The 113,859-nt window shown below is 65.7% G+C and carries 99 protein-coding genes, 2 tRNA genes, 1 other RNA gene and 1 pseudogene (1 of these 103 only partly in view); 40 read left to right on the forward strand and 63 right to left on the reverse strand.

Annotation, left to right across the window (positions count from 1 at the left end):
• Positions 1 to 8: 8 nt before the first annotated feature.
• Positions 9 to 449 carry an ATP-binding protein gene (locus tag AC1RRP_RS03910; protein ID WP_493033454.1) on the reverse strand — a complete coding sequence of 147 codons (441 nt, stop codon included), beginning with the start codon at positions 447 to 449 and terminating at the stop codon, positions 9 to 11.
• 742 nt (positions 450 to 1,191) lie between these two features.
• Here AC1RRP_RS03910 and AC1RRP_RS03915 point away from each other — a divergent pair.
• Complete coding sequence (locus tag AC1RRP_RS03915; RefSeq protein WP_493033456.1) at positions 1,192 to 2,715, forward strand: hypothetical protein; 1,524 nt, start codon at positions 1,192 to 1,194, stop codon at positions 2,713 to 2,715.
• 175 nt (positions 2,716 to 2,890) lie between these two features.
• On the opposite strand, the gene AC1RRP_RS03920 is transcribed toward AC1RRP_RS03915, so the two are convergent.
• Positions 2,891 to 3,547, reverse strand: a complete 657-nt coding sequence (locus AC1RRP_RS03920; RefSeq protein WP_493033458.1) for a recombinase family protein — start codon at positions 3,545 to 3,547, stop codon at positions 2,891 to 2,893.
• A 728-nt stretch (positions 3,548 to 4,275) separates the two neighbouring features.
• On the opposite strand from AC1RRP_RS03920, the gene AC1RRP_RS03925 reads away from it, so the two are divergent.
• From AC1RRP_RS03925 to AC1RRP_RS03955, 7 genes are all read left to right on the forward strand, one after another.
• Positions 4,276 to 4,653 (forward strand): hypothetical protein, encoded by a 378-nt coding sequence (locus AC1RRP_RS03925; protein ID WP_493033460.1) that lies wholly within the window; start codon positions 4,276 to 4,278, stop codon positions 4,651 to 4,653.
• A complete protein-coding gene (locus AC1RRP_RS03930; RefSeq protein WP_493033462.1) occupies positions 4,653 to 5,117 on the forward strand; it encodes a hypothetical protein in 465 nt (154 codons plus the stop codon). Before AC1RRP_RS03925 ends, AC1RRP_RS03930 begins: the two co-directional genes overlap by 1 nt.
• 475 nt (positions 5,118 to 5,592) lie before the next feature.
• Positions 5,593 to 6,378, forward strand: coding sequence for a hypothetical protein (locus AC1RRP_RS03935; RefSeq protein WP_493033464.1), 786 nt, complete (start codon positions 5,593 to 5,595; stop codon positions 6,376 to 6,378).
• Positions 6,379 to 6,382: 4 nt separating this feature from the next.
• On the forward strand, positions 6,383 to 6,772 hold the full coding sequence (locus tag AC1RRP_RS03940) for a hypothetical protein (protein WP_493033466.1): 390 nt from the start codon (positions 6,383 to 6,385) through the stop codon (positions 6,770 to 6,772).
• 40 nt (positions 6,773 to 6,812) lie between these two features.
• Complete coding sequence (locus AC1RRP_RS03945) at positions 6,813 to 7,649, forward strand: hypothetical protein (RefSeq protein ID WP_493033468.1); 837 nt, start codon at positions 6,813 to 6,815, stop codon at positions 7,647 to 7,649.
• Positions 7,650 to 7,719: 70 nt separating this feature from the next.
• Positions 7,720 to 7,986, forward strand: a complete 267-nt coding sequence (locus tag AC1RRP_RS03950) for a hypothetical protein (protein WP_493033470.1) — start codon at positions 7,720 to 7,722, stop codon at positions 7,984 to 7,986.
• A gap of 3 nt (positions 7,987 to 7,989) precedes the next feature.
• Positions 7,990 to 8,502 (forward strand): virion core protein, T7 gp14 family, encoded by a 513-nt coding sequence (locus tag AC1RRP_RS03955; protein WP_493033472.1) that lies wholly within the window; start codon positions 7,990 to 7,992, stop codon positions 8,500 to 8,502.
• 98 nt (positions 8,503 to 8,600) lie between these two features.
• Here AC1RRP_RS03955 and AC1RRP_RS03960 read toward each other — a convergent pair whose 3' ends face one another.
• The gene (locus AC1RRP_RS03960; RefSeq protein ID WP_493033474.1) at positions 8,601 to 8,930 is read right to left on the reverse strand and encodes a YegP family protein; all 330 of its coding nucleotides are present in this window, start codon (positions 8,928 to 8,930) and stop codon (positions 8,601 to 8,603) included.
• Between the two features lie 940 nt (positions 8,931 to 9,870).
• Here AC1RRP_RS03960 and ffs point away from each other — a divergent pair.
• An RNA gene (gene ffs, locus AC1RRP_RS03965) (signal recognition particle sRNA small type) lies at positions 9,871 to 9,967 on the forward strand.
• Between the two features lie 78 nt (positions 9,968 to 10,045).
• On the opposite strand, the gene AC1RRP_RS03970 is transcribed toward ffs, so the two are convergent.
• The 8 genes from AC1RRP_RS03970 to AC1RRP_RS04005 form a co-directional block, all read right to left on the reverse strand.
• Complete coding sequence (locus AC1RRP_RS03970; RefSeq protein WP_493033476.1) at positions 10,046 to 10,471, reverse strand: GlcG/HbpS family heme-binding protein; 426 nt, start codon at positions 10,469 to 10,471, stop codon at positions 10,046 to 10,048.
• A gap of 96 nt (positions 10,472 to 10,567) precedes the next feature.
• A complete protein-coding gene (locus AC1RRP_RS03975) occupies positions 10,568 to 11,458 on the reverse strand; it encodes an NAD(P)-dependent oxidoreductase (protein ID WP_493033478.1) in 891 nt (296 codons plus the stop codon).
• A 27-nt stretch (positions 11,459 to 11,485) separates the two neighbouring features.
• Positions 11,486 to 12,475, reverse strand: a complete 990-nt coding sequence (locus tag AC1RRP_RS03980; protein ID WP_493033480.1) for a Bug family tripartite tricarboxylate transporter substrate binding protein — start codon at positions 12,473 to 12,475, stop codon at positions 11,486 to 11,488.
• Between the two features lie 140 nt (positions 12,476 to 12,615).
• The gene (locus tag AC1RRP_RS03985; protein ID WP_493033482.1) at positions 12,616 to 13,815 is read right to left on the reverse strand and encodes an amidohydrolase family protein; all 1,200 of its coding nucleotides are present in this window, start codon (positions 13,813 to 13,815) and stop codon (positions 12,616 to 12,618) included.
• A 35-nt stretch (positions 13,816 to 13,850) separates the two neighbouring features.
• Complete coding sequence (locus AC1RRP_RS03990) at positions 13,851 to 14,942, reverse strand: LLM class flavin-dependent oxidoreductase (protein WP_493033484.1); 1,092 nt, start codon at positions 14,940 to 14,942, stop codon at positions 13,851 to 13,853.
• Positions 14,943 to 14,976: 34 nt separating this feature from the next.
• Positions 14,977 to 15,480, reverse strand: a complete 504-nt coding sequence (locus AC1RRP_RS03995; protein WP_493033485.1) for a flavin reductase family protein — start codon at positions 15,478 to 15,480, stop codon at positions 14,977 to 14,979.
• A gap of 116 nt (positions 15,481 to 15,596) precedes the next feature.
• A complete protein-coding gene (locus tag AC1RRP_RS04000) occupies positions 15,597 to 16,286 on the reverse strand; it encodes a TetR/AcrR family transcriptional regulator (protein ID WP_493033486.1) in 690 nt (229 codons plus the stop codon).
• Positions 16,283 to 17,350 carry a Gfo/Idh/MocA family protein gene (locus tag AC1RRP_RS04005; protein WP_493033487.1) on the reverse strand — a complete coding sequence of 356 codons (1,068 nt, stop codon included), beginning with the start codon at positions 17,348 to 17,350 and terminating at the stop codon, positions 16,283 to 16,285. The genes AC1RRP_RS04000 and AC1RRP_RS04005 overlap by 4 nt, the downstream gene beginning before the upstream one ends.
• Before the next feature lie 18 nt (positions 17,351 to 17,368).
• Here AC1RRP_RS04005 and AC1RRP_RS04010 point away from each other — a divergent pair, with 18 nt between their 5' ends.
• Positions 17,369 to 18,349, forward strand: coding sequence for an NAD(P)-dependent oxidoreductase (locus AC1RRP_RS04010; RefSeq protein ID WP_493033488.1), 981 nt, complete (start codon positions 17,369 to 17,371; stop codon positions 18,347 to 18,349).
• A gap of 71 nt (positions 18,350 to 18,420) precedes the next feature.
• On the opposite strand, the gene AC1RRP_RS04015 is transcribed toward AC1RRP_RS04010, so the two are convergent.
• From AC1RRP_RS04015 to AC1RRP_RS04025, 3 genes are all read right to left on the reverse strand, one after another.
• The gene (locus AC1RRP_RS04015; RefSeq protein WP_493033489.1) at positions 18,421 to 19,731 is read right to left on the reverse strand and encodes a TIGR03862 family flavoprotein; all 1,311 of its coding nucleotides are present in this window, start codon (positions 19,729 to 19,731) and stop codon (positions 18,421 to 18,423) included.
• Positions 19,732 to 19,887: 156 nt separating this feature from the next.
• A complete protein-coding gene (locus AC1RRP_RS04020) occupies positions 19,888 to 23,139 on the reverse strand; it encodes a UvrD-helicase domain-containing protein (protein WP_493033490.1) in 3,252 nt (1,083 codons plus the stop codon).
• A gap of 415 nt (positions 23,140 to 23,554) precedes the next feature.
• A complete protein-coding gene (locus AC1RRP_RS04025; RefSeq protein WP_493033491.1) occupies positions 23,555 to 26,077 on the reverse strand; it encodes a PD-(D/E)XK nuclease family protein in 2,523 nt (840 codons plus the stop codon).
• Positions 26,078 to 26,123: 46 nt separating this feature from the next.
• On the opposite strand from AC1RRP_RS04025, the gene trxA reads away from it, so the two are divergent.
• The 5 genes from trxA (at position 26,124) to AC1RRP_RS04050 (ending at position 31,542) form a co-directional block, all read left to right on the forward strand.
• Positions 26,124 to 26,456, forward strand: a complete 333-nt coding sequence (trxA, locus tag AC1RRP_RS04030) for a thioredoxin TrxA (RefSeq protein WP_493033492.1) — start codon at positions 26,124 to 26,126, stop codon at positions 26,454 to 26,456.
• Positions 26,457 to 26,644: 188 nt separating this feature from the next.
• Entirely contained in the window at positions 26,645 to 27,907 is a 1,263-nt protein-coding gene (rho, locus tag AC1RRP_RS04035; RefSeq protein WP_057676440.1) for a transcription termination factor Rho, read from the forward strand.
• 214 nt (positions 27,908 to 28,121) lie between these two features.
• A complete protein-coding gene (locus AC1RRP_RS04040; protein ID WP_493033494.1) occupies positions 28,122 to 28,379 on the forward strand; it encodes a type B 50S ribosomal protein L31 in 258 nt (85 codons plus the stop codon).
• A 94-nt stretch (positions 28,380 to 28,473) separates the two neighbouring features.
• Positions 28,474 to 30,195, forward strand: coding sequence for a hypothetical protein (locus tag AC1RRP_RS04045; protein WP_493033495.1), 1,722 nt, complete (start codon positions 28,474 to 28,476; stop codon positions 30,193 to 30,195).
• A 3-nt stretch (positions 30,196 to 30,198) separates the two neighbouring features.
• Positions 30,199 to 31,542 carry an MATE family efflux transporter gene (locus AC1RRP_RS04050; RefSeq protein WP_493033496.1) on the forward strand — a complete coding sequence of 448 codons (1,344 nt, stop codon included), beginning with the start codon at positions 30,199 to 30,201 and terminating at the stop codon, positions 31,540 to 31,542.
• 28 nt (positions 31,543 to 31,570) lie between these two features.
• Here the strand turns inward: AC1RRP_RS04050 and phoR are convergent, their stop codons facing one another.
• The 7 genes from phoR to pstS are packed head-to-tail and all read right to left on the reverse strand — an operon-like array spanning position 31,571 to position 38,087.
• Positions 31,571 to 32,908 carry a phosphate regulon sensor histidine kinase PhoR gene (phoR, locus tag AC1RRP_RS04055; protein WP_493033497.1) on the reverse strand — a complete coding sequence of 446 codons (1,338 nt, stop codon included), beginning with the start codon at positions 32,906 to 32,908 and terminating at the stop codon, positions 31,571 to 31,573.
• 30 nt (positions 32,909 to 32,938) lie between these two features.
• Positions 32,939 to 33,652, reverse strand: a complete 714-nt coding sequence (gene phoB / locus AC1RRP_RS04060; protein WP_493033498.1) for a phosphate regulon transcriptional regulator PhoB — start codon at positions 33,650 to 33,652, stop codon at positions 32,939 to 32,941.
• Entirely contained in the window at positions 33,649 to 34,350 is a 702-nt protein-coding gene (gene phoU, locus AC1RRP_RS04065; RefSeq protein ID WP_493033499.1) for a phosphate signaling complex protein PhoU, read from the reverse strand. Before phoU ends, phoB begins: the two co-directional genes overlap by 4 nt.
• A 13-nt stretch (positions 34,351 to 34,363) precedes the next feature.
• Positions 34,364 to 35,149, reverse strand: a complete 786-nt coding sequence (pstB, locus tag AC1RRP_RS04070; RefSeq protein WP_493033500.1) for a phosphate ABC transporter ATP-binding protein PstB — start codon at positions 35,147 to 35,149, stop codon at positions 34,364 to 34,366.
• 50 nt (positions 35,150 to 35,199) lie between these two features.
• Positions 35,200 to 36,057, reverse strand: a complete 858-nt coding sequence (gene pstA / locus AC1RRP_RS04075) for a phosphate ABC transporter permease PstA (RefSeq protein ID WP_493033501.1) — start codon at positions 36,055 to 36,057, stop codon at positions 35,200 to 35,202.
• Complete coding sequence (gene pstC / locus AC1RRP_RS04080; RefSeq protein WP_493033502.1) at positions 36,054 to 37,019, reverse strand: phosphate ABC transporter permease subunit PstC; 966 nt, start codon at positions 37,017 to 37,019, stop codon at positions 36,054 to 36,056. Before pstC ends, pstA begins: the two co-directional genes overlap by 4 nt.
• A 24-nt stretch (positions 37,020 to 37,043) precedes the next feature.
• On the reverse strand, positions 37,044 to 38,087 hold the full coding sequence (pstS, locus tag AC1RRP_RS04085) for a phosphate ABC transporter substrate-binding protein PstS (protein WP_493033503.1): 1,044 nt from the start codon (positions 38,085 to 38,087) through the stop codon (positions 37,044 to 37,046).
• 176 nt (positions 38,088 to 38,263) lie between these two features.
• Here pstS and AC1RRP_RS04090 point away from each other — a divergent pair, with 176 nt between their 5' ends.
• The 3 genes from AC1RRP_RS04090 to ppx all read left to right on the forward strand — a co-directional run bounded on the left by AC1RRP_RS04090 (position 38,264) and on the right by ppx (position 41,598).
• On the forward strand, positions 38,264 to 38,755 hold the full coding sequence (locus AC1RRP_RS04090; RefSeq protein WP_493033517.1) for a fasciclin domain-containing protein: 492 nt from the start codon (positions 38,264 to 38,266) through the stop codon (positions 38,753 to 38,755).
• Between the two features lie 104 nt (positions 38,756 to 38,859).
• Positions 38,860 to 40,011: an ABC transporter substrate-binding protein gene (locus AC1RRP_RS04095; RefSeq protein ID WP_493033531.1), complete on the forward strand. Its 1,152-nt coding sequence runs from the start codon at positions 38,860 to 38,862 to the stop codon at positions 40,009 to 40,011.
• Positions 40,012 to 40,101: 90 nt separating this feature from the next.
• Complete coding sequence (ppx, locus tag AC1RRP_RS04100) at positions 40,102 to 41,598, forward strand: exopolyphosphatase (protein WP_493033533.1); 1,497 nt, start codon at positions 40,102 to 40,104, stop codon at positions 41,596 to 41,598.
• Positions 41,599 to 41,640: 42 nt separating this feature from the next.
• Here ppx and AC1RRP_RS04105 read toward each other — a convergent pair whose 3' ends face one another.
• Together AC1RRP_RS04105 and asd are read right to left on the reverse strand one after the other, a co-directional pair.
• Positions 41,641 to 41,934 carry a hypothetical protein gene (locus AC1RRP_RS04105; RefSeq protein ID WP_493033535.1) on the reverse strand — a complete coding sequence of 98 codons (294 nt, stop codon included), beginning with the start codon at positions 41,932 to 41,934 and terminating at the stop codon, positions 41,641 to 41,643.
• A 550-nt stretch (positions 41,935 to 42,484) separates the two neighbouring features.
• Complete coding sequence (gene asd, locus AC1RRP_RS04110) at positions 42,485 to 43,360, reverse strand: archaetidylserine decarboxylase (RefSeq protein WP_493033537.1); 876 nt, start codon at positions 43,358 to 43,360, stop codon at positions 42,485 to 42,487.
• A 75-nt stretch (positions 43,361 to 43,435) separates the two neighbouring features.
• Here asd and AC1RRP_RS04115 point away from each other — a divergent pair, with 75 nt between their 5' ends.
• Positions 43,436 to 45,082 (forward strand): aminotransferase class III-fold pyridoxal phosphate-dependent enzyme, encoded by a 1,647-nt coding sequence (locus AC1RRP_RS04115; RefSeq protein WP_493033539.1) that lies wholly within the window; start codon positions 43,436 to 43,438, stop codon positions 45,080 to 45,082.
• 67 nt (positions 45,083 to 45,149) lie between these two features.
• Here AC1RRP_RS04115 and AC1RRP_RS04120 read toward each other — a convergent pair whose 3' ends face one another.
• Positions 45,150 to 45,797, reverse strand: a complete 648-nt coding sequence (locus tag AC1RRP_RS04120) for a hypothetical protein (RefSeq protein WP_493033541.1) — start codon at positions 45,795 to 45,797, stop codon at positions 45,150 to 45,152.
• 181 nt (positions 45,798 to 45,978) lie between these two features.
• Between AC1RRP_RS04120 and AC1RRP_RS04125 the strand changes: the two genes are divergently transcribed.
• Positions 45,979 to 47,220, forward strand: a complete 1,242-nt coding sequence (locus tag AC1RRP_RS04125; RefSeq protein WP_493033543.1) for a glycosyltransferase family 4 protein — start codon at positions 45,979 to 45,981, stop codon at positions 47,218 to 47,220.
• Here the strand turns inward: AC1RRP_RS04125 and lplT are convergent.
• From lplT to AC1RRP_RS04140, 3 genes are all read right to left on the reverse strand, one after another.
• Complete coding sequence (gene lplT, locus AC1RRP_RS04130) at positions 47,194 to 48,477, reverse strand: lysophospholipid transporter LplT (protein WP_493033545.1); 1,284 nt, start codon at positions 48,475 to 48,477, stop codon at positions 47,194 to 47,196. The two genes, AC1RRP_RS04125 and lplT, sit on opposite strands and share 27 nt — an antisense overlap.
• Entirely contained in the window at positions 48,470 to 49,912 is a 1,443-nt protein-coding gene (locus tag AC1RRP_RS04135) for a UDP-glucose dehydrogenase family protein (RefSeq protein WP_493033547.1), read from the reverse strand. Before AC1RRP_RS04135 ends, lplT begins: the two co-directional genes overlap by 8 nt.
• 91 nt (positions 49,913 to 50,003) lie before the next feature.
• Entirely contained in the window at positions 50,004 to 51,824 is a 1,821-nt protein-coding gene (locus AC1RRP_RS04140) for a GGDEF domain-containing protein (RefSeq protein ID WP_493033549.1), read from the reverse strand.
• Positions 51,825 to 52,064: 240 nt separating this feature from the next.
• Between AC1RRP_RS04140 and AC1RRP_RS04145 the strand changes: the two genes are divergently transcribed.
• Positions 52,065 to 52,424, forward strand: a complete 360-nt coding sequence (locus tag AC1RRP_RS04145; RefSeq protein WP_493033551.1) for a hypothetical protein — start codon at positions 52,065 to 52,067, stop codon at positions 52,422 to 52,424.
• Between the two features lie 6 nt (positions 52,425 to 52,430).
• Here AC1RRP_RS04145 and AC1RRP_RS04150 read toward each other — a convergent pair whose 3' ends face one another.
• The 6 genes from AC1RRP_RS04150 to AC1RRP_RS04175 all read right to left on the reverse strand — a co-directional run bounded on the left by AC1RRP_RS04150 (position 52,431) and on the right by AC1RRP_RS04175 (position 58,378).
• A complete protein-coding gene (locus AC1RRP_RS04150; protein WP_493033553.1) occupies positions 52,431 to 52,892 on the reverse strand; it encodes a SixA phosphatase family protein in 462 nt (153 codons plus the stop codon).
• A 1-nt stretch (position 52,893) separates the two neighbouring features.
• Positions 52,894 to 54,948: a polyphosphate kinase 1 gene (gene ppk1, locus AC1RRP_RS04155; protein ID WP_493034165.1), complete on the reverse strand. Its 2,055-nt coding sequence runs from the start codon at positions 54,946 to 54,948 to the stop codon at positions 52,894 to 52,896.
• Between the two features lie 73 nt (positions 54,949 to 55,021).
• Positions 55,022 to 56,107: a glycosyltransferase family 4 protein gene (locus AC1RRP_RS04160; protein WP_493033555.1), complete on the reverse strand. Its 1,086-nt coding sequence runs from the start codon at positions 56,105 to 56,107 to the stop codon at positions 55,022 to 55,024.
• Entirely contained in the window at positions 56,104 to 56,931 is an 828-nt protein-coding gene (locus tag AC1RRP_RS04165) for a UDP-2,3-diacylglucosamine diphosphatase (RefSeq protein ID WP_493034167.1), read from the reverse strand. The genes AC1RRP_RS04160 and AC1RRP_RS04165 overlap by 4 nt, the downstream gene beginning before the upstream one ends.
• A gap of 44 nt (positions 56,932 to 56,975) precedes the next feature.
• Positions 56,976 to 57,800: a GNAT family N-acetyltransferase gene (locus AC1RRP_RS04170; protein WP_493033557.1), complete on the reverse strand. Its 825-nt coding sequence runs from the start codon at positions 57,798 to 57,800 to the stop codon at positions 56,976 to 56,978.
• 77 nt (positions 57,801 to 57,877) lie between these two features.
• Positions 57,878 to 58,378 carry a hypothetical protein gene (locus AC1RRP_RS04175; RefSeq protein ID WP_493033559.1) on the reverse strand — a complete coding sequence of 167 codons (501 nt, stop codon included), beginning with the start codon at positions 58,376 to 58,378 and terminating at the stop codon, positions 57,878 to 57,880.
• A gap of 131 nt (positions 58,379 to 58,509) precedes the next feature.
• Between AC1RRP_RS04175 and AC1RRP_RS04180 the strand changes: the two genes are divergently transcribed.
• From AC1RRP_RS04180 to arsB, 4 genes are read left to right on the forward strand one after another with little or no spacing between them, the layout of a single operon-like run.
• Positions 58,510 to 58,860, forward strand: coding sequence for an ArsR/SmtB family transcription factor (locus AC1RRP_RS04180; RefSeq protein ID WP_493033560.1), 351 nt, complete (start codon positions 58,510 to 58,512; stop codon positions 58,858 to 58,860).
• Entirely contained in the window at positions 58,857 to 60,179 is a 1,323-nt protein-coding gene (locus AC1RRP_RS04185; RefSeq protein ID WP_493033561.1) for a hypothetical protein, read from the forward strand. The genes AC1RRP_RS04180 and AC1RRP_RS04185 overlap by 4 nt, the downstream gene beginning before the upstream one ends.
• Positions 60,176 to 60,679, forward strand: coding sequence for an arsenate reductase ArsC (locus AC1RRP_RS04190; protein ID WP_493033562.1), 504 nt, complete (start codon positions 60,176 to 60,178; stop codon positions 60,677 to 60,679). The genes AC1RRP_RS04185 and AC1RRP_RS04190 overlap by 4 nt, the downstream gene beginning before the upstream one ends.
• A 1-nt stretch (position 60,680) precedes the next feature.
• Positions 60,681 to 61,757 (forward strand): ACR3 family arsenite efflux transporter, encoded by a 1,077-nt coding sequence (gene arsB / locus AC1RRP_RS04195; protein WP_493033563.1) that lies wholly within the window; start codon positions 60,681 to 60,683, stop codon positions 61,755 to 61,757.
• Between the two features lie 3 nt (positions 61,758 to 61,760).
• Here arsB and glmM read toward each other — a convergent pair whose 3' ends face one another.
• From glmM to AC1RRP_RS04215, 4 genes are all read right to left on the reverse strand, one after another.
• Entirely contained in the window at positions 61,761 to 63,092 is a 1,332-nt protein-coding gene (gene glmM, locus AC1RRP_RS04200) for a phosphoglucosamine mutase (protein WP_493033564.1), read from the reverse strand.
• Positions 63,093 to 63,132: 40 nt separating this feature from the next.
• Positions 63,133 to 63,996 carry a dihydropteroate synthase gene (gene folP, locus AC1RRP_RS04205; RefSeq protein ID WP_493033566.1) on the reverse strand — a complete coding sequence of 288 codons (864 nt, stop codon included), beginning with the start codon at positions 63,994 to 63,996 and terminating at the stop codon, positions 63,133 to 63,135.
• 60 nt (positions 63,997 to 64,056) lie between these two features.
• A complete protein-coding gene (ftsH, locus tag AC1RRP_RS04210) occupies positions 64,057 to 65,973 on the reverse strand; it encodes an ATP-dependent zinc metalloprotease FtsH (protein WP_493033567.1) in 1,917 nt (638 codons plus the stop codon).
• A 165-nt stretch (positions 65,974 to 66,138) separates the two neighbouring features.
• Positions 66,139 to 66,807, reverse strand: coding sequence for an RlmE family RNA methyltransferase (locus tag AC1RRP_RS04215; RefSeq protein WP_493033568.1), 669 nt, complete (start codon positions 66,805 to 66,807; stop codon positions 66,139 to 66,141).
• 57 nt (positions 66,808 to 66,864) lie between these two features.
• Here AC1RRP_RS04215 and AC1RRP_RS04220 point away from each other — a divergent pair, with 57 nt between their 5' ends.
• A complete protein-coding gene (locus AC1RRP_RS04220) occupies positions 66,865 to 67,338 on the forward strand; it encodes a YhbY family RNA-binding protein (RefSeq protein ID WP_493033569.1) in 474 nt (157 codons plus the stop codon).
• Between the two features lie 9 nt (positions 67,339 to 67,347).
• Here AC1RRP_RS04220 and AC1RRP_RS04225 read toward each other — a convergent pair whose 3' ends face one another.
• From AC1RRP_RS04225 to rpsB, 20 genes are all read right to left on the reverse strand, one after another.
• Positions 67,348 to 67,785: a DUF4149 domain-containing protein gene (locus AC1RRP_RS04225; protein WP_493033571.1), complete on the reverse strand. Its 438-nt coding sequence runs from the start codon at positions 67,783 to 67,785 to the stop codon at positions 67,348 to 67,350.
• Positions 67,782 to 68,258, reverse strand: a complete 477-nt coding sequence (gene greA / locus AC1RRP_RS04230) for a transcription elongation factor GreA (protein WP_493033573.1) — start codon at positions 68,256 to 68,258, stop codon at positions 67,782 to 67,784. Before greA ends, AC1RRP_RS04225 begins: the two co-directional genes overlap by 4 nt.
• An 81-nt stretch (positions 68,259 to 68,339) precedes the next feature.
• Positions 68,340 to 71,582 carry a carbamoyl-phosphate synthase large subunit gene (carB, locus tag AC1RRP_RS04235; RefSeq protein ID WP_493033575.1) on the reverse strand — a complete coding sequence of 1,081 codons (3,243 nt, stop codon included), beginning with the start codon at positions 71,580 to 71,582 and terminating at the stop codon, positions 68,340 to 68,342.
• Entirely contained in the window at positions 71,583 to 72,746 is a 1,164-nt protein-coding gene (gene carA / locus AC1RRP_RS04240) for a glutamine-hydrolyzing carbamoyl-phosphate synthase small subunit (RefSeq protein ID WP_493033577.1), read from the reverse strand.
• Between the two features lie 197 nt (positions 72,747 to 72,943).
• A complete protein-coding gene (locus tag AC1RRP_RS04245; protein ID WP_493033579.1) occupies positions 72,944 to 73,726 on the reverse strand; it encodes a TrmH family RNA methyltransferase in 783 nt (260 codons plus the stop codon).
• Complete coding sequence (gene rnhB, locus AC1RRP_RS04250) at positions 73,723 to 74,340, reverse strand: ribonuclease HII (RefSeq protein WP_493033581.1); 618 nt, start codon at positions 74,338 to 74,340, stop codon at positions 73,723 to 73,725. The genes AC1RRP_RS04245 and rnhB overlap by 4 nt, the downstream gene beginning before the upstream one ends.
• On the reverse strand, positions 74,312 to 75,454 hold the full coding sequence (lpxB, locus tag AC1RRP_RS04255) for a lipid-A-disaccharide synthase (RefSeq protein ID WP_493033583.1): 1,143 nt from the start codon (positions 75,452 to 75,454) through the stop codon (positions 74,312 to 74,314). Before lpxB ends, rnhB begins: the two co-directional genes overlap by 29 nt.
• A 10-nt stretch (positions 75,455 to 75,464) precedes the next feature.
• Positions 75,465 to 76,253 carry an acyl-ACP--UDP-N-acetylglucosamine O-acyltransferase gene (lpxA, locus tag AC1RRP_RS04260; RefSeq protein WP_493033585.1) on the reverse strand — a complete coding sequence of 263 codons (789 nt, stop codon included), beginning with the start codon at positions 76,251 to 76,253 and terminating at the stop codon, positions 75,465 to 75,467.
• Between the two features lie 9 nt (positions 76,254 to 76,262).
• Positions 76,263 to 76,700: a 3-hydroxyacyl-ACP dehydratase FabZ gene (gene fabZ, locus AC1RRP_RS04265; protein WP_493034169.1), complete on the reverse strand. Its 438-nt coding sequence runs from the start codon at positions 76,698 to 76,700 to the stop codon at positions 76,263 to 76,265.
• Between the two features lie 5 nt (positions 76,701 to 76,705).
• The gene (gene lpxD, locus AC1RRP_RS04270; protein WP_493033587.1) at positions 76,706 to 77,689 is read right to left on the reverse strand and encodes a UDP-3-O-(3-hydroxymyristoyl)glucosamine N-acyltransferase; all 984 of its coding nucleotides are present in this window, start codon (positions 77,687 to 77,689) and stop codon (positions 76,706 to 76,708) included.
• 31 nt (positions 77,690 to 77,720) lie between these two features.
• Positions 77,721 to 78,233, reverse strand: coding sequence for an OmpH/Skp family outer membrane protein (locus AC1RRP_RS04275; protein ID WP_493033588.1), 513 nt, complete (start codon positions 78,231 to 78,233; stop codon positions 77,721 to 77,723).
• A complete protein-coding gene (gene bamA / locus AC1RRP_RS04280; RefSeq protein WP_493033590.1) occupies positions 78,233 to 80,524 on the reverse strand; it encodes an outer membrane protein assembly factor BamA in 2,292 nt (763 codons plus the stop codon). The genes AC1RRP_RS04275 and bamA overlap by 1 nt, the downstream gene beginning before the upstream one ends.
• Positions 80,525 to 80,570: 46 nt before the next feature.
• Positions 80,571 to 81,932, reverse strand: a complete 1,362-nt coding sequence (gene rseP / locus AC1RRP_RS04285; protein ID WP_493033592.1) for an RIP metalloprotease RseP — start codon at positions 81,930 to 81,932, stop codon at positions 80,571 to 80,573.
• A gap of 16 nt (positions 81,933 to 81,948) precedes the next feature.
• Positions 81,949 to 83,151, reverse strand: coding sequence for a 1-deoxy-D-xylulose-5-phosphate reductoisomerase (ispC, locus tag AC1RRP_RS04290; protein WP_493033594.1), 1,203 nt, complete (start codon positions 83,149 to 83,151; stop codon positions 81,949 to 81,951).
• Positions 83,151 to 84,005, reverse strand: a complete 855-nt coding sequence (locus tag AC1RRP_RS04295) for a phosphatidate cytidylyltransferase (protein ID WP_493033596.1) — start codon at positions 84,003 to 84,005, stop codon at positions 83,151 to 83,153. The genes ispC and AC1RRP_RS04295 overlap by 1 nt, the downstream gene beginning before the upstream one ends.
• Before the next feature lie 9 nt (positions 84,006 to 84,014).
• Positions 84,015 to 84,746, reverse strand: a complete 732-nt coding sequence (uppS, locus tag AC1RRP_RS04300) for a polyprenyl diphosphate synthase (RefSeq protein ID WP_493033598.1) — start codon at positions 84,744 to 84,746, stop codon at positions 84,015 to 84,017.
• 103 nt (positions 84,747 to 84,849) lie between these two features.
• Complete coding sequence (frr, locus tag AC1RRP_RS04305; protein WP_493033600.1) at positions 84,850 to 85,413, reverse strand: ribosome recycling factor; 564 nt, start codon at positions 85,411 to 85,413, stop codon at positions 84,850 to 84,852.
• A 32-nt stretch (positions 85,414 to 85,445) separates the two neighbouring features.
• On the reverse strand, positions 85,446 to 86,168 hold the full coding sequence (gene pyrH, locus AC1RRP_RS04310) for a UMP kinase (RefSeq protein ID WP_057676492.1): 723 nt from the start codon (positions 86,166 to 86,168) through the stop codon (positions 85,446 to 85,448).
• A 92-nt stretch (positions 86,169 to 86,260) separates the two neighbouring features.
• A complete protein-coding gene (gene tsf, locus AC1RRP_RS04315; RefSeq protein WP_493033602.1) occupies positions 86,261 to 87,184 on the reverse strand; it encodes a translation elongation factor Ts in 924 nt (307 codons plus the stop codon).
• A gap of 83 nt (positions 87,185 to 87,267) precedes the next feature.
• Positions 87,268 to 88,020, reverse strand: a complete 753-nt coding sequence (rpsB, locus tag AC1RRP_RS04320; RefSeq protein ID WP_057676494.1) for a 30S ribosomal protein S2 — start codon at positions 88,018 to 88,020, stop codon at positions 87,268 to 87,270.
• Positions 88,021 to 88,191: 171 nt separating this feature from the next.
• Here rpsB and AC1RRP_RS04325 point away from each other — a divergent pair, with 171 nt between their 5' ends.
• From AC1RRP_RS04325 to AC1RRP_RS04345, 5 genes are read left to right on the forward strand one after another with little or no spacing between them, the layout of a single operon-like run.
• On the forward strand, positions 88,192 to 89,535 hold the full coding sequence (locus AC1RRP_RS04325; protein WP_493033605.1) for an amidase: 1,344 nt from the start codon (positions 88,192 to 88,194) through the stop codon (positions 89,533 to 89,535).
• A 49-nt stretch (positions 89,536 to 89,584) separates the two neighbouring features.
• Positions 89,585 to 90,838, forward strand: coding sequence for a D-amino acid dehydrogenase (locus tag AC1RRP_RS04330; RefSeq protein WP_493033606.1), 1,254 nt, complete (start codon positions 89,585 to 89,587; stop codon positions 90,836 to 90,838).
• Between the two features lie 47 nt (positions 90,839 to 90,885).
• Entirely contained in the window at positions 90,886 to 91,734 is an 849-nt protein-coding gene (locus AC1RRP_RS04335; RefSeq protein WP_493033608.1) for an HDOD domain-containing protein, read from the forward strand.
• Positions 91,731 to 92,618 carry an MBL fold metallo-hydrolase gene (locus AC1RRP_RS04340; protein ID WP_493033610.1) on the forward strand — a complete coding sequence of 296 codons (888 nt, stop codon included), beginning with the start codon at positions 91,731 to 91,733 and terminating at the stop codon, positions 92,616 to 92,618. The genes AC1RRP_RS04335 and AC1RRP_RS04340 overlap by 4 nt, the downstream gene beginning before the upstream one ends.
• 14 nt (positions 92,619 to 92,632) lie before the next feature.
• Positions 92,633 to 94,072, forward strand: coding sequence for an NAD(P)H-hydrate dehydratase (locus AC1RRP_RS04345; RefSeq protein WP_493033612.1), 1,440 nt, complete (start codon positions 92,633 to 92,635; stop codon positions 94,070 to 94,072).
• Positions 94,073 to 94,082: 10 nt separating this feature from the next.
• On the opposite strand, the gene AC1RRP_RS04350 is transcribed toward AC1RRP_RS04345, so the two are convergent.
• A complete protein-coding gene (locus tag AC1RRP_RS04350) occupies positions 94,083 to 94,838 on the reverse strand; it encodes an SDR family oxidoreductase (protein WP_493033614.1) in 756 nt (251 codons plus the stop codon).
• Between the two features lie 26 nt (positions 94,839 to 94,864).
• Positions 94,865 to 97,147: a ribonuclease R gene (gene rnr / locus AC1RRP_RS04355; RefSeq protein ID WP_493034172.1), complete on the reverse strand. Its 2,283-nt coding sequence runs from the start codon at positions 97,145 to 97,147 to the stop codon at positions 94,865 to 94,867.
• 49 nt (positions 97,148 to 97,196) lie between these two features.
• Between rnr and AC1RRP_RS04360 the strand changes: the two genes are divergently transcribed.
• A tRNA-Leu gene (locus AC1RRP_RS04360) sits at positions 97,197 to 97,281 on the forward strand.
• A gap of 112 nt (positions 97,282 to 97,393) precedes the next feature.
• Here the strand turns inward: AC1RRP_RS04360 and rimO are convergent.
• The 3 genes from rimO to AC1RRP_RS04375 form a co-directional block, all read right to left on the reverse strand.
• Positions 97,394 to 98,794 (reverse strand): 30S ribosomal protein S12 methylthiotransferase RimO, encoded by a 1,401-nt coding sequence (rimO, locus tag AC1RRP_RS04365; protein ID WP_493033616.1) that lies wholly within the window; start codon positions 98,792 to 98,794, stop codon positions 97,394 to 97,396.
• 28 nt (positions 98,795 to 98,822) lie between these two features.
• Positions 98,823 to 99,356 carry a polyhydroxyalkanoate synthesis repressor PhaR gene (phaR, locus tag AC1RRP_RS04370; protein ID WP_493033618.1) on the reverse strand — a complete coding sequence of 178 codons (534 nt, stop codon included), beginning with the start codon at positions 99,354 to 99,356 and terminating at the stop codon, positions 98,823 to 98,825.
• Between the two features lie 132 nt (positions 99,357 to 99,488).
• A tRNA-Val gene (locus AC1RRP_RS04375) sits at positions 99,489 to 99,565 on the reverse strand.
• A 133-nt stretch (positions 99,566 to 99,698) separates the two neighbouring features.
• Here AC1RRP_RS04375 and AC1RRP_RS04380 point away from each other — a divergent pair.
• The 4 genes from AC1RRP_RS04380 (at position 99,699) to rpoD (ending at position 106,964) form a co-directional block, all read left to right on the forward strand.
• A complete protein-coding gene (locus tag AC1RRP_RS04380) occupies positions 99,699 to 100,457 on the forward strand; it encodes a 3-hydroxyacyl-CoA dehydrogenase (protein ID WP_493033620.1) in 759 nt (252 codons plus the stop codon).
• A gap of 23 nt (positions 100,458 to 100,480) precedes the next feature.
• Positions 100,481 to 102,346 carry a gamma-glutamyltransferase family protein gene (locus tag AC1RRP_RS04385; RefSeq protein ID WP_493033622.1) on the forward strand — a complete coding sequence of 622 codons (1,866 nt, stop codon included), beginning with the start codon at positions 100,481 to 100,483 and terminating at the stop codon, positions 102,344 to 102,346.
• Between the two features lie 43 nt (positions 102,347 to 102,389).
• Positions 102,390 to 104,264 carry a DNA primase gene (dnaG, locus tag AC1RRP_RS04390; protein WP_493033624.1) on the forward strand — a complete coding sequence of 625 codons (1,875 nt, stop codon included), beginning with the start codon at positions 102,390 to 102,392 and terminating at the stop codon, positions 104,262 to 104,264.
• A gap of 264 nt (positions 104,265 to 104,528) precedes the next feature.
• The gene (rpoD, locus tag AC1RRP_RS04395; protein ID WP_493033626.1) at positions 104,529 to 106,964 is read left to right on the forward strand and encodes an RNA polymerase sigma factor RpoD; all 2,436 of its coding nucleotides are present in this window, start codon (positions 104,529 to 104,531) and stop codon (positions 106,962 to 106,964) included.
• A 101-nt stretch (positions 106,965 to 107,065) separates the two neighbouring features.
• On the opposite strand, the gene dnaE is transcribed toward rpoD, so the two are convergent.
• Entirely contained in the window at positions 107,066 to 110,539 is a 3,474-nt protein-coding gene (gene dnaE, locus AC1RRP_RS04400) for a DNA polymerase III subunit alpha (RefSeq protein ID WP_493033628.1), read from the reverse strand.
• Positions 110,540 to 110,755: 216 nt separating this feature from the next.
• Here dnaE and AC1RRP_RS04405 point away from each other — a divergent pair, with 216 nt between their 5' ends.
• The 4 genes and pseudogenes from AC1RRP_RS04405 to AC1RRP_RS04420 form a co-directional block, all read left to right on the forward strand.
• Positions 110,756 to 111,493, forward strand: coding sequence for a sulfurtransferase (locus AC1RRP_RS04405; protein WP_493033630.1), 738 nt, complete (start codon positions 110,756 to 110,758; stop codon positions 111,491 to 111,493).
• Positions 111,494 to 111,684: 191 nt separating this feature from the next.
• Positions 111,685 to 112,623: an ABC transporter substrate-binding protein gene (locus tag AC1RRP_RS04410; protein ID WP_493033632.1), complete on the forward strand. Its 939-nt coding sequence runs from the start codon at positions 111,685 to 111,687 to the stop codon at positions 112,621 to 112,623.
• A pseudogene (locus tag AC1RRP_RS04415) lies at positions 112,623 to 112,940 on the forward strand (PhnD/SsuA/transferrin family substrate-binding protein); the annotation flags it as partial. The gene AC1RRP_RS04410 and the pseudogene AC1RRP_RS04415, both read left to right, overlap by 1 nt.
• Before the next feature lie 43 nt (positions 112,941 to 112,983).
• Positions 112,984 to 113,859, forward strand: the 5' end (the start) of a protein-coding gene (locus AC1RRP_RS04420; RefSeq protein ID WP_493033634.1) for an EAL domain-containing protein. 1,461 nt of this gene lie beyond the right edge of the window; 876 of the gene's 2,337 nt are visible here — the first part of the coding sequence; the start codon lies at positions 112,984 to 112,986; its stop codon lies off the right edge, out of view.

Here is a 113,859-nt window from a genome sequence, read left to right on the forward strand (position 1 = left end):
AGACTTCCTCAGCCCGGTCCAGTTTGAAGAAGGCTTAAAGGGCTAAGCAAACCGTCCGGGGAATCGGGGGAAGCCCAGACCTCATACTTAAATTCAAGGACGCGATTTACCTTGCTGCTTATAAACTGCTGGAACACAGCATCATCGTGGAAATCTCCCGGCTCAATACCAAGCAAGTCCGGGGGATGGGGCTTGTTTTCCTTGAAGCCAATCAAGATGTAGGCCGGGCCATCTCGCCACGCATTGGCCATGGCAAGAAGGTCCTTCAGGAGCTCAGATTTTTTCTCTTTAAAGAGTTCCGCAAGCTCAGCCTTGGTTCGTCCTGAGTACTTGACCTCGTCCAATTTCGAGATGACGTACTGTTCGGCCTTGAAGTCGACAGACGTGTCTTCGGATCTATACAAGAGACCTTGGATCAGGGAGTCATTCATTGCAGATGACTTTGTCATATATGTCTCTCCTCCTGTTGCTATCTATGTTCCCGCTTTTGGAACTATCCCACTAGTGGGACGGTCGGGCTGTAGCTTGAGAATCACCAGTGTAAAGCATGTTTTCCAGAGGTGAATCACCCGATGTGCGCAGGGTGCAGTCAGAGCATTCTTCGGGGCCGTAGCGATGTTGCTGCGAGAACCCGAAAGACAAACAACATGCCCTCATGGCCCGTCCTCATGCCCCAAATTGCTGCCCGTCTCGATGCTTTGGCGGTATTTCTTGCCGGAGTCTTGCCAATTGCCGATGCGGGAGTCTTCTACGAACCAAAGCGATCCTGGCGGCTGGATGCGTGGAAAGAAGGGCGTTCTCTCATGCTTGAGGTGGGGAGCTGGACATTTGAGGTGGACTTGAAGTGACCTCGATGTTTACCCGACTGTGCGTGGCTTCAACAACAAGGGAAGTGCGATGAGCAAACTGTACGCGGCTGAGGTAGAGGATGCTGTGACCTATTTCCATGAGCATTGGGAAGAGCGAAAAGCTCCATCCGATAGTGCTCTGGGACGAGCACGCAGACTCGTGAACCTCGCGGGCCGATTGACTACGCCGCCGAGTGAAGACGTCCAGCGCCAGCTAGACGAGCTTCATGGCTATTTGACCTGGGGGCGGTTGATGCTTGCCGCAGCTTTTCTCGATCCGCGAATACTGGCATTAGAGAGAAGAGAAAGGCGGTCTAATCTTGACCGGAGGGAGTGAAAATGAATGACCGCGATATATGACGCCTACAAGCCGCTTCGGAACTACCTGCGGCAGTGCTCGCTGGAGACCACACTGGCCGACGTATGGCAACTGTCCCAGCATATTGAGGATCCCGCTGCAACGTCAGCTCCCGTGCTGGCGGGCACGCGACCGTATTCGCTTAAGGGGCAACTACTCCCTTGGGAGTTGCCAACAATCGCACGCGAGGTCTTGCTGCACGCCCAGCAACGCGGGGGCGCAAAGCGGCTCAATTCTCTGGCCGCTATCGGGACAGTCGTCAACAGTATGCGGAATACCGGTAATGAGGGTAGCAAGCTCCGACGTAATGGGCCGGACCATGTCTTCAACGAGCTGCTGCGTATCGCACACCAGCAGTTCCCTTGGCAACAGGGGAACATCTACCGGTCGTTGCTTCGACATCTCAAGACCTTCGGTTCTCCAAGTGTGGCCCCCATGCTTGAGAAGCATACTGGCCTGACCGTGAGGGAGTTCTTCTTTCTTGGATTTTCGCTCGGGGGGCACCTACTGCACCGCTTCGACATCAACAGCGCTCAGGACTACAGTTATTTTGGCATCACGGAGGCGAAGGCAGCTACGTTCTTCTCAAGGTTGTCGATGAGCATTGACGACCTGAAGTCATTGCTCGCAGAACAGGCTGTAGATGCAACATGGGACTATGCATGGAATCCGCTAGAAGCAACGCCATTGGTGGTACTAGACCCAAAGCATCCGAATCGCATGCATTGCCCAGTTCCTGAGCTTCTACTGCGCAGGTTCAGCACAGGCCTTTACTACGACTTGGTCAAGGTACAAGGCTTTGGAAACGCCTTTGGCGCTGCGTTCGAGGCCTACGTTGGCGAGGTGTTGGCAGTGGCATACAAAGATTGGCCTGCCACGGTCCTGCAGGAGACCCCGTATCCTGTAGGAGGGGATACTCATCACGGGCCTGATTGGATCGCGTGCGATGCCAGTGGAAACCTTGTCATCGAATGCAAAACAAAGCGTTTGACACAGGCGGCACGGGAGAGCGGAGACGTCGCACTGCGTGCAGATGTCGACAAAATAGCGGAGGCCGTCGTCCAGAACTACAAAAACATCCGGGAAGCCCAACATGGCCTGTCGTCATGGAAGCCGAATGGCAATCCAATAATCCCGCTGGTGATTACGTTCGAAGATTGGTTCTTTATTGGGCCGCTACTACATAACCTGCTCGCGCAAAGCGTGCACAGCCAGTTGTCAGACGCTGGCCTAGATGCCCGAATGGTGGAAACCATGCCCTATGCCGTGATGTCTTGCCGCGAATTCGAACTGTGCATTGGTGGAGTGAGGGATGTAGGCATTGCGAAGTTCTTCCAAGGCAAGCGTGAAGGGGAATACCTGCAGTGGATGTGGCCGGATTACCTGCGCCAAGAGTACAAGGGCCTGGAACCCATCAATTTTCAGAAGGCGTTTGTGGCTGATTGGCGCAAGGTCATGCCAGAGGCTGTGATACCGAAGAGCTGGGCCGTTGACGTGCCAAGCGAATGACGAGATAGCTCGGGGCCACGCGCTTGTACATCGCGCATAGTCGGGAAAAGTAATTAGCCAGATGTCCGCCGAGGTTTGGCAGCGTTTTTGCAGAAAAAATGTGAGCGGGTATCAGACAAGCTCAAATACCCAGTTTCCCCCGTGCCCCCTCGGTGTCGTGCACTCGCACTCCCCATTACTGGAGACGAGCGATAACCCGTTGGAGCTGCTGCAGGCTCCACAGTCCACCCCGTGCGCTCTTGATGCCTGCTGCGTTCATCGCCTCCACCATGGCCCGCTGCGTCAGCCCCTGTGCCTTGTACGCGGCCAGCGTGGGCTTGAGCTTGGCGGCAAACTCGGCTGCTGCGACTGACCGCGCCGTGTTGTGGGGCGTCAAGCTGGCCGGGTTACCGACAGGCTTGCCAGCCCGCTTCTTGGCTTGTAGTGCCTCGCTGATTCGCTGGCTGATCCTGCGGCCCTCGTGCTCGGCCATGGCTGAGTAGATGTGCAGCATGGTCCGGTCTGCTGAGGGAAAGTCGCAGCACTGGAACTGGACGCCGGTCTCCATCAGTCCCGACACGAAATGGACGTTACGGGCCAGTCGGTCTAGCTTGGCAATCAGCAGGGTCGCTTTCTTCTTCCTGGCAAGGCCTACCGCTGCCCGCAGGCCGGGGCGCTTCTCAAGCGCGTTGCTGCCCTTGCCAGTCTCGATGTCCTTGAAGGACTCGACTAGCTCCCGCTCGCCACCAGCAAGGTATTGCCTGACGGCCTCTTGTTGCGCCTCAAGGCCAAGCCCTGAGCGCCCCTGCTTGGCGGTGCTGACCCGGTAGTACGCCACGAACTTCTCGGACATCTCGTCTCCTGACAACCAACCTGTAGTGTAGTACGTATGTAGTCAATACGTCAATTGGGGCGCCAAAGCGCTACATATTTGATAGCGAATCTGGGTCATCAAATCACAATGTGAATCATGGGCTTAGCGCCAAAACGGGCCATTTTCGCGTCTGAACCCTGATCCTTGCTTAAACGCTTACCTTTGCTCTCACATATCGCCGATCTGGCCTCGCGCCCCCATCCCTCTCTATTTTTTCGATGTCGTGCCGGTTCGATTCCGGCCCCGGGAATCCATTCCATGTCCAGCCTAAAAATCACCCCTGCTCAGCCGCCCCGCAAGGCCTACCTAGTCCAGTGCAACCACGGTGGCCCCAGCCGGGTCCATCTCGACTTCAAGTCATCCCTCGGGGCCAAGTGGGCAGCCAGGTGGGTCCAGCTCCACGGCGGCCTCAAGACACCTCTGCCGGGTGTCATCCGCAGAGCCTTGGAGGTCTATGTGAAGCACCTCGAACAGCTACCGCTCGACAAGGCCTCTAGCGAGGTCCGTAGCGTGTCCTGGGCCTGCCACGGCGCCCACACCTCCCCAGGCGAACAGGACGCAGCCGAGGCCCGTCTAGGGACCTCCAGCGAGGTCCTGCCTCCCTTCGATGTTGTCTTGCTCGGTGCTCACCAAGTTGCCGCTAAGGCAGCCATGCAAAAGCACCTCGAACAGTTCAGCCATTTCCCCGAAAAGAAAGAACCCCGACCATGACAACCACTCGCGGCCCAGCCTCGCGGGCAACGCTCCACGAGCTGTGGCAGCGCCTCCTCACAGCGCTGCTCAGCAAGTCCAGCAAGGCCAAGCCCTCAGCAGAGATATTGACCCTGGCCCGTACCTTCCTGATTGACAACCACTACGTAGGGCCTGTGGACACCCCGAAAGTCCGCAAGCAGCTCGACAAGCTGCATGAGCTGTATCTCAAGGGGCTGGTAGCGGCCCTGTCAGCTGAAGGCCCTCACAGCTCGGCGCTGTTCGCCGAATCACGCATCTATATGGAACAGGTCAAGCGCCAGCAGCAAGTGCTGGAGGCTGCCAAGACCATGCAGGCCCTACCTGCCACCGCCCCATTCAAAACGCCACATTGATGTCATCCACCAAGCCCCCCAACGAGGTCGTTTCCTCGCTCTGGTTCAAGTACCACTCCACCCGGGAATCAACTCTCATGCAAGACGCCACCGCCCTGCAAATCGCCATGCGAAGCCTGCTCCGAGACCGCTACTGGCTCACCGACTGCACCCCCTTGGGGCCGGTTGCCGTCAAGAACATCCGTACCCGCATGGCCCTGCGAAACCCTCGGGATGTCATCACACAGGAAGAAGTAGACGAGCTGCTCACCCCTGAGTTTGGCTTCGAGAGGGCAACCACACCCGATGGCGAAATCATCGGCTGGTACATGCCGGAGCTGGTACAGCATCGCGATGTGATGCTAGATGCACGGGAGCAAGAGCGGGCCAAGAAGCGCGCCCAACGAGCAAAGCAGCTAGCCCCAGCGGGTACGCCTCAAGGCCCTGCTAAGGGCAGTGCAGCAGGCGGGGAGGACGACTTCTAAATTGTCCCCGTTCTGTCCCGAGGGACACCGGAAATGTCCCCCGGTTGTCCTGAAATGTCCTCGGCTTAGAGATAGAGGTAGATGTAGAGGAAGACATAGATAGAGAAGCACTTCTTCAAGGCCGCAGCTGACCGCATCTGAACAGATGACAACTGCTGGAGACCTTGAATCCGGCTTCGCCGATAGACCACGCTTCCTCATTGTTGATTTCCCTGGGTAGGTGTTCAACCTACGCACAGAACAACCCACGCAAGAGTCACCCCTTCAACAGCGCCTGCTGACCCTCTGCCCCAGAGGACAACAGCAGAACGGCTTGAAGAACCCCTCTAGGACACCGCAGAACCTCCGTTCCCGCCTGTCCTTCCCAGCTCCCTCCGGCCCCACAAGGGCCACCTCGCGCCCCGCCTCGGGGACACCCAGTAGCCAGCCACCACGAGTGGCTTTTGGTCGTCTGGTCTCCATTTCCTCCCAACCAATGAACTACGCCCATCAATATTTCCCCGGGCCACCGTGCCCCAAGACAGCAACTGAGGCCAAGGCCCGCAACTCCCTCCGGTACTGCAAAGCACAAGGATGCACCGAGCACCGTCACGGCCTCGACGCCTACTGCCCTGCTCATCAATCCGTCTACCGCAAGTACGGGAATCCACACGCACGCCCCATCAAGCCTGCGCAGTACGCCCGCTACCGCAAGGAGGTCGCTGCGGTCTTCGAGGCCAACCAGAGCCATCCTGGCTACGTGACGGCACTCGACTACCTGACCCGATGGATGCTCGGCGCTGCGGCCTCTGAGGACTCCTTCAAGGGTGCCCCTGAGGTTGCCCGGCTGGTCCGCCACGGGGTCAGCCCCCGGGATCTGCTCGTAGAGGTCTGCGCCTTTTGGTGCTTTCTTCAAGACAACCAACGGGCACTGCCTGACAAGCGATCAGAGGACTTCGGCCTATCTCGGGCTGTCATGCACCTAGCCCCGAGGCCGCGTCGGTACACCCGCGAGGCCGTCTCGAAGGGCACCACGGGATACCAGCTGCGCCCCAAGTTCTCGGCTCTGGATTCTCTCGGGACCTGGTTGCGGGCCTCCCTGTCTCACTTCCTCGTGAATGTCGCTGACGCGGTAGCCACCAAGGAGACCCGAGCGGCGGAGACTTTGGCGCAGCTACGAGCGCCCCTGGCAAGCCCTACGGCGGTCTACCTAAACGAGGCAGCAGCGAAGACCAAAGGCCAGACCTCTGCTCTTCCATTCACCACACAACAAACCCCATGACCGAATGTCAACCTACGTCCTAAACCAGATGGCCGCACAGGCCCTACATGGCCCCAAAGCAACCCTACGAGATGCAGCCATTGCGGCCGGTCTGACCCGTTACGCAGTGCCGCTGTGCGGCGGCGGCTTCACTGACCACCACCGCATCACGAGTAGTGGGCGCTGCGCCGAATGCTCTGCAGCTTCCAGAAAACGCCGAAAAGCGGGCAGCGCTGTCACCTTGCAGGAGCCTCCATCACCGGCTGTGATTGCAGCAAAGAAGGCAGCCAAGTCAGCAGCCCGCAAGGCCCGCAGGGAAGCCATGACACCGGTAGAGCGCAACGCCAAAAACAGAGCCGACCGAGCCCGCAAAGCCGCCAACAAGCGCAAAGGGCCTCGGACGATGGCCAGCTAAGACCACCACTCATTTACCAACCAACAAGAAAGCAAACACCATGACACATGACAACACATCCCAGATGACCATCAGCCAGCAAGGCAACATCACCCGCATGACCATCGGTCAGCCTGCAGCGGCCCCCACCGAGGTCCAGCACGAGGCAGCAAGAGTTCATCAAGGTCCCATTAGATTCAACATGGGCCATGGCGGGGTCACCCAGGGCGGGGTCACGAAGTACACGGTCGGGCAGGACCGCGATACCTCTTCGGTCGCAGCAACCCTCCAGCGTGTGAATGGGGCAGATACCGTCGAACTGATCCCGGGCAACACCGCCAGCCGTACCCACATCCGACAAGCCATCGCCGATGGTCTGATTGAGCCGGCTGGCCCGGGCCTGTGGCGTGACAAGCAAGCAGCAACCCGCAGCGAAGTCACCGCCAGCCCCGCAGCTGCAGCCTCCGAAATGGCCCCAAAAGAGTCCCCAGTGGACCTCGGGGCTGGTGTGTTCTCACCGGAGGAGGATGCGCTTTGGGCTGAGGACATTGAACCGCTACCGCAATACGCGTATGACGCTGCGGCATCCTCAGTAACCATTGCAGTCCTGTCTGGTGCGCAGAGCCTCGACAAAGCGGCAATGACCCTAGCCGAACTAGCGGCCATCTCGCCCGAGCTGGCGTCCGAGTATGTAGAACATGGCTACGACATGCACGAGCGAATCGTAGCGAGGGAAGTAGCCGGCATGGGCATTGATGAAGCGCAGAAGCCGGCCTTCTATGCGTGGCTGCGTGAAAGCAAGGGCCGAGCGCTTCAGGGCGCAATCCAGTCGCTGGCTGCTAGACGTGATGTCACGCCCTTCAAGACACTGGCTTTGGAGTTCAAGCGTCACCACTGAGCACCCCAGACACGCTCATCAACACAAGAGGCCCTTCGGGGCCTTTTTCTATTTCTAAGAACCAATTTCCATGAACCGTATTTCCACCGTGGCTGAACTCAGCTTCCCCGTAGTCCCGGCACTGACCTTCATCAGCCGTGACGTACCCCTGCCTGGCGCAGGGCTGGGCGATGTCGTAACGCTTGTCGAACCGTTCCAGCGGCCTGCTGGCATCTCCTACTTCGCCTACGTACCCATGGAGGGGACCGTGCGCGTCTGCTGCCGCAACAGCACGGTGCAACTCATTGGGGTTCCCTTGGGGTCCTTCGGAGTCATCATCGAGAAAGATGCGGCGTAACCCATGTGCTATCCCGCAGCAATTGCACTGGCCGCATCGATATACGCCACGATCCAGGCGCACAACATCCAACAGGACGCAGCCAATAAGCAGGGCGAGGCCATCAAGTTGACCCGTGATTTGGCCCGCATGGACGCAGAGAGGGCACAGCAGCAAGAGGCAGAGGCCGCAGCAGCTGAGACCAATGAGCACTCCATGCAGGCCTTCAAGGACATGGCTGCGTTCGACGCCATCGCTGGGGAGGCCGGTGGTGGGGTATCCATGCAGCGCGGCTCTGTTGCGCTGGGTGTGCAGAACGGCCAGAACATGGCAACCATTGCGAGTAACGCCCGTAGAACCCAGACCGAGATAGGCATGGGCGACCTGGCTGCGGGAACGAGGGCGCAACAGCAACTCGCTGCCATCCAGCGTCCGTCTTCCACGTTGACCGCCCTGACCATCGCTGGTCATGGCGTGGAATACATGAAGGCCAGGGCGAAGGAAAAGAACGGCACTGGGGAGCGCAAGGCAGACTGATTGGGGCGTCCCCCAAAAGTCGACCCATAGCCATCAACATGCAGACCACCAGCGGCCCTCAGGGCCGGCACTGGCGGAAAGCATGTCAGGCTTGCGCTCTAGGTGTTGTCAACAACAGGCGCAGTTGGAGCATTCAGCTTCACCGACGCAATGCCTGTTTCCCTGGCTGCAACCGAAGAGTAAGTCTCGCTAGTCCCTAGCGTCTCTCCGTTCCCTGCCACAAGTGTGAAATACGGCAACCCGTTGCTTGCCGTGAGTCGTCGATACTGGCTTTCAAATGGGGCATTGGTTTTCACCGCCGCAATTCCATTCACTGCACCTTGCTTGGCAGCGTATCGCTCACTGGTAAGAACAATTTCACCGTTCCCGCCCTTGAAGTTAAACATGTACTGCGTTTGGCTACGCTTGAGGTCAAAGTATGCTGGCATGATCAATTTTTCCGAGGTTTGTTAAGTAACATTTGCTTGGATAAAACAGCGGGCCACTCGGTTGACGGTGAAGCCAATCCGCATGGCCCCCTGTCACTACCGCTTGCTGTTCGGCGTCCTGCTCACGGGCACCCATGTGCTTCCGGGAGAAGACGTCGGAGGCAACGGCTTCTTATCAGGCACCGCCGCGAAGTTGTCGCGCATTCCCCCGCGCGGCCCAACCTCACGGAAGATGCCCCCACTGTTACCGGTACTGCTACCGGGCTTCTTACCTGCTGTCATAAAGTTTCCTTTCTTGAACAGCTACTACCAGCCCGGTACGTAAAACCCCGTAATTGCCATACCGTTACCGGATGGGTTACGCTCAACGTTGCTCAACGTGAGTTGGGGGCAGACCTCGCCGGGTAACGGTTGTCTGCCAGGGCCGCTGAGAGTTCGTACCTCTCAGCGGCCTTTTTCTTTGTGGGCAGCTGGCCCAAGGAAAACACTATATATGGGGTCAACTGCGATTACAAGCCACTACCGGTAGTGTAGCGCCACCAACACGGTGGACAAGTTAATTCCGCTCCCTGCACGAGCCTGTGGATAGTTTTGAAGCTATCCGTAGTCGGCTGGAAAAGACCAACAACCTGTCCACACCCCCCTGCCCCAGAAAAAGGGTCTACTTCTTGGTGCCGGCTGCGGGACACCACCTAAGGTTTTAGAGAGTCCCAGTACTCGTGGGAGTCGTCATTGCGAATTGATGGCGATGCCCCGGACAGCCCTGGTGACCCTATCCCTTCAGGTTTTTGGCCGCAAGCATGGCAAACATAGGGCGGTCTGTCCCATCCATACCACAGGCTTGGTTGCCACCGTGTTGCGCTACTCTTGTGTGGAAAGGAGTCGTGACTAGAATCGCCTCATTCGTGTGTCACATCCATGTAGCACCTGAATAGATAGCGACGGGCCTTCCCGCATGGTGAAGCGGCCAACCGGGTCAGGTGGGGAACCAAGCAGCCCTAACTGTGGAGCCAGTGCCGGGGTCGAGGTCCGTCACCTCATACATCTGCCAGTCCTTTGGTGCCTGGGCGCACAGGAGGTCTTGCACGGCAAGCCGGGCCGGCAGCCCCCTCGGATCAAGCGGCGACCAGGCCAGCGGCCTCGATGCCCGCGATGCAGATTTTTTCGTCCTCGTCCCCGGTACCACCGCTGGCGCCAGCCGCGCCAAGGATCTGGCCCTGCGCGTTCTTGATCAGCACCGCGCCCGGCTGGGGCAGGAACTGCCCCTGTGCCGTCGCCGCCAGGGTGACAAAGAAGTTGGGATTGTCCTTGGCGCGATGGGCGAGCACACGGCTGGAAACACCCATGCCCACGGCCCCCCAGGCCTTGCCTTTGGCGATGTCGAAGCGGAACATGCTTGCGCCGTCTTCACGCAGAAAGGTCACCAGATCACCCGCCCGGTCCAGCACGACGATGCCCATGGGCTGGTAGCCGGCGGTGCGTGCCGCCCTGGCGGCGGCCTGGGCGATGGTGAGGGCAGTGTCTAGGGTGAGTTCGGTCATGGCAGAGGCTCGGATGGATGAGATCGTTGGGAACCGGCAGGCGCCGGCGGACGGGGCCCACGTGCCGCACAGGACACGTGGGTACCGGGGAAGACACTAGAGTTTGCCACCTGTACCGAGCCACCAGACCGGCAGCCTGGTGCAGTCGGCGGCATCCAGCCCGCTCTGTGCCGCCTGGTCAAAGCTCTTGAGCGTGGCTTCGGTCAGCGGCAGCTTGCGCCCGAGCGACTGGGCCTGCGCGAGCATCGCACGCACGTCTTTGCGCATGGTGGCCACGTCCACGGTGACCGCCTCGTTTTTCTGACCGGCCAGCGCCTGCGCGATCATGGGGCCGCGCACCTTGAGCATATGGGGTCCGCCCGAGGACTCGGAGAACACCTCGATCACCCGCTGCGGATCCAGACCGAGTGGCTCGATCAGGGACAGCGCCTCACCCAGGGTCTGCCAATAGACCATCAGCGGCAGGTTGATCGCCAGCTTCATGGTGGCCCCGGCGCCATGCGGGCCGACATGCTCGATGCGGCGGCACAGCAGCTCCAGCACCGGACGCGCGCGCGCCAGATCGGCCGCCTCGCCGCCCACGAAACCCATGAGCTTGCCCTCCTTGGCCGGGCCCACGCTGCCGCTGACCGGGCACTCCAGATAGGCCGCATGCACGGTGCGCGCGCGCGCAGCCTGCTCTTGCTGCTTGGCGGGCTTGACGGTGCTCATCTCGATGAAGAGCTTGTCCCTGACCGGCCCGGACCACAAGCCCTGGGCCGAGAGGTAGACCTCGTCCAGGGCCTGCTCGTTGGTGAGCAGGCTGAGCACCACATCACACTGCCTGGCCAGTTCGGCGGGCGTGGCCGCCCAGGCGATGCCGCTGTCGAGCAGCGTCTGCGCGCGCGCCTTCGAGCGGTTCCAGACGGTGACCGGTTGGCCCAGGGTGTGCAGGCGCGAGGCGATCGCGCTGCCCATCTTGCCGGTTCCTGCGATGCCTATGCGCATGATGTGCTGCCCTTGTCGCGTTGCAGGCTAGTCAGCCTTGATGTTGTTGTCGGCCACCAGCTTGGCGTATTTGGCCGTCTCCGCAGCGAGGAAGGCCTTGAACTCGTCCTGGGTGCTGGCATGGGCCTCGACGCCCAGACCGGCGAACCGCTCCTTCAGATCGGGGTTGGCCATGATCCTGACCAGCGCCTGCTGGTAGCTGTCGACGATGGCCTTGGGCGTCCCGGCGGGCACGAAGACGCCCCACCAGTTGACGGCCACCAGGCCCGGCAGGCCGGCTTCGGCGAAGGTCGGGATCTCCGGGCTCATGGGCGAGCGCTTTTCGCTCGTGATGGCCAGCGCACGCAGGCGACCGGTGCGGATGTGCTGGATGACCGGCAAGGCGTCCGAGACCATCATCTGGATCTGGCCGGCGATCAGGTCGGTCACGGCCAGGCCGCCCCCCTTGTAAGGCACACCCACCATCTTGACGCCGGCCTGGCGCATGATGAGCTCACCACCCAGGTGCGCCATGCTGCCAGGGCCGCTGGTGCCGAAATTGATGGAGCCGGGTTGGGCACGCGCCGCCTTGAGCAGGTCGTCCAGGGTCTTGTAGGGCGAGGAAGCCGGCACGGCCAGGATGTTGGGACCGGTCGCCGTGAGCGCCACCGGAATGAAGTCCTTCTCCATGCTGTAGGGCACCTTGCTGATCAAGGGGTTCACCGCCGCCGGGCCCAGGTTGCCCACCACGAAGGTGTAGCCGTCGGCCGGCTGGCGCGCCGTGAACTCCATGCCGATGGAGCCGGCCGCGCCCGGCTTGCTTTCGATGATGACGGGCTGCCCCCAGTGCTCGCTGAGCTTCTGGCCCATGATGCGCGCCATCAGGTCGGAGCTGCCCCCCGGAGGATAGGTCACCACCAGCTTGACGGGCTTGTTGGGAAAACCTTGCGCCGCCACGATGGACGACAGGCCACTCAGGCCCAGGGCCAGCAACAGCAGGCTGGTTCTTTTCAGACTCGATCGCAACACCGACTTCATGTCATCTCCTTGGGTGGTTGGAAATTCAATTACTCGCCGCACTGGACATCGACTTTTCATTCTGCGTGCACACCATGAATGGCATCGAGGGTGTTAACCCTGTGGTCCCCGGGCCGGCCTGGCACGTCATGGGCCGGGGCTCAGGCCTTGATCTTCAGCAGCTTCATGGCGTTGAGCCCTTCGATCATGCGGCGCTCGCTGGCGGGCAGCCCCTTGACGCCGGCGATCAGGCCCAGCGGGTCTTCCTCGCCCATGTCGTAGGGATAGTCGGTGCCCAGCAGGACGTGGTCGGCGCCGTAACGGTCGATCAGGTTCTTCAACATGCGCGGGTCGAAGGTGATGGTGTCGAAATAGAACTTCTCCAGGTAGCTGGAGGGCTTGCGCTTGATCACCGTGCGCGTGTCGGGACGGGCCTTCCAGGCATGGTCCATGCGGGCCCAGTAATGGGCCAGGAAGCCGCCACCGTGCGCCGCAATGAACTTGATCTTGGGATGGCGCGCCACCACCCCGTCAAAGATCAGGTGGCTGACGGCCACCGTGGTCTCCAGCGGGTTGCCGATCACATTGTTGAAGTAGTGGTTGCGCAGCCGCTCGCCCTGGGTGTAGCCCAGCGGGTGCATGAAGATCACCGTGCCGAGCTCGTTGGCCTTGGCAAAGAACTTCTCCAGCCCCAGGCGCGGATCGGTCAGGTTCATGCCGTTGACGTTGGTGCAGATCTCCACCCCACGCAGGCCCAGGGTCTTGACGCAGTACTCGAGCTCGCGCACCGCCAGCTCGGCGTTCTGCAGCGGCACCGAGCCCAGGCCGACAAAGCGGTCGGGATGCCCGGCCACCAGTTCGGCGATGCCGTGGTTCACGTCGCGCGCCAGCTCGGCGCCCAGCTGGGGTTCGGTGAAATAGAAGTAGTGATAGGGCGCGGGGCAAACGGCCTGGATGTCCACCCCCATGCGGTCCATGTCCTGCAGCCGCTCCTCCACGCCCATCAGCTTGGGCGCACGGGTCTTCATCTGCAGCGCATTGGTCTGGTTGGTCAGATCGTTGGCGAAGATGACGGTGGGATCGTACTGCGCGGCATTGAGATGGGCTGTCTTCTTGTTGACCTCGGGGTTGAGGTAATGGCAGTGGATGTCCACCACCTTGGACTGGCCGCGGCGGTTCTTGACCACATGGGCCGTGGCGGCCTTGGCTTTCACGCCCGTCTTGCCCGCGGCCTTGGCAGGCGCAGTTCGTGCCTTGGGGGCCGGGCTGGCCTTCGCGGCACGGGAGCCCCCCGCCAATGAAAAGCCTTCGGCGTGGCCGTGGGCGGGGTCGCTGCAGCTTGCGGCACAGGTGTAGAACATGGGTTGTCCTTGGCTCGGTTCAGAAAATCGGTCGGTCAGCGGCGCAAGGCGGCGTTGACGCGCGGCATCACCTCGGTGGCAAAGAGCTCCATGGAGCGTTTGCCCAGGGCCGGGTCCATCCAGTCGTGGCAGGCATAGAGCAGGTTGCCGAAGTCGCCCACCTTCTCGCGGAAGGCCAGGATCTGGTCCACCACCGAATTGACGGTGCCCGCCAGCACGAGCCGCTGCGTGACGTACTCGGGCGTGATCAGCGCGTCGTCCATTGCCGGATCGGTCTTGAACAGATTGCCGCGCCCGCCCCCGCCCACCAGCTTGCGCACCAGCTGCTTGAAATAGAAGTGATAAGGCCCGCCCGACTCCAGCGCGTAACGACGGGCCGTGGCCTCGTCATCCGCCACGAAGATGCTCTTGGCCACGCGCCACTCGCTCGGGTCGGCCTTTGCCCCGACGCTTTCGCGACCTTCCACGTACTTGGGCCAATGGGTCTTGACCCACTCGGGCATCAGGAAGTTGGCCGAGATCGGCTGCCAGCCGCGCTTGGCCATTTCCGTCACGCCTTGTGAGAAAGGCGCCACCGCCGTACCCACGATGAGGGGGTGGGGGCGCTGGTAGGGCTTCATGATGAAACCCTGCCCGATCTCGGGAATCATGGTCTTGCCCACCGACACCTTCCAGAATTCGCCTTCGAGGTCATAGGGTGGATCGGAAGCCCAGATCTTGAGCACCATGTTGATGCCTTCGACGAACATGGCGTTGCGGTTCTTGCCGAAGTTGCCGAAGACCTCGGCATCCGACATCAGGCCGCCGGGGCTGATGCCCATGATGAAGCGACCCTTGAGCATGTGGTCCAGCATGGCCGCCTGCGCGGCGATGGCGGCCGGGTGCGAGTTGGGCACGTTGATGGTGCCGGTGCCCAGCATGATGTGCTTGGTCTCGGCCACCAGGCTGGCCAGGAACATCATGCTGGAGGTCACGGTCTCGGCCGCATCGGTGACATGCTCGCCCACAAAGGCCTCGCTGTAGCCCAGGCGGTCGGCCAGCAGGACCGCCTCGCGGTCCTCGGCCAGGGTCTGCCCGATGTCGCGCCCCAGCGCGTGCAGGGGCATCATGAACATGCTGTGTTTCAACGTGGACTCCTGAGTAATGGACGGGTTCGCGGGTTCAGGCCGTGCTGCACTCGGCGCCTTGCTCATAGGCGCCCTGGCAGAACAGCAGGGAGGGCTTGCGCTGGCAGGTGCGGTTCTCGACCGGCCCCAGGAACAGCACAGGGTCGCCCACCTGCAGGCGCTCGGCCGTCCGGCATTCGATGGTGGCCACACAGTCCTGCAGCACGGGCAGCCGCTCCAGCCCGGGCGTGAACGCCACGCCCTCGAACTTGTCGGGGACCGAACTCGCAAAACGCCTGGAGAGGTGGCGCTGGGCGCGGGACAGGATGTTGATGACAAAACGGCCCGTGCGGTCAGAGACGTCCAGGCTCGGGGACGATGCCCGCAGGCTCCACGAGTCGATGGGGGGCGAGAGGGACACCGAGCTGGAGGCCTTGGCCGTGACCCCCACCCGGCGGTCGTCTGCCTGGCCCGAGCTCACCACGGTGAGCCCCGTGCCCAAACTCCCGAAGACCTTGCGCAGCTCGCGCACGTCGAAGGTGGCTCGTGGAGTGTTCATATGATCACTTTAGATTGATCGCATGATCAACAGCACTGGGAGTTTCCCTTAGGGTCTGTTGACGATCCGGAAGGGGCCGCGCAGATCTCTTTTCGGGATGGGGCGAGATCCGGCGCTCAGGCGCGCTTTTTTGCGCGGGCTTTCGGCGGTGCCGCGACACCCAGGATCTGCGGCAGCACCACGCGCGCGCCGGCCATGAAATGGGCAATCGTCAGACGGATCATCTCGTTCACATCGCCCTCCATCGGCACATCGAAGATCCAGCGCCGCTGCCCGAAGTAGAAGACGCGCGCATTGATGCTCCACACCAGTTCGATCTCGGCGGTCTTCAGGGGCAAGGCCTTCACATCGGGCAGCTGCAGCGCGTGGCGTAGCTCCAGCGCGATGGGCTCCAGGATGCGCCGGCGCAGCACCTCCAGGTACTTCTTGTTGATGCTCTCGCCGCGCAGGCCGGAGAACATGAAGATGCGCACCCAGTCGCGCGTCAGCGCAACCTTGGAGTATTCGAGGTAGAGGCTGACCAGGCGCTCCTCCAGGGGAAGGCTGCGGTCGCGGATGACCGACTCCCAGAAGGGGTTCCAGCGTCCCAGATAGACCTCCTGGTAGACCCGATCGATCAGCGCGCCCTTGTTGGGGAAGTACTTGTAGATCAGGGACTGGGTCACCCCCAGGCGACGCGCCAGCTCACGCGTGTCGCCGCCCATGCCCACTTCGGAGAAGAACTCGACCGCCCCGCGCGCGATCTGCTGCTCGCGCTCCGGCCCGCTCAATCGCGTCTTGCGGGGCGGGGCGCTCCTCGTGCTCATGCCGGGGTTGCCAGGTCGGGCGCCGCCACAGGCACGATCCGGCCCGAGGTGGCGGACGTCATGATGGCCTCCAGGGCCGCCACATTGGCCAGCATCTCGCGGTGGCTCACCGGATAGGGGCGCTCCTGGCGGATGGCCGCGGCAAACGCCTCCAGGTTGGCGAGCACCGTGGGATGCGGCGGCGCAAAACTGCGCACGGGCGCCTGGCCGCGCATCACGCGGCAGATGTCCCAGCCGGTGGGCTGCTCGGGGTGCGTGCGGTCGCGGATCTCGAACCAGCCCTGCGAGCCATAGACCGCAAGGCGGCCTTCGAAGGGGGTCGCCAGGATGGCGCTGATCAGGGCATTGGCGCCCCCGGGGAAAGCCAGCATGAGGCCCAGGGTGTCGCCATTCTCGAAGTCGGAACCGCGGGTGGCCAGGCGCGCCCACACCGCCTCGCTGGGTCCCAGGATGGCGATGGCCAGATCCACCAGATGGATGCCCGTGGCCGTCAGCGGCCCGACCGGGGCATGCTGGTTCGACAGGCGCCAGTTGTCCTTGGGCAGCGCAAAAAACTTGTCCTGGCTGAAGTTCGCTTCGATCTGCAGGATGGTGCCGAAGACCCCTGCCTCAATTTCCTGGCGCAGGGCGATCACCGAGGGCTCGAAACGGCGCTCGTGCCCGATGCCCAGCACACGCTGGTGGCGCTCGCAGCTGCGGATGGCGCGGCGCGCATCCTCCAGCGTCAGGCACAGGGGCTTTTCGCAGAAGACATGCTTGCCCGCCGCGGCGGCGGCCACGATCTGGTCGGCGTGCTGCTGATGCGGGGTGCACAGGATCACCGCCTCCATCCCGCCGAGCGACAGGAAGGCATCCCTATCGGCCAGGACCTGCACACCGGCCAGCAAGGGGTCCGACGCCATCTCGCGGCGCAGCTCGGCGCTGACTTCCACCACCGCCACGAGGTTCAGTCGAGCGGACTGCGCTATCTGGCGGGCGATGGTCTTGCCCCACCAGCCGTAGCCCACCAGCCCCACGGTGACCGGGTTGCTGGACGGAGCGGAGCTTGGGTCTGGTCTGGTCACGGCGTGAACCCTGGTTAGATGTCTTGTCTTAGACTACGCAGGAATTTACACCAAATAGGAGATCAAATGACCACCCAGAAAAAAACCGCAGCGCCTGCAGTTGCCCCGGCCACCCGCATCGGATTCCTGGGCCTGGGCATCATGGGCTCGGCCATGTCCGCCAATCTGCTGAAGGCCGGCTTCGCAGTCTTCGGCTTCGACCCCGACCCCACGGCCCGCGCGCGCCTGAAGAAGGTCGGCGGCAAGCCCTGCACCAGCATGGCGGATCTGGCCTCGCGGGTGGACGTGATCATCACCTCGCTGCCCAGCCCCCAGGCGCTGATGGATGCCGCGCAGGCCGTGGCCCAGGCCGGAAACAAGGGCCTGATCGTGGTGGAAACCAGCACGCTGGAAGTGGACGACAAGTTGGCCGCGAAGAAGATCCTGGCCAAAAAGGGCATCACGCTGCTGGACTGCCCGCTCTCGGGCACCGGCGCCCAGGCCGTGCGCAAGGACCTGTCGATCTATTCCAGCGGTCCGGCCAAGGCGGTCAAGCAGCTGGCACCGGTGTTCGAAGGTTTCGCCAAGGCCAATTACTACCTGGGCGAGTTCGGTAATGGCATGAAGATGAAGCTGATGGCCAATCTTCTGGTGGCCATCCACAACGTCTCGACCGCCGAGGTGCTGCTGTTCGGCCAGCGTTTCGGCATTGACCCGGCGCTCGCGGTCAAGGTCCTCGCCGATGGCGCGGGCGGCTCACGCATGCTGGATGTGCGCGGCCCCATGATGGTCGACCAGAGTTGGGACCAGGCCACCATGAAGGTCGGCATCTGGCAAAAGGACATGAAGCTCATCAGCACCGCCCTGGCGCAAACGCAGACCCCGGCGCCGCTGTTCGCCGCCACCCTGCCGGTCTACAACGCTGCCATGGGCATGGGCCATGCCGACAACGACACGGCAGCGGTGTTCGATGTGCTGGCCCGGATGTGCAGCCCCAGGAAGGCCGGCAAGCGCCAATAGGGATCATGGCGGGCACGCCCCGCCTCCCCTGCCCGGCCGCTACGGCACCTGCACGCCTGATGCGGGAGCCCTCAGCCCTGCAGGTAGCGCAACATCCCCTGCGCCGCCCGCCGGCCGCTGGCCAGGCAGGCCGTGAGCAGGTAGCCCCCCGTGGGGGCCTCCCAGTCCAGCATCTCGCCGGCGCAGAACAGACCGGGCAAGGCCTCGCACATCAGGTCCGCATTCAGCACTTCGAACAGCACGCCACCGGCACTGCTGATGGCCTCGTCGATCGGTCGTGCCGCGACCAGCTGCAGCGGCAAGGCCTTGATCGCCGCCGCCAGCCTGCCGGCGTCGTGCATGTCTTCCTTGCCCAGCAACTCATGCAGGACAGCCGCCTTGATGCCGTCAATGCCCAGCCGGCTCTTGAGGTGGCTGGACAGCGAACGCGAGCCGCGCGGGTGCGACACTTCGGCCAGCACGCGTTCGGCGGGCAGGTCGGGCAGCAGGTCCAGGTACAAGGTGGCGCGCCCGGTGCGGATGATCTCCTCGCGCAGCAGGCTGGATGCCGCATAAATCAGGCTGCCTTCCACGCCAGTGGTGGTGACGACGAATTCGCCCTTGCGCTCGAAGCTGCGGCCCACGGCGTCCGTGCAGCGGATGGCCACCGTCTTGAAAGGCTGGCCGGCAAAGCGGCTGGCAAAAAACTCGCTCCAGCCCACGGGCGCCGGCACGGCCTGTACCGGCAGGACCTGCCCCTCGGGCGGCAGCTTGCGCTGCAGCGCCACATCGAAACCGCAATTCGCCGGCAGCAGCGGCGCCACCGCCACGCCGCGTGAGGCCAGCATAGGCACCCAGGCACCGTTGGAGCCCAGCCGCGCCCAGCTGCCGCCGCCCAGGGCCAGCAACACCGCGTCGGCCTGCGCACGCACCTCGCCTTCCGGCGATTCGAAACACAGTTCGCGGCCGTCATCGGACCAGCCGATCCAGCGATGCCGCATATGGAAGGCCACACCCGCCCCGCCGTGCGCCGGATGGCGCAGGCGTTGCAGCCAGGCGCGCAACAGCGGCGCGGCCTTCATGTCCTTGGGAAACACGCGGCCGGAACTGCCGACGAAGGTTTCGATGCCCAGGTCTTGCGCCCAGGCGCGCAGTTCGGGCGCGCCGAAGCCCCGCAGCAGCGCCTCGATCTGCGTGCGACGGGCGCCGTAGCGCTCGGCGAAACGGTCCGCCGATTCGGAATGCGTGAGGTTCATGCCGCCCTTGCCGGCCAGCAGGAACTTGCGGCCCACCGAGGGCATGGCGTCGTACAGGTCCACGACCACGCCGGCGTTCACCAGCACCTCGGCCGCCATCAGACCGGCCGGGCCACCGCCGATCACCACCACTCTTTTGTTCTGCATTTCAATCATTCCATTCACCGGCGCGCGACACCCACGCCATGCATCCACCCAGACCAGGGGCACCACGGAACCGGCTCAGCCGGGCCGTTGGTGCCGCCCCCCCCGCCGCAGGCGAGAGAGGGGGGGGACGCGCAGCGGCTCAGGGGGTGTTTCACCTTACGTGATCTCTTCAAGGGCTCCCTGTGCGCTCAGAAAGGCCGCGCGCACCGGCTCGCCCGGACAGGCCGCCTGCACCGCGGCACGGTAATCGCGCAGCTGCAACTGCAATTCTTCCTGAATCTGCGGCTGCGCCGCCGACTTGTAATCCAGCACCCACCAGCTGCCGTCGGCCCGGCGCACCAGCCGGTCGATGCGGCGCACGCTGCCCTGCAGCGTGACGGGCACTTCGTTGCCTTGCCAGACCACCTCGCCCGAACGCCAGGCCCAGGCACCCTCGCCCTGCAGGATGCGCAGGGCCATGGCCGCAGCCTGCCGGGCCTGCGCTTCGTCCAGGCCGAACTCGGCGCCGGCACGCTGCACCTGGGATGCAGACCAGCCCGTGGCATCGAGCGCCGCCCATTCCAGCAGGCGGTGCATGGCCTGGCCCACCCGGGCCTCGGGCGTGGAGGCATCCTGAGAAGCTCCATTTTTGATAGCAAACGGCGCCGGCGCGGAAAATACCGGCAGCACAGGCAGGCTGATCACGCCCGGCGTGCGGGCCGTGGCAGAGCCCGCCGGCTCCGGGATGTCCTTCCGCGCCAGGGGATCGCAGCCCGCCTGCAGGCGCTGCCACCAGCTCGCACCATTGGCCTGGTGCGGCTGGACCGACGACAGCACCAGGCAGCGCTGGGCCCGCGTCAAGGCCACGTAGAGTGCATTGAGCTCCTCGCGCTGGCGTGCCAGCTCCTCCGCCTGAAGCGCCTCGCGCACGCTGGGCGGCACCCGGCTCTCGCTGGCCAGGAAGATGAAACAACGCGGCACCTCGTCCTCGCCTGGCCAGTCCAGCAGCACCCCCATGCTCTGGGCGCGCTGGGCCGGCGCGTCGGTGTCCAGCAGCAGCACCAGCCCGGCCTCCAGCCCCTTGGCACCGTGCACCGTCAACAGGCGCACCGCATCGGCATCGGCCAGCGCGGGTGCCGGCACCCCGCCGGCCTTGAGCGCCCGCACGAACGCGTAGGGCGTGGCGTAGCGCGCCCCGTCCACCTGCAGGGCAGCCGCCAGCAGCGCCTGCAGATTGGTAGACGCGGTCGCGCGCTGGGTGGCCGGCGCGGCGGCCACATAACGCGCCAGCACGTCACCATCGTCGTAGATGGCGTGGAGCGCGTCGTGCGGCGGCAGCGTGTCCAGCCAGTGCTTCCAGCGCAGCAGCTGCGGCACGCTGGCCTGCAGCGCTGGCGGCAAGCCCTGGCCCTGCTGCAGCAGGTCGAACCATGGCGCTCGGTGTTCGCGCTGGCGCAGCGCCAGCGCGATGAGATCGTCATCGCTGACGCCGAACAGCGGCGACTTGAGCGCGCGCGCCAGCGACAGGTCGTGTGCCGGCGAGACCAGGGCGTCGAGCAGGGCCACCAGGTCCTGCACCTCGGGCGCATCGCCCAGGTCACTCTTCTCGGGCTGCTGCGCCGGAATCCCCAGCTCGCGCAACTCTTCCTGCATGACGGCCAGACGATCGCGCTTGCGCGCCAGCACCATGATGTCTTTCGGAGCCAGGCCACCGCGTATCTGCGCGGCCAGCCAGCGCGCTGCCTGGCGGCATTCCAGCGTGCGCAGCGTTTCCTCGGGCGTGACACGCGGCTCGGTCAGGCTGTCGCGCCAGACCGCCGGGGCCACCGCACCTTTCTCCGGCTTGTCGGGCCGCGGGATCTGCGGCAGGGCCTGCACGCTGCCGGTCTCTTGCGATTCGGTGGTGTGGGCCCGAAAACCTTCGTAGTCTTTCTGTGCCTGGGCCTCCTCCATAGCCTGGTTCACCAGGGCCAGCACTGCAGGCGCATTGCGCCGTGTGTGGTCGCAGCTCAGCAGCTCCCCGCCGAGTTCGCGCACAAAGGCCTTGGCCGCCTTGAAGACCTGCGGCTCGGCGCGGCGGAAGCGGTAGATGCTCTGCTTGGGATCGCCCACGATGAAAAGCCGTGGGGCCAACGCGCCACCACCGCTGCCCGCGTAGCTGCTGAGCCAGGCGTGCAGCGCCTGCCATTGCAGGGGGTTGGTGTCCTGGAACTCGTCGATCAGCAGGTGACGGGTGCGCGCGTCCAGGCGCTCCTGCACCCAGCCCCCGAGTACCGGGTCGGCCAGCAGATGCAAGGCAGCGCGTTCGATGTCGCTCATATCGACCCAGCCGCGTTCGCGCTTGAGCGTGGCGTATTCATCGATCAGCAGGCGCGTGAGCCGCGTCAGACGCTGCTGGTAACGCCAGGCCTCGTGCTGTTGCTGCGCGGCGCACAGGCGCTGCAGCTCGGGCTCGGCCTCCTGCGCCGCGCCCACTTTCAGCAGGTGCTGCGTCAGGCGGTCCTCGTCCTTGACGAAAAAGCCGGCGCGCAGGGTCTGCAGCGCCTCGTCGAGCCGCACGGCGCCGGCCGCAGCGTCCAGCAGGGCATAGGCGTCGATGACGGCCGCCGCCGCCTTCTGCGGTGTCTTGTTCTTTTCCAGTCCCAGGGCCCGGGCCCGGGCCAGCCACCGCGCCCGCACGGCCGGCTGGCACAGCACGTGCGCCGGCGTGTCCTCGCCGCCCAGCTCGGGATAAAGCACCTCAAAGGCCGGCACCGACGCCTCCACCGTGCCGGCCCCATCGGCCAGCAGGAACTCCACACGGCGCTGCAAGGCCGCGGTCAGCGCGTTCTCGGTCTGGAAGCGGCCATGGCCGGCCACCACGGCCTCGTAGTCGGCCCGCGCTTCGGGTTCGCGCAGCAGGCGCGCCTGGAACGGCCGCCATACCTGGGTGATGGCCGGGGCATCGTCCTCCAGCAGTTCGTAACCCGCCGGCAGGCCCAGCGTCTCCAGCACCGACAACGGCGCGTTGCGCAGCAGGGCCGCGAACCAGCTGTGAAAGGTCCGGATCTGCACCGGCCGGCCCTGGGCCAGCAGCTGGCCGTAGAGCTGGCGCAGGGGTACGCAGAGCTCCCGCGCGCGCGCCGGCTCGACGCCGCGGGCCAGCAACTCCTTGAGCAACTGCTCGTCGCTGGCATGGGCAAACTGCTCCAGCCACTCCATCAGTCGCTGGCGCATCTCGCCGGCCGCCTTCTTGGTGAAGGTGATGGCCAGGATCTCGTGCGGCGCGGCACCGTCGAGCAGCGCACGCAGGATGCGCGAGACCAGCATCCAGGTCTTGCCGGCGCCGGCGCAGGCTTCCACGGCCACGTGGCGGTTGGGGTCGCAGGCGATCTTGTAGAAGTCTTCTCTCGCGACTGGATCGCCGTTGCGTTCGTAGGCGGGGTTCATTGTTTTTGCCTCCGGCGCGGGTTTTTACCCCCCCCTATCCCCCCCCGCCCCCTTCCCACCCCCGCCGGGGCGGGAAGGGGGGGCCTGATTTGGCTTCTGCTTGCTGGATACGCTTCTACAGCGCCAACGTCGCCACCGCCCATGGCACACCCGCATTTCACGCCAGCGGTCGTAGAGAACGCGGCGGGACGTGCATGCCCCCGGCCGGCAGCTGCGCGCCAGCGATCGAGCCATTTACTCCGACCGTAGCCTTGAACTCCAGGCCTGAAGAAGCAGGCCGCAACCTTGGCGCCGTAGAAGCGTAGCCGGCGCGAAGAAACAAAATCAGGCTCCCCCTTCCCGCCCCGGCGGGGGCGGGAAGGGGGCGGGGGGGGATAGGGGGGGAAAGAGTCAGCCTTGCGGCAGCAAAACCAACTCATGTCTCACTCCAAAAATCCCGCCGACACAAACCCCGCGCCGCACAGAACTCGCAAACAGCCCCCTCGCCCAACGCCGGCATGCCCGCCCCTCCCGCAATACGCTGCAAGTCATCCACGATGCCGTGGATCAAGGCATCGCGCACCGCCACCACATCGTCCTGTTCGAACGTCCGTGTGCCGTCCTTCTCGCCCACGTTGACGTAGGCCGCGCGCAGCGTGTCCTGCGGCAGCAGTGCTGCATAGAACGCCAGCTGGGTGTCTTCCAGCGGCGTCCTGGTGCGTTCCCGCGTGACGCTCTGCGGCTCGGTCTTGTAGTCGATGACCATGAGCTCGTCGCTGCCGGAACGGTCGACGCGGTCGAGCCGGCCCACCAGCGTCAGGCTGCCCAGCGGCTGCGCCGACTCGCGCTCGCCCTCGCTGAAGCGCAGCCCGGTCGCCTCATGCCCGGCCAGCCACTCCAGGTAGCCCTCGCGCACCCGGGGCCAGGCGGCCTGGAAAGGCAGGAACTCGTCCTCGGCCAGGCGCATGGACTGCGTCACCTCGACCGCGGCCGCGTCGATCAACACACGCCGCTGCGCGGCATCGCTGCCAGGATCTTCGTGCAGACCGTCGTGGAAAGCCTTGAGCACGGCGTGCAGCCAGAGGCCGAAATCGCGCTTGTCGAGCTCGCCTTCGATCTCCTCCGCCTCTTTCAGGCCGAGCTGGCGCAAGGCGAAGAATCGGTAGGGGCAGTGGCGCAGGTCCTGGTAGGCGCTGGCCGACAGGCGTGCCACGCCCAGTTGCGGCGCGATCGGCAGCGGTCGCGGCACCGGGGTGGGCGCGATCTCGCGCCTGGCGCGCGGGTCGTCGGCCTGGCCATCACCAGCCTCATGGCGGATCTGCTGCACCAGCGGGCTGGGCAGCAGGGGCTCGCCGCCCTCGTCGCTGCTGCGCCAGAGCAGGTCGACCTGCGCGGTGCACAGGGCATCGCGCCAGGCGGCGCGCAAGGCGGCATCCAGCGTCTCGCGGGCGGGCAGATCGAGGGCGGCACGCTGGGCGGCCGTCCACAGGCCGGGCGGCTCGGGCGAGGGATTCAGGCGGATCTCGTCGCAGCCCGGCAGCACCGCGGCCGCGAAAGGACGGCCCAACATCTGCGCCAGCGGCAGGATCACGACCTGCTCCTGTGGCGGGTAGTCGGGCTTGAAGCTCACGGCCTCCAGCACCTGGTCCACCCAGTGCGTGAACTCGGGCAGCGCCAGGCGGCGCCGGGCCCACAGCGCGTCGGGCGGCAAGATCGCCCCACCCGGCCCCAGCCGCAGCGCGCCCAGGACCGCCTCGCCGGCCACATCGTCCTGCAGCAAGGCCCATTGGCCGCTACCCTGCAGCAGCTCGTGCAGGGCCCTGAGCCATTGCGCCAGCGTCCGGCCGCGTTGCAGCGGCTCGCGGGCCGCCTCGACCTGCGCCAGCAGGGCGGCCAGCACGGGCTGCTCGCGCAGGTCCAGCGTGGCCGGAACATGGCGCCAGGCGCGCTGCGGCTGGCGACGCAAGGCGGCTTCGAGCTGGCGCACGGCCGCGGTGTCGCAGGCGGGAGAGTTCTTGAGCCAGTCCAGCACGGCATCGCTGCTGGCATTCCAGGCGCAGGCCCGCAAGGCGCCCATGAGCTGGGCCCCGGCCCGGCTGGTGGAGAGCTTCCAGCCGGTTTCGTCGCGGATCTGCACCGCCTGTCCGGCCAGCATGGCGCGCACGCGGCGCGTCAGCGCCCGGTCGGTGACAACCAGCGCCACCGGCGCACGCCCGGCCTGCAGATGGCGCAGCACGCAGGCGGCGGCCAGCTGCGCCTCGTCCTGCGCGTCGCGCGCGCGATGCAGGGCCGGCGTGGCCGGCGAAACCTGCACGCCCTCGCAAGCCAGCACGAGCATGCGGTCGCCCCAGACCGAGTGCAAGGCCGCGGGCAGCGGGTCGGGCTGGAAACCGGACACGGCGATCAGGCAGTCGGTGGACTCGATCACGCGCGATTCAAAAAGCACATCACTGGGATAGGAAGAATTGGCGGCCCAGGCCACGGCCAGCTGCGCCACGGCCACTTCCAGCGCCAGGGCGCCGGCATCCATGCCGGTCATGGCCGCCGTGCGGGCCTGCACGGCCCAGGCGGCCCGCTGCGCCGGCGGCACAGCCGCGGCCAGGGGTGCCAGCTGTTGTGCTGCTTCCAGCAGCAAGGGGGTGGCGGCCTGCGCGCGGGCCCCCAGGCCGGCCTGCTCCAGTAACGCCTGCGCCGTCAGCACGTCGAGCGCGGCATCGAAGCTGACGTCGGTGGGGGCTGGTTGGTGCCCGCCCAGGCTGCGGCACCAGTTCTGCGTGGTTTCAAAACGCGGCGCAAAGCCGTCCGGGTGCAGACGGGCCCACAGTCGCGCGGCCTGCGGCATCAGCTGCGCATAGGGCAGCAGGACCACGGTGCGGGCCGGGTGCGCGGCGCGTGCGCGCATGTGGGCCTCGATGCCGGCAAGCCACTGTTGCCAACGAAAATCCGTGGTTTCTGTCACAATGCCGCAACTGTAGCCGCATTGCCACATCGAACAAGGAGCCCTCATGGCCAGCGACCTGATCAAGCATGTTTCCGACGCGTCCTTCGAAGCCGACGTCCTCCAGGCCAGCCAGCCCGTGCTGGTCGATTACTGGGCCGAGTGGTGCGGCCCCTGCAAGATGATTGCCCCCGTCCTGGACGAAGTGGCCGGCACCTACCAGGGCAAGCTGCAGGTGGCCAAGATGAATGTCGACGAGAACCGCGACATTCCCGCCAAGTTCGGCATCCGTGGCATCCCCACACTCATGCTGTTCAAGGGCGGCCAGCTCGCCGCCACCAAGGTCGGCGCCATGAGCAAGGCCCAGCTGACCGCCTTCATCGACCAGCAACTGGCCTGAGGCCACCCGATCCGCTCTGAACAGGGCCGCCGACGCCATACTGCGCGGCGGCCTTTTTTCCTGTCATAATCTCCTGCAATCGCCGGTTCCATCCTGAACCGGTTCGAGTTCCCGGCTGGCAAGACCCCGGCGTCTGCTCAGTCGCACACCCCCCCGATCGATAGCCACACCCCACTGGGGCTCCATCCATGCACTTAAACGAACTCAAGGTACTGCACGTATCTGAAATCCTCCAGCAGGCCGAGGCCCTCGAAATCGAGAACACCGGCCGCATGCGCAAGCAGGAGCTGATGTTCGCGATCATCAAGAAGCGCGCCAAGACGGGTGAACAGGTGTTTGCCGACGGCGTGCTGGAGATCCTGCCCGACGGCTTCGGTTTCCTGCGCAGCCCGGATTCGAGCTACACCGCCAGCACGGACGACATCTACATCAGCCCCAGCCAGGTGCGCCGCTTCAATCTGCACACCGGCGACATGATCGAAGGTGAAGTGCGCACCCCCAAGGATGGCGAACGCTACTTCGCGCTGAACAAGCTGGAGAAGGTCAATGGCGGCTCGCCCGAGACCAACAAGCACAAGGTGATGTTCGAGAACCTGACGCCGCTGTTCCCCAAGGTGCAGATGAAGCTGGAACAGGACATCAAGGGCGAAGAGAACATCACCGGCCGTGTCATCGACATCATTGCCCCCATCGGCAAGGGCCAGCGCGCCCTGATCGTGGCGCAGCCCAAGAGCGGCAAGACCGTGATGATGCAGCACATCGCGCACGCGATTTCTGCCAACTACCCCGACAGCTACCTGATGGTGCTGCTGATCGACGAGCGTCCGGAAGAAGTGACCGAGATGCAGCGCACCGTCAAGGGCGAGGTGATCGCCTCCACCTTCGACGAGCCCGCCGCCCGCCACGTGCACGTGGCCGAGATGGTGATCGAGCGCGCCAAGCGCCTGGTCGAGCTGAAGAAGGACGTGGTGATCCTGCTGGACTCCATCACCCGCCTGGCCCGCGCCTACAACAACGTGGTGCCCTCCTCCGGCAAGGTGCTGACCGGCGGTGTGGACGCCAACGCCCTGCAGCGCCCCAAGCGTTTCCTGGGCGCGGCCCGCAACGTGGAAGAAGGCGGCTCGCTGACCATCATCGCCACGGCGCTGGTGGACACCGGCAGCCGCATGGACGAAGTGATCTTTGAAGAATTCAAGGGCACCGGCAACTCCGAAATCCACCTGGACCGCCGCCTGTACGAAAAGCGTGTCTTCCCCTCTATCCAGCTCAACCGCAGCGGCACCCGCCGCGAAGAGCTGCTGCTGCAGCCCGAAATCCTGCAGAAGACCCGCATCCTGCGCCAGTTCCTCTACAACATGGACGAGATCGAGGCCATGGAAATGGTGCTCAAGCAGATGCGCGCCACGAAGAACAACAACGAGTTCTTCGACATGATGCGAAGGGGTGGTTGAACACCCCCGTGGCGGCTGCGCCCCCCTTGCAGGGCGCACCCGGCGGCGGCCCCCGGCCAGGCCGGTTCCGCGGGGGCCTGCGAACAGGCCTGCGCTGCGCGCGGCCCCGCACACTCGTTGTGCTCGCAAGCTGTTGATTTTTATGTATAATCTGCGTTTTCGCGGAAAGTAGTCCGGATGGTCCGGCCCGGCTCCCGCACCTAGAGGAAGAATCATGAAAGAAGGCATCCACCCGAACTACCGCGACGTCTGCTTCGTGGACCTGTCCAACGGTTTCAAGTTCGTGACCCGTTCCTGCGCCAACGCCAAGGAAATGATCAAGATGGAAGACGGCCGTGAACTGCCGCTCTTCAAGCTGGACACCTCCAGCGAGTCGCACCCCTTCTACACGGGTACCCAGAAGTCCGTGGACAACATGGGCGGCCGCGTAGAGAAATTCCGCAACCGCTTCGGCAAGACCGCTGCCAAGTAATCTGGCGGCTGTTTTCCAGTCGAGGGCAGCCCGGTACGCCGCGCTGCCCTTTTCTTTTGACTGAACCTCTTGTGCCCTCTGGCATGATCCCAGCGTGAACCAGCCCAGCCCCGCTATCGTCGCCCAAGGCGCCGTGCGCCGCCTGCCCCACCTGGCGCTCTGGCTCTTCGCCCTGGCCTATCTGCTCCCCGGCTTCATCGGGCGCCATCCCTGGCGCAGCGCCGACATCACCGCCTACGGCTACATGGCCGAGCTGGCCGCCGGCCGCGCCAGCTGGCTGGCCCCCACGCTGCTGGGCCAACCGCCGGAGGTGGACGCCCTGCTGCCCTACTGGCTGGGCGCCTGGGCGCTACAGCTGGCGCCGTCCTGGATCGCGGCGGACTTCGCCGCCCGCCTGCCCTTCATCGCCCTGCTGGCCCTGACCCTGATCGCCGTCTGGCAAGGCATCTACTACCTGGCGCGCAGCCCGCGGGCCCAGCCCGTGGCCTTCGCCTTCGGCGGTGAAGCCCGACCCAATGACTACGCCCGCGCCATGGCCGATGGCGGCATGCTGGCTTTCATCGCCTGCCTGGGCCTGGCCCAGCTCTCGCACGAAACCACCCCTGCGCTGGCGCAGCTGTGCTTCACGGCGCTGAGCTTCTACGCCTTCGCCGCCATGCCCTACCGGCGCTGGACGCCGACCCTCTCGGCCCTGGTCGGCCTGACCGGCCTCACCCTCTCGGGGGGCCCTTCCATGGCCCTGCTGCTGGCCCTGGGTGCCCTGCTGGCGCATGTGCTGGACCGCAGCCAGGCCCTGGAAAATGCGAGCCACTACCGGCGTGACCTGAAGCGGCTGCTGGTACTGACCGTCGGCGTGGCCGTGCTGGCCAGCGCACTTGACCTCTGGCGCTGGCGCATCGGCCTGCCCGAGTCCACCTGGGCCGCCTGGCATGGCCTGGGCAGCCTGATGTTGTGGTTCACCTGGCCGGCCTGGCCCCTGGTGTTGTGGACCCTGTGGCGCTGGCGCCGCCAGCTATTTGACCGCCGGCCCAGCCGGCACCTCTCGCTGCCCCTGTGGTACACCGCCATCACCCTAGGCGCCACGCTCATCACGCCGGCCGGGGACCGGGCCCTGCTGCTGGCCCTGCCCGCCCTGGCCACGCTGGCGGCTTTCGCCCTGCCTACGCTAGGGCGCAGCGTCTCGGCCCTGATCGACTGGTTCACGCTGTTGTTCTTCACCACCTGTGCCCTCGTCATCTGGGTGGTCTGGGTCGCCATGTTGACCGGCTTCCCGCCCCAACCCGCCGCCAACGTGGCGCGACTGCTGCCGGGTTTCGAGCCGCGCTTCGTCATCCTGCCCTTCGTTTTCGCGACCCTGGCCACGCTGGCCTGGGGCTGGCTGGTGAAATGGCGCATTGGCCGGCACCCCGCCGCACTTTGGAAAAGCATGGTGCTGCCCGCCGGCGGTGCCGCCCTGTGCTGGCTGCTTCTGACCACGCTGTGGATGCCCGCGCTGGACTTCGCCCGCAGTTATGCGCCCCTGGTGCGTCGCGTCGAGGCCATCGTGCAACCGGGCGGCTGTGTGGCCCACTTCGGTCTGTCGCGCGGCCAGCTGGCGGCCATGCAACTGCATACCCGCCTGCGCCTGGAGCCGGCCAACGACAGCACGCGCTGCGACTGGCTGGTCATCGATCGGGGCATCGTGCGGCAGACCCCCGAGATCCTCAGCCCGGCGCAGTGGCAGCTGCACAGCGAACTGGGCCACCCGCGGGAAGGCGAAGAAGACCTGGCCATTTACCGCCGCGTCACGGTTTCACCGGCCGCGCCCGCGCGCTGACCCGTGCCCGAGTTCAAGACCATCGCGCGCCACGCGGGCACCGTGCTGGTGGGCCAGCTGGCCACCATGGCCTATGGCGTGACCGACACCATCGTTGCCGGCCGCTACGCGGAAGCCTCGCTGGCCGCGCTGTCGGTGGGGTCCGCCATCTACATGAGCGTGTACGTCGGCTTGATGAGCGTGCTGACCGCCCTGCTGCCGGTCTGGTCCGAGCTACACGGAGCCCGCCAGCCCGCACGGCTCGGGCACTCCCTGGGCCAGGCCCTCTATCTGTGGCTGGCGCTGGTGCTGGTCGGCCTGTCCATCCTGCTCAACCCGGGTTTCCTGCTGGACTGGGCCGACGTGCCGCCAGCGCTGCGCGCCGAGGTACTGGCCTACCTGGGCGTGCTGGCGCTGGCGCTGCCGGCCGCGCTGATGTTCCGGCTCTACAGTACCTTCAACCAGAGCCTGGGCAAGCCCCAACTGGTCACCTGGCTGCAGCTGGGCTCGCTGGCCGTCAAGGTGCCGCTCTCGATCTGGTTCGCCTTCGGCGGCCTGGGCCTGGAGGCACGCGGGGCCGAAGGCTGTGCCTGGGCCACGCTGGTCGTGCACCTGGCCATGCTGTCCCTGGCCCTGTGGCTGCTGCGCACGCGCACCTTGTATGCACCCTACCAGCTGTGGCGTCTACCCGGTCGCCCCGACTGGAAAGTCCTCGCCGCATTCGCGCGCCTGGGGGTACCCAGCGGCCTGACCATCCTGATCGAGGTGACCTCCTTCACGCTGATGGCCCTGTTCGTGGCGCGCCTGGGCACCACCGCGGCCGCCAGCCACCAGGTCGCCGCCAACCTGGCCGCCGTGCTCTATATGGTGCCGCTGGCCATCGGCATCGCCACCAGCGCACGCACCAGCTACTGGCTTGGTGCAGGCCAGGCGAGCAAGGCGCGCCATGCGGTGGGCGTGGGTTTCGCGCTCGTGCTGGGCAGCGCCGTGCTGCTGGCCACCACGCTGGTGCTGGTACGCGGCCCGCTGGCCCAGCTGTATGCCAGCAGCCCCGAGGTGGTGGCGCTGGCCGTGCCGCTGCTGTTCTGGACCGCGATCTACCACCTGTTCGACGGCCTGCAGGCCCTGGCCGTCTTCGTGCTGCGCTGCTGGCGCATCACGCTGGCGCCCTTCCTGATCTACGGCGTGCTGCTGTGGGGCCTGGGCCTGTATGGCGGCTTCCTGCTGGCCTATCGCGGTCTCGGCCCCTGGCCGGCGCTGCAGACACCGGCGGCCTTCTGGATGGCCGGGGCCGCGGCGCTGGCCCTCGCGGCCCTGAGCTTCTGGCTCATGATCTGGCAGGTGCTGCGGCGCGAACGCCGCCCCTGACATCGCCAGCCTGGACGGTGGCTGACGCTCAGGACAACGGGCGAACCCGGCTGGCCGGAAACAGGATGGAGAAGCGCGAGCCCTTGCCCAGCGTACTCTCGATGCGCAACTCGGCGCCATGGCGTTGCACCACGTGCTTGACGATGGCCAGGCCCAGGCCCGTGCCGCCGGTGTCGCGCGAACGGCTGCGGTCCACCCGGTAGAAACGCTCGGTCAGGCGCGGGATATGTTCGGGTGCAATACCCGGACCGCTGTCCTGCACGTAAAACTCCACGCGGCCGTCCTCCGGCATCAGCCAGCCGCAGCGCACCTCGCCACCGGCCGGCGTGTAGCGTACGGCATTGCTGACCAGGTTGGACAGGGCACTGTGCAGCTCCGAAGGCGTGCCGGCCAGTTCACGGGCCGGCGCCGGCTCGAACACCAGCGTCTGCGCCGGGCCGGTCATGGGCGGATTCAGCACCGCGGACAGGACTTGCGCTTCCTGCTCCACCTGCCCCATCAGCACCGGCAGCGACGACCACTCAGCCGCCCCGGGCAGCGGGCTGCCCTCCAGACGCGAGAGCATCAGCAGATCGCTCACCAGGGACTGCATGCGCCCGGCCTGCTGCGCCATCAGGTCCAGGTAGCGGGCGCGCTCCGTGGCGTCCAGCTGCAGGGTCTGCAGGGTCTCGACAAACCCCGAGAGCACGGTCAGCGGGGTGCGGATCTCGTGCGAGACGTTGGCCACGAAATCGCGGCGCATGGCCTCGGCCTGCTCGAACATGGTGACGTCACGCGAAAGCAGCAGGCGCCGGCCCTCGCCGTAATCGTGCAGGTGCACCGACAGGCGCGAGGGGTGGGCGCTGCTGTGGGCCCGCCCCTGCATGAACACGCTGGTCTGGTAATTCCCCCCGGACACATAGGCCGTGAAAGCCGGGTCGCGCACCAGATTGACCATGTGCTGCAGCAGGTCGCGGCCCGAGTCCAGGCCGAAGTGCTGGGCCGCCGTCTGGTTGAACCATTCGATGCGCCCGTGCGCGTCCAGCAGCACCACCCCGTTGGGCGAAGCCTGCAGGGCCGCGAGGAAATCCTGCAGTCGGCGATCGCTGTCGCGTGTTTCATGCTCGCGCTGGCGCACCAGCCGGCGCGCGCGCTCGGCGACTTCACCCCACAGGCCCAGCTTGAGCGGAACATCCGAGACGTCGCCGTTGCGCAGCCACTGCAGCACCCGCAGGCCTCGCGTGAAATCGACCAGCACCCAGAGCAGTCCCATGGCCAGCATGCCGGCCAGCCCGCCCCGGATCTGCAGGGCCTCGGGCGCCAGCCAGATGCCGATCACCGCGCCCAGAATCTGGAGCAGCAGAAAAAGTACGAGATGCAAGAGCATGAAACCACGACCCCGGGGACGGGACCGTTCTCAGCCGCGCAGCGCGGCAGGCACCGGTACGGGTTGGGCCGACAGGCGGTAGCCGGCACCGCGTACGGTTTCCACCATGGCGGCGGCCTCGCCCAGCGCTTCGCGCAGGCGCTTGATGTGCACGTCCACCGTGCGCTCCTCGATGAACACGTGGTCACCCCAGACCTTGTCCAGCAGCTGGCCGCGGCTGTGCACACGCTCGGCATGGCTCATCAGGTACTGCAGCAGCTTGAATTCCGTGGGCCCCAGCTTGAGCGCCTGTTCTGCATAGCTCACGCGGTGCGTGGCCGTGTCCAGCCTGAGGCGGCCGATCTCCAGTGTCAAGGAGCCCTGGTCGGGCGCGCGCCGGCGCAGCAGGGCGCGGATGCGCGCGAGCATCTCCTTGGTGGAGAAAGGCTTGGCCATGTAATCGTCGGCACCGGCGTCCAGGCCGGCCACGCGGTCCGCCTCGTCGCCGCGCGCGGTGAGCATGATGATGGGCACGGCCTTGGTCCGCGGATCGTTGCGCCAGCGGCGCGCCAGGCTCAGCCCACTCTCGCCGGGCAGCATCCAGTCCAGCAGCACCAGGTCGGGCAGCACCGCGTCGATCTCGCGCTGCGCGGCCAGGCCGTCAGGCGCCACGGTGGGCTGGAAACCGTTATGGCGCAGGTTGACGGCGATCAACTCGGCGATCGCCGGTTCGTCTTCCACCACGAGTACAGCAGGTTGCTTCATTTGAGGACGGATTCGATCTCTTCGATCGAGGCATGGCGCACATCGGCGCCCTTGACGATGTAGATGATGAGTTCGGCGATGTTCTTGGCGTGGTCACCGACGCGCTCGATGGCCTTGGCCAGGAACAGCAGGTCCAGGCTGGGTGAGATGGTGCGGGGGTCTTCCATCATGTAGGTGATCAGCACGCGCACGAAGCTGTCGAACTCCTTGTCGATCAGATCGTCTTCCTTCAGGATGGCGACGGCGTTCGTCGTGTCGAGCCGGGCGAAGGCATCCAGCGCCTTGCGCAACTGGCCTGCGGCCAGGTCGGCGGCCGTGCGCAGCTCGGACGCCGGCAGGGCGCGCGGTGCCCCAGTGTGGATGATATTCAGCACCATGCGCGCCATCTTCTCGGCCTCGTCACCGGCGCGCTCCAGGTTGGCGATGGCCTTGGAGATCGCCATCAGCAGGCGCAGATCGCGCGCGGTGGGCTGGCGGCGCGCGATGATGGAGGAGATCTCGTGGTCGAGCTCGATCTCCATGGCGTTGACGCGGTGCTCCAGCTCGATCACCTGCTGGGCCGAATCGATATTGAGCCGGGCCAGGGCCTGGACGGCCTGTTGCAGCTGGGCTTCGACCAGGCCGCCCATCTCCATGACGCGGCTGGAAACGGAACTCAGTTCGCTGTCGAACTGGGTGGAGAGATGTTTTTCGGGCATGTGCATTTCCTCCTTAGCCGAAGCGGCCGGTGATGTAGTCTTCAGTTTCCTTGCGCGTGGGCTTGAAGAACATCTGCTCGGTAGAGCCGAACTCCACCAGGTCGCCCAGGTACATATAGGCCGTGTAATCGCTGCAACGCGCCGCCTGCTGCATGTTGTGCGTGACGATCACCACCGTGTAGTCGTCCTTGAGCTCGGTGATCAGCTCCTCGATCTTGGCGGTGGAGATCGGGTCCAGCGCCGAGCAGGGTTCGTCCAGCAGGATGACTTCAGGCTTGATGGCGATGCCGCGTGCGATGCACAGGCGCTGTTGCTGGCCACCCGACAGGCTGGAGCCGCTCTGCTTGAGCTTGTCCTTGACCTCGTTCCACAGCGCGGCCTTGCGCAAGGCCCATTCGACACGCTCCTCCAGATCGGTGGCACTGAGCGATTCGAACAGCTTGATGCCGAAGGCGATGTTGTCGAAGATCGACATCGGGAAAGGCGTGGGCTTCTGGAACACCATGCCGACCTTGGCGCGCAGCAGGGCCACGTCTTCCTTGCTGGTCAGCAGGTTCTCGCCGTCAAGCAGCACCTGCCCCTCGGCGCGCTGGTCGGGATAGAGCTCGTACATGCGGTTGAACACACGCAGCAGGGTGGACTTGCCACAGCCCGAGGGGCCGATGAAGGCCGTGACCTTGTTCTGCGGAATATCCAGGTTGATGTCCTTGAGCGCGTGGAACTTGCCGTAGAAGAAGTTCAGGCCACGCGCCGAGATCTTCGGGGCATGCGTGGCGGCCGGGGTGGAAGTGGGTTCCATGGTTTGCCTTGCAGAAAATTCGCTGGTGTACATGAGGTCGGTCCCGGGTCTCAGCCCTTGTGGCGCGTCAGCACGCGCGCGAGTATGTTGAGCCCGAGCACGGTGACCGTGATCAGCAGCACGCCGGCCCAGGCCAGCCGCTGCCAGTTATCGTACGGGCTCATGGCGAACTTGAAGATGGTGACCGGCAGGCTGGCCATCGGGTCGCCGAGGTTCGAGGTCCAGAACTGGTTGCTCAGCGCTGTGAAGAGCAGCGGCGCCGTCTCGCCCGAGATGCGCGCCACCGCCAGCAGCACACCGGTGACCACACCGGCGCGCGCCGCGCGCAGGGTGATCATCAGGATGACCTTCCACTTGGGTGTGCCCAGCGCATAGGCCGCCTCACGCATGGCGGAGGGCACCAGCTGCAGCATGTTCTCGGTCGTTCGAATCACGACCGGGATCACGATCAGCGCCAGCGCCATCACGCCGGCCCAGCCGGAAAAGGACTTGAAACGCGTCACCACCACCGCATAGACGAACAGGCCGATCACGATGGAGGGGGCCGACAGCAGGATGTCGTTGACAAAACGTGTCACCTCGGCCAGCCAGCCCTTGGGCTCGTACTCCGCCAGGTAGATGCCAGCCATGATGCCGATGGGCGTGCCGACAAAAGTCGCCAGCAACACCATGAGGAAAGAGCCGTAGATGGCGTTGGCGATACCGCCTGTCTCGTTGGGCGGCGGGGTCATCTGCGTCACGGTCGCCCACACCAGGCCATCCAGGCCCAGGCGGAAGGTTTCCCAGAGAATCCAGAACAGCCAGAACAGGCCGAAAGCCATGGCACCCATGGACAGCGCCAGGGCCAGGAAGTTGACGCGCTTGCGGCGCTGGAAGGCGCGGCTGCGGATCTGGTCTTGCGCGTTCATGACTTGGCGCCTTCGCTCTTCTTGAGTTGCTGCAGCAGCAGCTTGGACAGGGTCAACACGACAAAGGTGATGAAGAACAGCACCAGGCCCAGGTAAATCAGCGAGGCCTGGTGGATGCCGGCGGAGGCCTCGGCGAACTCGTTGGCCAGGGCCGAGGTGATGCTGTTGGCCGCATCGAACAGGCTCAGCGTGTCGAGCTGGTTCATGTTGCCGATGACGAAGGTGACCGCCATGGTCTCGCCCAGGGCGCGCCCCAGACCGAGCATGATGCCGCCAACGACACCGGTCTTGGTATAGGGCAGAACCACCGAGGAGACCACCTCCCAGGTGGTGGCGCCCAGGCCGTAGGCCGACTCCTTGAGCAGGGGCGGCGTGACCTCGAACACGTCGCGCATCACGGCCGCGATGAAGGGGATGATCATGATGGCCAGGATGATGCCGGCCGACAGGATCCCGATACCCACCGGAGGCCCTGACACCAGGGCGCCCAGATAAGGCACACCGCTGAACAGCTTCTGCAACGGCATCTGCACGTATTGGGCCAGGATGGGTCCGAACACCAGCAGGCCCCACATGCCGTAGACGATGGACGGCACGGCCGCGAGTAATTCAATGGCGGTACCCAGCGGGCGCTTGAGCCAGGCCGGGCACATCTCGGTCAGAAACAGGGCGATGCCGAAACTCACCGGAACGGCGATCAGCAAGGCGATGAAGGAGGTGGCCAGGGTGCCGTAGATCATCACCAGGCCGCCAAAATTCTCCTGCACCGGGTCCCACACCGGGCTGGTCAGGAAACCCAGACCATAACGTTCGATGGCGGGCCAGGCGCCGACCAGCAGGGACGCAATGATGCTGGCCAGCAGTGCCAGAGTCACCCACGCTGCCCCTTGGGCAAGCCCACCGAACAGGACCTCAAACCAGGCGCCGGTTCGGGACCGGTGAGCAGACGTGGACGAACTCATGGCGTACTGACGCTTTCTTTCTGCTTACTTGTAGGCGATGGGATTGCCGGAGGCGTCCTTGATCTGGCTCCAGGACTTCTCGATGGCGGCTTTCACGCTGGGGGGCATGGGCACGTATTCCAGGTCACCGGCCATGGTGTCACCGTTCTTGTAGACCCACTGGAAGAACTTCAGAGTCTGGGCGGCATTGGCCGGCTTGTCCTGCACCTTGTGCATCAGGATAAAGGTGGCGCTGGCGATCGGCCAGGCGTTCTTGCCCGGCTTGTTACCCAGGATCTGGAAGAAGGTCTTGTCCCAATCGGCGCCGGCAGCAGCGGCCTTGACGCTGTCGTCGCCGGGCTGGACGAACACGCCATCGCGGTTTTGCAGCTGGGTGTGCGACATCTTGTTCTGCTTGGCGTAGGCGAACTCGACGTAACCGATGGAATTGGGCAGGCGACCGACGAAGGCGGACACGCCCTCATTGCCCTTGCCGCCGGCACCCACGGGCCAGTTCACGGCGGTGCCCTCACCGACCTTTTCCTTCCACTCGGGGCTGACCTGGCTCAGGTAGTTGGTGAACGCGAAGGTGGTGCCGGAACCGTCGGCGCGACGCACCGGGGCGATGGCGGCGTCGGGCAGGCTCAGGCCCGGGTTCAGGCTGGTGATGGCCTTGTCATTCCACTTGGCGATCTTGCCGAGGTAGATGTCCGCCAGCACGGGGCCGGTCAGCTTGAGCTGGCCCGGAGCGATGCCCTTGACATTCACCACGGGCGTGACGCTGCCCATCACGGTGGGGAACTGGATCTGGCCCTTCTTGGCGAGAACCTCGTCGGTCAGCGGCATGTCGGAGGCGCCGAAATCAACGGTCTTGGCGTCGATCTGGCGGATGCCCGCACCGGAGCCGACCGACTGGTAATTGATCTTGATACCGGTGGCCTTGTTGTACTCGGAGGCCCATTTGGAGTAAATGGGCGCCGGGAAGCTGGCGCCGGCGCCGGTCACGTCCTGGGCGACAGCGGCACCCGCCCACAGCAGGGTCGAGCTGGCGGCAAGGCCCAGCAGGGAAAATTTCAGGCTGGTGTTCATAGGATGGCTCCTGGTTGGTTACTGGAAAGCAAGCCAAATTTACGAATCTTTTGTGACAATATAGTGACATAAAGCGACACATGCAGTGTAGTGCGGATCACACTTTTCAAATTGCCGTCATCTTTTTGTCACAGTCCTCCGATAGCCTTCAGGCTTTCTGACCCATGGAGCCTGCAATGAACAAGACCGTCTTCACCCGCCGCCTGATGCTTGCCACCGCCCTGGCCTGGGGCCTGGTCGGCTGTGCCAGCATGAACCAGCCCGTCACCCTGGCCGATACCCTGGCCCGTGACCCCCAGCTCAGCACCCTGAACAGCCTGGTCGAAAAGGCCGGCCTCGCGGACACCCTCAAATCCGGCAGCTACACCGTCTTCGCCCCCAGCAATGACGCCTTCAAGGCCGTCCCGGCCAAAACCCTGGAAGAGCTCGCCGCCGACCCGGCCCGCCTCAAGGACGTGCTGACGTATCACGTGGTGGCCGGCAAGGTCATGGCCGCCGACGTCAAGAACGGCCCGGCCAAGACCGTGCAAGGCGCCAATTTGGCCCTGGCCCGCGCCGGCACCTTCGTCACCGTGGAAGAAGCCATGGTGACCAAGGCCGATGTCGCGGCAACCAACGGCGTCGTGCACGTGGTCGACCGCGTGCTCATGCCGCCCGTGCGTCGCTGAAGCAGCCTATGTCGGCGCACCGCGGCCGGCATACCTTCCCTCCCGTGCAGGCCCACCCCCGGTGGGCCTGCGCACTTGCGATCCCCGAATCCAGTGCCCACATCGTGATCCGACTGCCCCCCCTGCCTGCCCCCACCCGCCGCCAGCTACTGCTCGCCGCGGCCAGCCTGCCCCTGCTGGGCGCCGCTCAGGGCCAGCCGGCGCGGCCCACCCCCGCCGCACGCACCCCGGAGATCGTGCAGATTGTCGACAGCGCCGCCGACCAGCTCGACGTCTCGCGCGACTTCCTCATCGGCTCGCGCGCCGCTTGGCAGGAATTCAACGCCCGCGGTGGCTGGCGCGGCCGGGCCGTGCAGCACACCGTGCTGGAGGTCGACGGCAGCCCCGCCAGCCTGCGCCAGGCCGTGGAATCCGTGCGTGCCCTGCCCAACTGCCTGGCCCTGTGCGGCACCGCTGGCGACCGCACCGCCGCGCAACTCATCGAACTGCTGCGGCAGGACCCGCTGGAGATCGCCCACGCCGCGCCCTGGCTGCACCAGGATCTGGCCGCTGCCGCCGAGCAGCGTACCTTTCCCATCTTCGCCTCACGCCAGGAACAGATCGCGCACGCGCTGCGCTCGCTCTCCGTCATCGGCGTGCCGGAACTTGGGGTGGTCTACGCCTCGGCGCAGGAGCAGCGCCTCTACGACAACGAGGTGCAACGCATCGTGCGCTCCCTACAGCTGCGCCTGCAGACCTATGCGCCCGCAGCTTCCCTGCCGGAACTGGGGCGCAGGCTCACCCCCCAGACCCCGCCCATCCTGCTCTTCGTGGGCGGTACCCCCGAACTCGCGCAGTTCGCCCAGGGGCTGGACCGGCAGGACCGCCAGCGTTACGTCATCGGCCTGGCCGACGTGAACCTGCAGACCCTCAACCAGCTCGGCGCTTCGCGCAGCACGCCCGTGATGGCCACCCAGGTCGTGCCCATGGTGACGGCCAGCCTGCCCATCGTGCGCGCCTACCGCGACACCCTGAACCGCCTGTTCGACGAACCGCCCAACCCGCTGAGCCTGTCGGGCTACATCGCCGCGCGATATGTACAGGAGGTGCTGCAAACCCTGGAGCCCGGCGCCACGCGCCTGCAGGCGCTGCAGGCTTTCCAGCGGCGCAGCACGCTGGACCTGGCGGGGTTTCGCATCAGTTTCCAGTCGCAGCGGCGGACCAGCGCCTACGTGACGCAAAGCATGTTGACTGCCGATGGTCGCGTCCTCGGCTGACGCCCTGCACCGCCTGCAGCGGCGGCGTACGCCGGTCGCACGCGCGCTGGCCGGTGCTATGCTGCCGGCCAAACAGAAAAAAGCACCTCCATGAAAAACGGTATCGAACTCGCGGCGGTGGATCTGGGATCCAACAGCTTCCGCCTGGAAATCGCGCAGCTCGACCACGGCCTGATCAAGCGCCGCGAGTACCTCAAGGAGACCGTGCGCCAGGGCAACGGACTGGACGAAGACCGCAACCTGACGCAGGAGGCCATGCAGCGCGGCTGGGACTGCCTGGGCCGGTTTGCCGAACGCCTGGCCGGCTTCAGGAAAACCCAGGTGCGCGCCGTCGCCACCCAGACCCTGCGCGAAGCCCGCAACCGCGAGGTCTTCCTGGAACGCGCGCAGAAGATCCTGGGCTTCCCCATCGACGTGATCTCCGGCCGCGAAGAAGCGCGTCTGATCTACCAGGGCGTGACCCACCTGCTGCCGCAGAGCAATGAACGCCGCCTGGTGGTGGACATCGGCGGGCGCTCCACCGAACTCATCCTGGGCCAGGGCTACCGCCCGCGTTTCATGGACTCCTACCGCGTGGGCAGCGTGGCCTGGTCCATGCGTTATTTCCCTGAAGGCCACTTCAGCGCCGAGGCTTTCGAGACCGCCGAGGTGGCGGCCCAGGCCGTGCTGGACGAGGCCCTCAACAGCTGCCGCCGCGAAGACTGGGATGTGGCCTATGGCTCCTCGGGCACCGTGGGCGCCGTGGGCGACGTGCTGCAGGCCGCCGGCTGGGCCGAAGGCCTGATCACGCAGGAGGGCCTGGACTGGCTGCTCGACCGCCTGCTCAAGGCCGGCAGCGCCGAACGCCTGCGCATCGACGGCATGAAAGACGACCGCCGCGCCGTCATCGGCGGTGGCGTCAGCGTGCTGCGCGCCCTTTTCGCCCTGCTGGGCATCGAGGAAATGCACGTGGCCCAGGGCGCGCTGCGCCACGGTGCCCTGTACGACCTGCTGGACCGCGAGCATGAGCAGAGCGACCAGCGCAGCGCCAGCGTCCTGCGCCTGGCCAACAACTTCAACGCCGACCCGGCCCAGGCCCGGCGCGTGAGCCAGGTGGCCGAAGCGCTGCTGCAACAGCTGGCCCGCGGGCACGAGCTGCCTGACCTGGAACGCCACCTGCACAAACTGGGCTGGGCCGCGCAGCTGCACGAGATCGGCAGCGCCATCTCGCACAGCGACTACCACAAGCACGGCGCCTACATCCTGGACAACGCCGACGCCGCCGGTTTCACCATGAACGAATTGCACCGCCTGGGCCAGCTCGTGCTGGGCCACCGCGGCAAGCTGCGCAAGCTCGACCTGGCGCTTGACGACGAGGCCTTCACCCTACAGCTCATGGCCCTGCGCCTGGCCGTCATCCTCTGCCACGCCCGGCGCGACCCCGACCTGCAGGGCCTGCGGCTGGCCTGGGACGGCGGGCGTGACGTCAGCCTCAGCTGCCGCGCGGACTGGGTACGGCGCTACCCGCAGTCAGCCTACCTGCTGCAGGAAGAAATGCAGGCCTGGCAGAAGACCCCCTGGGCGCTGGGCGTACTGAGCGCCGGCTGAGCCGCCCTGCGCAGCCTGGGGCTGCGCCGGTGCCGGGGCGACCTAACGCGAAATCTTGCGCTCGACCTCCACGACCGCCCCCGCCCTGAAGGTGATGACCGTCAGGGTGTCCGGGTCCCGGTCATGCGGGAAGTAGGTCCAGGTCTTTTCCTCGGGCAGGCCCCTGAGCGCGTTGTTGGCGACCTGCGATTCGTGGTCCGGTTTGCCCACACGCACGAGGACCTCGCCCTCGGACATGCCCCTGCGGATGAAACCGCGCTCGCGGGCGTCCTGGGCCGAAGCCACGGCGCAGACGAAAAGAAGCAGTGGCAGGAGGAGTGCTCGGAAGGTATTCATGTGGATTCCCCTTGGTGACGCGTTGCAGAGTGAATGGGAGGGGCGGAACACCCTGGCCAGGCGGTCGTCGCCCAGTCTCCCACGTTTGAGGCAAGCGCTGCTGTTATATCTGAAATCCCTTTCCCCCACCGCCATCCTGACCGGCCAGACGACGCCAGCGCGGCTTCAGCTGCTGCGCAGTATCGCCGCCCCGGTACGGGGGTTGCTCAGGCTCACGTTCTCAAGGGCGCGTATGCGCCAGGCCCCGCCCTGTCGGGTCAGCACCGCAAGGATCAGGGTATCAAGCCCGTGCGCCCTGGCCGGGTGAGCCGCCCCCGCCTTCAGGCGACCCCAGAAATGGATGACCACCGCCCCCTCCGCCATGTGGACGACGTAAGCCCGCAAAAGTGCGGAATAACATCGGAGGTGTGTCCGTCTCCATCCGACGGGCTCGAGCGTAAGTGCTTGTCGGCTCAGCACTTTCTCCAAATCAGCGATCAATACCGCCAAATAAAAAGCCGACAAACACCGCAATGTAACGATGCGGGATTCACAACAGGCCGACGCCAGCTCAACTCCTGCGCAGCAAGGCCTGCCCTGCCCTGACCTCGGTCCCCGTCGTCAGTCTATCCGCCAGTTCCACACCTTTCGGCGCCAGCACCACGATAGTCGAGCCGTGCTCGAACCAGCCCATCTCCTGCCCGCGCTTGAGGGCAGCGTCACAGTCGATCACCTGCGCGCCGCGGTAGTCATGATGCAGATTCAAATTGAGGAAATGCAGGCGCACGCTGGCCACCAGGATGGCGCCCACGGGCACGATGGTCAGCGCCTCGCCTGAGGGCAAGGCGGCCTCGATCACGGCGCGGTCGTTGCGGCAGTAGAGGCTGGGCACGCGCTTGAGTGCGATGGGGTTGACGTTCCACATATCACCCTGGATATGGGTTACGCGTTGCACCGTGCAGTCGGCGAGGGCGTGGAAGCGGTGGTACATGCTGGCGCGCAGGCGCAGCGTCACATAACTCCCGCACTGGTGCCGCGCCGCCAGTTCGGCCCCCGAGTCACCGCCGCCCAGCAGCTCAGCCAGGCTGTAGGGCATGCCCTTGATCTGCAGCAGTTCGTCGCCCTCGATGCGGCCATGGCCGCCGACGATGCCGTCGCTGGGGCTGCAGATCACATCGGGATCAGCATCAAAGGGCCGCGCGCCGTCTTTGAGCTCACGCACGAAGCAGTCGTGCAGGCTGTCGAAGCTCTGTTTTTTCGCCTCGCTGAGGTCCAGGTCACCGAAGAACTTGAACAGGGCAATGGACACATCGCGCACCAGCGGCTGGCGCACCTTGCTGAAGCGCCCCATGAAACGTGTCAGCGCCACGCGGGGCAGGCGGTTGGTGAGCACGAAGTTCAGGCTCTCCTGTTGCAGCAGGCGGTCACGAAATGTCTGTCGGGTCATATCTTTTTCACAAGGTTGTCAAATCGTTTGAATAAAAAGAGTCATCGTCTTTTCACACGGGAACCCGCCCAGACCATGACTTACGAACTCGCCTGGATCACCGGCGCCGCCGGCGCCACCCTGCCCTGGCTCAAGCGCCGGCTCGAACTCTCGCGTGCCAAGCACCCGTCGCTGGCGGGCCATTCGCGTTTGGCCAAGCGTCTGGCGCGCTGGATTCCGGGTTATGCCTACGACGAAGCCACCTTTTTTGCCTGCGATGGCGCCCCCGAGGCCGTGGTGCAGCAGCGCCGCGCGGGCTTTTTCGCGCTGGCCGGCCGGCTGCAGGCAGCGTCGCCCCAGTCGATCGCGTTGACGAAAGAGATGCGTGAAGGCATCCCGGACCTGCGTTTCACGGGCGCCTACCGCGTGCCCTACCAGTTCAGCCCCTGGCTGCGCCAGCATCTGGCCGTGGGCAGTTTTGTGCAGTCCGCCGAGGGCGTGAGCGTGACGGACCTGGACGGCAAGCGCTACATCGACCTCACGGGTTCCTACGGCGTCAACGTCATGGGCATGGACTTCTACAAGTCCTGCATCGCCGCAGGCGCGCGCATCGCGCAGGACCTGGGCCCCGTGCTCGGCGCCTACCACCCCTGCGTGGCCGACAACGTGACGCGGCTGCAGCAGATCAGCGGGCTGGACGCCGTGTCCTTCCACATGAGCGGCACCGAGGCCGTGATGCAGGCTGTGCGCCTGGCGCGTTACCACACGGGCCGCCGCCACCTGGTGCGCTTCTGCGGGGCCTACCACGGCTGGTGGGAAGACGTGCAGCCCGGCCCGGGCAACCCCCTGCCCCCGCGCGAGACCTACACCCTGCGCGACATGCACGCGGCCAGCCTCAAGGTGCTGCGCACGCGCCGCGACATTGCCTGTGTGCTGATCAACCCGCTGCAGGCCCTGCACCCGAACAAGAACGCCCCCGGCGACTCCACCCTGCTCGACAGCAGCCGCAGCGCGGCTTACGACCGCGCGGCCTACACCCGCTGGCTGCAGCAGCTGCGCGAGGTCTGCACCGAGCGCGGCATCGTGCTGATCTTCGACGAGGTCTTTCTGGGTTTCCGCCTGGCGGCCAGGGGCGCACAGGACTATTTCGGCGTGCAGGCGGATCTGGTCACCTACGGCAAGACCCTGGGCGGCGGCCTGCCCGTGGGCGTGGTCTGCGGCAAGCAGGCGCTGATGCAGCGTTTCCGCGAGGACAAACCGGCCGACATCTGCTTTGCGCGCGGCACCTTCAACGCCCACCCTTATGTGATGGGCGCGATGAACGAGTTCCTGCGCCGGCTGGAGACCCCCGAGGTGCAGGCGATCTACCGAGACCTGGACGCCACCTGGGACGCACGGCGCGATCGCTTCAACGCGCGCATGCTGGCCGAAGGCCTGCCACTGCAGGCCGCGAACATGAGCAGCGTGTGGACGCTGGGCTACACCCGCCCCTCGCGCTACAACTGGATGCTGCAGTACTACCTGCGCGATCATGGCCTGGCCCTGAGCTGGGTGGGCACGGGCCGCTTCATCTTCAGCCTGAACTTCACGGACGCGGATTTCGAGGACATGCTGGAGCGTTGTGTGCAGGCCGGGCTGCAGATGCAGCGCGACGGCTGGTGGTGGCAGGCGCCGGGCCAGACGAACCAGTCCATCAAGCGCGGACTGCTGAGGGAGATGCTGGGGCAGCTCTTCAAACGCTGAAGCGGCAGACCTGCCCGGACGGAAAAAAGGAACAGGGCTCCGGGTCATCCCGGGGCCCTGCGTGGTTTCAGCCCTGCTGGCGGGCCAGCTCGGCCTCGTGCTCGGCACGTTCCTCGATCAGGTGCTCGGGCTTGGCGATCAGCTCGCCCTGCAACAGGTACAGCGGCGACTTCCAGTAGAGCAGGATGTCGTGGAAGGGATCGGTGATGATCTTGGTGGCCCAGACGATGCCGGTGTAAAGGCTCTGCGTCACCGCCAGCTGCAGCACGCGGAAGACCAGGCCGCCCACGCCCAGCCAGAGCCAGAGCCAACCCACGTTGAGCACGTAGCCGCTGGGCTGGCTGTGCGCCTCCAGCAGGCCGAAGCCGTCCGGCTGCAGCCAGAGCACCACGGGCAGGCCGGCCCAGACAGCCATGAGCACCACCTTGCGCTGCAGGTTGTAGCCCACCTTGATCTCCTCCTTGTACGCGTGCGTGGCCTGGTTCACCTCGTCGTAGCCCTTGGGCTCGAAGAAGAAGTGGCCGGACTGGCGCGACACCATGGAGACCAGCCAGGCGATCAGCGCGGCCACGGGCGGCTGGATGAAGAGGAAGACATAGGCCACCAGGAAGGAGATGGCGCTGAGCAGGTGCAGGGACTGGTTGATGCGGCTGTGGTGGTAATAGCGGTGGTCGTCCCAGCGCTGGACCTTGAGGGCTTGCAGGAATTGGCTCACGGAGGCTCCTAGGGTTGTCGTGATAACAGAAGGGCAGCTGGGCTGCGCCTGGGGGCATGGTCGGGCCTGCGCATGAAAGAACGATGACAGCGCGCCATGCGTCATCAAAATTTCACGGGCGGCCGATGCGGGGGCACCACGCTGTCATCGAACTGAGATAAACGCCCCGCAAGATGGGCGCATGAAACCCGACACCACCGACCTGCTGGTCGAAGACCTGCCCGCGGCGCACACCCATCTGCGCATCGCCGTCGTCACCGAAACCTACCCGCCCGAAGTCAACGGCGTGGCGCTCACGCTGCAGCGTGTGGTGCTGGGCCTGCGCGAGCGCGGACACCACGTGCAGCTGGTGCGTCCGCGCCAGGGCGGTGACGGGCCGGCACACAACCAGGCGCCTGCTGCGGGCGATGTGCTCATGCGCGGCATGGCCATCCCGCGTTACCCGCACCTGCAACTGGGCCTGCCCTCGCGCCGCCAGCTCGAACCGCTGTGGACGCTGCAGCGGCCGGACCTGGTGCACATTGCCACCGAAGGCCCGCTGGGCTGGTCGGCGCTGCGCGTGGCGCGCAAGCTGCGCATCCCCGTCACCTCGGATTTCCGCACCAACTTCCACGCCTACAGCAGCCACTACGGCATGGGCTGGCTCAGCAAGCCCATCATGGCCTACCTGCGCCGTTTCCATAACCAGACGCTGAGCACCATGGTGCCCACGCGCGGCCTGGCCGATCGCCTGAGCGCTGCCGGCTTCGAGCGCCTGCAGGTGGTGGCGCGCGGTGTGGACAGCAACATCTTCGATCCGGCGCATCGCAGCGAGGCGCTGCGCGCCAGCTGGGGCGCCGGCCCCGAAACGCCCGTGCTGCTCTGCGTGGGCCGCCTGGCGCGCGAGAAGAACCTGCCGCTGCTGGTGCGCGCCTACGCGCAGGCCCGGCTGGTGCAACCGGACCTGAAACTGGTGCTGGTGGGCGACGGCCCGATGCGCTCCGAGCTGCAGGCGCTGGCGCCCGAGGCCATCCTCACGGGCCAGCTCGACCGGCTGGAACTGGCGCGGCACTACGCCAGCGCCGACGTCTTCGGCTTCCCCAGCCAGACCGAGACCTTCGGTAACGTGGTGCTCGAAGCCATGGCCAGCGGCCTGGCCGTGCTGGCCTACGACTACGCTGCCGCCTCGGAAAACATCCAGGCCGGACGCAACGGCCTGCTCGCGCCGATGGACGACGACGAAGCCTTTGTGCGCCAGCTGGCCGAACTGGCGCAGGACGCCGGTCTGCGCCTGCGCCTGCGCGCGGCGGCGCGCGATGCTGCCCGGCAGAACGACTGGGCCGGCATCGTGGCGCAGATCGAGAGTGTCATGAAACTGGCCATCGCCACCAGCATGGCCGGCGACGAGCGCCTGCCCTCAATCGCGCCGCAGCAGATGGCCTAGGAAGGAGGGCCGCCCCGGCACCCCGCGGCGTTGCCACAGGCTGCGCCCGATGAAGGCGGCCAACCCCAGGCCGGCCAGTCCCATGATGATCTGCACCGGCACCTGCAACGCAATCAGCCCCGCGTAGAGCCCCAGCATGACGAGGACGCTGAGGTTTTCGTTGAAACCCTGCACGGCAATCGACTGCCCCGCCGTCAGCAGGCGGTGGCCCCGGTGCTGCAACAAGGCGTTCATGGGCACCACCAGCATGCCGCCCAGTGCCCCCACCATCAGCAGCGAGGGCACGGCCCAGGTCCAGTCCGGCACCCAGACCGTCAGCGCCATCAGCCCGCCCATCAGCAGACCCAGGGGCAGCACGCTGGTGGCGTGGCGCAGGCGCAGGCGGCTGGCCACCAGAACGGCGCCCGCCACCACCCCGACGGCGACGATGCCCTGCAGGTAGGCGGCCCGGTCCAGGCTCAGGCCCAGCACCTGCACGGCCCAGTGCAGCACAGCAAACTGCAGCATGGCCCCGATGCCCCAGAAGGTGGTGGTGACCGCCAGCGACAGGCCGCCGCTGCGGTCACGCCAGAGCGTGGCATTGGCATGCCGGAAGTCGGCCAGCATGCGCAGGGGCGCACGGCCGCGCACCGGGTAAGACTTGCCGCTGGGCACGATGCCCAGATTGCACAGCGAAGACAGCGCGTAAAGACTGATGACCAGCAGCAGGGAAACGTTGAGTGCGGGCGAAGAGGCGCCGGCCGCCACCGGCCACAGGGCACCGGCCCAGCCCACGGTGTCTGAGCCCAGCCACAGCGGCGAGATCAGGCCGCCGCCCAGCACCGTGCCCAGCAGCACGGAGAGCACCACCGTCGACTCGACCCAGCCATTGGCCGCCACCAGCGCGGCGGGCGGCACGCTTTCGGTCAGCAGGCCGTACTTGGCCGGCGCATAGGCCGAGGCGCCCAGCCCCACCAGGGCAAACGCCAGCATGGGATGCAGGCCATACAACAGCGCCAGCGCACCCAGCAGCTTGAGCGCGTTCATCCAGACCATGAGGCGGCGCTTGCAGACGGCGTCGGCCAGCGCGCCGATGAAGGGCGCCAGGAGGACGTAGGACAGGGTGAAGGCGAACTTGAGCAGCGGCGCCCACCAGAGCGGCGCGCCGAGGTGCTGCAGGTGGGCGATGGCGACGATGAGCAGCGCGTTGTCGGCCAGCGCGGAAAGAAACTGGGTGGCCATGAGCCACCCGAAGCCGCGCGGCAAGTGCCTAGACATTCGCCATGGAAGGGGCGCTCTCGGCCGGGTCGGCAGCCAGGCGGACGCCGGGCACGGGCTGGCTGGCGAGTGCATTGCGCCGGCCTATGCCCTGGTAGGCCATGCCCTGCTCCTGCAACTGCTGCGGGTCGTAGAGATTGCGGCCGTCGATGATGAGCGGATGGCGCAGGGCCTGGCGGATCAGCCCGAAATCCGGGTTGTGGAAAAGCTTCCACTCCGTCACCACCAGCAGGGCATCGGCGCCGTCCAGCGCGGACATGGCGTCACCCACCAGCTTGAGGCGCGACAGGCCATCCGGAATGTCGGCCAAGTCCTCGGCCAGCACAGCCTGCGCCGCCTCCATGGCCACCGGGTCGTGGGCGACCACCTCGGCGCCGCGCAGAATGAGCTGGCGGATCAGGTGACGGCTGGGGGCCTCGCGCATGTCATCGGTCTGCGGCTTGAAGGCCAGGCCCCAGAGGGCGAAGCGGCGCCCGCGCAGATCACTGCCGAAGTGAGCCATGACCCGGCGCGCCAGGATCTGGCGCTGGGCCTGGTTGACGCGCTCGGTGGCCTCCACCAGCTGCATCTGGCTGCCATGCTGCTGCGCCGTCTGCATCAGCGCGCGTGTGTCCTTGGGGAAGCAGCTGCCGCCATAGCCGGTACCGGCGTAGAGGAAACTCGGGCCGATGCGGCTGTCGCTGCCGATGCCGCGGCGGATGGCGTCCACGTCCGCGCCCACCAGATCGGCCAGGTTGGCCATCTCGTTCATGAAGGAGATGCGTGCGGCCAGCATGGCGTTGGCGGCGTACTTGGTCAGCTCGGCGCTGCGCACATCCATCCAGACCGTGCGTTCGTGGTGGCGGTTGAGCGAAGCGTAGAGCCGTGTCATGGCCGCGCGCGCCATCTCGCCGGGGGCACCGGCGGGCAAGCCGATCACGATGCGGTCCGGGTGCATGAAGTCGTCGATGGCCGCGCCCTCCTTGAGGAATTCGGGGTTGGAGATCACGGCCAGGGGCAGCGACGACAGGCCACGCTCGGCCAAGGCCTCGGCCAGCACCGCGCCGACCTGCTCGGCCGTACCCACGGGCACGGTGGATTTGTTCACGACGACCAGCGGTCGCGTCAGGCTGCGACCGACCTGACGTGCCACTTCCAGCACGTGGACCAGATCAGCCGAGCCATCTTCTTTCGGCGGTGTGCCGACGGCGATGAACAGCACCTCGCAGGCTTCCAGCGCATCCGGCAGGCGCGTGGAGAAAAACAGCCGCTGGTCGCGGGTGTTGCGCTGGATCACGCCGTCCAACCCGGGTTCGTAGATCGGCACCACACCCGAGCGCAGCAGCTCCACCCGCCGCGGGTCACTGTCCATGCAGACCACTTCGTGGCCCATGTCGGCCAGACAGCTCGCCGTCACCAGGCCCACATAACCCGCACCGATCACTGATACTTTCATGGTCACCCCGCTAGTTTGTTGGGACGATCATGGAAGCGTCATGTGACCGCGGCATGTCCGCGCCGTGAACAATCGGTGACCGGCCCGCCGCTCAGGCAGGAACCGGCAGGCGCCGCGGCATCACGAAGAGGCCGTTGCCCGCGAGCTTGGCCTCGCGCTTGGCCAGCGCGGCCTGGGTGGCAACCTCCTCCGCATCGCGAAAGGCCAGCTTGCCAACCTGCACCGCACCGATGGAGACCGTGGTGCAGGGAAAGAAGCGCATGACACCGTGCCGGTCCTCGGCGTGGATGCCGCCGCACAGGCGGGCCGCCTCGTCGAAAAGCTCGCGTGCCTGACGGGCAAATTCGTCGACGATGCGCTCGCAGCGCTGCGCCCAGTCGTCGCTCTGGAACAGGATCATGAAGTCATCGCCGCCCACATGCCCGACGAAGTCGCGCTGCGGATCGCTGTGTGCCACGGCCAGCCGCGCCAGCAGGCGGATCATCTCGTCGCCGCGCCAGTAGCCATACTGGTCGTTGAAGGGCTTGAAGTTGTTCATGTCGATGTAGCAGGCGACGAACTCGCCCTGGCTCTCGATCAGGCGCTTGATGTGCAGGCTGATGGGAATGTTGCCCGGCAAGGAGGTCAGCGGGTTGGCGTGGCGGGCCGCCTCCAGGCGCAACTCGGTGACCGAGCGCACCAGCTGCTCGCCCGTGCCCAGGCCCACGTAACGACCGTTCTCGGTGACGATGAAGCCATCGCTCAGGTAACGCTGGTCCTGCGAGGTCAGGATGCCCACCAGCTCCTCGATGTCGTGGCTGCGCTCGATCAGCCGCGGCTGCTGGTTGGCATGCAGCAGGCAGGACTTCTTGCCGAAGATCTCGCGGAAATACAGGGTGGCGTAATGGTCCATGAACTGCTGGCGGTTGATGATGGCCTGCGGACGTTCGTCGTCCACCACCGCCACCGCGTGCAGCTCCGGATAGGCCTGGAAGATGGCGGCCACCTCGTCGTTGCTGGCACGGCAACCGATCGCCGGCGCATGGATGAGCGACAGATGGCGCAGCTGCCCCATGCGGGCCACGTAGCGCTGTTCGGGCATCACCGCCACCCGCGTGTCGTGCAGCACCTCCACCGCCGCGGCCAGGATCTCGGGATGCACCTCGGGCCCCGGACGCCCCAGGAAATAGCCCTGGCCATAGGCGATGCCGAGATCGCGGATGACACGCAGGTCGGCCTCGTTCTCGATGCCCTCGGCCACCAGCGCCGTGCCGAAGACGTCGGCGATCTGCAGCAGGGCCTGCAGGGTCTTGAGCTTGTCGGCGCTGCAGCTGATGTCGCGGCTGAAATACTTGTCGATCTTGACGATGTCGGGCCGGATCTGCGACCACAGGCGCAGGCTGGAGCGGCCGTCGCCAAAGTCGTCGAGTGCCAGCGACAGGCCCACGGCATGCAGCGCGCGGGCCACCTCGACCAGCCCGTCCATGTCGTGCACGCGTTCGTGCTCGGTGATCTCCAGCACCACCATGCGCGGCGATACCTCCAGCGCGCGCATGGCCCTTGCGAGCGTCTGGGTACCGTCCACCGCCACCAGCCGCTCCAGCGCATGGGCACTGATGTTGAGAAACAGCCGGCCGGGCTGGCGCTGGCGCCCCCAGTCCCGCAGCGCGAGGTAGATGCAATAAAGCTCGAACTCATAGAGCAGGCCTTCGGCCTGGGCCGCGCCCAACAGCGCATCGGCCGACTGCAGCAGGCTGCCCTGCGGCCCGCGGATCAGCGCCTCGTGCGCGTGCACCGACGCGCCCTTGAGATCGACGATGGGCTGGAACACCGGGTAGAGGGCGTCACCACGCATCAGGCTGGCCAACGGTCCGCCCCGTCCACTCAAGGTGGACAGGAATTGATGGGCAAAGAGGCGGACATGATCAATCATGAGGTGGCGGTGCGCAGCGTGTGCATCCTCCGGATCAGCGAGCAGGGTTTCCGGCATTCCATTCCAGGGACCGCAGTCCCGAGGGCATTCATACAGGCACTGTGCCGCACAGTCGTGACAGGATGGTGACTTAAAGGTTTCTGTTTCATGACAGATGCAAGACACATCACCCGGCCATGATTGCGGCGCTGCTTGAAACTATATAAACTGTTTTTATTGCAACCTCATCGGTACCTGTTCATGGAAGAAAACGTCAAGTCCACCGCCAGTCGTCCTGCCGCCAAACGCGCGCGCCCGGCGGCGCCGAAGAAGCCTACCCGCGAGCCTGCCGTCAAGGCCGGCAAGAAACCCGCGCCTCCGGCCAAGCCCGCCAAGCTCAAGAAGCCCAAGCTGGTGCGTGACAGTTTCACCATTCCCAAGGATGAGTACGGTGTGCTGGCCGAACTCAAGCAGCGCTGCGCCAAGCTGGAGCAGCCGGCCAAGAAAAGCGAACTGCTGCGTGCGGGCATCAAGGCGCTGGCGGGTTTGAGCGACAAGAGCCTGCTGGCTGCGCTCAAGGCCGTTCCATCCATCAAGACCGGCCGGCCCAAGAAGGCCTGACACTCGTTACAAGACGTCGGGCGACTGCACCGACACCAGGGTGGTCTGCGAGATGCCGTCGCGCAGGCGATGACGCAGCCACCAGACGGCCCCTTTTTTCACGCTGCACTCGCTGCCATGGATGGCGAGCAGGCGCGCGATGGTCTGCCCCAGCACCGGCTGGTGCCCGATCACCACGGTGACACCGCGTCCGTCGGGCCATTGAACGGTCTGCAACAGTTGTTCGACCGTGGCACCAGGCCCGAGTTCTTCGCGCAGCTTGAACTTGCGGCCCAGGGCCAGCGCCGTCTGTTCGGTGCGGCGTGCCGGACTGACCAGGATGCGTGCCCCTTCCGGCAACTGGCGGTCCAGCCAGCCCGCCATGCGGGCCGCCTGTTTTTCACCGCGTGGCGTCAACGCGCGCGCAAGGTCATCCCCACCCGGCTGGGCCTCATGCGCTTCCGCGTGACGCCACAGCAGCAAATCCATTTCAGGCTCCACGCGGCTCGCGCAGCGCGTAACGCGCCATGAGTGCGTCCTGGGCGCTGATGACCGGGCGGCCGGCCGCGGGAACCACCTTGGTGTAGCGACCATCCGGCTGCAGCTCCCAGCTGCCCTGGGTGTCGCCCATGGCCGCGACCAGGCATTCGTCGACGATGCGCTGGCGCAGCTTCGGGTCCAGCACCGGCCATGCGAGTTCGACCCGGCGCAGCATGTTGCGGTTCATCCAGTCGGCGCTTGAGAGGTAGAGCTCCTCGTCTTCGCCCTCGCGGAAATAGAAGACCCGCGCATGTTCGAGGAAACGCCCGATCAGGGAGCGCACGCGGATATTGCCCGTCTGCCCCGGCAGCTGCGCGGGCAGCATGCAGGCCCCACGCACGATCAGGTCGATCTTCACGCCATTCTGGCCGGCGGCAATCAGGGCACGGATCAGGGCCTCGTCGGTCAGGGCGTTCATCTTGGCCACAAGGCGCGCCGGCCGGCCGGCTGCGGCCGCAGCACCCAGGCTTTCAATCTTGTCCAGCAGCTTGCGATGTAGCTGGAAGGGGGCCACCCACAGGTGCTTGAGACGCGGCAGGCGGCTCTGGCCGGCCAGGTGCACGAAGACGTGTTCGATGTCGGCGGTCAGCCCCGCATCGGCCGTGAGATGGCTGAGGTCGGTGTAGAAGCGCGCGGTCATCGGGTTGTAGTTGCCGGTGGACAGGTGGGCGTAACGCTTGAAGTGCCGGCCTTCGCGCCGTGTCACCAGCATCATCTTGGCGTGGGTCTTGAGACCGACCACGCCGTAGAGCACTTGCACACCGATGGATTCGAGCTGCTCGGCCCAGTTGATGTTGACCTCTTCGTCGAAGCGCGCCTTGAGCTCCAGCACCACGGTCACTTCCTTGCCGCGGCGCACGGCTTCGCGCAGCAGGTCCATCAGGACGGAGTTGGCCCCGGTGCGGTAGATGGTCTGCTTGATGGCCAGCACCTGCGGGTCGTTGATGGCCTCGCGCAGGAAATCCAGCACACCGTCGAAGCTCTCGTAGGGCTGGTGGATCAGCTTGTCGCCGCGCTTGAGCTGATCGAAGATGGACTGCCCCGGCACCAGCTGGACCGGGTAGGACGGTTTGTAGGACGGGAAGCGCAGGCGCGGCTCGTCCACCAGATCCACGAGCTGGCCCAGGCGCACCAGGTTCACCGGCCCGTGCACGCGGTAGAGCGCGCCTTCGGGCAGCTCGAACTCGCGCAGCAGGAAACCAGCCAGGTAGTCGGAGCAGCCGGCCGACACCTCCAGCCGCACGGCCTGGCCGTAGTGGCGGTGCTGCAAACCCTGGCGCAGCGCAGTGCGCAGGTTCTTGACATCGTCCTCGTCCACCGCGAGATCCGAGTGGCGCGTGACGCGGAACTGGGAGAACTGGCTCATCTCGCGCCCGGGGAAGAGTTCGGCCAGGTGCGCGCGGATCACGCTCGACAGCGAAACGAACAGCCGGCGCTTGCCGCACAGGGCCTCGGGCAGTCGGATCAGGCGCGGCAGGGCGCGCGGCACCTTGACGATGGAAACGTCGTTCTCGCGGCCGAAAGCGTCGTGCCCGCCCAGGCGCACGATGAAGTTGAGCGACTTGTTGGCCACCTGCGGAAAGGGGTGCGAGGGATCGAGCCCCACCGGGATCAGCAGGGGCCGCACCTCCTGCTCGAAGTACTGCTTGACCCAGCGCCGCTGCGCGGTGTTGCGATCGCCGTGCGAGATGATCTTGATGCCCTCCTTCTCGAAGGCCGGCATCAGCTCGTCGTTGTACAGGGCGTACTGGCGCTCCACCAGGTTGTGGATGGCCACCGACATGGCGTCAAAAGACCCCGCGGTGTAGGTGCCCAGCTGATCCTGGCCCTGCTTGGCGCTCAGGTGGGGTTCGGCGCGCACCTCGAAAAATTCATCGAGATTGGAGGACACGATGCACAGGTAGCGCAGGCGCTCCAGCAGCGGCACCTCGGGCCGGCAGGCCCAGTCGAACACACGCTCATTGAAGGCCAGGATGCTCTGGTCGCGGTCCAGCAGGGCGGGCATGGTGATGCGTTGGGCGCTTTCGGCAGGCACGGTCAGCTCCAGGCTGGAAGATTGCAGAGTCATGACAGATTGTTTACAGCATAGATGACAGAGGTGTGACAGCATCTTGCTGCGACCCGTCCAGGAGCGTGGTCTGCCGGACCGGCACCAGCCGGCCCAGGAATTGCTGTGCCGCCTGCTCCCAGCTGAACATTTCGGCACGCCGGCGGGCGGCATGGCGCGGCACGGCCTGGGCGCGGTACCAGGCCTGCGCCAGGTCTTCGGCCAGCACGCCGCCCTGGGCGCGGCCCTGGTGCTGGCCCAGCACCTCCAGCGGGCCGTCCACCGGGTAGGCCGCCACCGGGGTGCCGCAGGCCATGGCCTCCAGCATCACCAGGCCGAAGGTCTCGGAGCGGCTGGGCATGACAAACACATCCGCTGCCGCATAGACCTGCGCCAGTTCGGCGCGGGGCAGGATGCCCAGCCAGTGCACACCCGGGTAGCGCTCCTTCAGCGTGGTCTCCAGCGGCCCCACGCCGCAGACGATCTTGCTGCCGGGCACGGCGAGTTTCAGGAAGGCCTCGATGTTCTTTTCGTAGGAGACCCGGCCGACGAACAGCGATATGGGACGAGGCAGACCCTTCAGCTGCGGATGCAGGCGCACCTCGTCCTGGTAGGGGAACAGCCTCAGGTCCACGCCATGGGTCCAGGGCCTGAGGTTGCTGAAACCGCGCCGCTGCAACAGGTCCAGCACGCCCTGCGTGGGCACCAGCACACCCGAGGACGGCCGGTGGAAGTGGCGAAACAGCGCATACCCCCAGGACAGGGGGATGTGCAGCGCGGCCTGCAGGATCTCCGGGAAACGGGTGTGGTAGGCCGTGGTGAAGGCCAGGCCATGCTTGAGGCAATAGGCCCGCGCCGCCCAGCCCAGCGGACCTTCGGTGGCGATGTGGATGGCCTGGGGGGCCAGCGCATCCAGCCGCAGCGCCAGGGCCTTGCGCGGACGCACGGCCAGATCGATGCCGGCATAACCCGGGCAGGGACGCGTGCGGAACTGGCCGGGATGGATGACCTCGACCTCGTGGCCCGCCGCCTGCACCTCGCGCACGAGTTCCACCAGCGTGGTGACCACGCCATTGACCTGGGGTGCCCAGGCGTCGGTGATGAGCGCGATCTTCATGCGGCGGCAGCGCGCACGGCGGCCTGCAGGGCCTGCCCGGGTGCCGCATCGGCCCAGTGCACCAGTTCGAGCCGGCCGTCGTGGTGCTCGACCAGCGCGGTCAGGCTTTCGACCCAGTCGCCGTCGTTGCAGTAAAGCACGCCCTCGATCTCGCGGATCTCGGCGTGGTGGATGTGGCCGCAGACCACCCCCTGGTGGCCGCGCTTGCGTGCTTCATGGGCCACGGCCTGCTCGAAATCGCTGATGAAGTTGACCGCCTTCTTGACCTTGTGCTTCAGATACGCCGAGAGCGACCAGTAAGGCAGTCCGAATCTGGCGCGCAGGTGGTTGAGGTAGCGGTTGAGCTTGAGGGTGAACTCATAGAGGTTGTCGCCCACGTAAGCCAGCCACTTGGCGCACTGGATCACGCCGTCGAAATAGTCGCCGTGGGTGACCCACAGGCGCCTGCCGTCGGCCGTGAGGTGCACGGCATCGTCCACCACCTCGATGCCGCCGAACTGGTGGCCGATGAAGCCGCGTGCGAACTCGTCGTGGTTGCCCGGCACGAAGACCACGCGGCAGCCCTTGCGCGCGCGGCGCAGCAGCTTCTGCACCACGTCGTTGTGGGCCTGCGGCCAGTACCAGCGCCGGCGCAGCTGCCAGCCGTCGATGATGTCACCGACCAGGTAGAGGTGGTCGCAGGAACTGGCCTTCAGGAAGGACAGCAGCTGTTCGGCCTGGCAGCCGGGCGTGCCCAGGTGCAGGTCGGAGATGAAGACGGCGCGGTAGCGCCTGCCGCCGCCCTTGTCATCGTCGTGGTCCTCATCGGGGCCCTGGCGCAACATGGTCGCCCCCAGCCAGCTGCTGCGTTGTTCGAGCGCGCTCTTCATCAGGCGCCGAAGAAGTGCTTGCGGTAGCGCGCCGGCAGGTCGGTTATGCGCATCAGCATGGGCAAGTCGGCACTGTTGAAGTCCGGGTCCCAGGCCGGGGCGCCCAGCACCTTGGCACCCAGGCGCAGGTAGCCCTTGATCAGGGCCGGCGGCTCGACGTCCAGGCTGCTGTCGAGCTCATCGACCGGCAGCGCCAGGCGCGGCCAGACCTGGTGTTCGATCGGCGCCATGTGGGTTTCCCGCACCTGACGCCAGATGCTGGCGGCCACGTCGCCGCTGATCACGCCGTTGTGCAGCATGGGGATGCTGGCGCAGCCGATCATGGTGTCGAGCTTGTTGCGCACCATGAACTCGGCCAGCGCGCCCCACAGGGCCATGATGATGCCGCCGTGGCGGAAATCCGGGTGCACGCAGCTGCGGCCCAGTTCCACCATGCGCTCGCGCAGGGCGCGCAGGCGCGTCAGGTCGAACTCCAGCTCGCTGTAGGTGCTGCCGATGCGCTGGGCCTGCTCGGGCGTGAGCACGCGGTAGGTGCCGATGACCTGCTGGCTTTCCTGGTCACGCACGATCAGGTGCTCGCAGTAGTCGTCGAACAGGTCCACGTCGTGGCCGGGCACGGTGGTGTTCAGCCGCGCGCCCATCTCGCCGACGAAGATGTCGTGCCTCAGGCGCTGCGCCGCACGGACTTCATCGAGGTGGCGCGCCCACGAAACTTCAAAGCCGCCGCGCCCTTGCGCAGGGACAGATTGATCAGGGCGGTGAAGTGACCCCCGAGGCATGGCAACGGGTGACAGCGGGAAGGTGGGGTTCGGCAGTTCTTTCATTTTTTCTCTCCTGTTTTGATGTGAATGGATCGATCTGGCGTGTAAAAAAGCCCCGGCTCAGCGGGGCTCGCAAACGTTCAGGTGACGACGGCGCCTCCATCGTGGCGCCGCTCGACCAGGGTGGTCGTTTCGCCGTCGTGCAAGGTGTTGAAGAAGATGAAGCGCCGGTCCGGCGTGCCCACGATGCCGGACCGCAGGGCGGTCCGCCCTCCGGCACGGGCCAGTGCGGCCACAGCCAGGGTGCGCGCGCGCAAGCCATCGGGCATCACCAGCCAGCGCCCCTGGCGCTCCAGGACTTCGATGGCGCCGTGCAATTCACCGGGGTCCACGAACAGCGCCAGCACCCCATGACGGGGGTTGCCGTCCAGCGGCTGGAACAGCAGGCCGGCGGTGCGCTGCCCGGGGCTCAGCGCCCAGCGATGCAGCACCTGGGTACGCACGGTCTGCGGCAGCCCTTCGTCGCCCTGGAAGGCTGGCCACCAGCCCGCATCGCGCAGGCGGCCAAGCTCCCGGCCCATGGCCGGGCCGGGCTGGGCCTCGCCGGGTTCGCGTGGGTTGGGGGTGCCGTGGTTCTGCATGCCTTGCAGTGTGCGCAGGCTTGATGACGGCTTTGTGGCGGCCGCATGACATCTCCATGACATCAGCCCGCCCCGAACCCGGGGAGCGGCGGCACTTGCCATCGATTCAATACTTCAAGTATCATTGAAATATGAAAAAACCCAAGACCACCGAAACCGAGGCCCTGCGCTCCCTGGCGGCACTGGCCCAGGCCCAGCGCCTGCGCGCCTTCCGCGCGCTGGTGGTGGCGGGTCCGGCCGGGCTCACGCCCGGCTTGCTGGCGGTGCAGCTGGACATCAGCCCCAGCGCCCTGTCCTTTCACCTCAAGGAGCTGGTGCATGCCGGGCTCGCGAGCAGCGAACCCGATGGCCGGCACCTCGTGTACCGCGCCAACTTCGCGCAGATGGATGCCCTGCTGGCATACCTGACCCGGCACTGTTGCCAGGGCGCCAGTTGTGAAATCACGCCGACGGGCCGCAAGGCCTGCGCACCTGCCGCATGAAGCTCGCAGACACCCTGAACCTCGCGTGCGCCTGCCGCACGCTGGACGCGCAGCAGCTGCGCACAGAGCTGGAGACCACCCCGGCCCTGGGCGGCCTGGTCGATCAGCTCGCGCTGAGCCATCCCCACCTGTTCGCAGCGACCGTTGTCTTTCTGGATCCGAAGACACGCGACGAGATCGAGCAGGCCGTCGCCGCGCTCGATCGCGTCTGCGCCCTGCCCGCCTGGCAGGACCACGCCCTCGCGGGCGCCGATGCCCAGACGCGCGAAGACCACGGGCCACAGGGCGTGTTCATGGGCTACGACTTCCATCTCAGCGCCGAGGGACCCCGGCTGATCGAGATCAACACGAATGCGGGGGGCGCCTTCCTCAACGCGGCGCTCGCGCGTGCGCACCGCGCCTGCTGCGGCGCCATGCCGGCTTTCATGGGCCCGAACGGCGCACTGGACCGGACCGAGGCCGTGATCGTGGACATGTTCCGCAGCGAATGGCAGGCCCAGCGCGGTGAGCGCCCCTGGCGCAATGTGCTGATCGTCGACGACGAGCCGCTGGCCCAGTACCTGGCGCCCGAATTCACCCTGGCGCGCAACCTCTTTGCCGCACAGGGCCTGCTGGCCGTGGTGGCCGATCCCCGTGAACTGCAGTGGCGCGACGGTGCGCTGTGGCACCCGGCCCTGCCCGCAGACCAGCCGGTGGATCTGGTCTACAACCGCCTCACGGACTTTGCGCTGGCCCAGCCCGAACACGCCGCCCTGCGCGCGGCCTGGGCCGCAGGCGCGGTTGTGCTCACCCCGCATCCGCGCGCCTATGCCCTGGCTGCCGACAAGCGCCGCCTGATCGACCTGTCCGACTCGGCCCGCCTCGAAGCGCTGGGCGCAACCGCGGCCGACCGCGCCCGGCTCGCACGCGTGGTACCGGCCACCGAGGCCGTCACGGCCGAAGGCGCCGAAGCGCTGTGGGCGCGCCGGCGCAGCCTGTTTTTCAAGCCTGCCACCGGCTTCGGCGCGCGCGCCGCCTACCGCGGCGACAAGCTCACACAGCGGGTGTGGCGCGAGATCGTCGCGGGCGACTACGTGGCCCAGGCCCTGGTGCCGCCCAGCGAGCGGCTGATCAGCGTCGACGGCCAGCCCCAGCGCCTCAAGCTGGACCTGCGCGCCTACGCCTACCGGGGCCAGGTTCAACTGCTGGCTGCGCGCACCTGGTCCGGCCAGACCACGAACTTCCGCACCGAGGGCGGCGGCTTCTCGCCCGTCGTGGTGCTGCCCGATTCCTTCCAACCTGACGGCCCCGCCGTTTCCCTCTCTCCTGACGCCGCATGAACTCATCTACCCTCAACGTCCTCTTTCTCTGCACGCACAACTCCGCGCGCAGCATCCTGGCCGAGGCCACACTCAACCACATCGGCGGCGGCCGCTTCAAGGCGTACTCCGCCGGCAGCAGCCCGCGCGAGAACCAGCAGCCCAACCCGCTGGGCCTCAAGGCCCTGCAAGCCGTTGGCATCGACACCTCCGGCCTGCGCAGCAAGAGCTGGGACGAGTTCGCTGGTGCGAACGCACCGCAGATGGATCTCATCATCACGGTCTGCGACAACGCGGCGGGCGAGGTGTGTCCCGTCTGGCCCGGCCACCCGGCCACGGCCCACTGGGGTTACGCCGACCCTTCCGAGGTGCAGGGCTCGGAAGAACAACGGCTGGAGGCCTTCCGCCAGACCTTGATGGCGATCCGCCGTCGCCTGGACCTGCTGGTCAACCTGCCGCCGGAGAAACTGGCGCAACAGCTGATCCAGACCACGGCCCGAGATCTGTCCGGGAGAGCTTGAGATGAGCGCGCAATGTGAAGTGACGGCCAGACAGGCCGCTGGCGCCCCCATGAGCGTGTTCGAGCGCTACCTCACGGTCTGGGTCTTCCTGTGCATCGTGGCTGGCATCGCGCTGGGCCAGCTGATGCCCGAACTGTTCCAGGCCATCGGCCGCATGGAACTGGCCCGGGTCAACCTGCCCGTGGGCGGGCTGATCTGGGTGATGATCATCCCCATGCTGGTCAAGGTGGACTTCGGTGCGCTGCACGAGGTAAGACTGCATGTGAAGGGCATCGGTGTCACGCTGTTCGTGAACTGGCTGGTCAAGCCCTTTTCCATGGCCTTGCTGGGCTGGTTCTTCATCCGGTATCTGTTCGCGCCGCTGCTGCCGGCCGGGCAGATCGACAGCTACATCGCCGGCCTGATCCTGCTGGCCGCTGCGCCCTGCACGGCCATGGTCTTCGTCTGGAGCCGCCTGACCGGTGGCAACGCGCTGTTCACGCTGACGCAGGTGGCCGTGAACGACAGCATCATGGTCTTCGCCTTCGCACCGCTGGTGGCCCTGCTGCTGGGCCTGTCGGCCATCACGGTGCCCTGGGACACGCTGCTGACCTCGGTGGTGCTCTACATCGTGATCCCGGTGATCCTCGCGCAACTCCTGCGCAGGCAATTGCTGGCGCGGGGACAGGCCGCCTTCGATTCAGCCATGCTCAGGATCGGCCCCTGGTCCATCGCGGCCCTGCTGGCCACGCTGGTGCTGCTCTTCGCCTTCCAGGGCGAGGCCATCCTCAAGCAGCCCCTGGTGATCGCCCTGCTCGCCGTGCCCATCCTGATCCAGGTCTTTTTCAACGCGGGCCTGGCCTACTGGCTCAACCGCGCGGTGGGTGAAAAGCACGAGATCGCCTGCCCCTCGGCGCTGATCGGGGCCTCCAACTTCTTCGAGTTGGCCGTGGCTGCCGCGATCAGCCTGTTCGGCTTCAACTCCGGGGCTGCATTGGCCACCGTGGTCGGCGTGCTGATCGAGGTGCCGGTGATGCTGCTGGTGGTGCGCATCGTGAACCAGTCCAAGGGCTGGTACGAGCGCGGCGCAGCCGCCTGAATCTCAGGCGCGCAGGGTCGCGGCCAGGCGCTCGGCGCAGCCCTGGGCCTGGGCCGCATCACGCGCCTCCACCATGACGCGCACCAGCGGCTCGGTACCGCTGGCGCGGATCAACACCCGGCCGCTGTCGCCGAGTTCAGCTTCCACGGTTTTCGTCTCCGAAGCCAGTCGCGTGTTGGTCTTCCAGTCCTGGCCGGGCTGCAGGCGCACATTGATCAGGGTCTGCGGGAACAGCGTGACGCTGGCCAGCAACTGGGCCATGCCCTGCCCGCTGCGCACGCAGGTCTGCAGCACCTGCAGGGCCGAGACCAGGCCGTCGCCGGTGGTCTGCTTGTCCAGCGCCAGCAGATGGCCCGAGCCCTCGCCGCCCAGCAGCCACTTGTGCCTGTTCAGTTCTTCGAGCACGTAGCGGTCTCCGACCTTGGCGCGCACGAACTGCACGCCACGTTTCTTCAGCGCCACTTCGACGGCCATATTGGTCATGAGCGTGCCCACGACACCGGGCACGTGCTCATCGCGGCCCAGCCGGTCGTCCACCATCAGGTAAAGCAGTTCGTCACCGTTGTACAGGCGACCGGTAGCGTCGACCATCATGAGGCGGTCGGCATCGCCATCGAGCGCCACGCCGTAGTCGGCTTGATGGGCCTTGACCGCGGCCACCAGGGCTTGCGTGTGGGTGGCCCCGACCTCATGGTTGATGTTCAGGCCATCGGGCGCACAACCGATGGCGATCACTTCGGCACCCAGCTCGTGAAAGACCTTGGGGGCGATCTGGTAGGCCGCACCATGTGCAGCATCCACGACGATCTTCAGGCCCTTGAGCGTGAGGTCCGTCGAGAAGGTGCTCTTGCAGAATTCGATGTAACGACCGGCCGCATCGTCAAGCCGGCGCGCACGCCCCAGGCTGGCCGAGTCCACCCAGACGGGCGGCTCGTCCACCGCCGCTTCCACCGCCAGTTCCCACGCGTCAGGCAGCTTGCTGCCCTGGGCGCTGAAGAACTTGATGCCGTTGTCCGGATAGGCGTTGTGGCTGGCGCTGATGACCACGCCCAGCGAAGCGCGCTGCGCGCGCGTGAGATAGGCCACACCCGGCGTGGGCAGAGGCCCCAGCAGCACCACATCGACGCCGGCGGAGTTGAAGCCGGATTCGAGCGCGCTCTCCAGCATGTAGCCGGAAATGCGCGTGTCCTTGCCGATCAAGACCACCGGACGCTCTTCCGTGCGCTTGAGCACACGGCCCACGGCATGCGCCAGACGCAACACGAAATCCGGAGTGATGGGGGCCTGCCCCACCGTGCCGCGGATGCCGTCGGTGCCGAAGTATTTCCTGCTCATGTTTTTATGCCCCTGCTCTGTCTTCGTTGTTCAATGCTATTCATTTTATAGCTGCCAGCACCTTCAGCGCCTGCACGGTTTCCCGCACGTCGTGCACGCGCACGATGGCCGCGCCGCGCTCCACCGCCAGCAGCGCGGCCGCCACGCTGGGCGCCATGCGTTCGTGCTGGCCGGTGGGCACCGTGCTGCCCGGCGGCGGGCTGGCCACCGCGCCCAGCGAGGACTTGCGCGACCAGCCGGCCAGCAGAGGATACCCCGCGGCCAGCAGCTCGCCCTGGCGTGCCAGCAGCGAGAAGTTCTGCGCCACCGTCTTGCCGAAACCGATGCCGGGGTCTAGCACGATGCGCTCCCGGGCCACCCCGCGCGCCTGCAGGTCCTGCGCCGACTCGCCCAGGAAAGCCAGCACGGCAGGCAGCACGTCGCCCTCCATGGGGCTGAGCTGCATGGTGCGCGGTTCGCCGTGCATGTGCATCAGGCAGACCCCGCAGGACGGATGGCCGGCCACGACTTGGCGACCATCCAGCGGGTCGGCCGCGTCCTGCCAGCGCAGGGCCCAGATGTCGTTGACGATGTCGGCCCCCAGCGCCAGGCAAGCCTGCATGACACGCGGCTTGTAAGTATCGATGGACAGGGGCACGCCGAGTTTCAAGGCCTCGCGCAGCACGGGCAGCACGCGAGACAGCTCCTGCGCCAGTGGCAGCTGCACGGCGCCCGGACGCGTGGACTCGCCGCCCAGGTCGAGAATGTCAGCTCCGTCCTTGAGCAGCTGCTCGCAGTGGACCAGCGCGGCACGGGTGTCGGCATGGCTGCCGCCATCCGAGAAGGAGTCGGGCGTGATGTTGACGATGCCCATGACCTGCGGCCTGGACAGGTCGATGGCGTAACGGGTGGTCTGCCAGATCATGTCAATGAGTGGGTGCCAAACAAAACGGGGCGCTGGGCCCCGTTTGTGATGCTCGCCGGATCAGGCGGCGGAAGGTGAAGGATCGGTCTTCACCGCCGGTGTGCCGCCGGCATCACCGCCGCCGGAGTTCGGCGTGCGCGGCGTCCAATCTTTCGGCGGACGTGGCTCCTTGCCAGCCATGATGTCGTCGAGCTGTTCGCCGTCGATGGTTTCCCACTCCAGCAGGGCCTTGGCCATGGCGTGCATCTTGTCGGCGTTGTCCTCGATCAGCTTGCGCGCCTCGGCGTACTGCTGGTCGATGATGCGTCGCACTTCGGCGTCGACCTTCTGCATGGTCTGCTCGCTGATGCTGGTGGTCTTGGTCACGGAACGGCCCAGGAAGACCTCGCCCTCGTTCTCGGCGTAGACCATGGGACCCAGGGCATCGGTCATGCCATAGCGCATGACCATGTCGCGTGCGATGTGGGTGGCACGCTCGAAGTCGTTGGAGGCGCCGGTGGTCATCTGGTTCATGAACACTTCTTCGGCGATACGGCCGCCGAACAGCATGCTGATCTGGTTCAGCATGTAATCGCGGTCGTAGCTGTAGCGGTCTTTCTCGGGCAGGCTCATGGTCACGCCCAGGGCACGGCCGCGCGGAATGATGGTGACCTTGTGCACCGGATCGCACTTGGGCAGCATCTTGCCGATCAAGGCGTGGCCCGACTCATGGTAAGCCGTGTTGCGGCGCTCTTCCTCGGGCATGACCATGCTCTTGCGCTCGGGGCCCATGAGGATCTTGTCCTTAGCCTTCTCGAAGTCCTGCATCTCGACCACGCGTGCGTTGCGTCGCGCCGCCATCAGCGCCGCCTCGTTGCAGAGGTTGGCCAGATCGGCACCGGACATGCCGGGCGTGCCGCGGGCGATCACGGCCGGGGCGACGTCCTGGCCGATCGGGATCTTGCGCATGTGCACGTTGAGGATCTGCTCGCGGCCGCGGATGTCGGGCAGCGTGACGTAGACCTGGCGGTCGAAACGACCCGGGCGCAGCAAGGCGGCGTCCAGGATATCCGGGCGGTTGGTGGCAGCCACCACGATCACACCCAGGTTGGTTTCGAAACCGTCCATCTCGACCAGCATCTGGTTGAGGGTCTGCTCGCGTTCGTCGTTGCCACCGCCCAGGCCGGCGCCACGCTGGCGGCCGACGGCGTCGATTTCATCGATGAAGATGATGCACGGCGCGTTCTTCTTGGCGTTTTCGAACATGTCGCGCACGCGGGCTGCGCCCACGCCAACGAACATCTCGACGAAGTCGGAACCCGAGATGCTGAAGAACGGCACCTTGGCCTCGCCGGCAATGCCCTTGGCCAGCAGCGTCTTGCCGGTGCCCGGGGGGCCGACCAGCAGCAGGCCGCGCGGAATGCGGCCGCCCAGTTTCTGGAATTTCTGCGGGTCTTTCAGGAAGTCCACAACCTCCTTGACTTCTTCCTTGGCCTCATCGCAGCCCGCAACGTCGGCAAAGGTGACCTGGTTGTTGTTCTCGTCGAGCATGCGCGCCTTGCTCTTGCCGAAGCTGAAGGCACCACCCTTGCCGCCGCCCTGCATCTGGCGCATGAAGTAGATCCAGACGCCGATCAGCAGCAGCATGGGGCCCCAGCTGACCAGCAGGGTCATGAGCAGGGAGCCTTCTTCGCGCGGCTTGACGTCGAACTTGACGCCGTTGTTGATCAGGTCGCCGACCAGGCCCCGATCGAGATAGGTGGCGGTGGTGCGCACCTTGCGGTCGTCGGTGGTGGTGGCCAGGATTTCGGTGCCACCGGGGCCTTCCTGGATCAGCGCGCTCTTGATGCGGTTGCTGCGCACTTCCTCCAGGAAGTCGGAGTAACCCAGCGTGCCGGCCGCAGCGCCACTGCGGGTGTCGAACTGCTTGAACACCGTGAAGAGGACAAGCGCGATCACCAGCCAGACGGCCACTTTAGAAAACCACTGATTATTCAAGTGCAGCTCCAGTAGGGATGCCAGGGAAAAACATAGCTTGTAGCCATTTTAGGCGTTTCAAGCCTGCGCCCGATTGATTTTGCCCGCTACAGCCATTGATCATGGAGGGGATTTGGGGGCGATTTCACGATTTACACGTCGCTCCCCTGCATCCCAGGGGGAAGCTCAACCCACCGCCACCGGCTTCAAGCCCACGCCCACCAGGAAAGTTTCAGACGAACGGTCGCGCGACGCCTTGGGTTTGATGGCTTTGACGGTCTGGAAATGGGCCCGGAAGTGCTGGATGATCTCTTCGTAACCCCGGCCGTGGAAGACCTTGGCCACCAGGGCACCCGAGGGCTTGAGATGGTGTTGACAGAAATCAATTGCCAGCTCGATCAGGTGCTCCATGCGGGCCGCATCGACCGATGACACCCCCGAGAGGTTGGGCGCCATGTCCGAGACCACCACATCGGCCTGGCGGCCCTGCAGCAGTTCTTCCAGCCGGGCCAGCACCTCGGCCTCGCCAAAGTCGCCCTGGATGTACTGCACACCCTCGATGGGCTCCATGGGCAGCAGGTCCAGGCCGATGATGCTGCCCTTGAGCTCCCCTACCGCCGCACCGCCGGGCGCCATGCGGCGACGCAGGTACTGGCTCCAGGCGCCGGGCGCGCAGCCCAGGTCCACCACCACCTGGCCGGGTTTGATCAGGCGCAGGGTTTCGTCGATTTCCTTGAGCTTGTAGGCTGCGCGCGCCCGATACCCCTCCTTCTGCGCCAGCTTGACGTAGGTATCGTTGACGTGGTCGTTGAGCCAGGCCTTGTTGACCTTTTTGCTCTTCGTATTGACTTTCATTTTGTCTTTCAAACAGCAACCGGCGCCAACCAGCTGCTTACAGAGGATAATAACGACATGCCAGCGATACAACTGACTCCTGCCGAACGCAAGGAATTCCGCGCCGAAGCCCACCATCTCGACCCCGTCGTGATGATCGGCAACGACGGCCTGACGGCCGCCGTCAAGAAGGAAACCGACTCCGCCCTCAAGGCCCACGGCCTGATCAAGGTACGGGTCTTTTCGGACGACCGCGCCGCACGCGAGACCATCTTCCAGACCCTGGCCGAGGAGCTCAACGCGGCGCCCATCCAGCACATCGGCAAGCTGCTGGTGCTCTGGCGCCCCAAGCCGGAGAAGGAACGCGTCGAGGACGAGGACCGCATGCCCGGCCCGCGCGACGTCAAGGTCCTCAAGTTCAGCAAACGCGGCGGTCAGCGACCCGAGGTCCAGGTGCTGCGCGTGCTGGGCAACCAGCGCCTGACGCCCGGCGGCAAGGTCAAGCGGGCCAAGCCCAAGCAGACCAGCGTCAAGAAACGCAGCCAGACCTGAGGTCTGTCCTCAGGCCCTGCGGCCCAGCCGCCAGAAGGTGACGGCGGCAAACGCCCACTGCAGGAAATACATCGCACTGCCAACCCGGTGCCACAGCGCCAGGTTTTCCCGCGCCACGATGCGCGGCGCCACGGCGAACTCCGCCAGCAGGGCCAGCAGCAGGCCCCCCACGACGAACAGCCGGGCGGCATGCAGGGGACGGGGGCCCGCCTCCCCCTCCTGCGGACGGGAGGCCAGCAAGAGCAGCAAGGTACAAGCCACGGAGACCCAGGTCTGCGCCGTGAAGAACCTGGCCGCCAGCGTACCGGCCATGGTGCCGGGCAAATTTGCGAACAGCAGCGGCACCACCAGGAAACCGATGGTCGTCAGGCTGCCCCACCAGAGGGCGGCCGCCCAGCGCGGCAAGGCCTGAACGAAACGGGACAGGGCAGCAGGAACGATATTCACCGGTAGCTGACGCCCACGATCTCGTAGCGCTTGATGCCACCCGGCGCCTGCACCTCGGCCGTGTCGCCCTCCTCCTTGCCGATCAGGGCGCGGGCGATGGGGCTGCCCACGTTGATCAGGCCCAGCTTGAGATCGGCCTCGTCCTCACCCACGATCTGATAGGTCACCGCGTCGCCGGTGGACTCATCCTCCAGTTCGACCGTGGCACCGAACACCACCTTGCCACCCGCGTCGATGGAGGTCGGGTCGATGACCTGGGAGGCCGAGAGCTTGCTCTCGATTTCCTGGATGCGGCCTTCGATGAAACCCTGGCGGTCCTTGGCGGCGTCGTATTCGGCGTTTTCGCTCAGGTCGCCCTGGGCGCGCGCTTCGGCAATGGCATTGATCACCCCAGGGCGATCCACCGTCTTGAGACGGTGCAATTCGGCCTTGAGCTTTTCGGCGCCGCGGGTCGTGATCGGAATGGTGGCCATGTCTCTGTGGTTCTTAAAGGGTAAAAAGTAAAGGGGGCAGACCAGCGCATAACGCGGGCCTGCCCCAGAGGGTTCGGAAGATTATGCCAGTTGGGCGTGCAGCTCCTGCACCGAATACACGTCCAGATTGTCCATGTACTTCATGCCCTCGACGGCCGCTTCGGCGCCGGCGATGGTAGTGAAGGTGGTCACCCGGGCCAGCAGGGCCGAGGTGCGGATGTAGCGCGAATCGGCAATGGCGTTGCGTCGCTCCTCCACCGTGTTGATGACCAGGGCGATGTCGCCGTTCTTGATCATGTCCACGATGTTGGGGCGGCCCTCGGTCACCTTGTTGACGACCTCGCAAACCAGGCCGGCGGCCTCGATGGCCGCCGCCGTGCCCTTGGTCGCCACGATGGTGAACCCCAGGGCGATCAGGCCACGGGCCACGGCCACGGCGCGCGGCTTGTCGCTCTGCTTGACCGACAGGAAGACCCGTCCGGACTTGGGCAGGCGCGTGCCGGCACCGAGCTGCGACTTGACAAAAGCCTCGCCGAAGGTCTTGCCCACGCCCATCACCTCGCCCGTGGACTTCATCTCGGGGCCGAGAATGGTGTCCACGCCGGGGAACTTGACGAAGGGGAACACGGCCTCCTTCACGCTGAAGTAAGGCGGCGTCACTTCCTTGGTGATGCCCTGCGAGGCCAGGGTCTGGCCGGCCATGCAGCGGGCGGCCACCTTGGCCAGCTGGATGCCCGTGGCCTTGGAGACGTAAGGTACCGTGCGCGAGGCACGCGGGTTCACTTCGAGCACGAAGATCACGTCCTGGCCGTCCTGTTTCTGGATGGCGAACTGCACGTTCATCAGGCCGACCACGTTCAGGGCCCCGGCCATGGCAGCGGACTGGCGCTTGAGCTCGTCCACCGTGGCCTGGGACAGGGAATACGGCGGCAACGAGCAGGCGGAGTCCCCGCTGTGCACTCCGGCCTGCTCGATGTGTTCCATCACGCCACCGATAAAGGTCTTGCCTTCCGGGTCACGCAGGCAATCCACGTCGCATTCGATGGCGTCGTTCAGGAAGCGGTCCAGCAGCACGGGGCTGTCGTTGCTGACTTTGACGGCTTCGCGCATATAACGCTCCAGGTCGCGCTGCTCATGCACGATTTCCATGGCGCGACCACCCAGAACGTAGCTCGGACGGACCACCAGCGGGTAACCCAGGGTGGCGGCCTTCTCCAGCGCCTCGGCTTCGGTGCGCGCCGTAGCATTGGGCGGCTGCTTGAGGTTCAGCGTGCGCAGCAGGGCCGAGAAACGCTCGCGGTCTTCGGCCGCGTCGATCATGTCCGGGCTGGTGCCGATGATCGGCACGCCTTCGGCCTCCAGGCCCAGGGCGAGCTTGAGCGGCGTCTGGCCGCCGTACTGCACGATCACACCGGTGGGCTTTTCCTTGTCCACGATCTCGAGCACGTCTTCCAGCGTCAGCGGCTCGAAGTAGAGGCGGTCCGAGGTGTCGTAGTCGGTGGACACGGTCTCGGGGTTGCAGTTGACCATGATGGTCTCGTAGCCGTCCTCGCGCATGGCGAGCGCGGCATGGACGCAGCAATAGTCGAACTCGATGCCCTGGCCGATGCGGTTCGGGCCGCCGCCGAGCACCATGATCTTCTTCTTGTTGGTCGGCTCGGCTTCGCACTCGTCCTCGTAGGTCGAGTACATGTAAGCGGTGTTGGTCGCGAACTCGGCGGCACAGGTGTCCACGCGTTTGTAAACGGGGCGCACGCCCAGCTTGCGACGCGTATCACGCAGCTGCTTCTCGGTGGTCTTGAGCAGCTTGGCCAGGCGACGGTCGGAGAAGCCCTTCTTCTTGAGCGTGCGCAGCGTAGTGACATCCAGCGCGGCCAGGGCCTTCTCGCCCTTCTCGGCGGCCAGCTTGTCCAGATCGAGTTCGATCTTGACGATCTCCTCGATCTGCACCAGGAACCACTTGTCGATCTTGGTCAGGTCATAGACCTCGTCCACCGACAAGCCCATGGCGAAGGCGTCGCCCACGTACCAGATGCGCTCGGGGCCGGGCTCGCCCAGCTCCTTCTCCAGCACCTCGCGGTCCTGTGTCTTCTCGTTCATGCCGTCCACGCCGACTTCCAGGCCGCGCAGGGCCTTCTGGAAGGATTCCTGGAAGGTGCGGCCCATCGCCATGACCTCGCCCACCGACTTCATCTGGGTCGTCAGGCGGCTGTCGGCCGTGGGGAATTTCTCGAAGGCGAAACGCGGGATCTTGGTCACCACGTAGTCGATGCTGGGCTCGAAGCTGGCGGGCGTGGCGCCGCCCGTGATCTCGTTGCGCAGTTCGTCCAGCGTATAACCCACGGCCAGCTTGGCCGCGACCTTGGCGATCGGGAAGCCCGTGGCCTTGGAGGCCAGCGCGGAAGAACGGCTCACGCGCGGGTTCATTTCGATCACGATCATGCGACCGTCTTTCGGGTTGACCGAGAACTGCACGTTGGAGCCGCCCGTGTCCACACCGATCTCGCGCAGCACCGCCAGCGAGGCGTTACGCATGATCTGGTATTCCTTGTCGGTCAGGGTCTGGGCCGGGGCCACGGTGATGGAGTCACCGGTGTGCACGCCCATCGGGTCCAGGTTCTCGATCGAGCAGACGATGATGCAGTTGTCGGCCTTGTCGCGCACGACTTCCATCTCGTACTCTTTCCAGCCCAGCAGCGACTCCTCAATGAGCAGCTCTTTGGTGGGCGAGGCCTCCAGGCCGCGCTTGCAGATGGTCTCGAACTCTTCCGGGTTGTAGGCGATGCCGCCACCCGTGCCGCCCAGCGTGAAGCTGGGACGGATGACGGTGGGGAAACCCACGGTCTTCTGCACGGCCCAGGCCTCTTCCATGCTGTGGGCGATGCCCGAGCGCGCCGAGCCCAGGCCGATCTTGGTCATGGCCTGCTTGAACTTCTGGCGGTCTTCGGCCTTGTCGATGGCCTCGGGCGTGGCGCCGATGAGCTCGACCTTGTACTTGTCGAGCACGCCGTGGTGCCACAGGTCCAGCGCGCAGTTCAGCGCGGTCTGGCCTCCCATGGTGGGCAGGATGGCGTCGGGCTTTTCCTTGGCGATGATCTTCTCGACCGTCTGCCAGGTGATGGGCTCGATGTAGGTGACGTCGGCCGTGGCCGGATCGGTCATGATCGTCGCAGGGTTGCTGTTGATCAGGATGACCTTGTAGCCCTCTTCGCGCAGGGCCTTGCAGGCCTGCACGCCGGAGTAGTCGAACTCGCAGGCCTGGCCGATGATGATCGGACCGGCGCCGATGATCAGGATGCTCTTGATGTCTGAACGCTTGGGCATTTACTTCTTCTCCATCAGCGCCGTGAAGCGGTCGAACAGGTAGGCGATATCGTGCGGGCCGGGCGAGGCTTCCGGGTGGCCCTGGAAGCAGAAAGCCGGCTTGTCGGTGCGGGCCAGGCCCTGCAGCGTGCCGTCGAACAGGCTGACGTGCGTGGCGCGCAGCTTGGCGGGCAGCGACTCCATCTCCACGGCGAAGCCGTGGTTCTGGCTGGTGATGCTCACACGGCCGTTGTCCAGGTCCTTGACCGGGTGATTGGCACCGTGGTGGCTGTTCTGCATCTTGAAGGTCCTGGCGCCCGAAGCCAGGGCCATGATCTGGTGGCCCAGGCAGATGCCGAAGGTGGGGATGCTGGCCTCGATGATCTCGCGCGCGGCGGCGATGGCGTAGTCACAGGGCTCCGGGTCACCCGGGCCGTTGGAGAGGAAGACACCGTCGGGTTTGAGCGCCAGCACGTCCTTGGCCGGCGTCCGGGCCGGTACCACCGTGAGCTTGCAACCCCGTTGGGCCAGCATGCGCAGGATGTTCTTCTTGACACCGTAGTCATAGGCCACGACATGGAAACGCGGGGCGGTCTGCTGGCCGTAGCCCGAGCCCAGGGTCCATTCGGTCTGGTCCCAGGTATAGGCCTTTGGAGTCGTCACGACCTGGGCCAGGTCCAGGCCCTTCATGCTGGGCGCGGCCTTGGCGGCGGCCAGGGCCTCGTCGATACGGGCCTGGCTCACGGCCTCACCGGCCTTGAGCGCCACGATGGCGCCGTTCTGCGCGCCCTTGCTGCGCAGCAGGCGCGTGAGCTTGCGGGTGTCGAGGTTGGCAATCGCCACCGTCTTCTCGCGCACCAGGTACTGCGAAAGCGTCTCGGTACTGCGGAAGTTGGACGCCAGCAGGGGCAGGTCCTTGATGATGAGGCCGGCGGCATGGACCTTGTCGGCTTCGATGTCCTCGCTGTTGATGCCGTAGTTGCCGATGTGCGGATACGTCAGTGTGACGATCTGCCGGCAGTAGCTCGGATCAGTGAGGATTTCCTGGTAGCCGGTGATGGCGGTGTTGAACACCACTTCGCCGACGGTGGTGCCGGTGGCACCGATGGAATTGCCGATAAAGACCGTGCCGTCTGCGAGCGCCAGGATGGCGTGAGGGGTGGTTCCCTGGAGAGACAAAAGCACTGGGTACTCCGTTGGTTACGGGCGCGCCCACGCACTTACAGGAACGGGTCCTGGCTGCTGCTTTTGAGAGGGATGTTCGGCCTGAAATGCGCTGGGGCGGCTGGATTTCTGAACAGTTCAAGATTATAGCTTAGGGCCGATGTCCCCTCGCGGCCCTCACCTTGCACGGCCGCCTTGAAACCGCAACGGGAAACGATTCAGCCCGCAGCACACGCCACGGCGCTGGCGTGCAGGCAGATGGCGGCGGCGGCGGCCACGTTGAGCGATTCCTCCCCGCCGGGCTGGGCAATGCGTACGGACAGCGCAGAACGCGCCATCAACTCAGCGCCCACGCCCTGACCTTCGTGGCCCAGTGCCCAGGCACAGGGCCAGGGCAAGGTCTGCCGATGGATCGGCTCGCCTTGATGCGAGCTGGTGACGATGATGGGCACAGCCAGCCCTTCGAGCGCCACGGGCTCCACACCCTCGACCAGACGCAGTGCGAAATGCGCGCCCATGCCTGCACGCAGCACCTTGGGACTCCACAGGGCCGCCGTACCCTTCATGGCGATCACCTGCTGGAAACCGAAGGCCGCCGCGCTGCGCAGGATGGAGCCGACGTTACCGGCGTCCTGCACCCGGTCCAGGATGACCGAGGCCAGGCCGGACTGGAGCGCTGTGTCGGCCGGCAGGTCGAATACAAAACCCAGCCGGGAGGGTGATTCGAGACCGCTGATGCCATCGAACAGGGCATCGGGCACCAGGATGGTCTTGGCCGCAGAGGCTCCGAACTCGGTCGCAATAATCGGCCACGCCGACTCGGCGAACACCGCAATAGCCGGCCTTTGGCTGCGCAGCAAGGCGGCACGGCAGAGGTGATCCCCCTCCACCCAGAAACGTCCGCTCTTGCGATAGGCCGTGCTGTCTTGGCTGAGCTTGCGCAGCTCCTTGAGCAAGGGGTTATCTCGTGCCGTGATGTGGACTGGCTGCTGCATGCTCATCCGAGCACCTCCGTCACCGGTGCAAAGGTCTTGCGATGCTGCGGGCAGGCACCATGCTGCCGCAAGGCCGCCAGATGCTCGGCCGTGCCATATCCCTTGTGGGCGGCAAAGCCATACTGCGGAAACTCGCGGTCGTACTCGGCGCACCAGCGGTCGCGGTGCACCTTGGCCAGGATGGAAGCGGCAGAAATCGCCGGCACCGTGGCGTCGCCTTTGACGATGGCCTCGGCCAGCACATCCAGCACCGGCAGGCGGTTGCCATCCACCAGCACCTTGGCAGGCTTGAGCCGCAGGCCTTCGACGGCACGGCGCATGGCCAGCAGCGTGGCTTGCAAGATGTTGAGCGTGTCGATCTCCTCCACACTGGCTTCGGCGATCGAACAGCACAGGGCCTTGGCGCGGATCTCGTCGTACAGCTTCTCGCGACGCGCGGGCGTGAGCTTCTTGGAATCGGCCAGGCCCTGGATGGGGTTAAGATCGTCCAGGATCACCGCGGCCGCTACCACCGGGCCAGCCAGGGGGCCACGGCCAGCCTCATCCACCCCGGCGATCAGGCCCGGCGTGTCCCACATCAGCGTGGCCTGTTCAGCCTGCAAGAACTTGCGCGATCGCATCGGCTGCCAGTTTTGGTGTGTCGCGCTGCAATTCGGCATGCAGCGCCATGAAGGTCTGTTCCAGCGCTGCGACACGCTCGGGCGCGTCCAGCCACTGCAGCGTGGACGCTGCCAGCTTCTCAGGCGTAGCCTCGTGCTGCAAGAGCTCGGGCACGACGAAATCGCGACAGAGGACGTTGGGCAGGCCGACCCAGGGCTGCAGCTGCTTGCGCTTCATGAGCTGGTAGGTCAGCCAGTTCACGGCATAGGAGATCACCATGGGCCGCTTGAACAGGGCGGCCTCCAGCGTGGCGGTGCCGCTGGCGATCAGGGTCACGTCACAGGCTGCCAGCACGGTGTGGGACTGACCGTCGAGGATGCGCAGGTGCCCTTCCATGCCCGCAGCGCGCGCGGCCTTCTCAATGCGCGCGCGCAGGGCGGGAATGGCCGGCACGAGAAATTCCAGCTGCGGGCGGCACCGGCGCATCAGGGCCGCCGCGCGGAAGAAGCGTTCAGCCAACTGCTTGATCTCGCCCGCCCGACTGCCCGGCAGGATAGCCACAAGCTGCGCGTCGTCCGATACACCCAGCGTCGCGCGTGCGGCAGCGCGGTCGGGTCGCAGGGGAATCACATTGGCCAACGGATGGCCAACATAGGTCGCGGCGATGCCGTGCCGCCCCAGCAATTCCACTTCAAAAGGGAAGATGCACAGGACGTGGTCCACACTGGCCTTGATCTTGTGCACGCGCTCGGGACGCCAGGCCCAGATCGCCGGGCAGACGAAATGCACGGTGCGGATACCGGCGGCGCGCAGGTCGCGCTCGAGATCCAGATTGAAGTCGGGGGCATCGACGCCGATGAAGACATCAGGCCGGTCCTGCAGGAGTCGCTCGCGAAGCTGGTCGCGGATGCCCACCAGCTCGCGGTAGTGCCGCAGTACCTCGACATAACCGCTCACGGCCAGTTTGTCGCTGGGCCACCAGGCTTGGAACCCGCGCTGGGCCATCTGTGACCCACCGATGCCCTGAGCCAGGGCCTCAGGCCAGCGCGCCCGGACGCCATCGAGCAGGAGGCCGGCCAGCAAGTCCCCGGAGGTCTCGCCCGCCACCATCGCGACGCGCGGCTGGGACATCATGCGTTTACTCTCAGCGGGCAATGCCGTTGGTAGCGCTGGCCAGGAAGGCTTCCATCTGCGCCACGTCGTCCGCCGCTTCGGGCCAGGTCTGCGGCAGCACGGCGATGGCCGTGCGTGCCTGCTCCAGGGTGAGGTTCTGGCGGTAGAGGATCTTGTGCATCTCGCGGATGGCCGTGACACGCTGGTCAGAAAAATCCCGCCGCCGCAAGCCGACCAGGTTGACGCTGCGCACTGTCAGTGGATTGCCATCCACCACCATGAACGGCGGGATGTCCTTGGCGACGTGGCTGGCAAAACCGATCATGGTGTGGGCACCGATGCGCATGCGCTGCAGGATGCCGGTGAGGCCGCCCACGGTGGACCAGTCGCCGATCTCGACATGCCCGGCCAAGGTGGCGTTGTTGGCCATGGTCACATGATTGCCAATGATGCAGTCGTGCGCGATGTGCACATAGGCCATGATCCAGTTGTCATTGCCGATACGGGTTTCGTTCTTGTCCTGCGCCGTCCCGATGTTGAAGGTGCAGAACTCGCGGATCGTGTTGCGGTCCCCGATGTGCAGCTCGCAGGGCTCGTCCTTGTACTTTTTGTCCTGCGAGATGGCGCCCAGCGAATTGAACTGGAAAATCCGGTTGTCCCGGCCGATGGTCGTGCGTCCCTCAATCACGCAATGCGGACCAATGGCCGTACCCGCCCCCACCTTCACGTGTGGGCCGATCACCGTATAGGGACCCACCGTGACTGTGCTGTCGAGTTCGGCCCGGGGATCGACGATGGCGGTCGAATGGATCTGCGTCACGCTGCGTCCTCAGCTGACCTTGCGCATGGTGCACAGGATATCGGCCTCGACCGCGCGTTCGCCGTCGACACTGGCCCAGACCTTGAATTTGTAGATGCCGGCCTTGGAGCGTTCCAGCTCGGCTTCAAGGATCAGCTGGTCGCCCGGCTCGACCGGGCGCTTGAAGCGGGCGTTGTCGATGCCGGCAAAGTAGTACACCGTGTTCTCGTCGAGGGCATGGCCCAGGGTTTCAAACGACAGCAGGGCCGCAGTCTGCGCCAGGGCCTCGAGCATCAACACCCCCGGCATGACGGGGCGGTTGGGGAAATGGCCGTTGAAGAAGTCTTCGTTGATCGTGACGTTCTTGACCGCCTTGATGCGCTTGCCCTTCTCCAGCTCCAGCACCCGGTCCACGAGCAGGATGGGGTAACGGTGCGGCAACAGCTTGAGTATCTTGTGGATGTCCATGGCGATCATTTTTTTGTTTCCTTGAGGTCTTTTTCCAGTGCGCGCAAGCGTTCGCGCAGGGTGGAAAGCTGCTTGAGCGTGGCGGCATTCTTTTCCCAGGACGCATTGTCCTCCAGCGGATAGAAACCGGTGTAATGCCCGGGCTTGTTGATCGAACGCGTGACCAGCGAAAACGAGGAAACATGCACCCCGTCCGCGATGCTCAGGTGGCCCAGCACGCCGGCGCTGCCGCCGATGGTGCAGTTGGCCCCGATGGTGGCACTGCCGGCCACGCCCACGCAGCCCGCCATGGCGGTGTTGCGGCCCACGCGCACGTTGTGACCGATCTGGATCAGGTTGTCGAGCTTGACCCCATCCTCGATCACGGTATCGCTCAGCGCGCCGCGGTCGATGCAGGTATTGGCACCGATCTCGACATCGTTGCCGATGCGCACCGCGCCCAGCTGTTCGATCTTCTCCCAGCGCTCGCCGTCCTTGGCAAAACCGAAACCGTCGGCCCCGATGACGACCCCCGGGTGCAGGATGCAGCGCTCGCCGATCACGCATTCCTCGCTGACGGTCACGCGAGACTTGAGCACGGTGTGCGCCCCGATGCGCGCGCCGCGTTCGACCACACACAGCGGCCCGACCTGCGCGGTGGGATCGACCTGCGCCGCAGGGTCGACGACCGCGCTCGGATGGATGCGCGGGCCGGCCGGTCGTTGGCGCGAGCGCTGCCAGAGCTGGGTGACGCGGGCGAAGTAGAGGTAGGGATTGTCGGCAACGATGCAGGCGCCGCGGGCGACGGCCTCGACCTGCATCTGTGGCCCGACGATCACGCAGCCGGCGCGCGAAGCGGCCAGTTGCTGGCGGTATTTGGGATTGCTGAGGAAGCTGAGGTGCCGGGGCTCGGCCACATCGAGAGGCGCCAGGGCCTGGATTTCCAGCGCAGGGTCGCCGAACAGTTCGCCCCCGAGCTGCTCGACGATGTTGCCTAGACGCACTGCCACACGCGATCTGCCCGCAAATGTCCGGGTGACCTTATTTGGTCACAGTGGCGTTCAAGGCCTTGATCACCTTGTCGGTGATGTCGTGCCGGGGGTTGACGTAGACCGCCTCCTGGAGGATCAGGTCGTATTTTTCAGCGTCGGCCACCTGCTTGACCACGCGGTTGGCGCGCTCGAACACCTGCTGCAGTTCCTCGTTGCGGCGGGCGTTGAGGTCTTCCTGAAACTCGCGGCGCTTGCGCTGGAAATCTCGGTCCAGTTCGACCAGCTGCTTCTGGCGATTCACGCGCTGGCTTTCCGACAGCGTGGGCGCCTCGCGCTCCAGCTGCTCGGCCATGCCCTTGATGCTGGCGCCCTGGGTCTGCAGTTCCTTCTCGCGCTTGGAGAACTCCTGCTCCAGCTTGGCCTGGGCGTTCTTGGCCGGCACCGTTTCCTTGATGATGCGGTCCAGGCTGACGAAACCCAACCGGAACTCTTGGGCCAGCGCCGGCGCAGCCAGCAGACTCAGCCCCAGCAGCAGATATGCAGGACGTATGAGGTACTTCATCAGAATGTGGTCCCAATCTGGAATTGCAGATACTGGATTCTATCGCCTTCGAATTGCCGGATAGGACGGGCAAAGGCCAGGCGCAGGGGCCCCATGGGCGAGATCCAGCTGATACCGACGCCACCGCCTACCCGGAAGTTGGCCGGATCGATCGGATCGTCCGGCCCGTAGACGTTGCCGGCGTCGACAAAGGTATAGACGCGCAGGGTCCGGTCGTTGCCGGCGCCGGGGAACGGCGCCTGCAGTTCGAAGTTGAAATTGATCTTTTTCGGTCCGCCGTAGGTCAGGCCGGTGGCCGAGTCGCGCGGCCCCAGACTGCCCGCCTCGAAACCTCGCACCGAACCCAGGCCGCCGCCATAGAAGTTCTTGAACAGGGGATAGGGTCGGCCGTCGATCCCCTGGCCCAGGGCCAGATCTGAATTGAAGGCAAAGGTGTACTGCTTGGTCAGCGGCACATAGTGCTGGTAGTTGTACGTGCCGCGGACATAACGCACCTCGCCGAAGGTGCTCCACTCGGCGGTAGCGCGCTGGAGGTTGCCACTGGTCGGCACCAGGGCGCTGTCGCGGTTGTCCCGCCCCCACCCCAGAGTCAGCGGCACGGCGGTGCTGGCGTAACCGAACTGGTCGGCATAACTCTGGTAGGCCACCGGCAGGTAGGTACCCGGCACGATGGTGGTTCGCTCGAAACCGGCCCCCAGGTAGACCGTGTCGCGCTCGGTAAAGGGGATGCCGAAACGCAGGCTGGTGCCCACGGTCTCCAGCGCGTAGGAATCTTCGTAGTAATAAGGGCGCGAGACCCGCTGGTACAGGTCAATCGTGCGCGACACCCCGTCCTGCGTGAAATACGGGTCGGTCGTGCTGACCACAATCACGCGATTGATCTTGCTGGTGTTGAGTTGCACGCCCAGCGAGTTGCCACTGCCAAAAGCGTTCTGCTGGCTCACGCCAAACGTCAGCCCCAGTCCCTCGCTGGTGGAGAAGCCGGCGCCCAGGGTCAGACTGCCGGTGGGCCGCTCGACGACCTTCATGGTCAGGTCCACCTGGTCAGGCGTACCCGGCACTTCAGCGGTCTCCATCGTGACCTCGCTGAAATACCCCAGTCGGTCCACCCGATTGCGCGACAGGCGGATCCGTTCGCTGTCGTACCAGGATGATTCAAACTGGCGGAATTCGCGGCGGATCACCTCGTCACGCGTACGGTTGTTACCCGCCACGTTGATGCGGCGCACATAGGCCCGGCGCGAAGGCTCCGCCTGTAGCACCAGCGTCACCCGGCTGGTGCTGCGGTCGATCTCGGGTACGGACTGAACGCGGGCAAAGGCGTAGCCGAAACGGCCGAAATAATCGGTGAAGGCCTTGACGGTCTCGGCCACCCGGTCGGCGTTGTAGGCCTCGCCGGGGCGGATCGACACCAGGGCCTTGAACTCATCCTCGCGCCCCAGGTAGTTGCCGGCCAGGCGCACCCCGGCCACGACGAAGCGCTCGCCCTCGGTCACGTTGTGGGTGATGGAAATATCCTGCTTGTTGGGGGCGATGGCCACCTGGGTCGAGTCGATCCGGAACTCCAGGTAACCGCGCGCCAGATAGTAGGAACGCATCGTCTCGATGTCGGCATTGAGCTTGGCGCGTGAATAACGGTCGGACTTGGTGTACCAGCTCATCCAGTTGCCGGTGTCCAGGTCGAACAGGTTGCGCAGCGTGGATTCGGAAAACGCCTTGTTGCCGACGATGCGGATCTCGCTGATCTTGGCCGGTTCGCCTTCGATGACGGTAAAGGCCAGGCTCACGCGATTGCGCTCGACCGGCGTCACCGTGGTCACCACTTCGGCCGCGTAGAGGCTCTTGTTGATGTACTGGCGCTTGAGCTCCTGCTCGGCCCGGTCCAGCAGGGCCTTGTCGAAGGTACGACCTTCGGCCAGGCCGATGTCCTTCAACGCCTTGGTCAGCGCATCCTTGTCGAACTCGCGGGTTCCGATGAATTCGACGCCAGCCACGCTGGGCCGCTCCTCGACCACCACCACCAGCACGTCCGCGTTGATCTCCAGGCGCACGTCGGTGAAGAGGCCGAGCGCGAACAGCGCGCGGATCGAGGCCGTGCCTTTTTCGTCGCTGTAGGTGTCACCGACACGCAGCGGCATGGACGCAAAGACCGTTCCCGGCTCGACGCGCTGCAAACCCTCAATCTGGATGTCGCGGATCTTGAAGGGCTCGGCAGCCCAGGCCATGTGCGCAGCCATCAACAGGGCGGCCACCAGGGAGGCGGCACGCAGGCTATATCGTTTGAATTGCATCGGTCAAATTGAAATTTGGCTGGGGCACACCATCAGGTCCGGTGGTTCAGCCCAGGAGACGGGTCAGGTCATTGAACAGCGCGATCGACATCATGAGCGCCAGCAGGGCAACGCCGGCCCGCTGCAGGCGCTCCAGCCAGACTTCCGACACGGGTTTGCCTGTGACACCCTCCCAAAGATAATACATCAGGTGTCCGCCATCGAGCACCGGCAAGGGCAGCAGGTTGAGTACACCCAGGCTGACGCTGATCAGGGCAAGAAAGACCAGGTAGGACGTCAACCCCAGGCTGGCAGACCGGCCGGCGTAGTCGGCAATGGTCAGCGGACCACTGAGGTTTTTCAGCGAGGCCTCGCCCACCAGCATGCGGCCCAGGGTGCGCAGCGTCAGCAGCGAAACGTCCCAGGTCTTCTCGACGCCCAGCCACAGGCCTTCGAACACACCGTGCTGGACCGTGATCATCTCGGGAGCCACCCCCACATAGGCCCCGATGCGGCCGATCGCCCCCCCGCCCTGCTGCTGGACCTCCGGAGTCACGTCGAGGTTGATGATGGCGCCCTGGCGCTCGATGCGCCAGTTCTTCGTCAGGGGTTGGCCATCCCGCACCGAGGCGCGGATCATCTCGCGCAACTGGCGGCCGTCCATCACGACCGCCCCGCCGAGGTTGAGCACCAGATCACCCGGACGCAAGCCTGCCCGCTCGGCAGCGCTGCCCGGTGTGATCTCACCGATCTCCGGCCGGCTCAGCGGCGCAACGATGCCGATGCGCTCGAACAGCTGGGCGTCGGCGTCGCTCACCGCCATGCTCGCCAGCGGCAGCACCAACTCGGTTGTGGCCCGCCCGGGCGCATCGGCCAGGGCCAGGCGTACGTCACGCCCTTCCAGGGCCCCGCGCGTCAGCAGCCAGCGCACATCCTCGAAAGAGGCCACGGGCTTGAGTTCGCCGCCCTCGAAACCCGCGCGCTCGACGCGCTCGCCACCGCGCAGCCCGGCGCGTTCCGCCACCGAAGCGGTCACCGGAGCGCCCAGCACCGGGCTGGCCATCTGCACGCCAGTCCAGTTGACCAGCGCATAAAGCAGCACGGCCAGCAAGAGATTGGCCAGCGGGCCGGCCGCGACGATCAGTGCGCGCGAACGCAGCGGCTGGGTATTGAAGGCCAGGTGACGTTCGTGCGCTGCCACCGGCGCTTCCCGTTCGTCGAGCATGCGGACGTAACCGCCCAGAGGAAAAGCCCCCAGCACGAATTCGGTCGCCGAACCCTTGGGCTGCCAGCGCAGCAGGGTGTGACCAAAACCGACCGAGAAACGCAGCACCTTGACGCCGCAGGCCACGGCCATGCGGTAGTGCCCGTATTCATGGATGGCGATCAGCAGCCCCAGGGCGACGATGAAGGCGACAACGGTCAACATGTCTGTCCTTTGGAGTTCAGGCCGTCAGCCCACGCAGGCAGGCCTGCGCCGCCGCGCGCGACTGCGCGTCCAGCGCCAGCAGATCGTCCAGCGAGCCGGGGGCTGCCGGCACAACGGCCGCCAGTGTGCCCAGGTTGACGGCATGGATCTGGTCGAAACGGATGCGCCGCTCCAGGAAGGCCGCCACCGCCACTTCGTTGGCCGCATTGAGCACCGCCGTGGTGCCCGCCGGGCCAAGCAAGGCATCCCAGGCCAGGCGGATCCCCGGGAAACGCTGGGCGTGCCCGGGAGCGTCCATGGGCTCGAAGGTCATGGCCGCCAGCTTGTGAAAATCCAGTGCGGCGGCGCCCGAGGCCATGCGCTCGGGCCAGGACAGGCCGTAAGCGATGGGCACCCGCATGTCGGGTGTACCCAACTGCGCCACCACCGAGTGGTCGCTGTACTGCACCATGGAGTGGATCACGCTTTGCGGGTGGATCACCACCTCCAGCCGCTCCGGCTCCAGGCCAAACAGGTAACGCGCCTCGATCACCTCCAGTGCCTTGTTCATCATGGTGGCCGAATCGACCGAGATCTTGCGCCCCATCACCCAGTTCGGGTGGGCGCAGGCCTGCTCGGGCGTGACCTCGCGCAGGGTCTGCGGATCGCGCGTGCGAAAGGGCCCGCCGGAGGCCGTCAGGATGATCCGGTCGACCCGCTGCGACCAGGTGGCCGGGTCTTCAGGCAGGGACTGGAAAATGGCCGAATGTTCGCTGTCGATCGGCAGCAGCGTGGCGCCGCCCGTGCGCACCGCCCGCATGAAAAACTCGCCGCCGACCACCAGCGCTTCCTTGTTGGCCAGCAGCAGGCGCTTGCCCGCGCGGGCGGCGGCCAGGCAGGGCGCCAGACCCGCGGCCCCGACGATGGCGGCCATCACGACGTCGACCTCCTCGTGCGCTGCCACTTCGGTGAGGGCCACCGCGCCCCCCAGCACCTGTGTCTTCGCGCCGGCCTGGCGCAGGCGCTCGGCCAACTGTGTGGCGTGGGCGGCGCTGGCCATGACGGCGTATCGGGGCCGGAACTGCAGGCATTGCTGCAGCATCAGGTCCACCTGCGTGGCTGCCGTCAGCGCATGGACCTCGAAGCGCTGCGGATGGCGCGCCAGCACGTCCAGTGTGCTCGTGCCGATGGAACCGGTGGAGCCGAGGATGGCCACACGTTGGAGTGTTGGCTGCTTCATCAGCGCAGTACCGAATAAAACATCATCGCCAGGGGCAGCGTGGGCAGCAGGGCATCGACGCGGTCGAGCACACCCCCATGGCCGGGCAGCAGACGGCTGCTGTCCTTGGCGCCGGCGCTGCGCTTGACCAGGGACTCCACCAGGTCGCCCACCACGCTCATGGCCGCAAGGAACAACACGGCCAGCAGCAGCAGCAGCCAGCCGCCGCGCGACTGCAGATGACTGTAGAGGCTGGGCGATGCCAGCACGCCGGCACGCTCCAGGGCCAGCCAGACCAGCGCCAGCACCACCACCCCCACCATGCCGCCCCAGACCCCTTCCCAGCTCTTGCCCGGACTGATGGCCGGCGCCAGCTTGACCGCGCTGAACCGCCCCCCCCAGGCCTTGCCGGCAAAGTAGGCGGCGACATCCGCCATCCAGACCAGCACCAGGATGGAGAGCAAAAAGGCCACACCGACCTCGCGCGCCTGCACCACGGCCAGCCAGGCCAGCCCAAGCACCAGCCAGCCCCCGCCCAGGCGCAAGGCCCGCGGCAGTTGACCCCAGCGACTCACGCCGGTCCTGATCAGGGCAGCCCCGACCAGCACCCAGATGCCGCCCGCCAGCGTCCACAGCAGCGGCTGGGGTGCGGCCAGCAAGCCCAGATCCCAGGCCATGACGCAGGCCACCAGGCAGACGAAGGCGCCGATCCAGGAACCGAACTGGCCCAGGCGATTGAGACGCCCCCACTCCCAGGCACCTGCCGCGATCAGGACCAGGGTGACCAGGCGCCAGTACAGCGTGTCATGGTGAAAGAGCGCCGGCAGCAGGATCAGCAGGAGGACGATGGCGGTGATGATGCGCTGCTTGAGCATGGTTGATCCTCAGGCCGCCTTCTGGCCCGGGCCCGGTGAAGCGACCTGGTCGGAGGTCTGGCCGTAGCGGCGCTCGCGCCGGTTGAATTCGCCGATGGCACGGTCCAGTTCGGCCTCATCGAAGTCGGGCCAGAGCTTGTCGCTGAAGAAGAGTTCGGCATAAGCCGCCTGCCAGAGCAGGAAATTGCTCAGGCGCAGCTCGCCGCCGGTGCGAATGATGAGATCCGGGTCGGGGACATGGGCCATGGCCATGGCCTGGTGCAGCGCCATTTCGGTGATGGGCTGTTCCTGTGCCGCCAGCCGGGCGGCCGCCTGGGCGATGTCCCAGCGTCCGCCATAGTTGAAGCACACGTTCAGAACGAGCCTGCTGTTGGCTGCCGTCGCCAGTTCGGCCTGGTCCAGGCCGGTGCGAACCTTGTCGGACAGACCGGCCCGATCGCCGACAAAATGCAAACGCACGCCATCCTTGAGCAGCTGCGGCACTTCCTTGGCCAGGGCCGTGGCCAGCAGCTCCATGAGACCCGACACCTCGTCGGCCGGGCGGTTCCAGTTTTCGGAGGAAAAGGCAAAGACGGTCAGCACCCCCACCTGACGCTCCAGGCAAGCCCGGATACAACGGCGCAGGCTCTCCATGCCCTGGCGGTGGCCCGCCAGACGCGGCAGGAAGCGCTTGGTGGCCCAGCGGCCATTGCCATCCATGACGATGGCGATGTGGTGCGGCAAGCCGCCGGGCGAGTTCATGATGGTCAAGTGGACGGTGTGGGCGCCGCCGGGTCGCCCCAGGGCGCGAGGGTCCCCTCGGAGGACAACGCAGCGAACGGCGTGGCAAGCGTGGCGGCCACTTTTATACCGCCATCACTTCCTGTTCCTTGCCTGCAACCAGCTGGTCGATCGTGGCGACGTGCTTATCGGTCAGCTTCTGGATGTCGGCCTCGGAACGTTTTTGGTCGTCTTCGGACGCGGTCTTGTCCTTGACCAGTTTCTTGACCGCCTCGTTGGCGTCACGCCGAAGGTTACGCACGGCGATCTTGGCGTTCTCGCCCTCGGTACGCACCAGCTTGGTCATCTCCTTGCGGCGCTCCTCGCTCATCGGCGGCATGGGCACGCGGATCAGGTCGCCCATGGAGGCCGGGTTCAGGCCCAGCTCGCTCTCACGGATGGCCTTCTCGATCTTGGCGCCCATGCCCTTTTCCCAGGGCTGCACGCTGATGGTGCGGGCGTCCAGCAGGTTCACGTTGGCCACCTGGCTCAGTGGCACGGTGGAGCCGTAGTACTCGACCTGCACGGAGTCCAGCAGCGACGGATTGGCGCGGCCGGTACGGATCTTGGACAGATGGTTTTTCAGGGCCTCGATGGACTGGTCCATCTTGGTTTCCATGGTCTTCTTGATGTCTGCAATCGTCGTCATGCTTTGCTCCTCTGCGGCACCGGTGCCTGCGCTCAGGCGTAAACCAGCGTGCCCTCGTCTTCACCCATCACGACACGCTTGAGCGCGCCGTGCTTGAAAATGGAAAACACCTTGATCGGCAGCTTCTGGTCGCGGCACAGCGCGAAAGCCGTGGCGTCCATGATGCCGAGATTCTTTGAGATTGCCTCGTCGAAGGAAATCTTGCTGTAACGGGTGGCTGTCTTGTCCTTGTTCGGATCGGCGCTGTAGACACCATCCACCTTGGTGGCCTTGAGCACCATTTCGGCGCCAATCTCGGCGCCGCGCAGCGCAGCGGCCGTGTCGGTGGTGAAGAAGGGGTTGCCCGTGCCGGCCGCGAAGACCACGACCTTGCCCTCTTCGAGGTACTGCAGGGCCTTGGGACGCACATAGGGCTCAACCACCTGCTCGATGGCAATCGCCGACATCACGCGGGCCGTCAGGCCGGCCTTGTTCATGGTGTCGGCCAGGGCCAACGCATTCATCACGGTGGCCAGCATGCCCATGTAGTCGGCCGTGGCCCGGTCCATGCCGACCGAACCGCCAGCCACGCCACGAAAGATGTTGCCGCCGCCGATCACGACGGCGACTTCCACCCCCAGGCGCGTGATCTCGGCCACCTCCTGCACCATGCGCTGGATGGTCGCATGGTTGATGCCGAAGGCATCGTCGCCCATCAGGGCCTCCCCGGACAGCTTAAGCAGAATACGCTTGTAGGCTGGCTTGGGGTCGGACATGAAGGGCTCCTTGCAGGTGATGGTGATACGCGATCCGGACAGACGGAATTTACAGGATTTCCCGGGCCGCGCCGTCGCTCGGCCAGTGGGCGTCAGCCCGCCTGCTTGGCGGCAGCCACCTGGGCAGCCACTTCGGCAGCGAAGTCGTCGACCTTCTTCTCGATGCCCTCGCCCACCACGTACAGGGTGAAACCCTTGAGGGTGGTGCCGGCGGCCTTGAGCATCTGCTCGACGGTCTGCTTGTCGTTCTTCACGAAAGGCTGGTTGAACAGCGAGACTTCCTTCAGGAACTTCTGCACACCCCCCTCGATACGCTTGGCCACGATGTCGGCAGGCTGTGCGGGTTTGCCAGCGGCTTCAGCGGTCTTGCGATCTTCTTCGGCCTTGCCGGCGGCAACAGCGCGCTCTTTCTCGATCAGCTCGGCCGGCACGTCAGCGCTGGTCAGCGCGACGGGCTTCATGGCGGCCACGTGCATGGCGACGTCCTTGGCAGCGGTTTCGTCGCCATCGAACTCCACGACCACGCCGATGCGCGTGCCGTGCAGGTAGGCAGCCAGCTTGGCGCCCGAGGAGAAGTGCTTGAAACGGCGGAAGCTCATGTTCTCGCCGATCTTGCCGATCAGGCCCTTGCGCACGTCTTCCAGGGTAGGGCCGAAACCGTCCTGGCTGTAGGGCAGCGCGCCCAGGGCGGCCACGTCGGCCGGCTTGTGCTTGGCGACCAGATCGGCAGCAGCCTTGGCCAGGGCCAGGAAGCTGTCGTTCTTGGTCACGAAGTCGGTCTCGCAGTTCACTTCGATCAGGGCGCCGGTGCTGCCGCTGATCGAGCTGGCCACCACGCCTTCGGCGGTCACACGCGAAGCGGCCTTGCCAGCCTTGGTACCCAGCTTCACACGCAACAGCTCTTCGGCCTTGGCCATGTCGCCATCGGCCTCGGTCAGGGCCTTCTTGCATTCCATCATCGGTGCGTCGGTCTTGCCGCGCAGTTCGGCGACCATGCTTGCGGTAATTGCAGCCATCTTCTTACTCCGTCTTCAATTCAAAATCAGATTGGGACTAAAAAAAAGGGGCACAGCGCCCCTTTCTTCGGGTCGGGCGTGGATCAGGCGGAAGCTTCGTTCACTTCCACGAACTCGTCACCGCTCTCGGATGCCACGGCCTTGACCACGTCATCCACGGCATTGGCACGGCCTTCCAGGATGGCGTCGGCGATGCCGCGGGCGTACAGGGTCACGGCCTTGGACGAGTCGTCGTTGCCCGGGATCACGTAGTCGATGCCCTCGGGCGAGTGGTTGGAGTCGACCACGCCGATCAGCGGGATGCCCAGCTTCTTGGCTTCGGCAATGGCGATCTTGTGGTAACCGACGTCGATCACGAAGATCGCGTCCGGCAGGGTGTTCATGTCCTGGATGCCGCCGATGTCCTTCTCGAGCTTCTCGAGTTCACGGGCGAACATGAGTTGTTCTTTCTTGCTCATGGCGTCCAGGCCGGTTTCCTGCTGGGCCTTCATGTCCTTCAGGCGCTTGATCGAGGTCTTGACGGTCTTGAAGTTGGTCAGCATGCCGCCCAGCCAACGCTGGTCGACGTAGGGCACGCCGGCGCGCTGGGCTTCGGCAGCCACGGTTTCGCGGGCGGTGCGCTTGGTGCCCACCATCAGGATGGTGCCGCGCTTGGCAGCCAGCTGCTTGGCAAACTTGGCTGCGTCCTGGAACATCGGCAGCGATTTTTCCAGGTTGATGATGTGAATCTTGTTGCGATGGCCGAAGATGAAGGGGGCCATCTTGGGGTTCCAGAAGCGGGTCTGGTGGCCAAAATGGACACCTGCTTCCAGCATTTGACGCATGGTCACGGACATGTGAAGTACTCCGAAGGTTGGGTCTAAAATCCGGTCCTCTTTGCAATCGGCGTCTGGCGCCGGCTGCAACACCTGGATGGACCGGTTTGCGATTTACTCTGCGGCTGCTTGCGCGAGATGCGCAGGCCCTTCCAGCAAAGCCCAACGAGTATAGCACAGGCCCACTTTCCAATGCCTCCCGCCACCGACCTCCACGCCATCCGCCAGCGCCTGCTGGCCGGCCACACCAGCCCGGGGGCCGAGATCGAACAGGCCATCACCCGCGCCCTAGCCCCGGCCTGCACACACGCCTTCCTCCAGACCGACTTCGGGGGCGCCCGGGTCCAGGCCGCCGCGGCCGATCCGGCCCGCCAGCCCCTGGCCGGGCTGGCGGTCTCGGTCAAGGACCTTTTCGACGTGGCCGGCCAGGTCAGCCGTGCCGGCGCCATCGTCCTGAAAGACGCCGCCCCGGCAAACCAGGACGCCGTGGCCGTGGCCCGCCTGCGTGCCGCCGGCGCCGCCCTGATAGGCCGCACCAACATGTCCGAATTCGCCTATTCCGGCGTCGGTACCAACCCGCACCACGGCACCCCGGCCAATGCGGCGGCCACCGACCAACCACGCGTGCCGGGCGGCTCGTCCAGCGGCGCGGCCGTTTCCGTCGCCATGGGAGCCGCCTTTGTCGGCCTGGGCTCGGACACCGGCGGCTCCATCCGCATCCCGGCCGCCCTGCAGGGCATCGTGGGCTTCAAGAGCACCCAGCGCCTGGTGCCGCTGGACGGCACGGTGCCCCTGTCCTTCACGCTCGACACGGCCTGCGCCATGACACGCTCGGTGCGTGACGCGATCACCGTGCACGAGATCCTGGCCGCGCGCCGCGTCACGCGCAGCCAGGCCCCGCTGTCGCACTATCGGCTGGCTGTCGTGCCGCAAGTCATGTTCGATGGCATCGACGCCCATGTGGCGCGCGCCTTCGAACGCACGTTGCGGATCCTGCGCGATGCCGGCGCCCGCATCGAGGAACTCCCCCTGCCGGCGCTGGGCGAACTCGCTGGCCTGCAGGCCAGCGGCGGTTTTGCCGCGGCCGAAAGCTACGCCTGGCATCGCCACCTGCTGGCAGGCCACGCGGCCCAATACGACCCGCGCGTCCTGTCGCGCATCCAGCGCGGCGCGACCATCAGCGCAGCTGACTACATCGACCTGTTGCAGGCACGGCGCGACTGGATCGCGCGCGTCGAGCAGGCCCTGGCCGGCTTCGACGCGGTGCTCTCACCCACCGTGCCCATCGTGGCGCCGGCGCTGGCCGAGGTGCTGCCAGGGCCCGAGCGCGACGAAGCCTTCTTCCGCATCAACGGCCTGCTGCTGCGCAACCCCAGCGTGGTGAACATGCTCGACGGCTGCGCCATCTCCCTGCCCTGCCACGCGCCGGACGAACTGCCCGTGGGCCTGATGGTCTGGCAAGGCGCGATGCGCGATGATGTGGTCCTGAACATCGCACAGCAGATCGAAACCCTGCTGCGCCCCCAACAACCATAATCCCCCATCCCGCCAGCCAGCCCGGCCAGCGGGAACCCACTCCCGATTCATGAAAATTGCAGTCATCGGCGCCGGCATCATCGGCGTTACCACCGCCTGGGAACTGGCCCGCGACGGCCACGAGGTCACCGTCTTCGAACGTCGCATCGCCGCCGCCGAAGAAGGCAGCTTTGCCAACACCGGCATCCTCGCCCCCGGCTATACCGCCCCCTGGGCCGCCCCCGGCATGCCCTTCAAGATCCTGCGTCACCTGCTGCTGCGTCACGCACCGGTGCATTTTTCCCTGCCCCTGCGCGGCAGCGACCTGGCCTGGATGTGGAAGTCCTGGCGCGCCTGCGGCAGCGAAACCTATCTGCGCAACCGCCAGAACCTCCAGGGGCTGGCCCGCTACAGCCGCACGCGCCTGCACGAACTCGCGGCCGAACTGGAACTCGATTTCGACCGCAGCCAGGGCCTGCTGGTCCTGCTGCGCTCGGAGCGCGACCACACCCTGCTGCGCCCCGGCCTGCAGTTGCTGCGCGATCAGGGCTTGGCGCATCGCGAGCTCACGCCCGAAGAGGCGCGCGCCATCGAGCCGGCCCTGAATCCCGACACGGCTTTTCACGGCGCGCTGCACCTGCCCGAGGACGAGGTTGGCAACTGCCGGCAATTTGCCCTGCTGCTCAAGAACGCGGCGCTGGCCCGCGGCGTGCAGTTTGCCTTCGGCACCACGGTCGAACGCCTGACCCCCGGCCAGGGCATGGACGTGCAGTTGACCGGCGAATCGCAACCACGCCGCTTCGATGCTGCCGTGCTGTGCGCCGGCGTCGACTCGGCCCGGCTGTTGCGCCCCCTGGGCGTGAAGATTCCGATGGCTGCCGTGTATGGCTACTCGGTGAGCGCTACCGTGCGCGAGCCGCTGAACGCTCCGCGCAGCGCCGTCATGGATGAGCGCTACAAGGTGGCCATCGCCCGCCTGGGCAACCGGGTGCGCGTGGGTGGCGGCGCCGAACTGGGAGGGCGCCCCGAGCGTCAGCGCAAGGACGCCCTGCAGACCCTCTACAAGGTGCTGCAGGACTGGTTTCCCGGCGCCGCCGTGCTCTCCAGCGGCGTGCAGACCTGGAAGGGCGCACGCCCCATGCTGCCCGACGGCCCGCCCCTGCTGGGCGCCAGCGGCATCCCGGGCCTGTGGCTGAACTGCGGCCACGGCTCCAGTGGCTGGACCCTGGGCTGCGGCTCGGCCCGCGCCCTGGCCGACCTGGTGGGCGGCCACCGACCCGAACTCGCGCTGGACGGCTTCGGCATCGAACGGCTGCGCCCCTGAGGGGGGGATTGTGTACAGTAGGTGCACTCCCGGTACACAATGCAATCATGAGTCCTGAACTGTCGCAAAAACTGGCCGCTGCCGTCGATGGCATGCCGGCCTTCCCCAAAAGCGTGCAGGCCATCCTGGACCTGACCCGGGACGTCAATTGCACCCCCAAGGACCTGGTGCAGGTGATCGACAAGGACCCGGTGGTCACGGTCAAGATCCTCAAGGTCATCAACTCGGCCTACTACAGCCTGCCCAAGCAGGTTACCTCGATCAACCACGCCGTGGTCTTCCTGGGCTTCAACACCATCAAGAACCTGGCCCTGGGCATCGCCGCCATCGGCATGCTGCCCAAGAGCAATGCCGCCGGCTTCGACGTGCAGCAGTACCTGCTGCACTCGCTGGCCACGGCGAACATTGCCAAGAGGATTGCCAGCGATGTGGAGGGCGCAGACCCGATGGACTGTTTCATCGCCGGCCTGCTGCATGATTTCGGCAAGGTGGTCTTCGCCCAGTTCATGCCCAACGAGTTCCGCCAGGCCCTCGAAGCCTGCCAGGAGAATGGCAGTTCGCTGCACGAGGCATTGCGCCAGATCATCGGTGTGGACCACGCGGTGGTCGGAGGCATGCTGGTGGAGAAATGGCGCTTCGCCCCCAACCTGGTCCAGACCATCCAGAACATGCACGGCCCCGAAGTGCTGGACACGCCCATGGTGGCCTGTGTCTTCGCCGCCAACCAGATCAGCAAGAAGCTGCATTTCGGCTTCGGCGGCAACCCCTTTGCGGAGCCCCTCCCGCCGGTCGTCGCCAGGCGGCTCGGCGGCGACCTCGACCACGTCATCGCCGAACTCGGCGATCTCCAGGCGCTTTTCGAGGAAGCGCAGGTCTTTTCCAAGCTCGAATCATGAAAGTCAAATTCTGGGGTGTGCGCGGTTCGATCGCCTCGCCGGGGCCGCACACGGTACGCTATGGCGGCAACACCACCTGCATTGAGGTGCGCACCGACAGCAACGAGCTCATCATCCTGGACGCCGGTACCGGCATCTTCCCGCTGTCGCAGACCCTGCTGGCCGAACTGCCGGTGCAGGCCAACGTGCTCATCACCCACTCGCACTGGGACCACATCCAGGGTCTGCCCTTCTTCATCCCCAACTTCATCCCCGGCAATGTGCTGCGCCTGCACGGCGCCCACGACCCGGTCTCGGGCCAGGGGGTGGAACAGGTCATGGCGGTGCAGCTGCAGTACAGCTATTTCCCGGTGCGCGAAGCCGAAATGAAGGGCACCATCGAGTACGTGACGCTGATGCCTGAACAGAGCATCCAGGTGGGCAGCGCCACCATCACACCCTATCTGCTCAATCACCCGGTCATCAACTTCGGCTACCGCATCGAGGCCAATGGCAAATCGGTCTTCTTCACCGGCGACCATGAGCCCCCCTACAACATCTACGATCCGGGTGACGCCGAATACGCCGAATACCAGTCCTTCGTGGACGAAAAGCAGGCGTCCATCATCCAGGCCATGCGCGGCGTGGACGTGCTGATCGCCGACACCTCCTACACCGCCCAGGAATACCCGGCCAAGGTCGGCTGGGGCCATGGCACCTTCAAGACCAGCATCGAGGCCGCCTGCCAGGCCGGCGCCAAGGTGCTCTACTGCACGCACCACGAGCCCACCCGCAGCGACGATGCGCTGGAAGCGGCCTTCGCCCAGGCCCTGGCCGACACCCCCGTGCCCGCGGGCGGGCCGGAGATCCGGCTGGCCTTCGAAGGCCACAGCTACGAATTCTGAGCCGGGCCGGCTCCATGCAACGCCTCCCCTCCGGCACCCCCCAGCCGCTGTACAGCGCCGCCGCCACGCGCACGCTGGAAGCCGCACTTGCCGCGATGCTGCCGCCCCACACCCTGATGCAGCGCGCCGGCCTGGCCACGGCACAACTGGCCCTGGCCATCGCTCCGCACGCGCGCAGCTACTGGATCGCCTGCGGTCCAGGCAACAACGGCGGCGACGGCCTGGAAGCGGCCATGCACCTGCAGCAGTGGGGCAAGACGCCGCTCGTGACCTGGCTCGGCACCCCTGAAACCGCCCCCGCCGATGCCCGCGCCTCGCACGCCCGCGCCCTGGCTGCCGGTGTGCGCCTTGTCGATGCACCGCCCGCGGACTGCGACATCTGCATCGACGCCCTGCTCGGCACCGGCGCGAGCCGCCCCCCCGAAGGTCGGCTGGCCGACTGGATCGCACACATCAACACCCTGAACGTGCCGGTGCTGGCCGTGGACCTGCCCTCGGGACTGCACGCCGACACCGGCACCACGCCCGGCCCTTGCGTGCACGCCAGCCACACGCTCAGCCTGCTCACGCTCAAACCCGGTCTCTACACAGCGCAGGGTCGCGACCAGACCGGTCAGGTCTGGTACGAGTCCCTCGGCGCAAAAGTAGCGTCCGCGGAGCCCCAGGCGGGTCTGGCTGGCGCGCCCGCTACGTCCCCCCGCCGCCACGCCACGCACAAAGGCAGTTACGGCGACGTGGCCGTCATCGGCGGTGCCCGTGGCATGAGTGGTGCGGCCTTGCTGGCCGCCGGCGCGGCACTGCACCATGGCGCCGGTCGCGTTTATGTCGGCTTGCTCGATGAGAGCGGCATGACGGTGGACCCCAGGCTCCCCGAGTTGATGTTCCGCGCGCCCGCGGCTCTGGATGTTGCAGCCCTGAACGTGGTCGCCGGCTGCGGCGGCGGCCAGGCCATCTCCGCTCAGCTGCCGCGCCTGCTGTCGACGGTGGCGCGCCTGGTGCTGGACGCCGACGCTCTCAATTCAATAGCAAATGACAGACAGCTCGCGACCCTCCTGGCGGCGCGCGGCTCGCGTCAGCGCCAGACCGTGCTGACCCCGCATCCTCTGGAAGCGGCGCGCCTGCTGGCTAGCACGACAGCGGCCGTGCAGGCCGACCGGCTGGCGGCTGCGCAGCAGCTGGCGCAGCGGTTCGGCTGCACCGTGGTCTTGAAAGGCTCGGGCACGGTGATCGCCGCACCGGACCGGCTGCCGGTCATCAACCCGACCGGCAATGCGCGCCTGGCCACAGCCGGCACCGGCGACGTGCTGGCCGGTCTGATCGGTGCGCGTCTGGCGCAGGGCGAAAGCTCGTTTGACGCTGCGTGCGCCGCCGTCTGGCTCCATGGCCAGGCCGCAGACGCCTGGCCGCAGGACCGAGCCCTGACAGCTGGCGCACTGGCGCAAGCCATCGTCTGAGAAAAGGAACTCAGCCGCGCCCTACGAAGGGCATCTTCGTCGCCATCACCGTATGGAACAGCACGTTGACTTCTAGCGGCAGCTTTGCCATGTAGAGCACCGACTGGCCGACGATGTCCACGTCCATCAGCGGCTCCACGGCGATCTCGCCATTGGCCTGGGGCACGCCCTTGGCCATGCGCGCGGCCAGATCGGTCGCGGCATTGCCGATGTCGATCTGCCCCACGGCAATGTCGTAAGGACGGCCGTCCAGCGAAGCCGCCTTGGTCAGGCCCATCACGCCGTGTTTGGTGGCGGTGTAGGCGATCGAGTTGGGGCGCGGTGCATGCGCGGAGATCGAGCCGTTGTTGATGATGCGGCCGCCGCGCGGGCTCTGCGCCTTCATCACGCGAAAAGCGTTCTGGATGCAGAAGAACATGCCAGAGAGGTTCACTTCCACCACCGACCGCCATTGCTCGACGGTCAGCTCCTCCAGCGGCACCCCGGGCGCGCCCATGCCGGCATTGTTGAACAGCACATCCACCCGCCCCCAGGTCTGCACCGTGGTGTCAAACAGCGCACGCACGGCCTCCGGCTTGGCCACATCGGTCGGCAGCACCAGAGCCCGCGCACCGGCACCGCTGTCTGCGGCGACCGCCTCCAGCGGTTCGCGCCGGCGTCCGGCCAGCGCCACGTTGTAACCGTCTTTCAGCAGCGCAAGTGCTGCTGCCTTGCCGATGCCCGTGCCCGCGCCGGTCACGATGGCGACCTTCTTCACTCCACTCATTGCCTTGTGTCTCCCTGGTTCAAAAATCAACGGCGCGTCTTGCGCCCCTTGCCCCTGGCCTTGTTCGTGACCTTCTTGGCCGCCGCCTTGACCGAGGCTTTCAGTGCCTGGATCGGCGAGGGCAAGGCACGCTTGCTCGCATCGCCGGCCTTTTTGTTGCGAGTCTCCCGCTTGAGTGAAGCCTTGCGCGGCACCCCGGTAGCTTCGCCGGCCTCCTCAGGCGCCAGCCCCTTGTCACGCAGGGCGCGGCTGGTAAGCTCCTCGCCCTCGCGCACCAGTCGGAAGTCGATGCGGCGGCCGTCGAGGTCCACGCGGCTGACCTGTACCCGCACCCGCGTGCCGATGGCGTAACGGATGCCCGTGCGCTCGCCGCGAAGTTCCTGGCGCGCCTCGTCGAAGCGGAAATACTCGCCGCCGAGTTCGGTGATGTGGATCAATCCCTCCACGTACATGGCGTCGAGTGTGACGAACAAGCCGAAGCTGGTGGCCGACGTGACCACGCCGCCGAACTCCTCGCCCAGGTGCTCGCGCATGTACTTGCACTTGAGCCAGGCCTCGACGTCGCGGCTGGCCTCGTCGGCGCGGCGCTCGTTGGCGCTGCAATGCAGGCCTGCAGCCTGCCAGGCCATCAATTCCGCGCTGACCTTCTTGGGCTTCTCACCCGAGTTCTTCATCTTGGCGACTTCGCTCTTCTCGATCCGCTTGGAGAGCTTGGCATGCGCCTCGCCCGGCGTGGGCAGGACCGGCAGGTGGTAACGCGTCTTACCCAGGATGGCCTTGATCACCCGATGCACCAGCAGGTCCGGGTAACGCCGGATCGGGCTGGTGAAGTGGGTGTAGGCCTCGAAAGCCAGGCCGAAGTGCCCGCTGTTGTGCGGCGTGTAGATCGCCTGCTGCATGGAGCGCAGCAGCATGGAATGGATCTGCTGGGCGTCCGGACGCTCCTTGGTGGCGATGGCGATGGCCTGGAACTCCGCCGGCGAGGGGTCCTCGCTGATGGTCAGGCCCACGCCCGTGACCTTGAGGTAGTTGCGCAACAGCTCGTTCTTCTCGGGCGTCGGCCCCTCGTGCACGCGGAACAGGCCGGCGTGCTTGCTCTGGCCGATGAAGTCCGCACTGCAGACGTTGGCCGCCAGCATGGCCTCCTCGATCAGGCGGTGTGCGTCATTGCGCGTGCGCGGCACGATCTTCTCGATGCGTCCGCTCTCGTCGCAGATGATCTGCGTCTCGGTGGTCTCGAAGTCCACGGCGCCACGCTTGGCGCGCGCGGCCAGCAGGGCGCGGTAGACATCGTGCAGATGCAGCAGGTCCTGGATGCGATCCTTGCGCTTGGCGGCTTCCGGTCCGCGGGTGTTGGCCAGGATGGCCGCCACCTCGGTGTAGGTGAAGCGCGCGTGGCTGTGCATCACGGCCGGGTAGAACTGGTAGGCCGTGACCTCGCCCTCGCTGCTCACGAACATGTCGCAGACCATGCACAGGCGATCCACATCCGGGTTCAGCGAACACAGGCCGTTGGACAGCTTCTCCGGCAGCATGGGGATCACGCGGCGCGGGAAGTAGACGCTGGTGGCCCGTTCGTAGGCATCCACGTCGATCGGCGAGCCGGTCTCCACGTAGTGGCTGACGTCGGCGATCGCCACCAGCAGACGCCAGCCTTGCTGGGCACTCCGGCCGCGGCCCTGGTTGGACGGCTCGCAGTAGACGGCATCGTCGAAGTCGCGTGCATCCTCGCCGTCGATGGTGACCAGCGGGACGTCGGTCAGGTCGACGCGGTGCCGGCTGTCCTGCTCCCTCACCTTGTCGGGCAGGCCGCGCGCCTGGGCAATGCAGGCCTCGGAGAACTCATGGGGCACGCTGTACTTGCGCACCGCGATCTCGATTTCCATGCCCGGGTCATCGACCTCACCCAGCACTTCCTTGATGCGCCCCACGGGCTGTCCGAAGAGCGCCGGCGGCTCGACCAGCTCGACCACCACCACCTGGCCCGCCTTGGCCTGCCCGGTGGCACTCTTGGGGATCAGGATGTCCTGGCCGTAACGCTTGTCCTCGGGCGCCACCAGCCAGACGCCGCTCTCCTGCAGCAGGCGGCCGATGATGGGTTGCGGCGCGCGCTCCACGATCTCGACCACGCGCCCCTCGGGCCGGCCCTTGCGATCCAGTCGCACGATGCGCGCCTTGACGCGGTCCTTGTGCAGCACGGCGCGCATCTCGTTGGGTGGCAGGTAGATGTCGGGCTCGCCGTCGTCACGCACCACAAAACCATGACCGTCACGGTGTCCGTTGATGGTCCCTTCAATTTCTTCCAGCAGGCTGCCGGAGCGCTCAATATTTCTGATATACTTCTCTCTTTCCTGAGATGCCCAGATGGCGGAATTGGTAGACGCACTAGTTTCAGGTACTAGCGAGTAACATCGTGGAGGTTCGAGTCCTCTTCTGGGCACCACAAATATACGGTAAAACCGAGTTGGTTTTACCAACTGAAAGCCGCTGAGACCTCAGCGGCTTTTTTATTTCCCGGCCCGCATGGCGCCGGGTGAGTGAGCCGAGGCCGGTCGTCACACCGGCACCGCCACCAGGTCATGGCCTTGCGTGCCGACGATGCGCGCACGCGTGAACTCACCGACCTTCAGCGTCTTGCTGATCTTCTCCGGCGGCAGCAACTGCACCAAGCCATCGATCTCCGGCGCATCGGCATAACTGCGGCCGACGCCGCCCTTGCGGCCCAGGGCCGGCGCCGAATCGACCAGCACCTGCATGGTGGCACCGATGCGGCGCTGCAGGCGCGCGGTCGACACCTCCTCGGCGACGGCCATGAAACGGGCCCGGCGCTCCTCGCGCAGCGCCTCGGGCAGCATGCCCGGCAGTTCATTGGCCGCCGCACCCTGCACCGGGCTGTAGGCAAAACAGCCGGCCCGGTCGATCTGCGCCTCGCGCACGAAGCCCAGCAGATGCTCGAACTCCTCTTCGGTCTCGCCCGGGAAACCGGCGATGAAGGTGCTGCGGATCACCAGTTCCGGGCAGATCTCGCGCCAACGCTGGATGCGCTCCAGATTGCGTTCCCCGCTGGCCGGGCGCTTCATGCGCCGCAACACGTCCGGGTGGCTGTGCTGGAAAGGCACGTCCAGGTAGGGCAGCACCTTGCCCGCGGCCATCAGCGGCAGGATGTCGTCCACATGGGGATAGGGATAGACATAGTGCAGCCGCACCCAGGCGCCGTGCGCTTCGGCCAGCTCGCCCAGGGACTGCACCAGGTCCAGCAAACGGGTCTTGACCGGTTTGCCGTCCCAGAAACCGGTGCGGTACTTCACGTCCACGCCGTAGGCCGAGGTGTCCTGGCTGATCACCAGCAACTCTTTCACGCCGCCTTCGAACAGGGCCTTGGCTTCCTTGAGCACGTCACCCACTGGGCGCGACACCAGGTCGCCGCGCATCGAAGGGATGATGCAGAAAGTGCAACGATGGTTGCAGCCCTCGCTGATCTTCAGGTACGCATAGTGACGCGGCGTGAGCTTGAGCCCGGCCTCGCCGAAGGCGCCTGGCACCAGGTCGATGAAGGGATCGTGCGGCTTGGGCAGGTGGGCGTGCACCGCATCCATCACCTCCTGGGTAGCGTGCGGGCCGGTCACGGCCAGCACACTGGGGTGCATCTGCTTGACCATATTGCCGCCGCCCTCACCGGCCTTGGCACCCAGACAGCCGGTCACGATGACCTTGCCGTTCTCGGCCAGGGCCTCGCCGATGGTGTCCAGGCTTTCCTTGACGGCGTCGTCGATGAAACCGCAGGTGTTGACGATGACCAGGTCCGCGCCCTGGAAGGTCTTGGCGGTCTGGTAGCCCTCGGCGCTGAGCTGGGTGAGGATGAGCTCGGAATCGGTCAGGGCCTTGGGGCAGCCCAGGCTGACAAAACCGATCTTGGGCGCAGGCGCATTGGTATTCGGGGACAGGACTTCACTCATGCCCGTATTGTCCCAGTATTCGGTGACCTCAGCGTTTCAAGCCGAAGGACTCCATCATCTGCTCCGTCTGTTTCTGCATCTGCTCCTGCATCTGCACGAACAGGTTCTGGGACTGCTCCAGGTTCTGCGTCACCAAGCCCTGCATCGCGGGTGTCTGCATGGCCATGAACTGCGTCCACATCTCGGGGCTCAGCCCCCTGGACTGCTCGGCGAGCCTGGCCTGTACATCCTGCAAAGACTGGATGTTCTTCTCCAGATAACCGCCCATGAAACCCTGCATGGCGTGACCGTAGAAGCGGATGATGTTGGAGAGCACCGCGGTGCTGAACATGGGCGAGCCGCCCGCCTCTTCTTCCAGGATGATCTGCAGCAGGATGCTGCGCGTGAGGTCTTCGCCGGTCTTGGCGTCACGCACCACGAAGGGGGCGCCTTCCATGACCAGCTGCTTGACCTCCGTCAGCGTGATGTAGCCGGACGTGCGGGTATCGTACAGACGGCGATTGGGATATTTCTTGATGATCCGCTCAGCGCCGGCAGCGGCCTCACCCTTTTTTTCTTTCATACCCTGATCTCCTCTCCTCGGTCCTGCGGACCGCTTTCATGTATTGCGCTGCAACACATTCTAGGAAGCCGGTTGCGCCACCGCCCCAAGGTTTACCCTGAGAGCGGATGGCGACAAGACGGAAAGGGATTTTGGTAGGCGCGATTGGACTCGAACCAACGACCCCCACCATGTCAAGGTGGTGCTCTAACCAGCTGAGCTACGCGCCTGAGAATTCGTTCGAGACCGCGAGTATAGCAGCAAACTTCGCCCCACTTTTCACTTCGCCTCCAGAGCGCGAGAGAAAAAGAGGGCTGCGCCATAATTGACGTTAACGTCAACGTCAAAACACAGGAGCATTTCATGCAGATCGCAGGCAAGGTATTCATCGTCACCGGCGGCGCTTCGGGCCTCGGCGAAGGCACGGCACGCATGCTGGCGGCCAACGGCGGCAAGGTCGTCATTGCCGACATGCAGGCCGACAAGGGCGAAGCCGTCGCCGGTGAGATCGGCGGCGCTTTCGTCAAGTGCGACGTGAGCCAGGAAGCCGATGCGCAGGCCGTGGTGGCCAAGGCCGTCTCGCTGGGCAAGCTCATGGGGCTGGTGAACTGCGCCGGCATCGCCCCGGCCGAGAAGACCGTGGGCAAGAACGGCGCGCACGCGCTGTCCACCTTCAGCCGCACCATCACGGTCAACCTGATCGGCAGCTTCAACATGATCCGCCTGGCGGCCGATGCCATGTGCAAGAACGAGCCGGAGTCGACCGGCGAGCGCGGTGTGCTGATCTCCACGGCATCGGTCGCAGCCTACGACGGCCAGATCGGCCAGGCCGCCTACAGCGCCTCCAAGGGCGGGGTGGTCGGCATGACGCTGCCCATCGCACGTGACCTGGCGCGCAATGGCATACGCAACATGACCATCGCCCCTGGCATCTTCGGCACCCCCATGCTTTTCGGCATGCCGCAGGAAGTGCAGGACGCACTGGCCGCCAGCGTGCCCTTCCCCAGCCGCCTGGGCACGCCCGAGGACTACGCCAAACTCGCGAAGCACATCTTCGAAAACGACATGCTCAACGGCGAGGTGATCCGCCTGGACGGCGCCATCCGCCTGGCACCGCGCTGAGTCCGCAGCCACCAGTTGCCCCCATGCGCAGCACACGGCATCTCCCGTTCCTGCTGCTCGCGGGCCTGCTCCTGGCGGCGCCGCACGCCCACGCGAAATCACCGGCCCCGGAGACAGGCGTCCCGGCCCAACCCGAAGCCGCCAGTGTCCAGCGTGCCAAGCCCGGCTGGTCCAGCAAGAAGTTTGCGGTCGCGGCGGCGCACCCGCTGGCCGTTGACGCGGGTTACCAGATCCTCAAGGCCGGTGGCGGCGCCGTGGATGCCGCGGTGGCCGTGCAGATGGTGCTGACCCTGGTCGAACCCCAGTCCAGCGGCATCGGCGGCGGCGCGTTCATGCTGCACCACGACGGACTCATCACCGAGGCCTACGACGGCCGCGAGACCGCCCCCTCGGGCGCCGATGAAGATCTGTTCCTCGATGCGCAGCGCCAGCCCCTGGGTTTCCAGGCCGCGGCCGTGGGTGGGCGCGCGGTCGGCACACCCGGCATGTTGCACATGCTGGCGCTGGCGCACCGCCAGCATGGTCGCCTGCCCTGGCGCCAGCTCTTCGAACCCGCCATAACCCTGGCCGAAGATGGTTTTCCGGTCAGCCCGCGCCTGCATGCACTGCTCTCCAACGCCGCTGCGCTGCAGCAGGACCCAGCCGCAGCGACGTATTTCTTCGACACCGCCGGCCGGCCCTGGCCCATCGGCCATCGCCTGAAGAACCCGGAACTGGCCGCGGTACTGCGTCGCATCGCCGCGGAAGGGGTGCGCAGCTTCTACGAGGGTGAGTTGGCCGAGGCCATGGTGCGCAAGGTGCGCGAGCACCCGGCCAATCCAGGGCGTCTCACGCTGGCCGACCTGGCCGAGTACGAGGCCACAGTACGCGCGCCCCTGTGTTTTGTGCACAGCGCAGGCCCCGTGAATCCCAAGCATGCACGCCAGCGCGACGTCCGTATCTGCGGCATGCCCCCGCCGAGTTCGGGCACCCTCGCCTTGGGGCAGATCCTGGGCCTGTTGGCGCACACGCCCGCTTCCCGATTCCCGTTGCAACGCGGCCCCTCGGGACCGGTACCCGGGCCCGACTGGCTGCACCTCTACACCGAAGCCTCGCGCCTGGCCTTTGCGGACCGCGCCGTCTACGTGGCGGATCCGGATTACGTGCCGCCGCCAGGCAGCAGCTGGATGAGCCTGCTCGACGACGACTACCTGGCACAGCGTGCCAAGCTGATCGGCGGCGGGCCGCGTACGCGGCGCATGCCCGAGGCGCCGGCGGGCATCCCGGCCGGCGTCCAGCAGAGCCAGGGCCCCATGCCCGAGCAGGTCGAGTACGGCACCTCGCACATCAGCATCGTCGATGGCCAGGGCCACGCCCTGGCGATGACCAGCAGCATCGAGGCCGCCTGGGGCGCCCACCTCATGGTCAACCGTGGCCAGGGGCTGGCCGGTGGCTTTCTGCTCAACAACCAGCTGACCGACTTCAGCTTCGTGCCGCGCAGCGAATCCGGCGCCCCGATCGCCAACCGCGTCGAGCCGCGCAAGCGGCCGCGCTCGTCCATGACCCCGGTGCTGGTGTTCGACCGGCCCCGCGGCGATTTCCTGCTCAGCGGCGGCAGCCCGGGCGGCGCCTACATCATCCATTACACGGGCAAGCTGCTCTATGGCACCTTGCACTGGGGGCTGGATGTGCAGCAGGCCATCAACCTGCCCAATTTCGCAGCCTTTGGCGGCCCGGTCCTGCTGGAGGAGCGGCGTTTCCCCCCGAGTACGGCAGCGGCCCTGCGCCAGCGCGGCCATCGCGTGCAGGAGCAGGCGCTGACCAGCGGCCTGCAGGCCATCCAGGTGCGCGGCAAGGGCCTGTACGGCGGCGCCGACCCGCGGCGCGAGGGTGTGGTCAAAGGCGATTGAGCCGGCATCGGGTGGCCTCGGGCACTCTTCCTACAATCGAGCCATGGCCATCCCCCAGTCCTTCATCCAGGAATTGCTCGCCCGTGCCGACGTCGTCGAGATCGTCGGCCGTACCGTGCAGCTCAAGAAGGGCGGCGCCAACTTCATGGGCCTGTGCCCCTTCCACGCGGAGAAATCCCCCTCCTTCACGGTCAGCCCGACCAAGCAGTTCTACCACTGCTTCGGATGCGGCAAGCACGGCGACGCGATCAACTTCCTGATGGAACAGACCGGCATGAGCTTCATCGAAGCCGTACGCGATCTGGCCCAGCACTACGGCCTGCAGGTGCCTGAAGACGAAGCCAGCCCACAGGACCGCGCGCGCGCCGCCGAGCAGCGCCAGAAGCAGGCCACGCTCTCCGACGTGCTGGAAAAGGCCGGCGAGGCCTGGCGCAAGCAGCTCAAGAGTTCACCCAAGGCTGTCGACTATCTCAAGGGCCGCGGCCTGTCCGGCGAAATTGCCAAGCAGTTCGGCCTGGGTTACGCGCCCGAGGGCTGGCGCAGCCTGGCCAGCGTGTTCCCCCAGTACGACGACCCGCTGCTAGTGGAGTCCGGCCTGGTCATCACCAATGCCGACGAGAACAGCGGCGAGGAAAAGCGCTACGACCGCTTCCGCGACCGCATCATGTTCCCCATCCGCAACGTCAAGGGCGAGTGCATCGGTTTTGGCGGCCGGGTGCTGGGCGACGAAAAGCCCAAATATCTGAACTCGCCCGAGACGCCGGTCTTCAGCAAGGGGCATGAGCTTTACGGCCTCTTTGAAGCCCGCAACGCCATCCGGAACGCCGGCTACGTGCTGGTGACCGAGGGCTATATGGACGTGGTGGCCCTGGCCCAGCTCGGTTTCCCCAACGCGGTAGCCACGCTGGGCACGGCCTGCACCACCGACCACGTGCAGAAACTGTTCCGCTTCACCGACTCCGTCGTCTTCAGCTTCGACGGCGACAGCGCCGGGCGGCGCGCCGCGCGCCGCGCACTCGACGGCGCCCTGCCCTACGCCACCGATGTGCGCAGCATCAAGTTCCTGTTCCTGCCAGCCGAGCACGACCCGGACAGCTACATCCGCGAAAACGGCAAGGAGGCCTTTGCCCGCTGCGTCGGCGAGGCCATGCCGCTGAGCCGCTTCCTGATCGAGGCTGCACGCGAAGGCTGCGACCTCTCCAGCGCCGAGGGCCGGGCCCGCCTGGCCAGCAACGCCAAGCCGCTGTGGAGCCAGTTGCCCGACGGCGCCCTCAAGCGCCAGCTGCTCAAGGAGATCGCCGCACAGGTCCAGGTGGAAACTCAGGAGCTGCAGGAACTCTGGGGCGGCGCCAAAAGCAAGGAAGCCCCCCCCTCCACAGGCGCGGGCGCCCCACCGCGGCGCGACCACCGGCCCGCCACCCGCAACTCCCGCCGCCTGCCCATCCGCCCGGCCATGGAAGCCGGGGCGAGCAATATTGCACGCCTCGTCTTCCGCAACCCGGGATTCTGGGAGCAGTTGACGGCGGCCGACCATGAGGTCCTGTGCCAGCTCGAAGGCGCTTTCGGCGACCTGTTCCGCTGGATTGACAGCCAGGTGCACGAACATGGCGCGCAACCCATGGCGGCCCTGCTGGCGGGCATGGCCGGGCAGCCGTTCGAGGCCCAGGCCCGCCAGCTCATCGAATTCGACAATCTGCAACCCCTGGGGCGCCAGATCGAAGACCCGGAAACGCCACTGTCGGACCTGCGGGTCGCGGTGACCCGGCTGCACCTGGAAGCAATCGACATGGAGCTCAAGCAGGTCCAGGCCCTGTCATCGAGCGACGGTACCCGCATCGAGCAGGAAAAGCAGCTGATCCAGCAGCAGCTGGCCTACAAGAAATCACTGCATGACCTGGGGAAATCCGTGCGGACATGACCCGCCAGCCCGCGCCGGCATTGAATTTCCGGAATCGCCGGGTATAATCCATTTCTGATTTCGGCAAGAGCGACAGCAGCACCTCCGGGCCAGGCCAACCGTAGCCTCCGCGCACGACCGGCCACCTTACCGCAAGGACTGCATCCCAAATGTTCGCCCTCTCATCTTGCCTCTGAGGATTTCTCCTCTGTCCCCCAACCGCGCCGGTTTGTCGGTGCTGTGTTTGTTTCTTTGTGTCAGTTTTTGATGTTTCGAGGTTGATCCATGCCCGCTCAAAAGTCCAAGAAGCCTGCAAAGCCCGCCGCCAAACCCGTCGCCAAGGCTGCATCCAAACCCGCCGCGAAGGCCAAAACCGTTGCCAAACCTGCCCCCAAGGCGGCTGTGAAGGCAACGGCCAAGCCGGCGCCCAAGGCCAAGGTACAGCCCGCCACGAAAGCCAAGCCAGTGCCTGCTTCCAAGACCCCTGCCAAGACGACCGCCAAGACTGAAAAAGCCGAGAAGGCCGGCAAGCCCAGCGCTGCCGAGCTGAAAAAGGCCGCCGCGCCCGCTGCTGAAGCCGTGGTCGCCAAGAAGAAACCCGGCCGCCCGCCCAAGGCCGCCAGCGCCGATGCCGGCGCACCGGCCAAGACCGGCGCCAAGCGCGGTCGCAAGCCCAAGAATGCCGTCGACAAGCCCGAGGGTGACCTGGACCTGTCAGACATCGAAGCCGAATTTGCCGAAGAACCCGCAGCCGCGCCCGGCGAAAAGGTCAAGCCCCTGCGCATGAAGATCAGCAAGGCCAAGGAACGGGCCCTGATGAAGGAATTCGGCCTGGACGAGACCGTGCTGTCCGAAGAGGACATGGCCAAGCGCCGCCAGCGCCTCAAGCAGCTGATCAAGCTGGGCAAGACGCGCGGTTACCTGACGCACGGTGAAATCTCCGACCACCTGCCCGACAAGCTGATCGATGCCGAGACGCTGGAAGTCGTGATCTCCATGCTCAACGACATGGGCGTGGCCGTCTACGAGCAGACCCCGGACGCCGAGACCCTGCTGCTGAACAACACCGGCCCGACCGCTGCCACCGAAGAGGAAGCGGAAGAGGAAGCCGAAGCCGCCCTGTCCACCGTGGACAGCGAATTCGGCCGCACCACCGACCCGGTGCGCATGTACATGCGCGAGATGGGCACGGTCGAGCTGCTGACGCGTGAAGGCGAGATCGAGATCGCCAAGCGCATCGAAGGCGGCCTGATGGACATGATGGAGGCCATCAGCGCCTCCCCGGCCACCATCGCCGAGATCCTGCGCCTGGGCGAGGAAATCCGTGAAGGCAAGATCGTCATCTCCACCGTGGTCGACGGCTTCGTCAGCATCGGCGAGGCCGACGACTTCGTGGCCGAGGAAGACTTCGACGAATACGACGAAGCCGACGACGACGACGGCAAGGGCGGCTCCAAGGCCCTGACCAAGAAGCTCGAAGAGCTCAAGAACCAGGCGCTGGAGCGATTCGATCGCCTGCGCAGCCTCTTCGAGAAGGTGCACAAGATCTACGACAAGGAAGGCTACGGCACCCCGGCCTACCAGAAGGCCCAGAAGGCCCTGTCGGACGAGCTGATGACCATCCGCTTCACGGCCAAGACCATCGAGAAGCTGTGCGACCTGGTGCGCGCCCAGGTGGACGACATCCGCAAGAAGGAGCGCGAGCTGCGCCGCATCATCGTGGACAAGTGCGGCTACCCGCAGGACCATTTCATCGCCGACTTCAGCGGTCGTGACAAGCACGGCCACCCTGCCAAATCGCACCTGCTCGACCTCAAGTGGATCGAGAAGCAGGCCGCCGCCGGCAAGCCCTGGAGCGCCGTCATGGCACGCAACGTGCCCCCGGTGCAGGACCTGCAGCAAAAGCTGATGGACCTGCAGTCGCGTGTGGTGGTGCCGCTGGACCAGCTCAAGGACATCAACAAGCGCATGAACGAGGGCGAGGCCTCCTCGCGCGCGGCCAAGAAGGAGATGATCGAGGCCAACCTGCGCCTGGTGATCTCCATCGCCAAGAAGTACACCAACCGCGGCCTGCAGTTCCTGGACCTGATCCAGGAAGGCAACATCGGCCTGATGAAGGCGGTGGACAAGTTCGAATACCGCCGTGGCTACAAGTTCTCGACCTACGCCACCTGGTGGATCCGCCAGGCCATCACCCGCTCCATCGCGGACCAGGCCCGCACCATCCGCATCCCGGTGCACATGATCGAGACCATCAACAAGATGAACCGCATCTCGCGCCAGCACCTGCAGGAGTTCGGCTTCGAGCCCGACGCCAGCCTGCTGGCGCAGAAGATGGAGATTCCGGAAGACAAGATCCGCAAGATCATGAAGATCGCCAAGGAGCCGATCTCGATGGAAACCCCCATCGGCGACGACGACGACAGCCACCTGGGCGACTTCATCGAGGACACGGCCAACACCGCCCCGGTGGAAGCCGCCATGCAGGCCGGCCTGCGCGACGTGGTCAAAGACATCCTGGACAGCCTGACGCCGCGCGAAGCCAAGGTGCTGCGCATGCGCTTCGGTATCGAGATGACCAGCGACCACACGCTGGAAGAAGTGGGCAAGCAGTTCGACGTGACGCGCGAACGCATCCGCCAGATCGAAGCCAAGGCGCTGCGCAAGCTCAAGCACCCGTCGCGTTCGGACAAGCTGCGCAGCTTCACCGACAACATCTGATTGTTGTCTCCAGGCTCTGCTTGGGAAGGCCCGCTGCGTGCGGGCTTTTTCTTTTTTGCGTGGTGTTGCTGCCAGTCAGGCAGCGCAAAGAAGCAGAGGCGTCACTCGTAAACGATCACAGCCTTCCCCTGATCCGCCTGCGCCATCCACCCCGCCAAGGCCGCATCAGTGGGATAAAACTTCGCATCCTCTCCCAACTGCAGTTCGGCCGCAGCGCCCAGCCCCGGCCCCTGGCGGCGCAAGGTCAGGCGCACACCCAGCCCGCGCAACAACTCGCCCTGTTCGGTGATCTCCTTCTTGGGCGGATGCTCGGAAACCAGACGCTGCACGTCGGGGGCACGGCCATTGACGGCCACGCGCAGGTACTTGCCGAAGCGGCAACGCGCCGCCTCCAGGCTCCAGACCTGGTTGATGTTGAGCTGCAGGCCGCCGGAAAAACGGTCGGGCATGACCTTGGCCATGACGATGATGAGTTCGTCATCCTTGAGCAGGTTGCGGTTGGCGTTCATCAGCGCCTCGTCCACGCGGGCGTCGAGCACGGCGGTCTTGTCGTCGAGCTTGAAGAGCGCGAGCTTGCCGCGCTGGCCGTTGATGACGCGGAAATCGCTGACGATGCCGGCCAGCAGCTGCGGCTCGCGTGTGTCGATCAGGTCGGCCAACTCGCGCTTGGCGAAACGCCGTACCTCCAGCGCCACCTCATCGAACAAATGGCCCGAGAGGTAAAAACCCACCGCGGTCTTCTCGTTGGTGAGGCGCTCCTTCACGCCCCAGGGCAGCATGTCCACCAGGTCCGGCTCCTGGGTGCTGGCGCCATGGCTGTCGTCCCCCAGGTCGAAGAGGCCGCCCTGATTGATATTGGCTGCCGTGGCGTTGGCGAAGTCGAAGGCACGATCGACCGAGGCCACCAGGGAGGCCCGATTGAGCTGCAAGGAGTCGAAAGCGCCGGCCTTGATCAGCGCCTCGATGCTGCGCTTGTTCAGGCGCGTGCGGTCCACGCGCACACAGAAGTCGTAGAGGCTGGTGAAGGGACCACCTTCTTCGCGGGCTTTGACGATGGCCTCGATGGCCTGCTGGCCCGTGCCCTTGACGGCGCCCAGACCGTAGCGGATGGCCTTGTCGGAAATGGGCTCGAAGCGGTAGTGGCCGCGGTTGACGTCCGGCGACTCAAAGCTCATGCCCATCTTGAGGGCATCCTCGAACAGCACCTTGAGCTTGTCGGTGTCGTCCATTTCCACGGTCATGTTCGCGCAGAAGAACTCGGCCGTGTAGTGCACCTTGAGCCAAGCCGTGTGATAGGCCAGCAGGGAGTAGGCGGCAGCGTGTGACTTGTTGAAGCCGTAGCCGGCGAACTTCTCCATCAGGTCGAAAACCTCGTCGGCCTTGTCCTGGGGGATGTTGTGGGTCGCCAAGGCACCAGCGCGGAATTTCTCGCGGTGCTCGGCCATCTCCTCGGCCTTCTTCTTGCCCATGGCGCGGCGTAGCAGGTCGGCGCCGCCCAGCGAGTAGCCGCCCAGGATCTGCGCGGTCTGCATCACCTGCTCCTGGTAGACCATGATGCCGTAGGTCTCGGACAACATCTCGGCGACCGCCGGGTGCGGGTACTCGACCTCTTCCCGCCCATGCTTGCGAGCCACGAAACTCGGGATCAGGTCCATGGGGCCCGGGCGGTACAGGGCGTTCAGCGCGATCAGGTCTTCCAGGCGCGTGGGCTTGGCGTCGCGCAGCATGCCCTGCATGCCGCGACTTTCAAACTGGAACACCGCTTCCGTCTTGCCTTCCTGGAACAGGTGGTAGGTCGGCTTGTCGTTGAGCGGGATGTTCTCGAAGGCGAAATTCTCCTGGCCCGGGTGGCGCGCCATGATGAACTCGCGCGCGATCTCCAGGATGGTCAGCGTGGCCAGGCCCAGGAAGTCGAACTTCACCAGGCCCACGGCCTCCACGTCGTCCTTGTCGTACTGGCTCACGGCCGCGTCGCTGCCGGGCTGCTGGTAGAGCGGGCAGAAGTCGGTCAGCTTGCCCGGCGCGATCAGCACGCCGCCGGCGTGCATGCCGACATTGCGCGTCAGCCCTTCGAGCTTCTGCGCGAGCGCCAGCAGGGTCTTGACCTCGTCTTCCTTGTCCAGCCGCTCGGCCAGGATGGGCTCGGCCTGGATGGCGTCGGCAATCGTGATGTGCTGGCCCGGCTTGTTGGGGATGAGCTTGGAGATGCCGTCGCAGAAGGTGTAGCTCATGTCCAGCACGCGGCCCACGTCGCGGATGGCGGCGCGCGCGGCCATGGTGCCGAAGGTGGCGATCTGGCTCACCGCCTCCTTGCCGTACTTGTCCTTCACGTAGTCGATCACGCGGTCGCGGTTGGCCTGGCAGAAGTCGATGTCGAAGTCCGGCATCGAGACGCGTTCCGGGTTCAGGAAACGTTCGAACAGCAGCTTGTATTCCAGCGGGTCGAGGTCGGTGATCTTCAGCGCGTAAGCCACGAGTGATCCCGCCCCCGAGCCGCGACCTGGTCCGACCGGGCAGCCATTGGCCTTGGCCCACTGGATGAAGTCACCCACGATCAGGAAATAACCCGGAAAACCCATCTTCAGGATGGTGTTGATCTCGAACTCCAGGCGTTCCACGTAGCGCGGCCGTTCGGCATCGCGCTTGGCTGCGTCGGGGTACAGATGCGCGAGGCGTTCTTCCAGGCCCTCAAACGAAACCTGGCGGAAGTATGCCTCGATGCTCAGGCCGCCAGGGATGGGGAAGTTGGGCAACTGCGGCTTGCCCAGCACCAGCGTCAGATTGCAGCGCTTGGCAATCTCCAGGGTGTTGGCCACCGCGCTGGGCAGATCGGCGAACAGCGTCTGCATCTGCTGGGCGTTCTTGAAATACTGCTCGCGCGTGAACTTGCGCACCCGGCGCGGGTTGCCCAGGATCTCGCCCTCGGAGATGCAGACGCGCGCCTCGTGCGCCTCGTAGTCGTCCGGCGTGGCGAACTGCACCGGGTGCGTGGCCACCACGGGCAGCTTCATGCGCGCAGCCAGTTGCACGGTGGCCGTCACATGGGCCTCGTCGTCCGGGCGGCCCGCGCGCTGCAGTTCCAGGTAATAACGGTGCGGGAACACGGTGGACAGCTGCAGCGCTGCCTCATGGGCGCGCTCGGCGTCACCCTGCACCAGGGCCTGGCCCACGGCGCCGGCCTGCGCGCCGGAAAGGGCAATCAGACCTTCATGCAACTCCTTGAGCCAGGCCAGCCTGACCACCGCCTGGGCCTTCACCACATTACCGGTCCAGGCACGCGCCAGGATTTCGGAGAGGTTGAGGTAACCCTGCTTGTTCTGCACCAGCAGCAGCAGGCGCGAGGTAGCCAGCGGGTCCTGGCCCAGGCCCTCCAGCATGATCTCGACACCGATCAAGGGCTTGACGCCCTTGCCGCGCGCTTCCTTGTAGAACTTGATGGCCCCGAACAGGTTGTTCAGGTCGGTGATGGCCAGCGCCGGCTGGCCGTCCTTGGCTGCGGCCTTGACGATGTCCTCGATACGGACGGTGCCGTCGACGACGGAGAACTCGGTGTGCAGGCGCAGATGGGTGAACATATGGGTTTGATTTTAGTAGGCTGGCGCTTGCCCCTTTCTAAGGTTTCCCCTCTTTGCTGCGGCGTTTCTTTTGGCGCGGCTTGGCCGGGTCTCGCCCCGGCGGGCGACTCACTTTCTTTCTGGCGAAGCAAAAGTTTCTGCCTTGTCGGGGGCACATCCCGACCATGCCACGCATGCAAGCCGCCACCTTAAAGCCAAAAAACTAGAATCAGCCTCGTGAACGACATCCTCAACATCTCCGCCTACAAATTCGTCCCTCTCCCCGACGCCCATGCCCTGCGCGAAAAGCTGCACGCGCAGGCAGTGGCGCTCGACCTCAAGGGCACGGTGCTGCTGGCCGAGGAAGGCATCAACCTGTTTCTCGCGGGGCCGGGCGAAGCCGTGCGCGCCTTCGTGGCGCAACTGCATGAAGATCCACGCCTGTCCGACCTGACGCCCAAGGAAAGCTGGTCGGCCCGCCAGCCCTTTCGCAAGATGCTGGTCAAGGTCAAGCGCGAGATCATCCGCATGAACCATCCGACCATCCGCCCCGCACAGGGGCGTGCGCCGGCAGTGACGGCCGCCACCGTCAAGCGCTGGCTGGACCAGGGATATGACGATGCCGGACGCCCGGTGGTGACACTGGACACGCGCAATGCCTTCGAGGTCGACCACGGCACCTTCGAAGGCGCGATCGACTGGCGCCTCCACAAGTTCTCCGATTTCCCGCAGGCGCTGCAGGCGCACCGGGACGAACTGGAAGGCAAGACCGTGGTGAGCTTCTGTACCGGCGGCATCCGCTGTGAAAAGGCGGCCATCCTCATGCGGGAAGACGGGCGGGAGCACGTCTACCAGCTTGAAGGCGGCATCCTCAAGTATTTCGAGGAAACCGGCGGCGCGCACTTCAAAGGCGAATGCTTCGTGTTCGACGAACGCGAGGCCCTGGGGGCCGATCTTCAAGCCCGACGCAACTGAACGGACAAGCGAGACTTATTTCACCCGAATCGGCACTCGGGTAAGGCCAGGGGCCTGTTGTCCGGGCATCTGGTCGATTACCATGGGGTCGAGTCCGCTGTCTTTGAAGACGTCAGCGGGCCCCACCCATGCACGCCCAACGGACTGTCCTAACAACACATCGCCCGCTGTCGGTCGCAAGGCGCAGGACTTTGCTGGGCGCTGCGCTGTCCTGGCTGCTGCCGCTCACCGCCTGCAGTCCCAGGCGCCCCCTGGTGCTGGCCGGACACCCCTGGCCCGGCTATGAGCCCATGTTCCTGGCACGCTCGCTGGGGTACGCGCCCAAGGATCTGAGCCTGCTAGAAGCCCCCACGGTGCAGGCCTCCATCGACGCCGTCAAGAATGGTTCGGCCGATGGCGCCATGCTGACCCTCGATGAAATCCTGCTGCTGCGCGACGAGGGGGTGCCCCTGCAGATCGTGCTGGTCTTCGATGTTTCCAAGGGCGCCGACGTCCTGCTGGCGCGCCCGACGCTCACTCGCCTGGCCGACCTGAAAGGCCGGCGCATCGGTGCCGAAGACAGTGCCCTGGGTTCCCTGATGCTGGCCATGGTGCTGGAAAAGGCGGGCCTGGGGCTGGAAGATGTGCAGGTGCAGCGCATCGTCTACGACGAGCACGAAGCAGCCTGGTCCCGGGGCGGGCTCGACGCCCTCGTGACTTATGAGCCGGTCGCAACCCGTCTCAAGAAGACCGGCGCGCGCCAGCTGCTGAGCACACGCGAAATGCCCGACACCATTTTCGATGTGCTGGCGGTACGCACGGGGGCGCTGGAAACGCACGGTCACATCCTGCGCACCAGTCTGGAAGGGTATTTCAAGGCCCTGAGCTACCTGCGGCAGAACCCCTGGGACTCGGCCTACCAGACGGCGCAGCATCTGGGTGTCAGCGCGGAGGAGATGATTGCTTCACTGCGCGGCCTGGAGTTGCCGGATCTGATCGGCAACCAGCGCTATCTCTCGGCCCAGGAGGGTGATCTGCGGCGCGTCACGGGCAAGCTCTCGGCCATCATGCTGCAGGCTGGCATCATCCGACAGCCGGTGGATACCCGTTTGCTCTACAGTGGTGCCTACCTGCCGGCCACTGCCACATGATGACCCAACGCCGCCTGCCACGCGCATTTGCCAGCCTGCTGCTGGCCCTGGCCGCCACGTCGCTGCGGGCCAATCCTGAAACCATTGTGGTGGGTGTCCTGTCGTTCCGTCCTGAAGCCCTCGCCCTGGCCCAGTGGAAGCCCCTGACCGACTACCTCAACCGCGCGGTCCCCTCCGCGCACTTCGAAATCAAGGTATACGAATACGGCCCCATGCAGGAGGCCGTGCGGCAGCAGGCGGTGGACCTGGTGATCACCCAGCCCGGGGAGTACGTCCGCATGGTGCACCAGAACGGTCTCTCCTCCCCACTGGCCACCCTGATCAATCTGGAAAACGGGCGACCGGTGCGTGCCATGGGCGGTGTCATCCTGGCGCGCAGCGCGCGCCAGGACCTGGGACCTGCAAGGCCAGCGCATCGCCACCGTCTCGCGCCTGTCCTTCGGCGCCTACCAGATCCAGGCCACCGAGCTGGCGCGCCAGGGCATCAGCCCCGGGCGCCTGGTGGAAACCGGCCTGCCGCAGGACCGCGTCATCGAAGCGCTGCTGACCGACGAGGCCGACGTCGCCTTCGTGCGCACCGGCCTGCTCGAAACCCTGGTGCGCGAGGGACGCCTCAAGCTAGGGGAGCTCAAGGTCCTGGCACAGCAGAACTATCCCGGCTATCCCTACGCCCTGTCCTCGCGGCTTTACCCGGAATGGCCGGTCGTCGCCATGTCGCACCTGTCGGAAGACCTGTCGGTGCGCATCGCCGGCGCCCTGCTTTCGCTGCCTCACGGCGGCGAAGCCGCGCGGCGCATGGGCATCTACGGCTTCACCGTGCCGGCCGACTACGAGCCGGTGCGCGCCATGATGCGCGAACTGCGGGCCCCCCCCTTCGACAAGCCGCCGGACATCTCCTGGCGCGACATCTGGCAGCAATACGGCCTGCTGCTCGCCAGCGCGGTCCTGACCCTGCTCCTCCTCGTGGTCATGGGCCTGCGCGAGATGGTCTTGCGCCAGCGCATGGACTCGTTCAGCAACGCCATGGGCGAAGGCATGTTCGTGCTGGACCGCCAGGGCATCGTCACCTACATCAACCGCGCCGCCTGTCGCCTGCTCGGTTACCAGCGCGAGGCCCTGCTGGGCCGGCAACTGCTGCCCTTGATCGTCTCGCCCACGTCCCAGCCCTCCGCCCCCGGCAGCCTCCAGACCTCCCTGCTCGATCCGCAGCGCTGGCAGCAGCCCTGCGAAGGAGAG

The sequence above is a fragment of the Hylemonella sp. GW821-FHT12C09 genome (assembly GCF_058807395.1).

Excerpts from the sequence above, each read along its gene's own strand:
- AC1RRP_RS03910 (WP_493033454.1), bottom strand. The coding sequence starts at position 449 with ATGACAAAGTCATCTGCAATGAATGACTCCCTGATCCAAGGTCTCTTG.
- AC1RRP_RS03915 (WP_493033456.1), top strand. The coding sequence starts at position 1,192 with ATGACCGCGATATATGACGCCTACAAGCCGCTTCGGAACTACCTGCGG.
- AC1RRP_RS03920 (WP_493033458.1), bottom strand. The coding sequence starts at position 3,547 with ATGTCCGAGAAGTTCGTGGCGTACTACCGGGTCAGCACCGCCAAGCAG.
- AC1RRP_RS03925 (WP_493033460.1), top strand. The coding sequence starts at position 4,276 with ATGACAACCACTCGCGGCCCAGCCTCGCGGGCAACGCTCCACGAGCTG.
- AC1RRP_RS03930 (WP_493033462.1), top strand. The coding sequence starts at position 4,653 with ATGTCATCCACCAAGCCCCCCAACGAGGTCGTTTCCTCGCTCTGGTTC.
- AC1RRP_RS03935 (WP_493033464.1), top strand. The coding sequence starts at position 5,593 with ATGAACTACGCCCATCAATATTTCCCCGGGCCACCGTGCCCCAAGACA.
- AC1RRP_RS03940 (WP_493033466.1), top strand. The coding sequence starts at position 6,383 with ATGTCAACCTACGTCCTAAACCAGATGGCCGCACAGGCCCTACATGGC.
- AC1RRP_RS03945 (WP_493033468.1), top strand. The coding sequence starts at position 6,813 with ATGACACATGACAACACATCCCAGATGACCATCAGCCAGCAAGGCAAC.
- AC1RRP_RS03950 (WP_493033470.1), top strand. The coding sequence starts at position 7,720 with ATGAACCGTATTTCCACCGTGGCTGAACTCAGCTTCCCCGTAGTCCCG.
- AC1RRP_RS03955 (WP_493033472.1), top strand. The coding sequence starts at position 7,990 with ATGTGCTATCCCGCAGCAATTGCACTGGCCGCATCGATATACGCCACG.
- AC1RRP_RS03960 (WP_493033474.1), bottom strand. The coding sequence starts at position 8,930 with ATGCCAGCATACTTTGACCTCAAGCGTAGCCAAACGCAGTACATGTTT.
- AC1RRP_RS03970 (WP_493033476.1), bottom strand. The coding sequence starts at position 10,471 with ATGACCGAACTCACCCTAGACACTGCCCTCACCATCGCCCAGGCCGCC.
- AC1RRP_RS03975 (WP_493033478.1), bottom strand. The coding sequence starts at position 11,458 with ATGCGCATAGGCATCGCAGGAACCGGCAAGATGGGCAGCGCGATCGCC.
- AC1RRP_RS03980 (WP_493033480.1), bottom strand. The coding sequence starts at position 12,475 with ATGAAGTCGGTGTTGCGATCGAGTCTGAAAAGAACCAGCCTGCTGTTG.
- AC1RRP_RS03985 (WP_493033482.1), bottom strand. The coding sequence starts at position 13,815 with ATGTTCTACACCTGTGCCGCAAGCTGCAGCGACCCCGCCCACGGCCAC.
- AC1RRP_RS03995 (WP_493033485.1), bottom strand. The coding sequence starts at position 15,480 with ATGAACACTCCACGAGCCACCTTCGACGTGCGCGAGCTGCGCAAGGTC.
- AC1RRP_RS04000 (WP_493033486.1), bottom strand. The coding sequence starts at position 16,286 with ATGAGCACGAGGAGCGCCCCGCCCCGCAAGACGCGATTGAGCGGGCCG.
- AC1RRP_RS04010 (WP_493033488.1), top strand. The coding sequence starts at position 17,369 with ATGTCTTGTCTTAGACTACGCAGGAATTTACACCAAATAGGAGATCAA.
- AC1RRP_RS04015 (WP_493033489.1), bottom strand. The coding sequence starts at position 19,731 with ATGCAGAACAAAAGAGTGGTGGTGATCGGCGGTGGCCCGGCCGGTCTG.
- AC1RRP_RS04020 (WP_493033490.1), bottom strand. The coding sequence starts at position 23,139 with ATGAACCCCGCCTACGAACGCAACGGCGATCCAGTCGCGAGAGAAGAC.
- trxA (WP_493033492.1), top strand. The coding sequence starts at position 26,124 with ATGGCCAGCGACCTGATCAAGCATGTTTCCGACGCGTCCTTCGAAGCC.
- rho (WP_057676440.1), top strand. The coding sequence starts at position 26,645 with ATGCACTTAAACGAACTCAAGGTACTGCACGTATCTGAAATCCTCCAG.
- AC1RRP_RS04040 (WP_493033494.1), top strand. The coding sequence starts at position 28,122 with ATGAAAGAAGGCATCCACCCGAACTACCGCGACGTCTGCTTCGTGGAC.
- phoR (WP_493033497.1), bottom strand. The coding sequence starts at position 32,908 with ATGCTCTTGCATCTCGTACTTTTTCTGCTGCTCCAGATTCTGGGCGCG.
- phoB (WP_493033498.1), bottom strand. The coding sequence starts at position 33,652 with ATGAAGCAACCTGCTGTACTCGTGGTGGAAGACGAACCGGCGATCGCC.
- phoU (WP_493033499.1), bottom strand. The coding sequence starts at position 34,350 with ATGCCCGAAAAACATCTCTCCACCCAGTTCGACAGCGAACTGAGTTCC.
- pstB (WP_493033500.1), bottom strand. The coding sequence starts at position 35,149 with ATGGAACCCACTTCCACCCCGGCCGCCACGCATGCCCCGAAGATCTCG.
- pstA (WP_493033501.1), bottom strand. The coding sequence starts at position 36,057 with ATGAACGCGCAAGACCAGATCCGCAGCCGCGCCTTCCAGCGCCGCAAG.
- pstC (WP_493033502.1), bottom strand. The coding sequence starts at position 37,019 with ATGAGTTCGTCCACGTCTGCTCACCGGTCCCGAACCGGCGCCTGGTTT.
- pstS (WP_493033503.1), bottom strand. The coding sequence starts at position 38,087 with ATGAACACCAGCCTGAAATTTTCCCTGCTGGGCCTTGCCGCCAGCTCG.
- AC1RRP_RS04090 (WP_493033517.1), top strand. The coding sequence starts at position 38,264 with ATGAACAAGACCGTCTTCACCCGCCGCCTGATGCTTGCCACCGCCCTG.
- ppx (WP_493033533.1), top strand. The coding sequence starts at position 40,102 with ATGAAAAACGGTATCGAACTCGCGGCGGTGGATCTGGGATCCAACAGC.
- AC1RRP_RS04105 (WP_493033535.1), bottom strand. The coding sequence starts at position 41,934 with ATGAATACCTTCCGAGCACTCCTCCTGCCACTGCTTCTTTTCGTCTGC.
- asd (WP_493033537.1), bottom strand. The coding sequence starts at position 43,360 with ATGACCCGACAGACATTTCGTGACCGCCTGCTGCAACAGGAGAGCCTG.
- AC1RRP_RS04115 (WP_493033539.1), top strand. The coding sequence starts at position 43,436 with ATGACTTACGAACTCGCCTGGATCACCGGCGCCGCCGGCGCCACCCTG.
- AC1RRP_RS04125 (WP_493033543.1), top strand. The coding sequence starts at position 45,979 with ATGAAACCCGACACCACCGACCTGCTGGTCGAAGACCTGCCCGCGGCG.
- lplT (WP_493033545.1), bottom strand. The coding sequence starts at position 48,477 with ATGTCTAGGCACTTGCCGCGCGGCTTCGGGTGGCTCATGGCCACCCAG.
- AC1RRP_RS04135 (WP_493033547.1), bottom strand. The coding sequence starts at position 49,912 with ATGAAAGTATCAGTGATCGGTGCGGGTTATGTGGGCCTGGTGACGGCG.
- AC1RRP_RS04140 (WP_493033549.1), bottom strand. The coding sequence starts at position 51,824 with ATGATTGATCATGTCCGCCTCTTTGCCCATCAATTCCTGTCCACCTTG.
- AC1RRP_RS04145 (WP_493033551.1), top strand. The coding sequence starts at position 52,065 with ATGGAAGAAAACGTCAAGTCCACCGCCAGTCGTCCTGCCGCCAAACGC.
- AC1RRP_RS04150 (WP_493033553.1), bottom strand. The coding sequence starts at position 52,892 with ATGGATTTGCTGCTGTGGCGTCACGCGGAAGCGCATGAGGCCCAGCCG.
- ppk1 (WP_493034165.1), bottom strand. The coding sequence starts at position 54,948 with ATGCCCGCCCTGCTGGACCGCGACCAGAGCATCCTGGCCTTCAATGAG.
- AC1RRP_RS04160 (WP_493033555.1), bottom strand. The coding sequence starts at position 56,107 with ATGAAGATCGCGCTCATCACCGACGCCTGGGCACCCCAGGTCAATGGC.
- AC1RRP_RS04165 (WP_493034167.1), bottom strand. The coding sequence starts at position 56,931 with ATGTTGCGCCAGGGCCCCGATGAGGACCACGACGATGACAAGGGCGGC.
- AC1RRP_RS04170 (WP_493033557.1), bottom strand. The coding sequence starts at position 57,800 with ATGAAAGAACTGCCGAACCCCACCTTCCCGCTGTCACCCGTTGCCATG.
- AC1RRP_RS04175 (WP_493033559.1), bottom strand. The coding sequence starts at position 58,378 with ATGCAGAACCACGGCACCCCCAACCCACGCGAACCCGGCGAGGCCCAG.
- AC1RRP_RS04180 (WP_493033560.1), top strand. The coding sequence starts at position 58,510 with ATGAAAAAACCCAAGACCACCGAAACCGAGGCCCTGCGCTCCCTGGCG.
- AC1RRP_RS04185 (WP_493033561.1), top strand. The coding sequence starts at position 58,857 with ATGAAGCTCGCAGACACCCTGAACCTCGCGTGCGCCTGCCGCACGCTG.
- AC1RRP_RS04190 (WP_493033562.1), top strand. The coding sequence starts at position 60,176 with ATGAACTCATCTACCCTCAACGTCCTCTTTCTCTGCACGCACAACTCC.
- arsB (WP_493033563.1), top strand. The coding sequence starts at position 60,681 with ATGAGCGCGCAATGTGAAGTGACGGCCAGACAGGCCGCTGGCGCCCCC.
- glmM (WP_493033564.1), bottom strand. The coding sequence starts at position 63,092 with ATGAGCAGGAAATACTTCGGCACCGACGGCATCCGCGGCACGGTGGGG.
- folP (WP_493033566.1), bottom strand. The coding sequence starts at position 63,996 with ATGATCTGGCAGACCACCCGTTACGCCATCGACCTGTCCAGGCCGCAG.
- AC1RRP_RS04215 (WP_493033568.1), bottom strand. The coding sequence starts at position 66,807 with ATGAAAGTCAATACGAAGAGCAAAAAGGTCAACAAGGCCTGGCTCAAC.
- AC1RRP_RS04220 (WP_493033569.1), top strand. The coding sequence starts at position 66,865 with ATGCCAGCGATACAACTGACTCCTGCCGAACGCAAGGAATTCCGCGCC.
- greA (WP_493033573.1), bottom strand. The coding sequence starts at position 68,258 with ATGGCCACCATTCCGATCACGACCCGCGGCGCCGAAAAGCTCAAGGCC.
- carB (WP_493033575.1), bottom strand. The coding sequence starts at position 71,582 with ATGCCCAAGCGTTCAGACATCAAGAGCATCCTGATCATCGGCGCCGGT.
- AC1RRP_RS04245 (WP_493033579.1), bottom strand. The coding sequence starts at position 73,726 with ATGAGCATGCAGCAGCCAGTCCACATCACGGCACGAGATAACCCCTTG.
- rnhB (WP_493033581.1), bottom strand. The coding sequence starts at position 74,340 with ATGCGATCGCGCAAGTTCTTGCAGGCTGAACAGGCCACGCTGATGTGG.
- lpxB (WP_493033583.1), bottom strand. The coding sequence starts at position 75,454 with ATGATGTCCCAGCCGCGCGTCGCGATGGTGGCGGGCGAGACCTCCGGG.
- fabZ (WP_493034169.1), bottom strand. The coding sequence starts at position 76,700 with ATGGACATCCACAAGATACTCAAGCTGTTGCCGCACCGTTACCCCATC.
- AC1RRP_RS04275 (WP_493033588.1), bottom strand. The coding sequence starts at position 78,233 with ATGAAGTACCTCATACGTCCTGCATATCTGCTGCTGGGGCTGAGTCTG.
- bamA (WP_493033590.1), bottom strand. The coding sequence starts at position 80,524 with ATGCAATTCAAACGATATAGCCTGCGTGCCGCCTCCCTGGTGGCCGCC.
- rseP (WP_493033592.1), bottom strand. The coding sequence starts at position 81,932 with ATGTTGACCGTTGTCGCCTTCATCGTCGCCCTGGGGCTGCTGATCGCC.
- ispC (WP_493033594.1), bottom strand. The coding sequence starts at position 83,151 with ATGAAGCAGCCAACACTCCAACGTGTGGCCATCCTCGGCTCCACCGGT.
- AC1RRP_RS04295 (WP_493033596.1), bottom strand. The coding sequence starts at position 84,005 with ATGCTCAAGCAGCGCATCATCACCGCCATCGTCCTCCTGCTGATCCTG.
- uppS (WP_493033598.1), bottom strand. The coding sequence starts at position 84,746 with ATGAACTCGCCCGGCGGCTTGCCGCACCACATCGCCATCGTCATGGAT.
- frr (WP_493033600.1), bottom strand. The coding sequence starts at position 85,413 with ATGACGACGATTGCAGACATCAAGAAGACCATGGAAACCAAGATGGAC.
- pyrH (WP_057676492.1), bottom strand. The coding sequence starts at position 86,168 with ATGTCCGACCCCAAGCCAGCCTACAAGCGTATTCTGCTTAAGCTGTCC.
- tsf (WP_493033602.1), bottom strand. The coding sequence starts at position 87,184 with ATGGCTGCAATTACCGCAAGCATGGTCGCCGAACTGCGCGGCAAGACC.
- rpsB (WP_057676494.1), bottom strand. The coding sequence starts at position 88,020 with ATGTCCGTGACCATGCGTCAAATGCTGGAAGCAGGTGTCCATTTTGGC.
- AC1RRP_RS04325 (WP_493033605.1), top strand. The coding sequence starts at position 88,192 with ATGCCTCCCGCCACCGACCTCCACGCCATCCGCCAGCGCCTGCTGGCC.
- AC1RRP_RS04330 (WP_493033606.1), top strand. The coding sequence starts at position 89,585 with ATGAAAATTGCAGTCATCGGCGCCGGCATCATCGGCGTTACCACCGCC.
- AC1RRP_RS04335 (WP_493033608.1), top strand. The coding sequence starts at position 90,886 with ATGAGTCCTGAACTGTCGCAAAAACTGGCCGCTGCCGTCGATGGCATG.
- AC1RRP_RS04340 (WP_493033610.1), top strand. The coding sequence starts at position 91,731 with ATGAAAGTCAAATTCTGGGGTGTGCGCGGTTCGATCGCCTCGCCGGGG.
- AC1RRP_RS04345 (WP_493033612.1), top strand. The coding sequence starts at position 92,633 with ATGCAACGCCTCCCCTCCGGCACCCCCCAGCCGCTGTACAGCGCCGCC.
- AC1RRP_RS04350 (WP_493033614.1), bottom strand. The coding sequence starts at position 94,838 with ATGAGTGGAGTGAAGAAGGTCGCCATCGTGACCGGCGCGGGCACGGGC.
- rimO (WP_493033616.1), bottom strand. The coding sequence starts at position 98,794 with ATGAGTGAAGTCCTGTCCCCGAATACCAATGCGCCTGCGCCCAAGATC.
- phaR (WP_493033618.1), bottom strand. The coding sequence starts at position 99,356 with ATGAAAGAAAAAAAGGGTGAGGCCGCTGCCGGCGCTGAGCGGATCATC.
- AC1RRP_RS04380 (WP_493033620.1), top strand. The coding sequence starts at position 99,699 with ATGCAGATCGCAGGCAAGGTATTCATCGTCACCGGCGGCGCTTCGGGC.
- AC1RRP_RS04385 (WP_493033622.1), top strand. The coding sequence starts at position 100,481 with ATGCGCAGCACACGGCATCTCCCGTTCCTGCTGCTCGCGGGCCTGCTC.
- dnaG (WP_493033624.1), top strand. The coding sequence starts at position 102,390 with ATGGCCATCCCCCAGTCCTTCATCCAGGAATTGCTCGCCCGTGCCGAC.
- rpoD (WP_493033626.1), top strand. The coding sequence starts at position 104,529 with ATGCCCGCTCAAAAGTCCAAGAAGCCTGCAAAGCCCGCCGCCAAACCC.
- dnaE (WP_493033628.1), bottom strand. The coding sequence starts at position 110,539 with ATGTTCACCCATCTGCGCCTGCACACCGAGTTCTCCGTCGTCGACGGC.